This window comes from Nitrospira sp. Vd2 (assembly GCF_979581665.1).
In genome coordinates this window covers 55,332-152,589 of sequence record NZ_CEFZSK010000042.1, presented here as the reverse complement: position 1 = coordinate 152,589, position 97,258 = coordinate 55,332, and the positions used below count along the sequence as shown (strand labels likewise).

General features: G+C 60.1%; 88 protein-coding genes and 1 tRNA gene (1 of these 89 running past the window's edge). 27 read left to right on the top strand and 62 right to left on the bottom strand.

Annotated features, from left to right (window positions below):
• Positions 1-95: 95 nt before the first annotated feature.
• The 16 genes from AC1U7K_RS19315 to AC1U7K_RS19240 form a co-directional block, all read right to left on the bottom strand.
• The gene (locus AC1U7K_RS19315) at positions 96-302 is read right to left on the bottom strand and encodes a hypothetical protein (RefSeq protein ID WP_480253473.1); all 207 of its coding nucleotides are present in this window, start codon (positions 300-302) and stop codon (positions 96-98) included.
• Positions 303-313: 11 nt separating this feature from the next.
• Positions 314-2,212 (bottom strand): asparagine synthase (glutamine-hydrolyzing), encoded by a 1,899-nt coding sequence (gene asnB, locus AC1U7K_RS19310; protein WP_480253472.1) that lies wholly within the window; start codon positions 2,210-2,212, stop codon positions 314-316.
• A 64-nt stretch (positions 2,213-2,276) separates the two neighbouring features.
• Positions 2,277-4,223 carry an asparagine synthase (glutamine-hydrolyzing) gene (gene asnB / locus AC1U7K_RS19305; protein WP_480253471.1) on the bottom strand — a complete coding sequence of 649 codons (1,947 nt, stop codon included), beginning with the start codon at positions 4,221-4,223 and terminating at the stop codon, positions 2,277-2,279.
• 67 nt (positions 4,224-4,290) lie between these two features.
• Complete coding sequence (locus AC1U7K_RS19300) at positions 4,291-5,301, bottom strand: NAD-dependent epimerase (RefSeq protein ID WP_480253470.1); 1,011 nt, start codon at positions 5,299-5,301, stop codon at positions 4,291-4,293.
• Positions 5,298-6,533 (bottom strand): glycosyltransferase family 4 protein, encoded by a 1,236-nt coding sequence (locus tag AC1U7K_RS19295; RefSeq protein WP_480253469.1) that lies wholly within the window; start codon positions 6,531-6,533, stop codon positions 5,298-5,300. The genes AC1U7K_RS19300 and AC1U7K_RS19295 overlap by 4 nt, the downstream gene beginning before the upstream one ends.
• Positions 6,534-6,549: 16 nt before the next feature.
• Complete coding sequence (locus tag AC1U7K_RS19290) at positions 6,550-7,701, bottom strand: glycosyltransferase family 4 protein (RefSeq protein ID WP_480253468.1); 1,152 nt, start codon at positions 7,699-7,701, stop codon at positions 6,550-6,552.
• A gap of 34 nt (positions 7,702-7,735) precedes the next feature.
• A complete protein-coding gene (locus AC1U7K_RS19285) occupies positions 7,736-9,001 on the bottom strand; it encodes an O-antigen ligase family protein (RefSeq protein WP_480253467.1) in 1,266 nt (421 codons plus the stop codon).
• Complete coding sequence (locus AC1U7K_RS19280) at positions 8,998-10,125, bottom strand: glycosyltransferase (protein ID WP_480253466.1); 1,128 nt, start codon at positions 10,123-10,125, stop codon at positions 8,998-9,000. Before AC1U7K_RS19280 ends, AC1U7K_RS19285 begins: the two co-directional genes overlap by 4 nt.
• Before the next feature lie 3 nt (positions 10,126-10,128).
• A complete protein-coding gene (locus tag AC1U7K_RS19275) occupies positions 10,129-11,268 on the bottom strand; it encodes a glycosyltransferase family 4 protein (RefSeq protein WP_480253465.1) in 1,140 nt (379 codons plus the stop codon).
• Complete coding sequence (gene murJ, locus AC1U7K_RS19270) at positions 11,268-12,665, bottom strand: murein biosynthesis integral membrane protein MurJ (protein ID WP_480253464.1); 1,398 nt, start codon at positions 12,663-12,665, stop codon at positions 11,268-11,270. Before murJ ends, AC1U7K_RS19275 begins: the two co-directional genes overlap by 1 nt.
• 54 nt (positions 12,666-12,719) lie before the next feature.
• Entirely contained in the window at positions 12,720-14,996 is a 2,277-nt protein-coding gene (locus AC1U7K_RS19265; RefSeq protein WP_480253463.1) for a GumC family protein, read from the bottom strand.
• A 60-nt stretch (positions 14,997-15,056) separates the two neighbouring features.
• Positions 15,057-16,508 carry an outer membrane beta-barrel protein gene (locus AC1U7K_RS19260; RefSeq protein WP_480253462.1) on the bottom strand — a complete coding sequence of 484 codons (1,452 nt, stop codon included), beginning with the start codon at positions 16,506-16,508 and terminating at the stop codon, positions 15,057-15,059.
• Between the two features lie 167 nt (positions 16,509-16,675).
• On the bottom strand, positions 16,676-17,899 hold the full coding sequence (locus AC1U7K_RS19255) for an alginate O-acetyltransferase AlgX-related protein (RefSeq protein WP_480253461.1): 1,224 nt from the start codon (positions 17,897-17,899) through the stop codon (positions 16,676-16,678).
• 45 nt (positions 17,900-17,944) lie between these two features.
• On the bottom strand, positions 17,945-18,622 hold the full coding sequence (locus AC1U7K_RS19250) for a class I SAM-dependent methyltransferase (protein WP_480253460.1): 678 nt from the start codon (positions 18,620-18,622) through the stop codon (positions 17,945-17,947).
• The gene (locus AC1U7K_RS19245; protein WP_480253459.1) at positions 18,612-19,502 is read right to left on the bottom strand and encodes a DUF3473 domain-containing protein; all 891 of its coding nucleotides are present in this window, start codon (positions 19,500-19,502) and stop codon (positions 18,612-18,614) included. The genes AC1U7K_RS19250 and AC1U7K_RS19245 overlap by 11 nt, the downstream gene beginning before the upstream one ends.
• A 1-nt stretch (position 19,503) precedes the next feature.
• Entirely contained in the window at positions 19,504-20,682 is a 1,179-nt protein-coding gene (locus AC1U7K_RS19240; protein WP_480253458.1) for a glycosyltransferase family 4 protein, read from the bottom strand.
• Between the two features lie 343 nt (positions 20,683-21,025).
• Between AC1U7K_RS19240 and AC1U7K_RS19235 the strand changes: the two genes are divergently transcribed.
• From AC1U7K_RS19235 to AC1U7K_RS19215, 5 genes are all read left to right on the top strand, one after another.
• Positions 21,026-21,934 (top strand): hypothetical protein, encoded by a 909-nt coding sequence (locus AC1U7K_RS19235; RefSeq protein WP_480253457.1) that lies wholly within the window; start codon positions 21,026-21,028, stop codon positions 21,932-21,934.
• 196 nt (positions 21,935-22,130) lie between these two features.
• Positions 22,131-23,267 (top strand): PQQ-dependent sugar dehydrogenase, encoded by a 1,137-nt coding sequence (locus AC1U7K_RS19230; RefSeq protein WP_480253456.1) that lies wholly within the window; start codon positions 22,131-22,133, stop codon positions 23,265-23,267.
• Between the two features lie 124 nt (positions 23,268-23,391).
• On the top strand, positions 23,392-26,526 hold the full coding sequence (locus AC1U7K_RS19225; RefSeq protein WP_480253455.1) for an efflux RND transporter permease subunit: 3,135 nt from the start codon (positions 23,392-23,394) through the stop codon (positions 26,524-26,526).
• 42 nt (positions 26,527-26,568) lie between these two features.
• Positions 26,569-26,838, top strand: a complete 270-nt coding sequence (locus AC1U7K_RS19220) for a hypothetical protein (RefSeq protein ID WP_480253454.1) — start codon at positions 26,569-26,571, stop codon at positions 26,836-26,838.
• Positions 26,839-26,920: 82 nt separating this feature from the next.
• Positions 26,921-27,193 carry a hypothetical protein gene (locus tag AC1U7K_RS19215; protein WP_480253453.1) on the top strand — a complete coding sequence of 91 codons (273 nt, stop codon included), beginning with the start codon at positions 26,921-26,923 and terminating at the stop codon, positions 27,191-27,193.
• A 57-nt stretch (positions 27,194-27,250) separates the two neighbouring features.
• Here AC1U7K_RS19215 and AC1U7K_RS19210 read toward each other — a convergent pair whose 3' ends face one another.
• The gene (locus AC1U7K_RS19210) at positions 27,251-28,246 is read right to left on the bottom strand and encodes a Kelch repeat-containing protein (RefSeq protein ID WP_480253452.1); all 996 of its coding nucleotides are present in this window, start codon (positions 28,244-28,246) and stop codon (positions 27,251-27,253) included.
• Between the two features lie 342 nt (positions 28,247-28,588).
• On the opposite strand from AC1U7K_RS19210, the gene AC1U7K_RS19205 reads away from it, so the two are divergent.
• Positions 28,589-28,828 carry a hypothetical protein gene (locus AC1U7K_RS19205; RefSeq protein WP_480253451.1) on the top strand — a complete coding sequence of 80 codons (240 nt, stop codon included), beginning with the start codon at positions 28,589-28,591 and terminating at the stop codon, positions 28,826-28,828.
• A gap of 296 nt (positions 28,829-29,124) precedes the next feature.
• On the opposite strand, the gene AC1U7K_RS19200 is transcribed toward AC1U7K_RS19205, so the two are convergent.
• Together AC1U7K_RS19200 and AC1U7K_RS19195 are read right to left on the bottom strand one after the other, a co-directional pair.
• Positions 29,125-29,580: a hypothetical protein gene (locus AC1U7K_RS19200; RefSeq protein ID WP_480253450.1), complete on the bottom strand. Its 456-nt coding sequence runs from the start codon at positions 29,578-29,580 to the stop codon at positions 29,125-29,127.
• A 211-nt stretch (positions 29,581-29,791) separates the two neighbouring features.
• Complete coding sequence (locus AC1U7K_RS19195) at positions 29,792-30,664, bottom strand: metallophosphoesterase (RefSeq protein WP_480253449.1); 873 nt, start codon at positions 30,662-30,664, stop codon at positions 29,792-29,794.
• 293 nt (positions 30,665-30,957) lie between these two features.
• On the opposite strand from AC1U7K_RS19195, the gene AC1U7K_RS19190 reads away from it, so the two are divergent.
• Positions 30,958-32,706 (top strand): OmpA/MotB family protein, encoded by a 1,749-nt coding sequence (locus tag AC1U7K_RS19190; RefSeq protein WP_480253448.1) that lies wholly within the window; start codon positions 30,958-30,960, stop codon positions 32,704-32,706.
• Positions 32,707-32,756: 50 nt separating this feature from the next.
• On the opposite strand, the gene AC1U7K_RS19185 is transcribed toward AC1U7K_RS19190, so the two are convergent.
• Complete coding sequence (locus tag AC1U7K_RS19185) at positions 32,757-33,320, bottom strand: Slp family lipoprotein (protein ID WP_480253447.1); 564 nt, start codon at positions 33,318-33,320, stop codon at positions 32,757-32,759.
• Positions 33,321-33,370: 50 nt separating this feature from the next.
• On the opposite strand from AC1U7K_RS19185, the gene AC1U7K_RS19180 reads away from it, so the two are divergent.
• On the top strand, positions 33,371-34,021 hold the full coding sequence (locus AC1U7K_RS19180) for a DsbA family protein (RefSeq protein ID WP_480253446.1): 651 nt from the start codon (positions 33,371-33,373) through the stop codon (positions 34,019-34,021).
• Positions 34,022-34,070: 49 nt separating this feature from the next.
• On the opposite strand, the gene AC1U7K_RS19175 is transcribed toward AC1U7K_RS19180, so the two are convergent.
• From AC1U7K_RS19175 to rfaE2, 7 genes are all read right to left on the bottom strand, one after another.
• Positions 34,071-34,613: a DUF2231 domain-containing protein gene (locus AC1U7K_RS19175; RefSeq protein WP_480253445.1), complete on the bottom strand. Its 543-nt coding sequence runs from the start codon at positions 34,611-34,613 to the stop codon at positions 34,071-34,073.
• 246 nt (positions 34,614-34,859) lie between these two features.
• On the bottom strand, positions 34,860-35,291 hold the full coding sequence (locus AC1U7K_RS19170) for a flagellar basal body-associated FliL family protein (RefSeq protein WP_480253444.1): 432 nt from the start codon (positions 35,289-35,291) through the stop codon (positions 34,860-34,862).
• A 360-nt stretch (positions 35,292-35,651) separates the two neighbouring features.
• Positions 35,652-36,428 (bottom strand): SRPBCC family protein, encoded by a 777-nt coding sequence (locus AC1U7K_RS19165; RefSeq protein ID WP_480253443.1) that lies wholly within the window; start codon positions 36,426-36,428, stop codon positions 35,652-35,654.
• Between the two features lie 64 nt (positions 36,429-36,492).
• Entirely contained in the window at positions 36,493-37,668 is a 1,176-nt protein-coding gene (locus tag AC1U7K_RS19160; protein ID WP_480253442.1) for a glycosyltransferase family 9 protein, read from the bottom strand.
• Positions 37,669-37,680: 12 nt separating this feature from the next.
• Positions 37,681-38,706: a radical SAM protein gene (locus tag AC1U7K_RS19155; RefSeq protein WP_480253441.1), complete on the bottom strand. Its 1,026-nt coding sequence runs from the start codon at positions 38,704-38,706 to the stop codon at positions 37,681-37,683.
• Positions 38,703-39,521, bottom strand: coding sequence for a glycosyltransferase family A protein (locus tag AC1U7K_RS19150; RefSeq protein WP_480253440.1), 819 nt, complete (start codon positions 39,519-39,521; stop codon positions 38,703-38,705). Before AC1U7K_RS19150 ends, AC1U7K_RS19155 begins: the two co-directional genes overlap by 4 nt.
• Before the next feature lie 2 nt (positions 39,522-39,523).
• Positions 39,524-41,056 (bottom strand): D-glycero-beta-D-manno-heptose 1-phosphate adenylyltransferase, encoded by a 1,533-nt coding sequence (gene rfaE2, locus AC1U7K_RS19145; RefSeq protein ID WP_480253439.1) that lies wholly within the window; start codon positions 41,054-41,056, stop codon positions 39,524-39,526.
• 239 nt (positions 41,057-41,295) lie between these two features.
• On the opposite strand from rfaE2, the gene AC1U7K_RS19140 reads away from it, so the two are divergent.
• On the top strand, positions 41,296-42,702 hold the full coding sequence (locus AC1U7K_RS19140; RefSeq protein WP_480253438.1) for a Do family serine endopeptidase: 1,407 nt from the start codon (positions 41,296-41,298) through the stop codon (positions 42,700-42,702).
• A 377-nt stretch (positions 42,703-43,079) separates the two neighbouring features.
• On the top strand, positions 43,080-43,667 hold the full coding sequence (locus AC1U7K_RS19135) for a DNA-3-methyladenine glycosylase (RefSeq protein ID WP_480253437.1): 588 nt from the start codon (positions 43,080-43,082) through the stop codon (positions 43,665-43,667).
• Here AC1U7K_RS19135 and truD read toward each other — a convergent pair.
• Positions 43,664-44,770, bottom strand: a complete 1,107-nt coding sequence (gene truD, locus AC1U7K_RS19130) for a tRNA pseudouridine(13) synthase TruD (protein ID WP_480253436.1) — start codon at positions 44,768-44,770, stop codon at positions 43,664-43,666. The two genes, AC1U7K_RS19135 and truD, sit on opposite strands and share 4 nt — an antisense overlap.
• 2 nt (positions 44,771-44,772) lie before the next feature.
• On the opposite strand from truD, the gene AC1U7K_RS19125 reads away from it, so the two are divergent.
• The gene (locus AC1U7K_RS19125; RefSeq protein WP_480253435.1) at positions 44,773-45,411 is read left to right on the top strand and encodes a hypothetical protein; all 639 of its coding nucleotides are present in this window, start codon (positions 44,773-44,775) and stop codon (positions 45,409-45,411) included.
• Between the two features lie 131 nt (positions 45,412-45,542).
• The gene (locus AC1U7K_RS19120; protein WP_480253434.1) at positions 45,543-46,235 is read left to right on the top strand and encodes a metallophosphoesterase; all 693 of its coding nucleotides are present in this window, start codon (positions 45,543-45,545) and stop codon (positions 46,233-46,235) included.
• Between the two features lie 17 nt (positions 46,236-46,252).
• On the opposite strand, the gene AC1U7K_RS19115 is transcribed toward AC1U7K_RS19120, so the two are convergent.
• Positions 46,253-46,894: a HEAT repeat domain-containing protein gene (locus tag AC1U7K_RS19115; RefSeq protein WP_480253433.1), complete on the bottom strand. Its 642-nt coding sequence runs from the start codon at positions 46,892-46,894 to the stop codon at positions 46,253-46,255.
• A gap of 123 nt (positions 46,895-47,017) precedes the next feature.
• On the opposite strand from AC1U7K_RS19115, the gene AC1U7K_RS19110 reads away from it, so the two are divergent.
• Positions 47,018-47,623, top strand: a complete 606-nt coding sequence (locus AC1U7K_RS19110) for a nitroreductase family protein (RefSeq protein WP_480253432.1) — start codon at positions 47,018-47,020, stop codon at positions 47,621-47,623.
• A gap of 27 nt (positions 47,624-47,650) precedes the next feature.
• Complete coding sequence (locus tag AC1U7K_RS19105; RefSeq protein ID WP_480253431.1) at positions 47,651-48,406, top strand: MBL fold metallo-hydrolase; 756 nt, start codon at positions 47,651-47,653, stop codon at positions 48,404-48,406.
• A gap of 25 nt (positions 48,407-48,431) precedes the next feature.
• Here AC1U7K_RS19105 and AC1U7K_RS19100 read toward each other — a convergent pair whose 3' ends face one another.
• The 4 genes from AC1U7K_RS19100 to AC1U7K_RS19085 are packed head-to-tail and all read right to left on the bottom strand — an operon-like array spanning position 48,432 to position 51,764.
• On the bottom strand, positions 48,432-49,292 hold the full coding sequence (locus AC1U7K_RS19100; RefSeq protein ID WP_480253430.1) for a SirB1 family protein: 861 nt from the start codon (positions 49,290-49,292) through the stop codon (positions 48,432-48,434).
• A gap of 50 nt (positions 49,293-49,342) precedes the next feature.
• Positions 49,343-50,122 carry an ABC transporter permease gene (locus AC1U7K_RS19095; RefSeq protein WP_480253429.1) on the bottom strand — a complete coding sequence of 260 codons (780 nt, stop codon included), beginning with the start codon at positions 50,120-50,122 and terminating at the stop codon, positions 49,343-49,345.
• Complete coding sequence (locus AC1U7K_RS19090; protein ID WP_480253428.1) at positions 50,122-51,105, bottom strand: ABC transporter ATP-binding protein; 984 nt, start codon at positions 51,103-51,105, stop codon at positions 50,122-50,124. The genes AC1U7K_RS19095 and AC1U7K_RS19090 overlap by 1 nt, the downstream gene beginning before the upstream one ends.
• The gene (locus tag AC1U7K_RS19085) at positions 51,102-51,764 is read right to left on the bottom strand and encodes an LON peptidase substrate-binding domain-containing protein (RefSeq protein WP_480253427.1); all 663 of its coding nucleotides are present in this window, start codon (positions 51,762-51,764) and stop codon (positions 51,102-51,104) included. Before AC1U7K_RS19085 ends, AC1U7K_RS19090 begins: the two co-directional genes overlap by 4 nt.
• 105 nt (positions 51,765-51,869) lie before the next feature.
• Between AC1U7K_RS19085 and AC1U7K_RS19080 the strand changes: the two genes are divergently transcribed.
• From AC1U7K_RS19080 to AC1U7K_RS19070, 3 genes are all read left to right on the top strand, one after another.
• A complete protein-coding gene (locus AC1U7K_RS19080) occupies positions 51,870-53,039 on the top strand; it encodes a lipocalin-like domain-containing protein (protein ID WP_480253479.1) in 1,170 nt (389 codons plus the stop codon).
• Between the two features lie 13 nt (positions 53,040-53,052).
• Positions 53,053-54,120 (top strand): WD40/YVTN/BNR-like repeat-containing protein, encoded by a 1,068-nt coding sequence (locus AC1U7K_RS19075; protein ID WP_480253426.1) that lies wholly within the window; start codon positions 53,053-53,055, stop codon positions 54,118-54,120.
• A 257-nt stretch (positions 54,121-54,377) separates the two neighbouring features.
• Positions 54,378-54,887, top strand: coding sequence for a winged helix-turn-helix domain-containing protein (locus AC1U7K_RS19070; protein ID WP_480253425.1), 510 nt, complete (start codon positions 54,378-54,380; stop codon positions 54,885-54,887).
• A gap of 180 nt (positions 54,888-55,067) precedes the next feature.
• On the opposite strand, the gene lpxC is transcribed toward AC1U7K_RS19070, so the two are convergent.
• A complete protein-coding gene (gene lpxC, locus AC1U7K_RS19065; RefSeq protein ID WP_480253424.1) occupies positions 55,068-55,994 on the bottom strand; it encodes a UDP-3-O-acyl-N-acetylglucosamine deacetylase in 927 nt (308 codons plus the stop codon).
• A gap of 436 nt (positions 55,995-56,430) precedes the next feature.
• On the opposite strand from lpxC, the gene AC1U7K_RS19060 reads away from it, so the two are divergent.
• Genes AC1U7K_RS19060 through AC1U7K_RS19050 form a run of 3 tightly spaced genes read left to right on the top strand, consistent with a single transcriptional unit; the run spans position 56,431 to position 59,240 of the window.
• Positions 56,431-57,186, top strand: a complete 756-nt coding sequence (locus AC1U7K_RS19060; RefSeq protein WP_480253423.1) for a glycosyltransferase family 2 protein — start codon at positions 56,431-56,433, stop codon at positions 57,184-57,186.
• A gap of 27 nt (positions 57,187-57,213) precedes the next feature.
• Complete coding sequence (locus AC1U7K_RS19055) at positions 57,214-57,528, top strand: lipid-A-disaccharide synthase N-terminal domain-containing protein (protein WP_480253422.1); 315 nt, start codon at positions 57,214-57,216, stop codon at positions 57,526-57,528.
• Positions 57,525-59,240, top strand: coding sequence for an ArnT family glycosyltransferase (locus AC1U7K_RS19050; protein WP_480253421.1), 1,716 nt, complete (start codon positions 57,525-57,527; stop codon positions 59,238-59,240). The genes AC1U7K_RS19055 and AC1U7K_RS19050 overlap by 4 nt, the downstream gene beginning before the upstream one ends.
• Positions 59,241-59,263: 23 nt before the next feature.
• On the opposite strand, the gene AC1U7K_RS19045 is transcribed toward AC1U7K_RS19050, so the two are convergent.
• From AC1U7K_RS19045 to AC1U7K_RS18970, 16 genes are all read right to left on the bottom strand, one after another.
• Positions 59,264-60,343 carry a phosphatase PAP2 family protein gene (locus AC1U7K_RS19045; RefSeq protein ID WP_480253420.1) on the bottom strand — a complete coding sequence of 360 codons (1,080 nt, stop codon included), beginning with the start codon at positions 60,341-60,343 and terminating at the stop codon, positions 59,264-59,266.
• 5 nt (positions 60,344-60,348) lie between these two features.
• Positions 60,349-61,464, bottom strand: coding sequence for a TolB family protein (locus AC1U7K_RS19040; RefSeq protein ID WP_480253419.1), 1,116 nt, complete (start codon positions 61,462-61,464; stop codon positions 60,349-60,351).
• Positions 61,461-63,680 (bottom strand): M1 family metallopeptidase, encoded by a 2,220-nt coding sequence (locus AC1U7K_RS19035; RefSeq protein ID WP_480253418.1) that lies wholly within the window; start codon positions 63,678-63,680, stop codon positions 61,461-61,463. The genes AC1U7K_RS19040 and AC1U7K_RS19035 overlap by 4 nt, the downstream gene beginning before the upstream one ends.
• Entirely contained in the window at positions 63,628-64,557 is a 930-nt protein-coding gene (gene ftsY / locus AC1U7K_RS19030) for a signal recognition particle-docking protein FtsY (protein ID WP_480253417.1), read from the bottom strand. The genes AC1U7K_RS19035 and ftsY overlap by 53 nt, the downstream gene beginning before the upstream one ends.
• Before the next feature lie 2 nt (positions 64,558-64,559).
• The gene (gene ybeY, locus AC1U7K_RS19025) at positions 64,560-65,054 is read right to left on the bottom strand and encodes an rRNA maturation RNase YbeY (protein WP_480253416.1); all 495 of its coding nucleotides are present in this window, start codon (positions 65,052-65,054) and stop codon (positions 64,560-64,562) included.
• Positions 65,054-66,106, bottom strand: coding sequence for a PhoH family protein (locus AC1U7K_RS19020; RefSeq protein ID WP_480253415.1), 1,053 nt, complete (start codon positions 66,104-66,106; stop codon positions 65,054-65,056). The genes ybeY and AC1U7K_RS19020 overlap by 1 nt, the downstream gene beginning before the upstream one ends.
• A 30-nt stretch (positions 66,107-66,136) precedes the next feature.
• The gene (locus AC1U7K_RS19015; protein ID WP_480253414.1) at positions 66,137-67,027 is read right to left on the bottom strand and encodes an Ig domain-containing protein; all 891 of its coding nucleotides are present in this window, start codon (positions 67,025-67,027) and stop codon (positions 66,137-66,139) included.
• Positions 67,028-67,234: 207 nt separating this feature from the next.
• Positions 67,235-71,554: a pilus assembly protein gene (locus tag AC1U7K_RS19010; protein WP_480253413.1), complete on the bottom strand. Its 4,320-nt coding sequence runs from the start codon at positions 71,552-71,554 to the stop codon at positions 67,235-67,237.
• A gap of 390 nt (positions 71,555-71,944) precedes the next feature.
• Positions 71,945-72,550 (bottom strand): pilus assembly PilX family protein, encoded by a 606-nt coding sequence (locus tag AC1U7K_RS19005; RefSeq protein WP_480253412.1) that lies wholly within the window; start codon positions 72,548-72,550, stop codon positions 71,945-71,947.
• Between the two features lie 18 nt (positions 72,551-72,568).
• Positions 72,569-73,657, bottom strand: a complete 1,089-nt coding sequence (locus tag AC1U7K_RS19000; protein WP_480253411.1) for a PilW family protein — start codon at positions 73,655-73,657, stop codon at positions 72,569-72,571.
• Between the two features lie 483 nt (positions 73,658-74,140).
• Complete coding sequence (locus AC1U7K_RS18995; protein ID WP_480253478.1) at positions 74,141-74,530, bottom strand: GspH/FimT family protein; 390 nt, start codon at positions 74,528-74,530, stop codon at positions 74,141-74,143.
• A gap of 306 nt (positions 74,531-74,836) precedes the next feature.
• Positions 74,837-76,276, bottom strand: coding sequence for a PilX N-terminal domain-containing pilus assembly protein (locus tag AC1U7K_RS18990; protein ID WP_480253410.1), 1,440 nt, complete (start codon positions 76,274-76,276; stop codon positions 74,837-74,839).
• Positions 76,269-77,039, bottom strand: a complete 771-nt coding sequence (locus AC1U7K_RS18985) for a PilW family protein (protein ID WP_480253409.1) — start codon at positions 77,037-77,039, stop codon at positions 76,269-76,271. The genes AC1U7K_RS18990 and AC1U7K_RS18985 overlap by 8 nt, the downstream gene beginning before the upstream one ends.
• A complete protein-coding gene (locus AC1U7K_RS18980; RefSeq protein WP_480253408.1) occupies positions 77,023-77,502 on the bottom strand; it encodes a type IV pilus modification PilV family protein in 480 nt (159 codons plus the stop codon). Before AC1U7K_RS18980 ends, AC1U7K_RS18985 begins: the two co-directional genes overlap by 17 nt.
• Positions 77,503-77,518: 16 nt before the next feature.
• Positions 77,519-77,977 (bottom strand): GspH/FimT family protein, encoded by a 459-nt coding sequence (locus tag AC1U7K_RS18975; protein WP_480253407.1) that lies wholly within the window; start codon positions 77,975-77,977, stop codon positions 77,519-77,521.
• 179 nt (positions 77,978-78,156) lie between these two features.
• Positions 78,157-78,924 (bottom strand): prepilin peptidase, encoded by a 768-nt coding sequence (locus AC1U7K_RS18970; protein ID WP_480253406.1) that lies wholly within the window; start codon positions 78,922-78,924, stop codon positions 78,157-78,159.
• Between the two features lie 160 nt (positions 78,925-79,084).
• On the opposite strand from AC1U7K_RS18970, the gene AC1U7K_RS18965 reads away from it, so the two are divergent.
• Positions 79,085-79,339, top strand: a complete 255-nt coding sequence (locus AC1U7K_RS18965) for a response regulator transcription factor (RefSeq protein ID WP_480253405.1) — start codon at positions 79,085-79,087, stop codon at positions 79,337-79,339.
• Here the strand turns inward: AC1U7K_RS18965 and rlmB are convergent.
• The 12 genes from rlmB to alaC form a co-directional block, all read right to left on the bottom strand.
• Entirely contained in the window at positions 79,323-80,057 is a 735-nt protein-coding gene (gene rlmB, locus AC1U7K_RS18960; protein WP_480253477.1) for a 23S rRNA (guanosine(2251)-2'-O)-methyltransferase RlmB, read from the bottom strand. The two genes, AC1U7K_RS18965 and rlmB, sit on opposite strands and share 17 nt — an antisense overlap.
• A gap of 10 nt (positions 80,058-80,067) precedes the next feature.
• Entirely contained in the window at positions 80,068-81,570 is a 1,503-nt protein-coding gene (cysS, locus tag AC1U7K_RS18955; RefSeq protein ID WP_480253404.1) for a cysteine--tRNA ligase, read from the bottom strand.
• Between the two features lie 10 nt (positions 81,571-81,580).
• Complete coding sequence (surE, locus tag AC1U7K_RS18950) at positions 81,581-82,423, bottom strand: 5'/3'-nucleotidase SurE (RefSeq protein ID WP_480253476.1); 843 nt, start codon at positions 82,421-82,423, stop codon at positions 81,581-81,583.
• Positions 82,424-82,522: 99 nt separating this feature from the next.
• Positions 82,523-82,599, bottom strand: a tRNA-Pro gene (locus AC1U7K_RS18945).
• Between the two features lie 36 nt (positions 82,600-82,635).
• On the bottom strand, positions 82,636-82,986 hold the full coding sequence (locus tag AC1U7K_RS18940) for a MerR family transcriptional regulator (protein ID WP_480253403.1): 351 nt from the start codon (positions 82,984-82,986) through the stop codon (positions 82,636-82,638).
• Between the two features lie 40 nt (positions 82,987-83,026).
• Complete coding sequence (locus AC1U7K_RS18935; protein WP_480253402.1) at positions 83,027-83,302, bottom strand: integration host factor subunit alpha; 276 nt, start codon at positions 83,300-83,302, stop codon at positions 83,027-83,029.
• A gap of 109 nt (positions 83,303-83,411) precedes the next feature.
• Positions 83,412-84,995, bottom strand: coding sequence for a citramalate synthase (gene cimA / locus AC1U7K_RS18930; RefSeq protein ID WP_480253475.1), 1,584 nt, complete (start codon positions 84,993-84,995; stop codon positions 83,412-83,414).
• 84 nt (positions 84,996-85,079) lie between these two features.
• Positions 85,080-86,315, bottom strand: coding sequence for an aspartate kinase (locus tag AC1U7K_RS18925; RefSeq protein ID WP_480253401.1), 1,236 nt, complete (start codon positions 86,313-86,315; stop codon positions 85,080-85,082).
• Position 86,316: 1 nt separating this feature from the next.
• Positions 86,317-87,537, bottom strand: coding sequence for an alkaline phosphatase family protein (locus AC1U7K_RS18920; protein ID WP_480253474.1), 1,221 nt, complete (start codon positions 87,535-87,537; stop codon positions 86,317-86,319).
• 9 nt (positions 87,538-87,546) lie between these two features.
• On the bottom strand, positions 87,547-88,605 hold the full coding sequence (thrC, locus tag AC1U7K_RS18915) for a threonine synthase (RefSeq protein ID WP_480253400.1): 1,059 nt from the start codon (positions 88,603-88,605) through the stop codon (positions 87,547-87,549).
• A gap of 54 nt (positions 88,606-88,659) precedes the next feature.
• Positions 88,660-89,976: a homoserine dehydrogenase gene (locus AC1U7K_RS18910; protein ID WP_480253399.1), complete on the bottom strand. Its 1,317-nt coding sequence runs from the start codon at positions 89,974-89,976 to the stop codon at positions 88,660-88,662.
• Positions 89,973-91,160 (bottom strand): alanine transaminase, encoded by a 1,188-nt coding sequence (gene alaC / locus AC1U7K_RS18905; protein WP_480253398.1) that lies wholly within the window; start codon positions 91,158-91,160, stop codon positions 89,973-89,975. The genes AC1U7K_RS18910 and alaC overlap by 4 nt, the downstream gene beginning before the upstream one ends.
• 291 nt (positions 91,161-91,451) lie before the next feature.
• Here alaC and AC1U7K_RS18900 point away from each other — a divergent pair, with 291 nt between their 5' ends.
• The 6 genes in view from AC1U7K_RS18900 to mutS are tightly spaced (at most 54 nt apart) and all read left to right on the top strand, a layout consistent with a single transcriptional unit that may run on beyond the window.
• Complete coding sequence (locus AC1U7K_RS18900; RefSeq protein WP_480253397.1) at positions 91,452-92,165, top strand: pyridoxine 5'-phosphate synthase; 714 nt, start codon at positions 91,452-91,454, stop codon at positions 92,163-92,165.
• 1 nt (position 92,166) lies between these two features.
• Entirely contained in the window at positions 92,167-92,565 is a 399-nt protein-coding gene (gene acpS, locus AC1U7K_RS18895) for a holo-ACP synthase (protein ID WP_480253396.1), read from the top strand.
• A gap of 32 nt (positions 92,566-92,597) precedes the next feature.
• Positions 92,598-94,163, top strand: a complete 1,566-nt coding sequence (locus AC1U7K_RS18890; RefSeq protein ID WP_480253395.1) for an NAD(P)H-hydrate dehydratase — start codon at positions 92,598-92,600, stop codon at positions 94,161-94,163.
• Positions 94,164-94,173: 10 nt separating this feature from the next.
• Positions 94,174-94,695, top strand: coding sequence for a tRNA (adenosine(37)-N6)-threonylcarbamoyltransferase complex ATPase subunit type 1 TsaE (tsaE, locus tag AC1U7K_RS18885; RefSeq protein ID WP_480253394.1), 522 nt, complete (start codon positions 94,174-94,176; stop codon positions 94,693-94,695).
• Positions 94,696-94,749: 54 nt separating this feature from the next.
• The gene (locus AC1U7K_RS18880; protein WP_480253393.1) at positions 94,750-95,082 is read left to right on the top strand and encodes a LapA family protein; all 333 of its coding nucleotides are present in this window, start codon (positions 94,750-94,752) and stop codon (positions 95,080-95,082) included.
• Positions 95,075-97,258, top strand: the 5' portion of a protein-coding gene (gene mutS, locus AC1U7K_RS18875; protein ID WP_480253392.1) for a DNA mismatch repair protein MutS. 435 nt of this gene lie beyond the right edge of the window; the window shows 2,184 of its 2,619 coding nt (coding positions 1-2,184); it begins with the start codon at positions 95,075-95,077; its stop codon lies off the right edge, out of view. Before AC1U7K_RS18880 ends, mutS begins: the two co-directional genes overlap by 8 nt.

Here is a 97,258-nt window from a genome sequence, read left to right as displayed (position 1 = left end):
CTGGCCAGCGTGGCTCGATTTTGTCAGCGCACTTCAGAGACAGGACACTAGCAGGCTGCTGAACAACGATAGCGTGACCCAGAAGCAACAGTGCTTCACGGTGCAAATGAGCAGAAAAATGTCTGCAGGATGTTCAAAAAGGCTGTCCCATTCCACCCGCCCGACCCCACGCGCGCCAGGACGCGCTCCTTCCCGGCCAAGGCCGCTGCGAGTCGCACGGCGTCGCGGATAAGTGACGCCACGTTTGTGCGCGCCGGCGAGATGGTGAGCGCCCAATGGAAGCTGGCGGCCCTTTTCACCATCCTGCTACTCGTCAGACCGCCTCTCGGTCCAGATACAGCCGATGCCACATTTCGAAATTCAGCAACAGCCAGAGATGTCCGTCCCAGACTTCTCGCCCCTGCGCGTGCTCCCGCCAGAGCCGTTCGATCATCGGGGCATTGAAGTACCCGCGTCGCCGAGCCCGGTCATCCAGCAAAATCTCAAACGCAAACGATCGGAGCGCGCCTCGAAACCACGGATCGGTCGGCACGGAAAATCCGTGTTTCCGCTTCGAGAGCACGGTGGATGGAATGAGCGGCGCCACGGCCTTCTTGAGAATCCGCTTGCCCGACATGCCGCGCAGCTTGAAGCGACTGGGAATTTGAAACGCGAGTTCCACGACGCGGTGATCGAGGAACGGAAGCCGCGCTTCGAGGCCGCACGCCATCGTCGCCTTGTCCACCTTTTCCAGGTAGGTATCCGGCAACCACGTTTTCAGATCGATGTAGAGTAACCGATTGACATGATCGGAAGCCGTTGCATGGTTCAATCGATGATAGTAATAGGGGTACGGAGCGACGGGATCACAGTCGCCATCGGCGTCATCATGGCTCTGCAGCAACTCCGCCTGCATCTCCGGGCTGAACAGGAGCAGCCAGGAGGCGTAACGCCGTCCCGGATCACGGATCGGCAGCGTGCGCGCGGTGCGTTTCAGACGTCGCATCCGCGGCACCGCGCGAAGGGCCGAGGGAATCAACCCGCTGAGGATGAAGGCCGGCAGCCGCTGCGCGACCGTCGCGAACCGGTCGACGGCATACCGGCGATAGCCGGCGAACAGCTCATCGCCGCCGTCGCCGGTCAGCACGACGGTCACATACTGACGCGCGAACCGGCTCAGCAGGTAGACGGGGAAATTCGCGGCGTCGCCAAACGGTTCGTCGTAGTGGTACACGAGGGTGCGAAACGTTTTCACGAGATCGACGTCCTGCACTTCCAGCTCATGGTGGTCGGTTCCCAGGTGTTTCGCCACCACCCGCGCGTCCGCCAATTCGTTGTACGCGCGGTCCATCGTGAAGCCCAACGAGAACGTCTTCACCGGTGCCTCGGTGTGCCGCCGCATCAAGGCGACGACGGAACTGGAGTCGAGGCCGCCGCTCAAAAAGGCGCCGAGGGGCACGTCCGAGATCATCCGCCGCCGCACCGAGTCGTCGAGCAGGGCGAGCAATTCCTCCACGTACCGGTCTTCATCGGGCGCGGTCTCGCTCGGCAAATACGGCTCTTCGCCGACATCCCAATATTGCCGGACGTCGACCCCATGTCGTCCGCCGAGCAGGTAATGACCGGGCATCAACTTGGAGATGTGCCGATAGATCGTGTTCGGCGCCACCGCATGGCCGAAGGCGAGAAAGTTTGCAAGCCCGCGCGGGTCGATGGCGCGCGGGACCGACGGATCAACGAGGATGGCTTTGATTTCCGAGGCGAAGATCAGCCGGTCTTGATCGAGGTAATAGTAGAGCGGCTTCTCGCCGAGCCGATCCCGGGCCATGAGGAGCCGGGCTCGTTCTTCATCCCACAGCGCGAAGGCGAACATGCCGTTGAACTTGGTCAGGCAATCAATGCCCCACTGTTCGTACGCATGGACGATCACTTCCGTATCGCTGTGCGTGGCGAACCGATGGCCCAGGCCTTCGAGTTGGGCTCGCAGGTCGTGGAAGTTGTAGATTTCGCCGTTACAGATGACCGCGCACGTGTGCGTCTCGTTCCAGATCGGCTGCATGCCGTGGGCGACATCGATGATGCTCAACCGGCGCATGCCGAGGACGACGCCCCTTCCTCGCCACACGGCGCCGTCGTCCGGCCCGCGATGCTGAAGGGCTGCTGTCGCCGCTTCTGCATATCGGCCGCAGACAACGTCGGCGCCGAAGCTCAGCTCACCGTAAATGCCGCACATAGAGGTCCTTGTAATGGCGCAATGCGGAATGGATGGGGAGGAGTCGTGATGAAACCGGAGGATGCTATTTCGCTTCTGCGAGCCAGGCCTGAAACATCAAAATGTCCCACAAGTGGTACTGCCAGTTTCTCGCGCCTGACACGTGCTCGGTCCAGGTCTGTCGAACCGGGGCCGGATCGAAGATTCCTTCTTCACGAAGACGCCGCTCGTCCAACAAGGCCTCGGCCCACTCCCGCAACGGCTGCCTCAGCCATGTCTCCAGCGGCACGCCGAATCCCATCTTCGGCCGCTCCAGCAGCGGTTGCGGCACATACCGATACAACACCTGCTTGAGAATCCACTTGCCGACGCCTTGTCGCATCTTCCATGCGACGGGCAAGCGCCACGCAAATTCGATCACGCGATGATCGAGCAAGGGAATCCGTGCCTCGAGGCTGACTCCCATTGTCGCCCGATCGACTTTCACTAAAATGTCGTCGGGTAAGTAACTCTCCAGATCCATGTGCATCATCCGCTCGGCAAGTCCGGGCGTGCGGAGCCAGCGCGTCGAATCCGTCAGCGCCGTCGGCGGCTCCGCCGCCCGATGGACGATCCGGGACGGCTCTCTCCAGTGCGAAACCAAGCCGCGGTAGAGATCCTCGGCGTGCGCGGTGGCCAACAGATCACCGAGTTTGTGCACGCGGTAGCCTGGATTTTTCGAGAGAATGGGCACGAGCCCGCTCGGGACAAGCCCCGCCACCCGGTCCCAGCCTTCGGGAGCAAGGGCAGTGAGGGCGGCGGCGGCCGATCGCCTCAGCCACGATGGACAGCGTCCAATCACCCCCCACAGCTTCAAGCCCTGCGTGTACCGATCATAGCCGCCGAACAATTCATCCCCCGCATCGCCCGACAAGCTGACGGTGACGTGCCGACGCGTGAGCGCCGCGAGCAGATAAGTGGGGATTTGCGAGGAATCGGCGAACGGCTCGTCGTAGAGCGCCGGCAGGCGTGGGATGACCGCCAGCGCTTCTTCCGGCCGCACATACAACTCGACGTGGTCCGTTCCGAGATGTTCGGCCACCGCTTTGGCATGGACGGCCTCGTTGTACCCCGCCTCATGGAAGCCGATCGTGAAGGTGCGCACCGGTGTACGCGACTGGCGTTGCATCAAGGCGACAACGGTGGAGGAATCAATGCCGCCCGAGAGAAAGGCGCCAAGCGGCACATCGGCGACCATCCGCAACTGCACGGCATCGCGAAGCAGCTCATCGAGCGCATCCACGGCCTCCACGGACGATCCGCGGAAGGGATCAGCTAGGCCGGCCTCGGCGCACTGCTTCATCGACCAATACGGGCTGGTATGGGTCGTCCACCGCCCGGCCGTCTCGCTGACCGTGACGATGGTTCCCGGTTGGGCTTTCTTCAATTCGCCATAAATGCAGTACGGGGCCGGGATGTAGTTATGGCGCAGGTAGAGGGCGATTGCATCGCGGTTCAGCGTAGGCGAAAAGCCGGGACAACGGCGGATGGCCTTCAACTCGGACCCAAACACGAACAGAGAGCCGGCCCAGCCGTAGTACAGCGGCTTTTCCCCGGCTCGATCACGCACGAGATGTAAGCGCCGCTCCTCGCGATCCCACAGGGCAAACGCAAACATCCCGTTGAATCGGCGTACGGCCTCGTGGACGCCATAGCGGCACACGGCCGCGAGCAACACCTCCGTATCCGAGTGTCCGCGGAATGGATAGCCCTCGAATTCACGGCGCAGCGCCTGGAAATTGTAGATCTCGCCATTAAAGCTCACGACGTAGCGACCGCAGGCCGACGACATCGGTTGATGGCCCAAAGGCGAGAGATCGACGATTGCCAGCCGCCGGTGCCCCAGCGCGATGCCCGCTCGGGCATCGACCCACGCGCCGCCGTCATCGGGCCCGCGATGGTAGAGCGCATTCGCCATCTCGAGCACGGTAGCCGTCAATTCCGGCTCATCGAGGTGGTGTCGCGTATCGAGGAGTCCGGCAATGCCGCACATAGCAGTATCAATACATCGGCTGAGGTGATGGAGAACGGAGTCGTGATGGACGATCGGAGCGAACCGGTCAGCAGCGATAGAAGCTGCGGTACCACTCGACGAATCGCTCGACGCCGACTTCGATCGGCGTATCGGGTTTGAAGCCGACGGCGTGGATGAGGTCGTCCACGTCGGCATAGGTGGCCGGCACGTCGCCCGGCTGCATCGGGAGAAATTGTTTCGTCGCTTTCCGTCCCAAGGCCTGCTCCAGCAGCTCGATGACATGGAGGAGCCGAACAGGGCGATGGTTGCCGATGTTGTAGACGCGATACGGCGCCTGGCTGGTCGCCGGATCGGGTAAGTCTCCAGACCAGCGTGGATCGGGCACGGCGGGGGTCCGCCACACGCGCACGATGCCCTCGACGATATCGTCGATGTAGGTGAAGTCGCGCTGCATCTCCCCGTGGTTGAAGACCGAAATGGGTTCGCCCGCGAGGATGGCCCGTGTAAAGAGAAAGAGCGCCATGTCGGGCCGGCCCCAGGGACCGTAGACGGTAAAGAAGCGCAGCCCCGTGCACGGAATCCGATACAGGTGCGCATACGCGTGCGCCATCAATTCGTTCGCTTTTTTCGTTGCCGCATAGAGCGACACGGGGTGATCGACTCGATCATGGACGGAAAACGGCATCCGCGTGTTCCCACCATACACGGAACTCGATGAGGCATAGACGAGGTGCTCGATCTCGGCGCTCCGGCATCCTTCCAGAATGTTGAGAAAGCCGACGAGATTGCTGTCGACGTAGGCGTGGGGATTCGTGAGCGAATACCGGACGCCGGCCTGGGCGGCGAGATGGATGACTGATCGAATCCTACGGTCGCCAAAGAGGTCGGCGATGGCCGCGCGATCGGCCACGTCCGCTTTCACGAAGCGAAAGCCAGGGGCGCCGGTGAGTCGGGCCAGCCTCGCTTCTTTGAGCCGTACATCGTAATAGTCGTTGAGGTTGTCCAGACCGACGACGTCGCGTCCTTCGTCGAGCAGAGCCTGAGCCACGTGATACCCGATGAATCCGGCCGCCCCTGTCACAAGAACGCTGCTCACCTCGTCCTCCTCTTCTCACCCATCAATGACACGGCGCGATCATGAGGCTGGCGCCAGCCCACTGCGACCGAGGACCTCGGCCGTGTACGGCGTTCATCGAGCACGTCGCGATACACGGCTTCATACCGAGCAATGATGTCGGGAAGCTTATACTCCGCGAGGACCTTCCGCCGCGCCGCGTCCCCCAATGCCCGTCGCGCGTCCGCATCCATCCGTAGCACACTCCGCCACGCCGCGGCCAGCGCCTCTGGATCGCGGGCAGGCACAACACGTCCCGTGCGACCGACGATTCGGCCTGCATCTCCAACATCGGTCACGACACATGGCACGCCGCACGCCATTGCTTCGCCGATGACGTTTGGAAACCCCTCGGCACACCAGGACGTGAGTGAGGCGAGATCGAACGCCGCGGTAATCCTCGGCATGTCGCTCCGCCGGCCGAGCAGGTGACACCGACCGCGAAGCCCGGTCTCCTCGATCCACGCCTGCAGCTGCGCGTTCGCGGTCGTGATGCCAGCGCCGCACAGCACGAAATGCAGATTCGGATAATCCGGGGCGAGGCGCGCCGCCGCACGGATGAAGGTCCGGTGATCCTTTTGTGGATGAAAACGCGCCGCCAGGCCGATCACCACCGTCTCCGCCGGCAGATTCAATTCCGCTCTCACGTCGAGATACGCCTCGCGGTCCGGTTGAAACCGAATCGTATCACATCCGTTTGGGATCACGGTCATGCGGGCGGCATCATAGCCGGCGCGCTGATGAACCTCATATGAGGCGTGCGAGCAGCAGATGATCCGACGCGGCAGCCACGCCGACAGGGCCGCACAGGTCTTGACCGTCCAGATCGTCGAGCGCTTGAACCCTTCGCGGTCTTGATCACTCGCTTGAAGATTCCAGACAACCGGGATCGTGCCGGCCAGTTTCGCGGCAAGGCCACCCAACAGATCGGCATGATGCATCCACGTCTGGATCATATCGGGCTGTAGCCGCCGTATCCACTGAGTACAGCGCAGGAACGCCCGAAGGCTGGCTTGCCCGCGTCGCATGCCGAGCGATCGAACCGGAATCCCGAGCTGCTCGATCTTTCCCGCCATGGCCCCAGGCTCGATGAGAGAGATGACATGCGCGTCAAAGGTCGCCGGGTCCAGCCCGCTCAGCAGCTTGTAGAGCATCATCTCGGCACCGCCGGTATGCAGCCCGGTGATGATGTGCAGCAGCCGATACTGTGCCATGGTCATCCGTCCAGCATCACGCGGCAGACAACGCTCGGTCGTGCGATGCCAGTGCGTCGTACAGCGATTCGTATCGGCGAACGATGCCAGGCAAGTCGTAGTGTTGCTCGATTCGCCGACGCGCGCGCCGGCCCATCTCCCGCCGGACGTCCGCATCCAGAGCCACGAGATCCTCCAGCGCCTGCGCCAGTGCAACGGGATCTTTCTTCGGCACCACTCGTCCGGTGTCGCTCACGATCGCAGCCGATTCCCCGACGTCCGTGACGACGCACGGCACTTCGCAGGCCATCGCCTCCCCGACAGCATTCGGAAACCCTTCACCGATGGACGAACAGCAGGCAATGTCGACGCTCGCCGCGACTTTCGCCATGTCATCGCGGCGACCCAACAGAAAGACCGCGCCGTCAAGGCCGCCGTCCTTGAGCCACTGCGCCAACAACGGGTTCCCCGACGTCACGCCGTCGCCGCACAACACGAACCGCACATCGGGCCGTCTTCGATGAAGGAGCGCCGCGGCCTGCACGAACGTCTGATGATCCTTCTGGGGATGAAACCGGCTCATGAGGCCGATCAGGATCGTCTCGGCCGGAAGACCCAGTTCCCGCCGCACCGAGAGTCGAGCGGCAGGATCGGGACGAAACGCGGTGACATCGAGCCCGTTGGGAATCACCACCATCTTCTCGGCCGCATAGCCGACCTGCACATGCACGTCGCGTACGGCGTCCGAGCAACAGACGATGCGATCGGGTAGCCATTTCGAGATGCGCGCACACGCCGAGACGGTCAGACGTGTGCGCCGTTTACAGCCCTCGGCGCTCAAGTCGGTTTGTCGGATGCCCCAGGCGATCGGAATCCGGCCGGCGAGTTTTGCGGCCACTCCCCCGATTAAGTCGGCGTGGTACATCCACGTCTGCAGCACGGCGGGACGCCGCACGCGTAGCCAGCGTACGAGACGGACGATCGCATGCGGATTTGGAAGTCCCCGGTCCATCTCCAACGATCGTACCGGCACGCCGAGTTGGCGAATCTTCTCACCCATCGGCCCGATTCGAATCAACGAGATGACCTCGGATTGAAATCGGCTGCGATCGGTCTGGGACAGGAGCTTGTAGAGCATCATCTCGGCGCCGCCGACGTCGAGATCGTTGATCAGATGGAGAACGCGCATCGTAGCGTCCGGTTTCAACACTCGCGCACGGAATTCAGGTCGAAAGGCGTTGCCATGCGGGCGCGAGCACGGCCCGCTGAACACTGGTTCCCGCCTCCTCCCCGCCCGTCTGGGTCCGGCTCAACCGTGTTTCGGTGGCCACGATCGGAAGCAGCGTCAGAAAGGGCAACTCTTCCATCATATTGTGACTCGACAACGCAAACAGAGCGGCCAGCACGGCAAACGTCACGCCTCGTCGTTTCGCCGGGCCGCGCGCGCCCCAGACCGCAGCCACCAATAGCAGCGGGAAGATGATCGCGCCGAGAATGCCGTGATCCGTCATCAGCTTCAGATACAAGTTGTGCGCGCCCAGGTTCGTGAGCTCTTGCCAGGCCAGCGCCGCACCCGTCCCATGCCCCCACCACGGGCTTTCGGCGAACAGCGCCCACGCATTCGCGGCGGCATTGGCCCGACTGCCGGCATCTTCATCGTAGGCCGTCTCGCCCAGAGACGGATTGAGGAACCAGAATATGCGGCCTTCGACGATTTGCGTATTCCCGACCTGATCGAAGAGCGAGAAGAGGTTGTCGATGTTCGGGATCAGGACGCTGATGACGAGCACGAGGGCGACGAGACCGCCGATGGCGAGTTGCCGAACCGTGACGAGGCCGGCGAACGCGTTCAGCGCGAGCGCCAGACACCACGCCATGATTCCGCCTCGAGAGAGCGTCGTGACGATCCCGACGCCGACCAGCACCATATAGGCGAGACGGAACGACTGCGGGACAATCGGCACCGAGACGACCATACCGAGCACCAATGCGATGCCCGCGATGTTGGGATTGAGGTACAGTCCCGCGGAGCGGCCGGGGTAGACACTAAACACGCCAGGGTTGAAGAGTTCGTAGACGTTGAGCAGAGCGCCCACGATGACGACCACCGCGACGACGCTGCGCGCGGTGAGCAGCGCGGCAGGTGCCGAGAAGGTCAGCAACAGCGATACGAGCATGAGCACCGTGATGAAGTGATACCGCACTTCCTGGGAGGCCGCCTCCGGATCGGCGGCATGGAAAAAATAGACGCCGGCGGTCCAGATGTAGAACGCGCACCACGCGAAGATGAGGCAGTCTTGTAGCCGCCACCGGAGCACCTGGAGCATGAAGAAAGGCAGACTCGCGGCGACATAGAGCAGAATCCAGCCCTTCGGTGCTTCAAAAAATCCAAACCGGAGATACAGAAAATTTGGCAGATTGGAATAGAAAATCCCAACCGCGCCGACGGCGAGGAGACACTGGTAGGCTGTCCGCACACGGTCCGTCATAGGGCCGGCATCCCTTGCTTGAGCTGAAGAAAGGCGCGTTCGGTCTTGCGCGCCAACTCAAGCGCCGACAAGCACTCCACCACACGATTTCGGACGAGCGCCGGGTTCGGGAGCGGGCCGTCCAGCAACGTCGCGATGGCGGCCTTCAAGGCCGACGGGTCACGCGGCGGGACGACGTGGCCGGTTTCCCCGACGATCCACGCCGAGTCGCCGACATCGGTGACGACACAGGGAACGCCGCAGGCCATCGCCTCGGCGATGACGTTTGGAAAGCCCTCGCCGTAACTGCTGCTGACCGCAAGATCGAGCGCGTTGAAGACCGCAGGGCCGTCCTGTCGAGCCGGGACCCACAGCACGCGTTCGGAGACACCGAGCTGTTCGGCCAAGGCCACGAGGGATCGCCGATAGTGCTCGGGACCGTCTCCAACGCACACAAACCTCACGTCCTGCCGTTCACGAGACAAGAGACTGGCGGCTCGAAGAAACGTGCCGTGGTCTTTCATTGGATCGAGGCGGCCGACCAAGCCGACCAGTGTTTCATCCGCGTCGATCCGCCACTCCGCGCGCACGCGGAGTCGCGCGTCGCGATCGGGACGGAACCGGTTCGTGTCAATGCCGTTCGGCACGACAACCATCTTGCGATCGGGGAATCCGTTGGACACGTGGTAGGCCGACCCCGCGTGGGAATTGGCAATGATGAGATCGGCGAACCGCGACAGGAGGCAGCTGATCTTGAAGCTCACCGTGCTCAACCAATCATAGTGACGCAAGTCCATATAGGAAGTCCGGATGCCCCAGATGACCTTCATGCCCCTGAGAAACGGCTTCAAGGCGACGAGCACCAGATTTGGCTCCGACAAATACCCGTGAACGATATCGGGACGCTCGACGCGCAGGCGACGGTAGAGGCGCACGAGGAAGCGCCAGATCTCCCACCGCCCCCGCTTCTCCAAGGGACACACGCGAATGCCGAGATCGTGCAGGTCGCCCTCCAGCGGGCCGCCGGCGTAAAACACCAGCACGACGACCTCATGCCCGCGATCCCGCAATCCCTTCGCGAGCGTGACGAGTTGGCGCTCCGCGCCGCCGTAGTTCAGCGAACGGATCAGAAAGGCAATCTTCATGGACTACGAGGGAGCACAGTCGGCGAGCTTGGTGCCGCGCACCTTGGACCTCACGCGCGTCAGGAGGGACTCCCACATGCTCATCACCCTCTCCGCGCCAAACCGCCGCGTAATATCCTTCGCATTGGTCGCAAGCCGGTCCCGCAACGAGGGATCCTCGATCAGCCGCAGCATCATGGCGGCCAGCGCATGGCTGTCTTCGACCGGCGCCAACAAACCGTCCCATCCGTCGCGAATAATCTCCCTGGGCCCCGAATCGCATTCCGCCGCGATGACGGGAAGACCGGCCGCCATGGCTTCGATCAAGGCGTTGGGGAACCCTTCATAGCGAGAGGGAAGGACGAATAGCGCGGCGGCATGGAGAAACGGGGATGGATCCTGCACGCGGCCGGGCAAGCGCACATGGTCCGCGATGCCGAGATCCTTCGCCAGTCGTTCCAGGCCGGTCCGTTCCTCCCCCTCGCCGAGGATCACGAGGTCCCAATCATGATCCCGTGCCCGGACCTCATGAAACGCCCGTACCAGCAGATCAAATCCCTTTTCTCGTGCCAGGCGTCCCATTCCGACGATCGTCCGCTCCGGCACGTCGACCGAATCGGGGACACGTTCACTTCGCGTCGTGCTCACGACGGGATTGGGAATGACATGAACCCGAGACGGAGACACCAGGCGCCGCCCCCACGTCGACATCACGTCCGTCTGTACGACGAGTGCGCTCGCCCGTCGATAGACAAGGCCGCGCAGTCGGCGCCACGCCCACACGATGTAATGCCGCCGAGGATCGGTTCGTTCAGAAATGACGACCGGGACGCCGAAGCCAACGGTCGCGAGCAGCGTCAGGACGTTGGTGGCATCCCCGAAGCTGATGACGGCATCGGGCGCTGCCTTCTTCACCTCCCGCCGCAGGCGGTACAACCGCTGCACGTTTTGATGAATCGCGGCCCCCACGTGGGCCGAGTCACGCATGAGCCCGCATCCCACCCGCCTGACCGTCGAGGCCACCGGATACCAGTCGGTCTCCACGTTCGCCAGCGTGATCAGCGTGATCTCCCACCCGCGAGCGGCCCAGTAGTTGGCCATGGTCGCGATCACGCGTTCGGCCCCACCGGTGGCCAACGACGAGATGACGAGAGCCACCCGCATCAGGTACTCACCGCGGCCACCGGCCGGGCCTCACCCGCGAGTCCCCGCGCCATCAACCGCCAGGCCATCGCCAGAAGGAACGTCATGGAGATCACGTACATCAGTGTGACGGACAAGGACAGCCCCGCGACGCCTAGCCATTGCATGAGCACATAGTTCAGGACCACGTTCGCGACCAAATTGATGGCCGAGCCCCACATCAGGATATGGTTGGCTTTGAGCGCGGAAATCAATCGGACCGCCAGCATGCCGACGCTGAAGAAGGGGATTTGAAGGACGAACAGCATCTGCACCCGGCTGACGAGATGTGTATCGGCCTCGGTAAAGGCTCCGCGTTCGAACAACAGACGAATCACCGGTTCGGAGAAATACACGAGTACAAGGGTGAGCGGGAGTGTGACCAAGAAAATCAACCGGGCGTAGGTCACGAACGTGTGGCGAATCGCCCGCTCATCGCGGCGCGCCACCATCCATGAGAAATGAGGCAAAACCGCCGTGCTGACGGCCAGGGTCCCCACGCCCGTCAGCAACATTGTCAGTTTCGACCCATAGTTGAGGGCCGCCACGCTGCCGGCCGGCAGCATGGCCGCCATCGCTTGGCTGATCAATGTCGTGCTGCCCATCAAGAGGGCGCCGGCCACCATCGGAATGAACTGTCGGGCCACCTGCTTCACGGCCGGCGTGACACCGTACCAATAGGGAAGGATTGAAATCCCTGCCCGCTGCAGACCCCATCCGAGAATCGCCGCTTCGAGCACCATGCCGCTCACCGTCCCCACTGCCAAGGCATAGACGTTCCACTGCTGGCCGAACAGCAGCAGGGAGCCGACCATGCTGAGCGACGTGGTCGCCGGAACCGCGGCCGCCATCGCGAAGCGGCCGGTCGCATTGAGCACCGCGCCCCATGTCGTGGACAGCGCGCTGAAGAGCAGCGACGGTAGCAAGAGGTGATAGAGCATCACGGTCAAGGCCAGCTTGCCGGGCGCGAAGCCAATCGCCAACGTGCGAAGCACCTCGGCCGCCGTCCCCGCCATGAAGAGGCCGACGGCAACGAGCAATGCGAGGGTACCGATCGTGACCGTCGATAAGAGTCGTTGCGCGGCCTCGCAGCCGTGCTGTTCGCGGACCTCGACATACGTGGGAATGATCGCCGCATTCAACGATCCGGCGATCAAGTTGATAGCGAACTGCGGGAGGAGAAACGCAATCAGAAACGCTTCGAGCTGATCTCCCGTCCCAAACTGATAGGCAATGAACACATCCTTGGCGGCAGCGATGGCTTTGACGAGAACCGTCAAGCCGCCCACCGTGCAGATGGCCGAGAAGATCTTTCGGTTTAACGATCCTTCTGTCCAGAGCTGCCATCGCTGCCATCCGATTCGTCCGATCGATAACATGAATCCTTCCTAGCAGGCGAGCTGAAGTCGAAGCGTCGCGGTCAGGGGCCAGGACTAGGAACGGGTATCGAGGAGCGCCGTCGACTGCGTCGCGCGCCCTCCGTTGGTGGCCGCCTCGTAGCCGTTCAGCAAAGGGGTGCAGACCGTCAATTCACGAGGCGACGCTTTTTGGATGACGATGCCGAGCAATCTCGCGCCGCTTCCCACGAGACGCTGGATCGCGGCCCGGCTGGCATCCCGGCTCGTCTCCGGTGCGCTGACGACCAGAAGGACACCCTCGACCATGGTCGAGAGGATCACCCCCTCGGCCACGGACAGCACCTCGGGGCAATCAATAATGATGTGCCACCCCTGCTCGTGGCATCGGGCCAAGAGCATGGCCATCGACCGGGAATGAACCAGTTCGGACGGGTTGCTGGACATCCCGCCTTGCGGGACGATCCAGAGATTCGGGATCTCGGTGGAATGAATAACGGCTTGAAGATCGGCCTGGCCCACCAAGAAATGCCTCAACCCCTTGGGCTCGCCGTGGCCGTTCTTTTTGATCTGGTACACGGGGTGCATTTCGGGATGACGCAGATCGGCGTTGATCAGGATCACTTTCACGTGTTCGAGTTGCGCCATCGTGGTCGCCAGATTCGCCGCCACTGTCGTCTTGCCTTCCCGTGGCCCCGGGCTCGTGACCAACAGTGAACGAGAGCGATCGCGCAACGAGGATAAGAGGAGCGTTGTTCGCAACGCCCGGAACGCTTCCGCCGCGCCGCGGCTGCCGTTACAGTCGGCAAAGGAGAACGCTTGGGCCTCGGCCTTCGGCAACCGCGGCACCGCGGCGAGCACGGGAACGGAGGACAGATAGCGTTGCAGATCGTCGGAGCCGCGAAAGCGCCGGTTGCGCAGCTCGAAAAACAGGCCGACGCCCACGCCGGAAATCAGCCCGGTCATCATGCCGACGATCATGTTGAGTTTCTTCCGCGGCTTTACGGGGAACGGAGTGGGCACCGCGGGATCGGCGAGATAGACCGGCGTGTACTGGCTCTCCGGCGACAACTCACGATCCTTCATCTGCTTGAGGAACGTCTCATACAGCAATCGCGTGCTCTTTGCTTCCCGATCCAGGATGCCGTATTCGATCTCGCGCTGCTCGACCTTGGCCTTCTCTGTCTTTTGCTTGGCCACCGCATCACGGAGCACGCGGACCTTGGCCATGGCCAGGTCGTGCTCATGCTTCAAGGACGAATAGATCTTCTCCACTTCTTGGCGAATCCGCTCACGCAGCTCGGTCAACTCCGATTTGGCATGGGTCAGCTTTGGATGCAGCGGCCCATACTTGTCCATGAGCTCCGCGACTTCGCTCGACGCCTTGATTTCTTGAGCGCGCAGGTTCTGGATGAGCGACGAGGCAAGGACCTCGCTCGACGAATCCAACACCTTCCAGTCGATGCCCGGGATCCCCCCGGCCGACTTCATGATGGAGCTGAGATGCTCGTACCGCGTCTGCGCTTCGGCGAGCTTCATCTCGGCGCGGATCAACTCATTGTTGAGTTCCGCGAGCCGGTGGGCGACGTCCCGTTCCCCGTCGCGGGCATCGACCATGCCGTGCTTCACGCGATACGCGTACAAGCCCTTTTCCGCTTCTTCCACCTTGGCGCGGAGCCGTTCCAGCTGCATCACATACCATTCGCTGGCTTTTTCCTTCGACCGCACGCTGCCCGCGATCCAGCTTTCGATATACGAGGCGGCGACGGCATTGGCCGCCTTGGCGGCAAACACCGGATCTTCGGAGTCGACGGAGACGTACGCCACGCGGGTCCCTCGGACCGGTTTGACCTCGACATGGTCGCTGAACATCTTGAGCAGCCGGTGATCGATTCGCGGCGCATCGTCCGGCGCGGCGTCGGCTTGATCCAGGGCCCGGTCCTCTTCCGCGACGGTGCTCGGGCCAAGGCTGGGCAACAGACGATCGAGCATTTCGCGGAACTGAGAGGGTGGACGACGACGATACTCGGCGTGGGATGCCAGATCGATGCGTTGAGCCGCTTTTTGAAGGACGCCTTGGCTTTTCAACAACTCGAAGTGCGTCTGATAGTACTCCGGGATTAGGAAGTAGTTCCCGCCACGCTCCAAGCTCCCCGCCTCTTCCCGCTCCACGACCACGGAGGCCGTTGCGCGGTACACCGGCGTCTGTCGATACGACCACACCCCGGCGATCAATGCTCCGGCGACCGCGCAGGCCGCGACGACCCACTTCCAGCGGTGGACGATCGCGAACATATCGCTGACGTTGAGATCGATCTCGTGATGCGACACAGCGGCTTTGGCGTGCTGACTCATTTGATGGTTCCTTTAATGCACCGAGTGAACACAACGGGCGGATCTGGACACGAACCGGCCCTACATCAAGAGCTGAGCCGAGAGGACGACCGTGTTGGCGTTGTAGTTGAATTGCTCGACATTGGAGTCGCGCTGTTCGAAGACATACTGAAAAGCAAGGCCGAGCCATTTGACGGCGCGATAGCGGACCCCGACCGCGACATTCGTCAACGTGTCCTTGCGGCCGCCGCTCGTCGAGCCGGAGGGGGTGGAGAACCGATCCTGCTCGTAGCCGAAGTTGGCAGTCAGATCGACGCGCTGGGTCACGGCATGGGTGGCAGAAACGTTGACGCCGGTCGCAGTAAAGAACAACGAATTGATGAAGACGGTTTGCTGAAAACTCCGGTACGGTTGTACCGCCAGCCGCAACTGCGCCGTCGGTGTCCACGCGAGGGTGCCCGAAAAGAAGACGCCGTCGGCCGAATCGGTGCCCGGGGCTCGATTGAATGCGCTCAAGTCGCCTTGCTGCTGCGTGGGTGCTTGGTTGAATCGAAGCATCTGATAGCCCACAAGCAACTCACCAGTGGTCTTGCCCGTCACATCCCATCGGCCTCCGCCGCTGACGGTGTAGAGCGTGCTGTCAAGATTCTTGTTTTGCTCGTAGATGTTCTCGAGCGCGCTGAAGCTCACCAGCACCGAGCTCTTCGGTGAAACGCCGCCGAGAAGCGTCAGCCCGGCATAATTCGTGAGACGGTCCCGAAAGATGGCTTGGTTGTTGTTCAAGAAGTTCCACCGCAGCACTTGGGTGGTCAGAATTGCACCGAGACGCCCGCCCTGGTAATAGGCTTGGCCGGTAAAGCCGTTGGTCGTCCATTTATTGACGTCAAAGGCAAGCAGATCGACGGCGGTTCCCCTCGGATCATGGCCGAGTTTGTGCTCGCCTTGAAAATCAAGATGGAGGCCCCACGGCAGATTGAACTGGAACCGTCCCGAAGCGGTCTGATCCTGGACGTCGTTCGAGGGCGTTCGACTGTAGTATTGAATGTTCGTCCGGTAGTCGATCATGAATAGATGACGCTTCAAGAAGGGCAGTTGCGCTTGGATACCCGGCGATAACACTTGCACGAAGTCATCGCGTCGATTGCTGTTGGTGCGAAAGACGTTATCGGTGAACATCTCCGCGACCCCCATGGAGGGGTGCAAGACCAACGGTCCCGTCACAATGCCGGGCGTGTCAATGATTGGCGCAAGCGGAGTCGGGTAGACCGGGTAATAGCCGGTGAGCGGCAAGTCGGGCGTCAGATACAGGGCTCCGATGACGGCCGGATTGGCGAACTGCGACAGAAACAAATACCCCTGACCGCCGAAGAACTGCGGGATGGGAGCCGCCGGGGCCGCGGGGGGAGCGATCGGCTGTTGGGCGTCCCCGTTCGAGGGTGCGAGCAACAGAACGGCCATCGGCAGGATCACGATGACCGACCACCGATATTCCCGCCTCCGCTCCCATCCCGCGCCTGCATGACCTCGACACATTGCGGTGCAATGCACTTTCGGCTCTCGCGCTAGGCGCGCTAGGATGGATGACCAAGCTCCGGACATCTGCCGGATTCATTGGCACAGCCTGCCTGACCACTGTACTCTCCTGTTTTCGTCAAGCTCCCACCGGGCTTGGTTCGACCATGCGCAACGGGGCCACGCGATCATGGACTCGATGCGTGGGCTTGCCGCCTCACCTCGGAGACGAGACGTTCGCCGAATGAAGATGCGGCGATGGATTCCGCGACGACCTGATGTCCATTGCTATTCCAATGCGCATCAGTGGGAAATTCGAATCGTGTCCCGGCAGCTCGGTGCTCTTCGATGAACGTCGGCTGCATATCGAGCACCTCATAGCCCCCGCGTCGTGCGACGTCGGCAAAATACCGCCGCATCACATCGAAATAACTGCCCTCAGCCTCTCTCAGTCCCTCTTCCGAATACAAATTGGGCCGCATCCCATCGATGACGAACAGGATGCGCGTCGGGTCGAGCGGCACGCGGCGAGCGAGTTCGCGGAAGAACGCGTCGACCACCTGCTTCGAATCCGTCAGACGCGCCTCGGATACATCGCGGGACGTATTGCCGACGTACGCACGAGCTGCACTGGGCCGAATACCGATCGCGCGGGACAAGTCGGCGATTTGGCAATTGCCCCAGAGATACCGAGCCAGAACGAGATGGCGGAGCACGTCCTCCATGGCGCTGGGCCGGTAATCCGTCCTGACGAGACGCAGCTCACCCGCCTCTTTTTCAAAGAGATGGAGACCGCCTCTCATTTTGATCAGGCTTTCATCAAAATCGTTCCCCACGATCACAAACACCATACGACGCGGCTGGAATTCCTTCCACGCAAACTCCGCCATCGCGACATATTGGGCGAGCTGCGCACCCGAGATCCCCAAGCTATAGACCTTCCCCTGGTCCTTGTAGCGAGCGGCCAAACGCCCATGTGCCGTCTCGGCATAGGGAACCGCCATCGCCTCGACATAGCTGTCACCGATGAACGCCAGCAAGACCGGCCCATTCCCGTCTCGCTCATAGTCCTGAGCATTCACGAAGCCGTAATTGTTGATCCGCCCTCGATTCACGACGCTGAAATTCCATCCGACCGAATAGATGAACGATTGATTCGGAGGAAACCGGAGCACCGGATTGCGCTCATCGACCGGCATCTTTTGCAGACTGGTCGACACCGGTAAGAGACGAACGGTGAACTCGAGCAAGAGAAAGGTCACCGCCAGAGCCACCGCCACCGACAGGCCGCTCAGAAGCGCCGTCCTGAAGCGACCCCGCTCCTGCGTGCGCCGCGCGGCGACGCGAAGATCACGGGCTCCGCCCAAGGTCGGCGTGATCGTCGACTTCTCCTTCATGGACTGACCGTTCATCGACGACTCTGATGCCCCAGTCGACCCCAGCTCGCATTGAAGCCGCTATGCGCCGCAGTCCCCGACCAGCAGAAACCCACCACCGGAGCCCACGGCGCGCGGCAACGAGTACTTCGTCAATCCCGCCTCTCGAACCAATCGATGCATTTGGGGCTCGTCGTAAAAATAGACATCGCCCTTTCCGGTCAATTGGTACCGCAGCCGGCGGGCAGGCGAACGAATGATCGAGTGAGTCGGAAAGGAGGCGATGACCTTTCCCCTGGTGACGGACACCATCTTGCGGAGGAACGGAGCGGGATCCGGCAAATAGTCGAAGACGCCCATGGCGATGGTCACATCGAACGTCTCATCAAATTCCGCCTCCATAAAATCGACGTGGCGGAATTCGCATCGGCTACCGACGCCATGGCGCTCGACCGCTCGTTCGGCGAGATCCAACATGTTCCGGGAAAAGTCGAGCCCCACGATGCGCCTCGCCCCCCGCTGTGCAAACGACACGACATAGATGCCGGATCCGCACCCGACGTCCAGCACGGACTTGCCGCGCACGTCGCCCGCCTCTCGGAACGCGCCGTCGAATCGTTCGAAAATTCCCCTCCGCAGAACACGATTGAACCAGTAGGACAGGCTGGAGGCATCTTCTCGGTAAATCGCATCAAAACTTTGCGCCTCTCGCTCGAAGCGCTGGCGTACCATTTCGCGACTGGCCACATTAGGTTCCATTCACTCCCCTCCTTAGAACAACGCGTGTTCTTTCCATGTAGAGGTCACACAAGCGCGCCCATCGATAGGGCGCGACCAAGGCACGCACATGGGACGCGATGGCCGGCGTCTTAAAGTTATGGAGCACGACGGCCTTGAGATACCCCTGATGAAGGGCGCGCCTGAAGCTCAGCCCCGGCAAGGACAGCCGGCCATCGTGAAATTCGTACGGATGAAAGTACAGAACCGCGTTCAAACCTTCCGCGTCGATCGCCTTCAAGGCGGACTGAAGCATCCAACGCGGAAAGAGCCGGAAATAACTGCCGCCCGCCACGGCGAGCTGGGAGTGTCGAACCCGCCACGTGGCGAGGGGAAACTCGTGCAGCGTGCCGTGCTCCGTGGTAATCGTAAAGGGATGCCGGGGCGCCGATTGAAGGCCGTAGCGGACGAATGAAGCCGGAAACACGCTAGAATCGTACTCGATGCCGAGCTCCGTCAACACATCGAAGGCCCAGTGATCAAGCGCGCGGATTGAAAATTCCGGGGCCCGGAATCCGAGCACCGTCGTCCCGGTCAGGTCCTCCAGATACTTCTTGCTGCGTTCGACATCCCGCCGAAACTTCTCGCGGTCCAGGCGGTGCACGAGGTGGTGCGCATGCGAGTGGGTCCCGATTTCATGGCCACGACGCGCAACATCTCGAACCAACTCGGGGCAGCCTTCGGCCAAGAGCCCCACGACAAAGAACGTCGCCCGCACATTGAGTTCATCCAGCAGATCGAGGATGCGGTAGGTGTCCCGTCGCACGGCCTCTGAGGGCGGACGCCACTCGCCGCAGACATGCCGCCAGCCGTGCTGATGCCAATCCTCCAGGTCGAACGTGAGGGCGTGACGAGCCGGCATATCAACCACGTGTCGAGCGATAGTCCGCCAAGAGCGTGTGATAGGCTTTTTCGATTCGGTCAAACACGGCCCGTTCGTCGAATTCCCGCTCGGCCTTCTTTCGCGCCGCTTCTCCATAGCGCCGACGCTTGCCTGGATCCTCAATCAGATCACGAATGGCTTCAGCCAAGCGTTCCGCGTCCCGCACGGGGACCAGATGGCCGGTGACCCCGTCCTCCACGGTTTGACGGCATCCTCTGATATTGGTCGCCACGCACGGCACACCCATTCCACTGGCTTCCATCGTGACACGCGGGAACCCTTCACGATGCGACGGCAGCACGAAGACATCCATCGCGGCATAGAGATCGGCGACGTCATCCCGAAATCCGAGGAACTGACTCACGTCGTCGATGCCCATCTCGCGAAGAAGGCTCGGCGCAAGTTGATCGCTCTTCTGCGGTTCGAGCACGCCGATGAAGACGAACCGGGCCGAAGGCGCGACGCGCTTGATGCGCCGCACGGCTTCGAACATTTCGAGATAGCCTTTCTCGACGAGAAACCGTCCCACCATGCCGACGAGCACGTGCTCGTCGGCGATGCCGAGCGACGCCCGGATCGCTTGACGCCGGACAGGCGAGTAGCGCCGGGGATCGAAGACCGCGAGATCGATGCCGTTCCCGATGCACTCGATGCGGTCGATCGGGGAGATGCGCTCCTCGACGGCAACCGGAACGTCTTCGGGATTTTGCGAGAAGTTCCGGTGGGAGAAGCGCATCGTCACGCGTTCCATCAGCACGTAGAACCAGCGCCGCTTCACGTTCATATGGCCGGGGAAATAGAGGCCGTGAATCGTATGCACCCGGATCGGCACCCGCGCGAGCAAGGCCGCATACTGACCGAGCAAACCGCCCTTCACGGTATGGGTGTGTACGATCGTGAAGCGCTCGCGGCGCATCGCGAGCGCGAGCTGAACGAGCGCGCGCACGTCGTCGCCAAGTGACATCTGGCGCGTCAACGTCGGGATCGCAATATGGCGAATGCCGGCCGCTTCGAGATCGGGCACATGAGGACCGGGTGACGATAGGCCGTAGACCGTGAACCCGGCGGCCTGAAAGCGGCGCAACTGATTAAGAAGCAGGTGGCGGAGCGACCCATCGATGGTCGTGACGTGTGCAATTTTGACAGAGGTCGAATCCATCACCAGACCTGTTTCAGGTGAATGACACTCACTTGCGCTGGGCAGAATCGCGCGGCCAGGGGAAGGACAAGATGAAGATACAGCTTCGCCGTGTCACTTACAGAAGGAAAGCCGAGCGGCCGTCGCCGACTGTAAGTGGGGTTCATGTGTAGCATGGGGCACCTCCCCCTGACAGTAGCGATTTGGGAAAACACGCTACTGGCGACCGCGTGCTGTTCTGTGAGCCAAAGACCTTCATGGCAGCACGTAACCCCGAACGTGACACCAAATTCCGCTACACGCGGACATAGATTTTGTGTATTGATACATAGTCTGATTCCCGGTGCTTCGTAAAAGGGCTGCAATGAGCGACGGAGAGTATCGCCCTCCTGACAGCGAAGTGAAGCTCTATCGCTGGCCCTTCGGCCAGGGACAGCGGTACGTGACGCGAGACGTGATGATGGCAAAAGTTTTCTGGGGTATCGCCGCCTCGGTGGCACTCGTGGCCGTCGTAGCGGGTTGGCTCTACGTCTCACAATCAATGCGGACCGCGCAGCGTGAGCGGGAGGACAAGGACGCCGTCAAGCAATGCTGTTTGAAAGATATCCGCACGGCGCAGGAGGCGCTGACGAAGATTTCCGTGGAAGCACACAAGGTCCAAGTTCGACTCACGACGAACGCGAAGGAGGGTGCTCGCGCCCCTGTCGCGTCATCGATTCAAGTGATCGAAGACCAAGCGCGCTCCGCCTGGGATCAGCTTGAGGCGTTGATCGAGAACGGCGCCAAACGCAGGCAGTTGCGCGACCTGCGGATCACGTTCGAAGGGCTGAAGGAAAACTTCACGGTCGCCGAAGCGTGTTGCAGCAAGGAGTTCAACGGCCTGCCGTCGCTTAAAACCTATTTTCAAACCGCCGAGGGCCGTTTTCAGGCGATCCAGGCCAAGATCGCACCGTCCTATGCCGAATTCGAGATCAGCCCAAGCGAGATGGCGCATGAATCCGGGTACAGCTACGTCGTCCAGCAGAATTTCGATGCCGCGAGCGACAGCATAAAGAATCCGACCGGCTCGACCCTGCGGCTGTACGAAGACGGCGTCGAACTGGGACCGGCGCACTCATCCCACGCGGACATTCGGCAATACGGTGCCGGCCGATTCAGTCATTGGGGCGATACGCTGTATTTTTCGGCATCTGACAATTCCAATCCCATCACGAACAAGCGGCGCTACAGCTACAAGGTCTATACCGGCGCAGCGGTAGACGATCACAAATGACCCACGAGCCGCGCTCACCTCCTTTGGACGCCTACTGAGGCGGCCTCTCGATTGGTTGCCATCCTGCCGACGCGATTGGTAAGCTTCGGGACACAGTTCTTGACTCGACGTGCACTGATTGGTGTTCGCCGTGCGACGCCCCATGCTGTCTCGACTTCGATACGCGCTACTTGTCGGATCCATGGCGGCCGCCTTGATGGCAAGCCACGTGCCGCTTCTCCAGGCTGAAACGTGCCGCGAGGAGTGGGCCGCCCCGAGCAGTCCGCCTGTTCGCCTGCTCCCCGTCGTGAAAGGCCTGCACCAACCGGTCGCGCTCGTTGCGCAAGATCGCCGCGATCGCTTCTTCGTCGTCGAGCAGCCGGGAACGGTTCGCATCGTCGAGCAGGGCCGGCTGCTCGACTCGCCGCTGCTCGACATCCGCGACAAGGTCACCGTCAGCTACGAGATGGGATTACTTGGAATGGCGCTCCATCCCAAATTTCCCTCCGAGCCCTACATCTACATCAATTACACGACGGAGGGCCTGTTCAAATCCCGCCGGACGATCATCTCGGAGATGCGCCTGACCGCGCCGGATCATGCCGATCGATCGACGGAACGGATCATTCTGGAAATCTCGCAACCATATCCCAATCACAAGGGCGGGGACTTGGCGTTCGGCCCGGACGGCATGCTGTACATCGGGACGGGGGACGGCGGGTCCGCCAACGATCCGCACGACAACGGCCAGAGTTTGAGCACGTTGCTCGGGAAGATGCTCCGCATCGATGTCCTTCACCGCGACGGCGAGCGGCCGTATACCATTCCCCCCGACAACCCGTTCATCGGCCGACCGGACGCCCGGCCGGAGATTTGGGCGTATGGATTCCGCAACCCCTGGCGCTATTCGTTCGATTCGGTGACCGGCCTCCTGTATGCCGCCGACGTCGGTCAATACGATCGAGAGGAGATTGACGTCGTCAAGAAAGGCGCGAACTATGGTTGGCGTGTGATGGAGGGAACGATCTGTACGCCAGCCGTATCGAAAACGTGCGAGCGGCGAGGATTCGAAATGCCGATCTACGACTATCCCACGTCACCCCACCGCGTGGTCATCGGCGGATTTGTCTATCGTGGAAGCGCCTTGAAGGGCCTTTGCGGCGCGTATGTGTATGGCGATTACGGAGACGGCGGTATCTTCGCGCTCCGCTATGACGGGAAGCAGATCGTCTCGCATACGGTCCTGCTCGAAACGGATCGCAAGATCAGTTCGTTTGGGCAGGACCGGGACGGAGAGCTCTACGTGGTCGATCACGATGGCGAAGTCCTCAAACTCGTTCCGGCGACGCCGTAACCGACGAAGGCGAGGTCCCGGCCGTTCCGGCGCGTGATGCGGCGGTCACCGAGCCGCCGGCTCTTGATCGCCCCTTGATGCACCGCACCGAGGACCTGCTGGCCTATTGACCGCCTGAGGAGCCATGTCGCTGTCCGTTTTGTGCATCCGCCGCCCGGTATTGGCCACCGTGCTGACGCTCATGGTGGTCCTGCTGGGGCTCGTGGCCTTCGGACGGCTGCCGGTCCGCGAGTACCCCGACATCGAGTTTCCCATCGTGTCGGTCACGACCGAATATCCGGGCGCCAGCGCCTCCCTCGTCGAGACGGACGTCACACGGGTGTTGGAAGAGTCGCTGGCCGGCCTCGAGGGCTTGCGGACGCTCACCTCGGTGAGCCGCGAGGAGCAGTCGCAAATCACCGTCGAGTTCGAGCTAGGGCGCGACCTGGATGCGGCCGTCAACGATGTACGGGACCGCGTCCTCGGCCCTCGCCGATGGCTCCCGCCGACCATCCAGGAGCCGATGATCTTCAAGGCCCGGACGGACGCCGAGCCGACGATCTGGCTCTCGCTGTTCAGCGATCGGCACAACGAGCTGGAGATGACGGATTATGCGGAGCGCCATCTCAAGGACAAGCTGGGGAGCCTGCCGGGGGTCTCCGCGGTGTGGACGTGGGGCGCGCGACGCTACGCGATTCGCGTCTGGCTGGATGCCGACAAACTGGGCTCGCGGGGGCTGACGGTCCAAGATGTCGAAGAGGCGATTCGCAATCAGAACGTGGCGATCCCGTCGGGCCGCATCCAGGGCAAGGACGTGGAGTACGGTGTCCGAACCCGTGGCGAGCTGCAGACGGATGAGCACTTCAACCGCTTGATCGTGAGCTACCGCGATGGCTACCCGATCAGACTGGAAGACGTGGGGTACGCCGAAATTGGTCCGGAGGACGATCGCAAGCTCGTGCGATCGAACGGCAGGCCGACGGTGAGCCTGGGCGTCGTCAAGCAGTCGAAGGCCAATGCGCTTGCCGTCGCGCGGACCGTGCGGGAGAAGTTCAAGGAGATGCAAAGCAGCTTGCCGGAAGGGATGACGCTCAAAATCTCCTCGGATCGCTCCACGGCCATCGAACGCTCGCTTCATGAGGTCTATCTCACGCTTGCCGTCTCCATCACCCTCGTCGTCCTGGTGATCTACGCGTTTCTCGGGCGCCTACGCGCCACGATCATTCCGGCGGTCGCGATACCCGCGTCGCTGCTCGGAACCTTTACCCTCATGTGGCTGGTCGGCTTTTCCATCAACCTCCTGACGCTGTTGGGGCTGGTCCTGGCGGTCGGGCTGGTCGTCGACGACGCCATCGTCGTCCTCGAAAACATTTACCGCCGCATCGAACAGGGTCAGCACCCCTTGCCCGCGGCGATTGACGGAACCCGGGAGATTGGCTTCGCCGTCGTCGCGACGACGATCTCGCTGGTCGCGGTCTTCGCACCGATCGTGTTTCTGACCGATGCCACCGCGCGGCTGTTTCGTGAACTCGCGTTGGCCGTCGCCGGGTCCGTCCTGATCTCCGGGTTCGTCGCGCTCACGCTCACTCCGACCATGAGCGCAAGGCTCCCCATGAGGGATAGCCAGAGAGAGGGTCGGGACGGGGCCGGCATGCCCATGGTCCAGCGGGTGTTCGGCGCACTCGCCGGGGTCTACCGGCGATCGCTGATCGCCGTCCTCAGATGGCGGATGCTTGCGCCCGTCGTGAGCCTGGTGCTTCTCGCCGTTGGCGCGACGCTGTTCTTCAAGCTGCCGGCCGAACTCGCACCGCCGGAAGACACCGGTGCCTTCGGCGTCACGATCGTAGGACCGGAGGGAAGCACGCTCGCCTACACCGATCGCTACGCCCGCGATGTCGAGGCGCTGTATGCCTCCGCCCCGGAAATCAAGTCGCATCTCACGTGGGTGGGGAGTGGATGGCCCGTCAGCCGTGTGAACGCGGGCGGCAGTTGGGTCACGCTCACCGATTGGAGCGAACGAACCCGGAGCCAACAGGCGATCGTGGCCGAGTTGACGGCGAAGATGGCTGCAATCCCCGGCGTCACGGCCGCGCCGTACAATCCGCCCGCGCTCGTCGGTGGCGGCAGCGGCCTGTCACCGGTGCAATTCGTGGTCAGTGGACCAAGCTACGAAGAGGTCGAACGCTACCTGAACACCGTCATGGATTCGGCCCGCCGCAACGAACGTCTCGTGAATGTCACGACCAATCTGGACCTCCACAAGCCCGAAATCGACATTCGTATCTCCCGCGACAAAGCCGCCGACCTCGGCATCTCCCCCAGCCTCGTGGGCCGCACACTCGAAACATTGCTCGGCGGACGACAGGTCACACGGTTCACTCGTGATGGCGTCCAATATCCGGTGATCGTGAAGGTCGCGGACCGACACCGCGACCAGTCCTCGGACATTGCGGCTCTGTACCTGCGCAGTCAGGATCAGCAACTCGTGCAACTGAGCAACCTGGTCACGCTGAATCCGACGACGGTCCCGACCGCGCTGCATCATTACGACAAGATGCGGGCCGGTATTCTCAGCGCCGGACTCGGCCCAGGTTATTCCTTGGGCGACGCGCTCGATTACCTCGAGCGAGCGGCGCGCGGGTCTCTTCCGCCTGCCGCGACCATCAGCTATGCCGGGGAGTCGAAAACCTTCAAGGAAGCCAATCGCGGGCTCTGGGCGTTGTTCCTCGCCACCTTCATCGTCATTTATTTGGTGCTGGCGGCGCAGTTCGAAAGCTTTCTTCATCCCTTCACGATTCTGTTTTCCGTCCCGCCGGCCGTGACAGGCGCGCTGGCCGCCCTCGTGTTCTTCGGCGGCACGATCAACGTGTATAGTCAGATCGGGCTGATCATGTTGATCGGCCTCGTCACCAAGAACGGCATCCTGATCGTGGATTTTGCCAATCAGCTTCGCGCGGAGGGCCGCGATCTTCTCGATGCCGTCGTGACGGCCTCGACGAGGCGGCTGCGTCCGATTTTGATGACCAGTCTCGCCACGATCCTGGGCGCGGTGCCGCTCGTGACGACGAGCGGGGCCGGGGCCGCCGGGCGCGGGCAGTTGGGGTACGTCGTGATCGCGGGCATGTTCTTCTCGACGGCCCTGACACTCTTTCTCGTCCCCTCCACCTACTACGTCATGTCGGTGTTGCGGAAGCCGGAAACGGCTCACGAGGATCTCGCAGCGGTGAATGCGCCGGCCGTGCCGGTGGCAGCGCCATTGGTGGGAAGCCGCGTGGAATAACGACCGCTCTCCTCGTCCACCGTCGAGCAAAGGAACGATGCGGTGATCGATCGAATGGGTGGAACCGTAGGCGTGCTGATCATCGCCACGCTCCTCTCGGCCGCCTGTGCGAGTGTGCCGTGCGAGGACGGACGACCGGGGTATCAACAGGCGTGTTACGAATGTACGCGAGAGGCGGTACGAAAGCGGTCGGAGGCCGATCCCCACACGGGAGCACGCATCGACGTGAATGAGGAGATCAACGCCTGTCTTCGCGAGCATGGATATCCTGGTTCCGACTCGCCGGCCACGCACGGTCATGACCGACGATGAGCGATGTTCGACGATTGGAGGTAGGCGCGAGGACCACCGCGGGTCGACATGGTTGTTCGGCCTTTTCCTTTTGACCGTCTGTTTGACCTCCGTCGGTTGCCGCCTCTCGCACGCCTGGCCGACCCTCTATTTCGCCCTTTCGAGGAACCACGTCGTTCAGAGCGAGATTCTGACTGAATTGGGTCCGCCTCAGTCCGTCGAACTGTTGCCGAGCGGCGGCGCTCGGTGGACCTATCGGATGTGGAATTATGATGCCGGTGATCTGAACCGACCGCCGCACAGTTGGTGCGAGGCGTATCGGCTGACCTTCGATACCGGGCATAGGCTGCGCGAATGGGAGCGCATTGGCTGCTAACGGCACAGATCGTGAGAGCGCGAGCACGGCCGTCGATTCGTGGTCTTTGTCACGCTGTCATGGCTCGGAGGGAGGGGCAAACATTTCATTTACCGCCGTGAATGAAAACCCTGGCGTCGGGCCGCCTGCAATCACGTACATGCGCTTTCGAACTACTCCGGAGCCGAGTCCGTGTCTGGCCGTCGGCATCGAGGCCATGCTCGTCCACCGATCCGTATCGGGACGGTACGCTTCATTCGTCGAGAAGGTCACCGTGGCCGACTCCCCGCCAACCACATAGATCGTCCCATCGATCACACCGGCCGTAATCCCGCTCCGCGGCGTGGGCAAATCAGCCCGCCGGCTCCAGTGGTTCGCGGCCGGATCATACATCTCCGTGACCGCCAGATTATCGGCCTGCCTCCCGCCGATCGCATAGATTCGACCCGCCGCGGTCGCCGTCGCCAAATGATCACGTGGCGTCGGCAACGGAGCGCGGGCGCTCCACCGATCACTGACAGGGTCATACTCCTCGACTGCCGAGGTATCTCCCCGACCGTCCAGCCCCCCGATCGCATAGAGCTTGCCTTCCAGTTCCGTCACGCTGAGCGCCCCTCGGGGCGTCGGCATCGGCGCGCCTTCGGTCCACCGATCGTCATGAGGGTCGTACACGTAGACCGTCGCGACCGGATGCCATCCGGGGGTCGGTAACTGCCTGAATCCGCCAATCACATAGAGCCGGCCGCCAACGGCGGCAATGCCGGCGTGATGGAGCGCGACCGGAAGGGAGGTTTTGGTCGTCCAGCGATCGGCGAGGGCATCGTAGGCTTCGACGCGATCGCTCACGATCGCGGCCGTTGGGTTGCCTCCTCCCGCGTGTTCGAAGCCACCGACGACATAAATCGTCGTGCCGACGACGGCCGCGGCGACTTCTGTTCTCGCTGTTGGCGCGGGGCGGACGCTGACCCAGCCACCCGAGTCGCTGGCGTTTGCGGCCACGCCATACGTGAGGAACACGACCAGAAGAAGGATGTAGAAGCGTCGGAATGTGAGAGCTGGCCCGGGATCGATCATGTTTCTCACCCGCGTAGTCCCTTTGGTGACATGGCGGGGGCGTGTGAGGAGGACCCAAACATCACGCTACACTCAATAATGACGTCAGCGTGCCGCAAAGGACAGTCCGTTGTGTATCTGTTGTGTATCTATGGTGATACCGGCTGTATCTCTTTTGCCTCATCTCAGACGAGTTGCGGGCCATCGAAGAATCCCGGTTTCAGTCCTTTCATCAGTTTGGATGTCACGCCTCTCGGTATCAAGCTTGCTAACCGATTACGCGTGAATGACTGCTCTGATCGAAAAAACCGGACCGACCTCGGTGATCTCCACCGCCGTCGCTCTACCAGTACGGAGTGATCTATGGACGTCTCACTTCTCGTTGAATTCCCGATTTCCGTGACAACCGAGCAGGGACCGGCGCTGTTGTCGATGTTTCCTGGGATCAGGACGATGACACCGCTCGACCAACATCGGGTCCTCGTGGAAATGAGAGATGGCACGACAGCGGATGTCCTAACCGAGGCACTCGATGGTCTCGACGTCAGGACCGGGACCATTCACGTCTATCGAGACAACAGTCGAGGAAGCGTGGCGGCCTGACGCCCCTCACCCTGTCCTAGGACGGTGACCGGCACTTGTTTCCTGGCAGCAGGAAGCTCGTAGCCAGCGGAGCCGAGGTCGGGTCGTGATGCCGACCGTGAGTGGTGCCCCTCGACTGAGGGCGTTGCGCGGCTCCGCGTGGAACGCTCGTGATGGACGCTCACGAGTACCTGTGCCGGCCGAGTCGCGCCATACCAAACCCCACCTCTGCCTTCCTTGCGACCTTCCTCTCTAAAAATCTTGAATTGGTTACCGCTCGTGTGCCCTGGATCGACTTTCGGGTCGATCACTGGGACTCATGGATTAAGGGGGATGAGCACCAGCGAGGGGCAGCGTAATGCGTGCGTTTGTTGCTTTGCCTCGACATCCACCACACACGCGGTCCTTGGTGGAAGCCCTCGCACGGCTTTCGCCTGCTCGATGTGCTCCACAGCCGAGTCGCTGTGACAGCTCACATCGACCACCGCCCCATCGGTCACGGGCCTTCGACCGATCCAGCAATGCTCGCGGCTCATCCGTACAGAGCAGGAGGGCTCCTCATCGTGCGGCAAGTGACATTTCAGACCCTTCACGACGATGCTGCAAGAAGCCGTACAATCGTACACAGCCACAGCGGATGGCGTGGCAGAGGGGACAGCGAGTGTCGGCTGGGCCTGTGAGTTGTCCGGCTCGCCGGCAGCTCCGACCGTCATCTCTTTGACTTGAGCCGGGAAGACCGTCCGCCAGTCTTCGGTGGTAAACAGATGCTGCACCGGTACTTCGCCGCAGGCAAGCATTAACGTACCGATCGCCAAACAAGATAGCGCAGTCCGCCAAGCCGGGCGTCCGAACACGCACCCCCCCTGAGATCACCCTCATCGCCGCCATACTAGGGCTGATGTTCCTGAACGCCTATGGGTCTCATGGGGGCGGAGGGTCGTCTCATGGACCGGCAGGCCGTAGGAACAGCGCCTACCAACTTCTCTAGAGCGAGTGGTGCGACAGACGTGACGTGTTGGTGGGGACCTGCCATTCGATCAACAGGATCTCAGGCGGACAGCGGCGCCGAATCGGCAAGGCGGACCACCCCAAGCCTCGATTGACGTAGAGCCGGCGTCGGCCGTCCGTGTACAAGCCGTCATGATGTCGGCCCCACCCATATGGCAACCACACGGGCGGAATGCCGCCGATGCGGACTTGTCCGCCATGGCTATGACCGCAGAGAATCAGGTCGGCGGCGTGCTCCTCCTCCAACTCTTCTACGATGCGAGGCGCATGGGCCAGGAGAATCGTAAAGCGACTCGCCGTCGATGCGCGCGGGATGCAACGCACATCGGCACGATGTGTAGCGGGATCATCGAGGCCGATGATGCACAGTTCGGACGAACGTAGCGGGACACAGACCACCTGGTTGATGAGGAGCTGGACCTTGTGGCGTTCGGCCTGCTCGACGAACGCATCGACCGGGACCCCGCTGTAATGGTCGTGGTTCCCCAGCGTGACATAGACAGGAGCCACACTTCGCAGCGCCGAGAGAAATCGGAACAGGTCCGGCAAGCCTTCCGGCACGTTGAGCAGATCTCCGGTGACGAAGATCCAATCGGGGCGCGAGGACGCAATGGACTGCACGACGGCATCATGACGCGGCAGGTAGGCGTCCAGATGCAGGTCGGTAATATGCACGGCGCGTCGGCCCGCAAGCGCGGTGTCGTTCAGGATGAGCCATCGGCACTCGTGCTGATCCAGCCCCGATTCGACACGCGGATACCGGCGAACCAGCCGATAGATCGGCGCCTGGATCGTCGCATTGATGTGTGCATGCAGAGATCGATACCACGGGAACCGCTTGTGGCTCATACCGGCTGCTCCTTCGGTCACTGGGGACAAATCGGCATACAATAGGCGACGGCCAACGCGGACGGGCATCCTCGCAGCGCGCAAGATACTGTAGGAGAAACCCCGATCCGGTGGCCGTTCTGACCTCGCCGATTGATACAGAGCCGCCGGTCCTGATCCCGCAAGTCCTCGTAATCTTCCTTCCGATACCCGGCATACCGTGTCCGCGCTATAGGAGTGTCTTTGATCCGACTCAGGACGGCTCGCGTTCCGCCTCGTAGGTCGCGGCGCGTCAGCCCTTTCAGGAGGACGTCATGCTGATGAATCCGCTCCGCGCATGCATGACCGCGATATGGCTACTCATCGGATTACCGCTGGCCTTGGCGCAGGAAGCGCCGAAGGCGGCGCTCGAGCCTGGGGGTGAGGGTCCGGCCTTGTCCGTCATGGACTCGATTCTCCAGAAGGTGCAGCAGGACATTGAAACGGCCAAGCAGAGTTATCGTCGAGAGGCCCAACGCCGGCAGGCCGTCGAACATGAGGCGAAGCGGCTTCGCATGGAGCAGGAACTCGGTCATCAGGAGAACGAAAAGCTCAAACGCGAGCAGGAGTGGTTGCAAACTCGACTCCACGACCTGGAGCAGCAGCGCCACGTCGCGCAAGAGGAGATCGAGGCCGGGCTCGAAGCCTTGCGGGAGGCGAATGCGCGGATTACCGGCCTGACGACTGAAAAACAACATCTCGTCAGCGTGCTGACGGAGACCCGCAAACAGATGCAGGATGTCGAACGCAAGCTGGCGCTCGAGCAAAAAGCGGCGACACTGGCCCGGCAAGCGCGGGAAGGCAGCCTGCGAACCTTGGAAGCGGAGCTCGCCCGCCTGCAGCAGGAGAATACGGTTTTGACGAACGAGCGGCGTGGTCTGGACGCGACGCTCGGTGATCTGCACCAACAGGTCGAGGATGTCGAGAGCCGGCTCGCCGAACGGCAACAGGAACTACACGCGGTGAGCCGAGAGCTTGCCGCCGTCCGACAGGACAAGGAGCAACTGACGGTCGCCTTCGAGCAGGCGAACAAGCAGCTCTCCGATCTGGGTCAGCGACTCACCGCTGAGCAGACGCGAGCCGCGGAGGCGGAGAAGCACGAGCAGGCGGCCTTGACCGCCGCGGCGAATGCGCAGGAAGAGGCGGCTCGGCAGCTCTCGAAGCAAGCGGCCCAGATCGAGATGCAGCTCGCACGACTGACCGAGATCGAAAAGCAGCTCTCCGACCGAGACCACGAGATCGGGGGCCTGCACCTCGATCGTGAAATGCTGAGCGCGCGGGTCGCGCAGCTCAGTACGGCGTTGGAAGAAGCCCAGTCGCGGTTGAGCGGCTTGAATGATGAGCTCAGCGCAGCCGTGACCCGAGCGATGCTGGCTGAGGAGGAGCGCGATCAACTGCTGGCCTATACCAATGAGCAGCGCGCGCTCCTCAATCAGCGGGCCGGCCAATCCGTACAACTGACCGGCTGGCGACCGCGGGACACCTCAGGTGAAGGCGAGACTCACCGGCCCGAGGGCGCGGTGAAGTTTACAAAATGGGGCATGCTGCTGGAGTCGGTCAGCAAGGCGGTTGAGGGGCCGATTACTGCAGGAGAAGCGTCAGTGATCCAGGCGGGCGATCAGGTCAAGATTACGCTCCTCGATCAACTCCTGTTTCACCCGGCGCAGGCGAAACTGAAACCGGAAGCCGTCGCCCTTTTCAAGCGCCTCAACGATGTGTTGAAGCCATGGAAGGAGATCGAGATTCACGTCGCGGGGCACAGCGACAACATCCCGATCGGCCAGAAGCTTCGCTCGCAGTTCTCCAGCAACTGGGAATTGTCCGCGGCACGAGCGACCGCCGTGGTCCGCTATTTCATTGAGGAGGGAGGTATCGACGCGGAGCGCATCTCAGCTGGCGGCTATGCGCATACCCGACCTGTCGCCTCGAACAATACCGCGGAGGGGCGAGCGCTCAATCGCCGCCTGGAGTTGACGCTGACGGCCAAAGAGACCACCGTGGTGGCGCAGCAGCCGACGCGGTAGCCGCGTAACGGTCGTTTTCGGTAGCATCGACCGCCGCAACAGCGTGAGCGTTACCACCAATACGGATAATAGGGATACGGGCCCCACGGGCCCCAACGGCCTCCCCAATACGGATACCCATAGGGATAGGGGTAGGGGCCGGGATATCTCGCGCGGCGATCCTCTTTCGGCCAGACCGTCACGTGCTGAAGGTCGAGCGTCGGGTAGTCGTACTCCGTCTCATCCAGCGGCTGACGCACCACGCCGGTCACCGTGCCAATGATCGTCACGCGCGTGCCTTTGGGAAGCGTGGCCGGATCGAGGAACTGTCGCTGAAAAGCGAGGAAACGACCTTCGGATTTGGTCCGATCGTAGATCGGTGCCTGTCGATCGTTCAGCGGCAGCTCGAGCACCTCTATTCGCGTGCCCTCCTGCCCGAGCCTTGCCGACAGCACCTCGCCTCCCCACATCACCATTCGCCCGTGGTAGTGGTCCGGCGCGTCCTTGATCTCGGCGAACGTCACCCCGAGATCGACCTGAGAAGCCAACTCTGGCGAGATGACGGAGCGCGACGCGCAGCCTGCAAGACAGACAAGCCAGGCGACGCCGACGATCGCTATTGCGCGAGGCAGCATAGTATGATGATTATCGCTGTTCGGTCCGAATATGGGCAAGGAGCGATGACATGAGAACAGGTTTGCTGGCATTTACGCGATTCCTCATCGCGCTCACCTTGAGCGTGGGCGGTGCTTCAGTCCAGCTCCACGCCGCTCCCCCACCGGCTGCGCCGGCGCTCCAGGGGAAGTACACGCTGCTCAAGGAACCGTCCATGCACACGCCGGGCAAGGTGAAGGTGATCGAGTTCGCCGACTTCTATTGCCCCCACTGTCACAAATGGGAGGAGGTCGCCGTCCCACAAATCGAAAAGGAATTCGGGAACAAGGTGGAGATCATCATGGTCCCGTTCCCGGTCATCCCGGGGAAGTTACCGACCGCGTTCGACATGTACGAGCAGGCCAAGGCGATGGGCAAGGGACCGGAAATGAAAAAAGTCCTGTTCCGGGCGATCCACAAGGACCAATTGCACGTCTTCGATCGGATGATTCGTGAATCGTTGATCAAGGAGGTCGGCCTCGACCCGGTCGCGTTCGAGGCGGGCCTCGCAAGCGGCAGACCCGCCAAGGCCGTCGAAGACGGGAAGAAGTGGGGCCAGCGGATCAACGTGGATCACACCCCGACGGTGATCTTGGACGGGAACATCAAGTTGGAATCCATCGATCCGGACAACGTCAAGACCGTCATTCAGAGCATTCTCGCCGCGGACGCGAAGCGATAGCGGGAGCGCCACGAGCCGGTGGAACGCCACCGGCTCCTCTCGTCGTTCCTTACTTCTTCTCTCCCGTCCGCAATCCGATCTGTTCGGGCAAGCGCCTGAGGCCGGCCTCGATGGCTTCATCGCCAGGGGGCTTGATTTCCGGCCTCTCGCTGGGTCCACCCGCGCGTTTCACTCGAATCCCGTGCTCGTACACGAGATGTCCGCCACACCACGCCGAGACGAACAGGCCCATCGTGCCGATCAGCGAAAGCAGTACTGGGACCTTGCCGGGGGCATCGGGGCGCTTGCGTCTCATGAGCACGTTGAGCAACGTGAGGCCGAGGAGGCCGACGTTGAGTGAGCCATGGAGCTTCGCGATTGCACGGGCCGGCGTCTGCTCGTCGATCGTCAGATAATCCGCGGCCCCCACCGCCCCCGCGGCTACACCGCCGACCAGTCCACCGATCATCGTGTAGTAGGCGGCTTCGGCGTACGACCGTTTGCCGGTCGAGAGATGGAGCACATCGAGGACAAGACTGAACGGCAACAGCCCGGCTGGCATGACGATCATCTGGGGATGCAGCGGATGTCCCGTGAACGTCACTTGCGGCATATGGTCCTCCTTTTTGCGTCGTCGGTTTGATTCTACTCTCCGGACCACAGCTTTCCTTATCGGCAACACGTCCCTCCACTTGTCCGCAATCATCCTGAACGCTGCCAGGCTGCCGACAACACGATTCACAGACAATGAGATGACACCGTTACTCGTCTTGTGATCTTCGCACGGCGTGGCACCGTGAAAAGAGGAAGGTCGTGGCTTCTCGCTAACGCGGGGTTCGAGAGGACTGTCTGACGCTAATTATGGATGAGAAACTGGAGAAAGTAGGCGTTCCGAATGGGGAGGTCCGGCACCGTGGCCTTGAGTCGCTCGAATTACCTCATCGCGCACGCGCACTTTCGCCTCGGGGCTCTGTAACGTCGTCAAGCTATTCGAGGCCAACGTGACCAGCACCGCGTCATTGACATGGACCTGATACCGCTCGAGCTTCGCCTTGGCTCGCGCGTCGGTCAGCTCAACGGCGAGCGTGAGGCGCAAGAAGCGGTCATCGGCGAGAGTCACGGTGTACGGGCCGAGCACGACGAGCGCCGACTCCGTCGACGACCGCCCAATGGCGCCGGCGTCAAAGTGGAAGGAGTGACCGAGCGTCAACATGGCGACGAGCGAGCCGGCCGCCATCGCGCTCCCCGCGATGCCGAGCACCCACTTCCAAGACAAGACGAGGTTCCACATGACAGGGCTTCTTCAGACGTCCCAAATGGAAGTGATGAAGGAACGCGACGAAATGACAGCGGATCGATGGCCGACACGGACAATGCAGCAGCGCCTTCCGCCGTTGCTTGAAAAATAGACGGCGGGCAGTAGCCAGTCAAGCCGCAGCGCTCGTTCGTGCCCGTTGTAGATGAGTAGAAGAGGGAAGGCCGGTGTTATGGTGCTCCATCGCCCCCGCGGGCGACTCGCGGTTCTCCTGTCCGTCCGATCCGCCCTGTGCGGTCGCGGGCTGATCCTTCAGATTCCGGCTGTTCATTGCTTCTCGGCGGCTCATCGGGAGCCCGAGCGGACTCCCCCTCCTCGTTATTACCGAGCCGCCGGTCAACCTCTTGTCGAGGGTGCGACATTGCGTTCTCGCTCCACGCTGTACCCTCGCGTCTCCATCATCTCCTTGAAACGCCGAAGGTCCTCTTCCAGCATCCGTTCGGTGTCGTGCCCGAGCATCGACGCCACAAGTGAGCCCAATTTTCCGGCAGGGGGGGCGTATTGGAGCGTGACGATCACCTCGGTGCCTCGGCCGTCGCCGGCGCGCTGGAACCGGACCGAGCCGGCATTTTCCACCTCCGATCCTCGCAGAGAGCGCCATCCGATCAATTCGTTCTCGACTTCGTTGATGATCTCGGCGTCCCATTCGACCTTCGGTCCACCAATCGGCAGCGGCTTCACCGTCCAGTGCGACAGGCGCTCATTGAGGGCCTCCACCGATTCCAGGTGGCTCATGATTCGTGGCAAGTTCTCGAGATTTCGCCAAAACCGGTACAGCTCCTCCGGGCTTCGATCGACGGAGACGCGTTTTTCGATCTTCACCGCTTGCCCCGTCGGAACCTTTCGCCGACCAAGCCGATTCGTATCGGCGCCGAGTGCCTCATACAGCATGCAGTATCCGCTCACGCCTCGATGGAGCAGCGCGGCGCCAACGAGGCTGACAATTCCGCCGATGCGCGAGGGACGCGCCACCCCGACCGCAAGCAAGCCCACGCCGGTGAGAGCCGACACCGCGCGTTCCACGTCACCGACATTTTGCTCGGCCCGCTCTTCCGTCCAGCCCAAATCTTGCTTGTTTGTCCGATATCGCTCACGGCCGGTTAATGACCCCATCTGCCCCTCCTGGTACCTGGTTCAGTTCAGCTCACTCGACCTGCCTCCCGGATCTTTTCTTCGACTATACTGGCCTTCCATGCCGGGCCTGCATCGGTCGATACGGAGGCGAATCGAGGGTACGAGGACTACGCGTGTCGTAGTCGAACATTGTCTCATGATCCTGTTTTGCCGTTGGCCCGCGCAGGAAATCATCCGCGGACGCGAGGACCGTGAGAGGGTCGACATCGGCGACGAAGGACTGCCGGTGTTCACATCGACTCGTCATGCAATTCGTCCCGCACAGCGGACAGTTCAGTCGCCAGGATACCGCCGGCCGGTGCCGTGTGCGTGTGAACGGGCCGCCGTTGACGAGATTGCCGCACCAAAAGATGCCGATCGTACAGGCCCCGACCGCAGCCGCGACATGAAGCGGACCCGAATCGTTGCCGATGAAGACGTCGCACCGCGCAAGCAGCCCGATCAGCGCGCTGAGGGACAGCCGCCCGCACAGATCGGTCGCGCTCAACCTCATCCGGCCACGGACTTCCTCGACAATCGGACGCTCTTCGGCCAGTCCGACCAGGGCGACGTCCGCTCCACGCCGAACGAGGGCGTCGCCCACGGCAGCAAAGTGTGATGCCGGCCAGCGGCGGCGGCCGTCCGTGGCACCGGGGTGCATGACGACCAGCGGCGTATGAGTCGGGGGACAGACTGCGGCGGCCGCCCGCCCGTCCTCATCGATCACCGCGAGGCTGGGGAGACAAGTACGCGGCGGCGCCCCGACCAGAGCCACGACTTCGAGATATCGCATGACTTCCGGCTGGAAGTAGATGTAGGGAATGACGCGATCGAGCGGTTCTGCGTCCGCGGCCTGCATCCCCACGGTCACTCGTGCGCCGAGGCGTCGGATGAACGGGTTCGAATAGCGGCCGCCCCCGTGGAGCTGCAGCGCCAGGTCAAAGCCCTCCCCCTGCATGTGCTCGAAAAACTCGCGCAGTGTCCTCTGGTCTTCGCCGGGCTCGTCTCGCACGCCGCGACAGGGCGGCACCACAACCACGCGATCGACCGGACCGGGCCGGCCGTCAAACAGGGCGGCATGCAGCGGCGTGCCGAGCCAGACGATCTCGGCGCCCGGATACGCCGCCCGCAACGCGTCGGCAGCGGGAAGGGCAAACATCAGATCCCCAAGGCCGTTTGCGCGAAGAACGGCGATCTTCTGGATATCGGACTCCGGGTGCAGGTCGGCCTCATACATCATGGCAGTAACGCGTTAAAACGTTCCCTTGTAAATGGAGCAGGATCGACAGATGTCCGGGGGATCGGCGGATGCGAGCTGTTCACGAAAGCGCTCGTAGTCGGCTCCGTCCCAAATGCTCTGTAGCCCTCCGCCGGCGCTTCCGAAATGAATCCGATCCGGAGTGCCAACCATACAACACGGCATCACGTAACCCTGATAGCTCACGTACATGCCCCGCCACGGCCAATCGCACCGCGGGGACGGCCCGTGCGCGTCCGGCTGCCCGGACACTAACGGCGGGAGCCGCAGCGGGATGCCCACAGCTTCTGCAACTCGGCGCGCCTCGGCGAAATAGTGCATGACGGTGGGCCGATCCGTTTCCGTCAAGGCCTGACCATGGACAAATTGCCGCATCGTCGCATAGCGTGAGGGGAGGCTTGCTTCACCAAAGTCGTGACACAGATGCTGCACGAACACGTCGTCGACGGACCATTCGGCCGCCAGCCGAACCAGGTCGGGCAACTCGTGAAGATTTTGGCGCATGACCACCATGACGAGCCCGACGGCGGGCCGTCGGCTCCCACGCAGTCTCCGTGCCGCGATCACCGCTTGGAGATTTCTCACCACCCGCTGGAACGTCGCCCCGGTTCGAATCCGCTCGTAAGTCTCCGCCGTCGCGCCGTCGACGGAGACCCGCAGGTAGGCCAGTCCGCTTGTCACACACCGCTCCGCGAGCCACGGGCGCAAGACGGTCAAGTTGGAATTCGTCGTCACGCGGATTCCTTTATTGGCGGCATAGGACACGAGATCGAAAAATCGGGGGTGCATCAGCGGCTCGCCCAAGCCTTGCAAGTGCAGCTCGCGCACGCTTTCACATTGATCGATGAGCTCGGTGAACCGCTCGTACGGCATCGCGGCGAGCGCACCGTCGGCAGGCCCGTCCTCGCGAAACTGAATCGCGCACATTCGACAGCGGAGATTGCATTGTCCGACGGGTTCGATCTGAAGAAATGTTGGCGGCGCGACCGCGGAGAGCGTCGAGGTACTGGCGGCCTTCATGGCGTCACCAAATGGGCGAGCACTTTCGGGGCGTCGACGCGACGATCCCGGACGGTGGTCGGCAGCTGTTGATGATAGACGCCGGATGGAATGAGGCCGCAGCCTCCGTATCTCGCCATGACGACCAGTTGGGCCAGCACGTCCTCGCCACAGTGCTCGACGGGGAGGAGGCGCCAAAACGAAAAGCCGCCCGCGTCGCGAAGCTTCCCGACATCATAGAGGACGCACCCGCCGACCCAGGCCACACGATAGAGGCGCTGCTTTTCGGGCGTGAGACCGAGACGCTGCTGCACATGGTAGAGATTGGCGGCATTGTGGAGCTTGTGGCGATTCCATGCGGGGCTCGCCGGCGTGACGACCTCCGGACGAACGGGCCCATCCCACCATTCGATGTGTTGCTCGTGAGGCCGTACGTCGTCGACATGGCTGAGCCCGATGACCGCTGAGCCCACGAACCCGCAACACTGCTGCTGCATCGCGTAGAGCATGCGGGCGACCACGTCCGATTCGAGGATGACGTCATCATCGAGGAACAAGGCATACGGAGCCGTTGCACGATCGAGCAGATATTGACGCTGCTCCGCCAGCCCTCGCCGCGGGAGATGCCGAAGCAGCTCGACCTCGTGACCGTGTGCCCGCAAGACACGGAGAACCGCGGTCAATTCTCCGTGGCTCAGGACATCGACGTCGCTCTGATCGGAAATCACGATGCGGAAATCACAATGCGTCTGTGCGATAAGAGACGTCAATGTTACACTCAGTGCCGCCGGGCGGGAGCAGGTGGGGATCAAGATGTCGATGGTCGCCCGCGCCATGGTCACCGGGGGAGCGAGGAAGGGCCGACGACCATCTCTCCCTTCTTGCTTCGGCCTTTCGCCGCGCCCTTTCGAGGTCGGGCAGCTTGAATCCGCTCGATGATCCCCGTGGTCGAGCGGTCTTCGACGTACGGCAGGAAATGGATCGTCCCCCCGAGTGCCTCGACGACCGGCACCTCCGGCAGCGTCTCACGCCGATAATCGCCGCCCTTCACATACACGTCGGGCCGGATCGTATGGAGGAGCTCCAGAGGCGAGTCCGCGTCGAAGGGAACGAGATGGTCGATGCAGCTCAACGCGGCGAGCACTTGCAGCCGGTCCTCGAGCGAGTTGATCGGCCGGGTCGGTCCCTTCAGCCGCTGGACGCTGCGATCAGAATTGACGCCGACGATCAACACATCGCCGAGTCCTTTGGCCTCGTTCAAACAGGTGATATGGCCGCGATGCAGGAGATCGTAGCAGCCGTTCGTAAAGACGAGGCGCCGTCCTTGACGGCGATAGGCCTCGATACAGGGAGCGAGCCGCGGGACGTCGATAATTTTCGCGACCGGCGCAATCGCCTCTCGGAGTTCTCCCGCCCGACAGACGGCCGTTCCGTCCTTGCCGATAACGAGCGCGGCCGACGCGGAGGCGAGCTCGGCAGCGGCCGGTGTATGGGCACCCGCCGCAAGCGCGAGCGTGAACGCACTGACAAAGGTGTCCCCGGCGCCGGTGGCGTGGGTCGAGCGGGTCCACTTTGGATAGGTGCGATACGGTGGCCGATCGCGCTCCAACACGATGGCCCCTTCCTGATCGAGGGTCACCGCCGCGATTTGCGCGCCGGTCGACGCGAGCAGGCGTTGGCCCGAGGACAGCAGCCAGTCGACTCGGCCCACGCGGTGTCCGTTGGGCGCCCCCAGCAATTCGACTGCCTCCGCATAGTTCGGCTTGATCGCCGTGACGCCGACGTCACGAAACCTGCAGAGCTGGTGGCGTGAATCGGCCACGAGAATTCGTGGCGCCCTTCTCTGCAGATCACCAAGCGCCTGAATCATCACCGACGTCCACACGCCGCATCCGTAATCAGAGACGATCACGGCGTCGTGCTCGCCAAAGAGGTCGATCAACCGCCCGATCAGTCGGTGCTCATCGTGCGCAGCAAGCGGCGCCTCCGTCCCCTCGTCGAAGCGAACGAGAAGATGCGAGTCGGCCAACACGCGGGTCTTCGTCACCGTTTTTCGTGTGGGCACGCGGAGACTCGCACCGGCCATCACGCCGTGGACGCCCAGAAGATCGCACAGCAGCTCGCCTTCCCGGTCGTCGCCCACCGCGGAAAGCAAGGTGACGTGCGCGCCGAGAGCAGCGGCGTTGGCCGCCGTGTTGGCCGCGCCGCCCGGCACATGGGTCCGCTCCGAGACGGTGACGATCGGCACGGGTGCTTCACGACACAGCCGGTCGGTGCCACCCGCGACGTAGCCGTCGAGAATCGCATCACCGACGACAAGGATCCGGAGGTGGGAAAAGGCCGCGATGAATTGCGAGAGGTCGGCTTGCATATCGCTTCCCGTTTTTCCTTGTAGACGATCGCCGCACGTCCCCCTATCGGGGCGGTGCTTATTTCGATGTCACCGACCGTCGAGACCGGTATCAGTAGCGTCCGTACGCTGAACTCCGAGCAGCCTCGGCCGTAGGGACTGCCGGGGCGTCGCGGGGCGGTCTTGGAGCCTCGTTACTTTACAGAGCCGACATTGCGCGAGTACTATCACGCCCCTAGCGAGGGGATCAGCGCCGAATCATGAAACGAGAATTGGGCCTGTTCGTCACCAACATATCCGCCTTCATCCTACTGCTGTCCTTGCCGCTCGGCTCGGATGCGGCCGAGCCGTCTCCCCCGCCGCCGGTCGTGCAAGATCTCCAGAGCCAGATCAAGGCGACCGCGAACAAGGCCACTCCGGGTGTGGTGAACATTTCCTCGACGGTCCTCATCCGCGATCAGACTCCTTTCGATGAAGGCCCGCTCTTCGGCACCCTGCCGCAGTCACCACCCCAGCGGCAATATGGGCAAGGCTCCGGCGTCATCATCTCGGCGGATGGCTACATTGTCACCAATAATCACGTGGTGGCCGATGCGACGGATGTCGATGTGCTGCTCGCGGATCGCCGCCAGTTCAAAGGCCGGGTCATCGCGACCGATCCGAAAACCGACGTCGCGATCATCAAGATCGACGCAACCGGTCTCCCCACCATTCCCTGGGGGGACTCCAGCCGCCTTGGCGTGGGAGACTTCGTGCTGGCCATCGGCAATCCGCTCGGACTCAATCAAACCGTCACCTTCGGTATCGTGAGCGCCGTCGGGCGTGCGGATGTCGGGATCGCGGACTATGAGGATTTCATTCAAACCGATGCGCCGATCAATCCCGGGAATTCGGGTGGCGCCTTGGTGAACATCAAGGGGGAATTGGTCGGCATCAATACCGCTATCGCCAGTCCCACGGGTGCCAGCATTGGCGTCGGCTTCGCCATCCCGAGCAACATGGTTCGTGCGGCGATGCAGAGCCTCCTGAAGACGGGCCGCGTGATTCGGGGCTTTCTCGGCGCGTCCACGCAAGACGTCACGCCGCTGCTCGCCAAACTGTTCAAGCTGCCGGATGTGAAAGGCGCGATCATCACCGACTTGATGGCGAAAGGGTCGGCGGAAAAGGCCGGGTTGCGCCGCGGCGACGTCGTCGTGCGGTTCGACGGGAAAGAAATCGTCGATCCCGGCCGGCTGCAAAATTTGATCGGCAGCGCGCCGATCGGCAGCAAGCACAAGGTCGAGTTCTTTCGCGACGGGAAGCTCGAACAAACGGAGCTCGCCGTTCAGGAGGCGCCCCGCGAGCGGCTCCAGCGGCCCCCGGCCCCGCGAGTGGAATCGACGGCCCATCCGCTCGGCGGTGTCCTGGTCGATGAGCTGAAGCCCGCCGCCGCGCGCCAACTCGGACTGAGTGTCGCCGGAGTGATCGTGACGGGGGTAGAGGAAAATACGGCGGCGGAGGCGGCCGGGCTCATGCAAGGCGACGTGATCGTCGAGGTGAATCGGCAACCCACCCCCACGCTCCTCGCCTATCAACGAATTGTCGAGCCCCTGCGATCGAAGGACCCCACCCTGCTCCTCATCAACCGTCAAGGAACCTTCTTCTACGTTCCCATCGAGGCGGAGTGAGGAGGGACTCCGCCCTGCCTCGCCTCTGCGAGGTCGCTCAGCTGATTCCCCTGGCAGCACGCTTGCCCTGCCGCCATCACTGTGCCGCCTCTCCAAGCCACGTACTTGGGTGTTCGCCGCTGACGGCGGACCGGCAGGTCACCGGCCCTGATAGCTCGAGTTCGCTGCGGTACGTCCTGCCCGTGAAGTGGCCCCCGTGGCCGGCTCGAGGAGATCGTCTTCATCCAAACCTGTTCGACACGAACTGAGAGCAGGTCACCTTCTATTTCCCCTCACGGCTGCGAACGGAGCCGGCCGGGTTGCGGACATCCACTTCGTCCCCGGGGCGCGGCGCTTTGTGATGGGCGGGGTCGCATGGTATTTTTAGGCGATTTCCTATGCGGACTCGACCCTCACCGATCCTCCAACGCGACTACTTTGCGCAACCGACGCTTGAGGTCGCCCGAAACCTCCTCGGCACCTATCTACTCCGGCGCACCAATAAAGGCCTGCGGGCGGGGCGCATCATCGAGGTCGAAGCGTATGTGGGTCCCGAGGACAAGGCATGCCATGCCTCCAAGGGCCGGACGGCACGGACTGACGTGCTTTTTGGTCCACCGGGGATCGCCTACGTCTACCTGATTTACGGGATGTATCACTGCCTGAATGTCGTGACGGAGCGAGAAGGCTTTCCCGCCGCGGTGTTGATCCGAGCAATTGAAGAGCGCCGCTCACCCGCTCACTTGATCGATGGTCCCGGTCGCCTGTGCCGCGCCTTTGAGATCGACCGGACGTTGAATCGATGGGATCTGACGCGGGGGCGGGAGCTGTGGCTGGAAGACCGTGGCGAGACCGTGCCGGACGGCATGGTCATCTGCGCGCCCCGCATTGGCGTGGATTACGCCGGAGAATGGGCCCACAAACCGTGGCGGTTCCGAATCGCCGGCACGGAATCTCGAAAACGATCCGGCACAGCGGGTCGTTAACATTGCACGTGGCCGGATTGGTGATCCATCTTCATCAGCTCACGCAGCACATTCGTGGCATAGGCCCCGGGGGGAAGCGTACATTTCAGTACGAGGGTGGTGTCTTCAACGGACCAATTCAAGTCGGCGGCCTTGAATCGGAGCGGGCGCCGCTCTCCGCGAAATCCGCACGCGCGCGCAGCCGCCTGAAGGCCTTCTGGCGTTTCGCCCGCGCTCTTGACGGCGGCCCGTTCGATCTCCCCTGGCTCACCAGACGCCCACGGCGCACGGGAGCCGAACAGAATCCCGGTCGGGCTGATGTCGAAAGCGACGACCCGCGGCTGCTCCCGCTCGGCGTCCTCGACCTGAAAGCACGCACCGTTGGCATGCTTCATCGCCCAGTCCCCCGGCATCACGCGATCGAGAGTGTGGATTCGGGCCGCGACGATCTTATTGAACAGGAACGATTGGTAGGCATGCAGATACCAAAGCCGCTGTGATCGGCCCATTCGTGTCCGTCCCGCCGCATCCCTCAGCAAGCCCGCGCCGGCTCGGTAGTTCTGGCCGCTCCGGCCCTGCCGCTGACTGCCGAAATAGTTCGGGACACCGCGGCGGCTCATCTCTTCGAGGATGCGGGAGATACGCGGCGCCGCATCGCGGTGAATCTCCCGAACCACCAGACGAAATCGATTCCCGCGGTGATGGCCCGTTCGCAGACGATTGCGATGCCGGCCGAGTACATCAATCGCGAGGATGCGAGGATCACGGGTCAGCCGACCAAGGGACTGCTCATCCACGCCCTGCACCGAGACGTATTGTGTCGTCACCGCGCGCGCATCCTTGAGACCCGCCACCCCAATGCGTTGCGCTTTGACACCCAATACCGACGCGAACATCCTCACCATGTCGGGCGTGGAAAGGCCGCGCTTCGTGACGCGCAGGTACAGGTGTTCGCCGCTTCCAGCCGGCTGATACAGCGGAAGCTCCTCCACCTGAAAGTCTTCGGGTTGCGCCTTGATGATGCCGCCAATGCCTGGAATGGCTTCGGTGAGATAGGGTAAGGTCTCTTCGACAATCGTCTTCGATTGCGTCACGGCCCCGTGGAACTCCGTGTTATACTTCATCCATGCGCAACCGATCCCACTGGGCTGCCGTCGGCACGATAGGCGTCGCCCTGCTGGGACCGTTGTTCATTGAAACGGTCACGGTCGCGATGGCGCGGGCCGACACCGACATCTTCGCGACCTTTACCGCCCATATCGAGCGGCAAATTCAGACCGATAAACGTGCGTTCGTCACGGCACAGCTCTGCACGCAGTGGTTCTACAAACAGCTCTCGCCCACGCCGAAACCGCCCTCGGCGAGCCCTATCGCGTTCGAAGGATCGGGACGCGATCCTCTGGAGGACGCAGCCGCCTGTCGAGGTCGGTACGCCAATCTCGATGCCGCCCGGCACGATACGTCAAAAACGCAATCGGCGCTGTCCGTGACGCTGACATTCTACGAGTTCGCCCTCGTCGGCGATCGCGATGACGACAGCCGCTACAACGAGACCGAGCTCAGGGACATGATGGAATGCTTCGGGCTGATATTCAATGCGGTATTGCCCGCGACCGCGCACCTCGCGGTACTCGACCGGCATTTCGTCTGGATTCAGGAACAGGGCGGATTGGAAGCCCTGATGACAGGCATGGGTCTCCTCTACGACCGTGGCTATCGCCTGACTGCGCACGATCGGACGGCGATCGCGCACATTTCCGAATGAGCGAACCGCGTCCCGGTCTGCCCGCCGCTCGCACCCGTCTCCTTCATCAGTCGTCCAAGCTTTTCCATCATCTCTTCACGCGCGTGCCCGGCTGCGAGTTCGGGTTGTCTCACACGGAGCATACACGGCTCATGTGTAGCCATCGGCCGCTGGCGGGACGCCGGGCGGTTCATCTCAGCGACCTCCATCTGGATCGGTACCTGCCCCGGCACGATCGGCTGCTCAGTGCGATCGCAGACCTTCGCCCCGATTGGGTCTTCATTACCGGCGACCTCATGACCATTCCAAGGGGAGTCGAGCCGCTGTTTCGATTCCTCTCATCCCTGCGCGCGATCGCGCCGGTCTATCTCACGCTCGGCAATCACGACCATTACAGCGGCGTGCCGCTCGATCGTTATCTGGAATTAGCCGATCAGCACAAGGTGTACCTGCTGGTCAACCAGCTCGTGCTGGTCCCCTTCCCCAGCGGGGAACTGGCCATCGCCGGCCTTGACGATCCTTCGCTCCACCGCGCCGACCCGGCGTGCATTCCGCCACGTCACCCCGGTCGCTTCACCGTCGTGTTGGCGCACGCGCCAAACGTGCTCGATCTTCTCGACCACACCCATGCCGCAGACTTGATCCTCTGCGGTCACAGCCACGGTGGGCAGTGTCGCCTGCCGCCGGTTCCGACGGTGTGGTTGCCTCACGGCTGTAACGGACGCGCGAGCGGCCTCCACGAGCGAAACGGGCATCGGCTGTACGTGAATCGCGGCATCGGCTGGTCGATGCTGCCGATCCGCTGGCTGTGCCCGCCGGAGATCGTCATTATCGAATGGGAATAATGGCGTCGCGCACTCACTTACGATAATCGCTCAACGGCCTCGCGCGCCCGGCTCCGCACCGTTTGATCCCAGTCTTCTTTCATCAACGCGAGAAGCTTGTCCTTGGCTTCGATCGCCCGCAACCGACCGAGCCCCAGCGCCGCGCACCCGCGCACGTACGCGTGGTCGTCATCGAGTGCTTTCATCAACAGAGGGATCACCCGCCGGTCTTGAAGCACGCCGAGGTAGCTCGCGGCCATTCCCCGTATCCGGTGCTGTTTGTCTCCAACCGCCGTTCGTAACGTGTCGCTCAGTATGTCCACCAGCATCGGCGCCACCGATTCCAAGCCGTCAACACGATACCGGTTCACCTCAATGAGCGCAAAAGCCAGATCCCGCCGCTTGTCAGGGACCGTCTCTCGCGGGAGGCGGGCGAGCAAGCGCGCGCGCTTGGCCAGGCGTCTTCGTCGTCTTTGAACCGCCAAGACGCCGGCCCACACCGCCGCCACGGTTGCCGCTACCGCAAGCGTAACGGGAATCGCTTGCTCGACCAGATAGTCTTGTGTATCCGGCGAGAGCCGTTTCCAAATCCACACCGCGGCAATGATCACGCCCAGCAGGAGAAAGACGGCCGTGAGATTGACCTGGCCGTGCTGCCCGTACCTCTTCATGCCGCTCATCTTAGCGTGCTCGTTCGATGATTTCGACACGAGCACTCCACGGCCGTCCCGATTGACACCAACCCTCGATCTACGACATAAACCGTCCTGTTTCATTGCCCCACCGAAGTGCCGGAGGCCACGATGGAGAAACGCGCTGAGACCGCGCACCCGATCAACGAGTTGCTCGCACGACGGTGGAGCCCGCGGGCGTTCGGCGACCGGCTCTTGACGCGCGAGGAGATTTGCTCATTGTTCGAAGCCGCGCGCTGGGCCCCGTCGTCGTACAATGAGCAGCCATGGCGTTTCTTGATGGCTACCCGCGATCAGCCGGTCGAGTTTGATCGGATGGTGCGATGCCTCATTGAGGGCAACCAAGTATGGGCGCGCCGCGCACCGCTCCTGATGCTCACCGTGGCGACACTCTCGTTTTCTCAGACAGGCACTCCAAACCGCCATGCCTACCATGACATCGGCCTGGCCGTTGAGAATCTTGTGATTCAAGCGACAGCCATGGGACTCGTGGTACACCAGATGGCGGGCATTCATCTCGACCATATCCGAGCCGAGTATCGACTTCCCGATGGATACGATCCGGTGACAGCTGTGGCCGTCGGCAGGCCGGGTGATCCCGCCATCCTGCCGGACCGCCTGCGCCAGCGCGAATTGGCACCGCGTTCGCGTCGGCCGCTCCCTGACTTCGTCTTCTCGGGTGAGTGGGGAAGGCCGTGGTCACGCCTTGAACGCTGAGCAGCCGGCGACGCGGAGCTTGTGAGGATGATGCAAGTCACGATTCTCGGCTCCGGCACCAACGTCCATCCACGGCGTGCGGCGGCCGGTTATCTCGTACAGACCGATGGCGTCTTCCTGCTGGACTTCGGCCCGCGCACGCTCATGAATCTCATGAAGACGGGAATCGATCGCCATCGATTGACTCACGTGCTCTTCACGCACTTCCACGCCGATCATTTCTCGGATGTCATCACATACCTCTTCGATGAAGTCTATTATTCGCGACACGTCGCACGGCGAGACGATCTGACGCTGATCGGACCGCGGGGGACTCGACGACTCTTCGAGACGATCACGCGCACGTTCCCGAGCTTCAACAAGGGTAAGTTCCGCCTTCGGCTACGCGAAGTCGAAGGGCGGCCGCTTCGGATTGGAGCGACCAAGATCACGCCGGTCACCATGTCCCACACGCCGGACTTGCATTGCGTCGGGTATCGGCTGGAGTACGGCGGCCAATGCGTGGCCTATTCGGGGGATACCGAATACTGTGACGGCGTGGTGCGGCTGTGCGGTGATGCCACGATCGCGATTCTGGATTGTTCATTTCCGGCGCAGCAGCCGGGGCCGGCCCATCTGACTGCCGATCAGTGCGGCCGTGTGGCACGGGAAGCCGGCGCTCAGCGGCTGATCCTGTCACACTTTTATCCTGTCGCGGAGCGCTACGATGTGAAAGCCCAGGCTGGCGAGAAGTTTTCAGGGACGATCACGAAGGCCAGGGACTTGATGACGGTGCGACTCTGACAGGTCGAGCGGCCCGTCTCGAGCCTCAATCACATTCCGCTCGTGTGGTTCCGCCTAAAATCTCCATGAACCGGCCGAGACGGCCCGTCTTCAAGCCGTCGTCCAGCTTCGTGTAAATGGCGATCAAATTCTTGAGCATGCGGATGAGGATGGCGCGGTTGGAGCTTTTGCAGAGATACTTCTCTTCGAATCCATACCCGGCTTGGACCAGGAATCGCGCGCAATCGCGCTCCGTCAAGAGAGCGCCCCCGTTGAAGCAGTCGATGAAGATTTTGTAGCGGTCCGACTCGAATTTGACGAGGAAGTGTCCCGGCATTCCCACGCCATGGAGCGGCAACCTGAGACGGCTCCCGACAAGCAGGTAGACGGTGGAGAGGCTGATCGGGATGCCGGTCCGCCGGTCGATGACGCGATTCAAGTAGCTGTTGTCGGCTTCGTAATAGTTCTTAGTATTGCCACGAAATCCCTGCTCCGCAAAGAGATAGCGATTGAGGATCTTGACCGCCTCTTCCCCGGACACCCGCCGGCCCATGCGGTCACGCACTTCACTCGCCATTGCTTCGATCTTCCTGCGGTAGTCGCAGACATCGAGATTGGGAAACGCATATCGGGCAAGAAGAAAGGCCCCCTTTTCGAGGTCTACTTCTTCATCTGCGGCGGCGCTCAACTCACGGAAGCCGTCCTCCAACCGAGTCCCGCGAATCTCATCGAGGATGGCTTCGATGCGACGGGCCATCTCGGGCTGCTCGATCTCGGCCTCGAGCAGCAGCGGAATCGCGCAATCGCCCATTTCGATCAACCGACTGCTGATGGTCTTCGCAATCCGGTCGTCGTTATCGGAGAGCAAGCGGATCAACGCCCGGATCTTGTGCTCGTTCCCAACCACCGTTTCTCCCGCTTACTCATTATACCTGCAGGCCGGTTGCTCGGTTGCCCTTAGCCGAGCGATCGTTGAAATGCTCGATGGCTTCCATAGAGGCAGACGGCATCGAATATCAGCATGATCACGACCACCATACCGACCCGGGGCAACGCCTGTGTCCAACCGGACAAAATCAGGGGCCGAACGGCATCGATCGCCCACGTCATGGGATTGAGCATCGCGAGGGCCTCCATCCAGGTCGGCATGGCCGTGAGCGGCACCAATGCGGAGCTCAAAAAAATCATCGGAAGCGAGAGGAAGCCCAGAGCGGAAAAGAAATCGCCATGGCTTTTGACCGAGAAGGCCATTGCCATCGAAATCGCGGTCAGGCCCACACCGAACAGGATCCCGATCAGGAGGATGACGGCGACGCCCAGAAATCCCGTGGCCGGATGGACGCCGAAGAGTGAGGCGACACCGAGAATGACGAGGACCTGGAGCGACGTCACCGCCATGACAAAAATGAACCGGCTGAGAATAACAGACGTCCGGTGGATCGGGGTCGACATCAACCGCTCGAGAAAGCCGTTCTCCTTGTCGAAGAGCAAATCCACGCCGCCGGCCAATCCGTTATTCAAGACCGTCATGACCACGACGCCGGCCGCGAGAAAGCTGATGTAGTTGGGCGCCTGCATGACTTGGGTGTCCGCTGCCCGCTGAAAGAGGTTCCCGAAGAAGATCAACCAGAACAACATGGGTTGGACCAGCGTGAAGAGCATGCTGAAGCGCTCGCGGCTCAACCGCCGGACCCAACGCATGGTCAGCGCGCCGATTTCTTGGAGATACTCGTGCATTATCGGTCGTCCTCACCTTGTGGCAGTTCCTCACGGAAGGCGCGCCCCGTGTATGCGATGAATACGTCATCGAGCCGTGCCCGATGATAGTTGATGCCATCGAGCGGACAGCCCGCCCGGCCGGCGGCATCCAATACCGCGGGCAGAGCCTTCTCAAACGAGTCAACGCGAACATCGATCCGGTGGTCCTTGGTCGTCGCCCCCCGGATGCCAGCGAGCCCTTCCAGCGCCCGGCTGAGCGCGGCGAGTTGAGTGGGTGTCGCCTCGGCAATCGAGAGCGACAGCGTGTCCCCTCCGAGCCCGGCCTTCAGCTCGGCTGGCGATCCCAAAGCCTTGATGCGTCCCGCATCGATGATCGCTAGTCGATCGCACAATTGATCCGCCTCATCGAGATAATTGGTCGTCATGACGATGGTGATGCCACGCTCCTTCAGACGACGGATGTAATCCCAGATTCGGAGCCGGCTCTGTACGTCCAACCCCAAGGTCGGCTCATCGAGAAAGATGAGACGCGGGTTGGGCAAGAGACCGCAGGCAATGTCAAGCTTGCGCTTCATGCCTCCGGAATAATTCTTCGCCGGCTGATCGGCGCGATCCTCCAAATCCACGAGACGGAGAAGCTCGGTGATACGCTGCTGGGCTTCGGCCTTCGGCAGGTGGTAGAGGGCCGCCAGCAGTTCCAGGTGTTCGCGCCCGGTGAGGAATCGATCGAGCGCGCGCTCCTGGGGAACATAGCCGATGACGCGGCGAACCTTCTCGGGTTCCCTGGCCACATCATGGCCCAGGACGGTGGCGTGGCCGGCCGTAGGGTGCAGCAAGGTAATCAAGATCCGCAGAGTGGTACTCTTACCCGCGCCGTTCGGCCCGAGCAGGCCAAAAATCTCACCGCCGTACACTTGGAAGGACACATCATCGACCGCGCGATGCGTGCCGAAGGTTTTGGTCAGCCCGACGGTCTCGATCGCGACGGCGCGGCTCATCATCCCCGTCCCATCAGGCCGCCCGATTGTTGACGGCGGAATTGCAGCAGATCGTTGAGCCGGCGCGCGCGTTGCACGAGCGTATCGGCCTCCAGCAATAGTTGTTTCTCAATGACCGTGAGATCCAAGAGGGAGGCCAGGGTGTTGATCAGCACCTCATCGCTCAAGTCCGACGTCAATCCCCGCGTCCAGTCAGGTCGATCCGGCCGTCGGCTCACGGCATTGCGAACCAAGGCAAGCGTACTCGCACGAACGGCGTCAGGCAGGGGATCGATCCGATCGGGCCTGATCTCGATCTGGGCCCGTCGATAACTCCTGTCGTAGAATTCTTGGCAGACCGTGTAACGAGCGAGACCTTGAAGCAGGATGTTGTATCGGCCGTCCGGCAAGCGCTTCACGCGGATCAACCGCCCGATGCAGCCGATCTCATAGATCGGAGGATTGCGCTCATAATCGTGTTCCCATCCTTCTTTGAGCAGCGCCATCCCAATGTATTGCGGACCACCCAGCGTATCAGCGACCATGGCGCGATAGCGCGGCTCGAAAATATGGAGTGGCAAATAGGTCTTGGGAAAAAAGACGACGTTGGGAAGGGGGAAGACGGGAATCCGATCGGGAAGCTGAAGAAGAGACGACTCGTCGGCCGACCGGCTTGATCCCATGGACATTCCACACGATAGCCGATGGTTGTGAATCCTGTCAACGCTTGCAACGGAAAGAGAAACGCGAAAAACCCTTGTTGCCATTGATGATTGCGTGCTCTCGGTGTGCGTGCTATAAGCGGTCCCGTGAAGGCTCGCAGCCATGCCAGCAACCGCGTTCATGACCGCGTGTGGCGCACATTCCTGACCATTACAATTGCCATTGTCGGTATCACGCTCAGCGTCCCAACGTCAGGAAAAGAACGACTCGCCCTGCCCGGCTATCACTACCACTTTCCTGTGGACCATGGATCGCATGACGAGTTTCGAACCGAGTGGTGGTACTACACTGGTCATCTGAGCTCAGAGAACGGCCGACGCTTTGGTTTCGAATTGACATTTTTCCGAGAGAGAATGAACGAGGACCTCGTCCGCGACAATCCGTCCCGGTGGGCGGTGAGACACCTCTACTTGGCACATGCCGCGGTCACCGATGTAGAGAGTGGTCGTTTCCGCTACGCCGAAAAGGTCAGCCGCGCGGCACTTGGCAAGGCTGGTGCCGACCAGGATCGTCTACGCGTCTGGATTGACCGCTGGTTTGCTGAAGCGGCGGAGGACCATCAGTCCTATCGCTTGTCGACTTCTGGGGATGATTTTTCATTTAATCTCACGCTTGTCCCCGCCAAGCCCGCTGTTGTGCACGGCATCGATGGCGTGAGCCGAAAAGGAGATGAGCGCGGGCAGGCGTCGCACTACTATTCGTTCACCCGCTTGCGAACCGAGGGCACGATAACGCTCCAGGGAAAGTCATTCGCCGTCCATGGACTGAGTTGGATGGATCATGAGTTCGGATCAGCAAGCCTGGGACAGGATCAGGTGGGCTGGGATTGGTTTAGTCTCCAACTGCAGGACGAGACGGAGTTGATGTTTTATCGACTGCGGCGGGCAGACGGCTCGACGGATCGTGTGTCCAGCGGGACGTATGTCGGCCGGGATGGGAGCCTGCGCCACCTACAGGTCGATCATCTCCACATCGAGGAGCTGTCGTCATGGAACAGTCCCGCGAGCGGCGCACGCTATCCAAGCCGCTGGCGCCTCACCGTGCCGTCGCTCTCCTTGTCGCTGATCCTCACGCCTCTTGTTGCTGATCAAGAACTCATCACCGCTCGGAGCACGCAAGTGACCTACTGGGAGGGCGCGGTTCAAGTCACCGGCATGAAGAATGGCGCGCCGGTTGCCGGACACGGATACGTTGAACTGACCGGGTATGCCGCGCCCTTCCGTGGCGGCTCGTAAAGATCATCGACAGATGAAGATACTTCGCGCGATCATCAGCGTGGCGTGGAGCAGCGCGGCTGTACGGGTCTGGTCGATCCTTCTCGTGTTGAGCAGCGCCGCGTGCGGCAAAGCCAGTGACGCCATCGTGTCCATTGCGGTTCATCCGACGAATCCTCGCATCCTCTACGTGGCGACGAATGAGTCGGTGTATAAAACGCGTGACGGCGGAGAAACCTGGGAACGCATGGCGACTGATCTCAGCACCTACCGGGTCCTCTCCCTGTCGCTCGATCCGCAGCATCCCGCGACCGTCTACGCCGGGACCATGTTCGATGCGGTGTACAAGAGTCCCGACGGCGGTCAGCACTGGATCGCACACAATGCCGGCCTGAAGGAACATGTGTCGGTCGTCAATCAATTTGCCTTTGACCCACGGGACAGCGAAACAATCTACGCCGCGACAACGGTGGGCGTGTTCCGAAGTACGGATGGCGGCCGCCTGTGGGAGGAACGAATGGCCGGCATGAAGGAAGTGCACATCGTCGTGACGATCGCCATTGATCCACAACGGCCGTCAATCTTGTATGCCGGCACGACAGGGGGCGCGTATCGCAGCACGGACAGCGGCAACAGTTGGAAGAAAATCAACAATGGGCTGATTCCACCAGAGATTCTGGACGCCTCTCTGGCGCTCGGGGTCAATGCCATCGCGGTTGATCCTCAGCGGCCGGACGTGATCTATGCCGGCACAACGAAAGGGCTCTTCAAGTCGGTTGATATGGGGAATTCGTGGACCCGTATCGGAACGGCGTTATCGGATCAATACATCAGCAGTCTCATCATCGACCCTCAGCACACCAATGTACTGTATATCGGAGGCCGCGCCGGTATCCACAAGAGCACGGACGGAGGGGAAACGTGGGAAAGCATGAATACGGGGTTGGAGACGACGAATGTTCGAAGCATCAGCATGAGTCCGCTCAACACCAATAGCCTGTACGTCGGGACAAACGGCAGCGGTCTCTACAAGAGTGAGGACGGCGGTAAGAGCTGGCGACCTCTTCCTCTTTCACCAAAACCATCCTCAATGCCGTCATAACGGCAAGGACAGGCTTCCCCATTCGCCGCTCGCTTGCATGCTTGGCCGGCTCGCCCGAAAGCCAAGGCGCTTTCCCCTTTTAACGCTTTCATTTCTAAATCAACATGCTTAGGTCCTCATCAAGCGCTCACTGTCCCTGGCTGCTTTACTCGCTTACGCATGAGCACGCACTCTACCAACAAGCATTATGATTTTTTTTGTTGACTGCGTATAAAAGCTGTGCTACAAAGCAAGCATGCACACAAGAGGTCTTGCTTGTGGAAGAACTAAAAGACATTCTGGTCGGTCTGGAACAGCGAATTAGCGCCTACAAGAGTCGCTTGCAGGAACTCGAAAAAAAACGGGGCCGCCTCGAGGAAGAAATCGCGACCATCAAGAAGTATTTAGAACTGGCCGAAACTCTCTACCGCGTCGAAGCTGACAAGGCCAAGCTCGCCAGCCTGTCCAGTCAAATCATCCCCGACGACAAGGGCGTTCGCCCTTTACCGGTCATGGACGTCACCGACAAATCCCGAGAGCTGCTCTTGGGACGGAGCAAGTACGTGGGAATGAGTGTGCCTGAGGCGGCGTACCAAATTCTCCGCGAAGCCAAGCACTCGATGCATGCCAAGGAGCTGATTCAGAGATTGGTCGAGGGCGGCATTCAAATCAAAGGGAAAACGCCGCTGACGTCTGTTGCGACCAGCCTCAAGCGCGACAAACGTTTCCGAAAGGTGGGTCCCAATACGTTCGAGGCTGTGGAAGAACCATTAACCGAAGCGGTGTGAACCGTGTGGGCGTAGCCGCTTTAGCCCGTGAAAGGAGGTGAGTTCACTTGGCGACGAAGAAGGCAGCGAAGAAGAAAAAGAAGTAATCCCCCCGGATTCTACGCCGGGAGTAAGGCCACTTACTCCCGGCGTTCTTCCCTCGATGTTTTTCAAACCGAAACGAAACAAGCCTGAGGCGGATCAACAGTAGGAGGCGGGTTGCTGCGCGAAGGCCGGCCTGGGCGGCTGAGTTCCATTCATCCGCTCACTGGCATTAATCAGGACCCACTTGTCGGGCTGAGCGAGAATCGCTTCGACCAATTTCGTGTGAAGGGCATGGCCGGCGCGATCTGCGGTGATGTGACCGATCACGGGGACCCTTAAGAAGGCTAAATCTCCGATGAGGTCCAGGACCTTATGGCGGACGAATTCATCGTGAAATCGAAGGCCGGATTCGTTCAAGACGCCGTCTTCAGAGAGGATGATCGTATTATCGAGTGAGCCACCCTTCCCGAGTCCTCGCGCCCAGAGATATTTCACCTCTTTCATAAAGCCGAATGTCCGGGCTCCGGCGATGGTCTGCTCAAAGAGATCCGTTGACCACTCATAGACGTGAGTCTGCCGTTGGATGAGCGGATGGTCGTACTGAATGGAGTACGTAATGCGCGTCGTCGGCGACGGCTCGATCACGATTCGCTTCACCCCATCCACGACTTCAATCGGCTCCGTGATCTTTAAAAAGGCCTGCGGCATGGCTTGTGGCGCGATTCCGGCAGCCTGAATGAGGTGCACGAATGGGGCGGCGCTGCCGTCCATGACCGGAACCTCTCCAGCAGTCACCTCCAAAAACACATTATCGACGCCGAGGCCGGAAAGAGCCGCGAGGATATGCTCAACAGTCTTAACGGCCACGCCGTTGGCACTAATTGTCGTGCACAGCTCTGCAGGAACGAGGTTCTTGACGGACGCGGAGAGGGCCACTTCGCGCCCTTCGTGGCGATGAACAAAGACGATGCCCGTTCCCGGCGGTGCAGGGGAGAGGGTCATGGTCACCGGAAGGCCGCTGTGGAGCCCGATCCCCGAGCAGGTCATCGATCGAGCAATCGTCTGTTGTGTGCGCATAATCATATGCCGGGATACCAAGCAACCCATGTGCCAACGATGCCAACGTTTAACGGCATCAGAAGACTTTGTAGTATAAACGCTTTTATCTGAGATCCGTGAAATCGATATGCCTTCGTGTTGCAAAAACAAAACAGTGTGGTGTTTAGAAGTCCGTCACCGGGTGGTTTTCCTTCAGGATAGCAATCGTAGCGTATTGCATGGTTTTTAGTAGAAGCCGCACGACTCAAACTTCTATTCGCCCGTGCTCAACACTCTACTTGCATGAACGAATAATCAGGCTGAAACACGTTCATGTGTACTCCCCAAACAGAGTCTCCGTGCAGAGACAGATGTGTGACGGATCCATGACGATTTTCAACGCGTGCGCGTAAGGAAGAATTTGCCATCATTCTCCGCTTCCAGTAGAATGAACCGATTCGAGAGGGATGCGCTACCCGGCATGACAGTTTCACCCCGCCCGTGGATCTCGGTCGTCATCCCCATCAAGGATGAACGCGACAACCTCCCTCCTCTCACGGAACAACTGTTAAAGATCCTCGCCACCGCACCACGTTCAGCATCCACCGACTTCGAAATCTTGTTCGTCGACGATGGCAGCTCCGATGGCAGCGCTCAGGTGCTCGACAACTTAGCGGCGATGTACCGACAGGTCCGCGTGCTCCACTTCGACCGAAATTATGGGCAAACGTCGGCATTCGATGCAGGCTTCCGGCATGCGGCCGGTGAACTGATCGCAACCATGGACGGGGATCTTCAGTTTGACGCGGCGGATATTCTGACTCTCCTCCCCCTCTCAGCCCGGTATGATCTTGTGTGTGGCTGGCGGAAGGATCGCCATGACAATATCGTCCGAAAGATTTCCTCTCGGATCGCGAACCGCGTCCGCAGTACCATTACAGGCGATCGTGTGCATGACACCGGCTGCTCACTGAAGATCTTTCGCCGCGCCGTCGTCGAACGCATCGCCCTCTTTGAGGGTATGCATCGCTTCTTTCCTGCCCTGGCACTCATGCATGGCTTTACCGTCACCGAAGTGCCGGTCCGGCATTTTCCCCGCGCCCATGGCGTGTCGAAATACGGCGTCGGGAATCGATTGTTCAAGAGTCTCTACGATCTCATTGCGGTTCGTTGGATGCAGTCCCGCTGCCTGCACTATCGCTATCGTGAGGAAGCCGGTCCATCACCTCGGTCGTGACCTTCCCTTCCGATTGCCGTACGCCCTATGCCGAGCGCTGAGACGATTTGGATCCTGATCGGCTTTCTCGGTCAGGGCATTTTCTTCCTCCGCTGGCTCGTGCAGTGGCTCGCGTCAGAGCGCAGTGCTGAAAGCCGCGTCCCAATCGGCTTTTGGTATCTGAGCTTGATTGGCGGCCTCATCACCCTCGCGTATGCGCTGTACCGCAAGGATCCGGTGTTCATTGCCGGGCAGAGCATCGGCACGTTGGTGTACGTGCGAAATTTGATGTTGATCCGCAAGACGGTGCCGCCGACCGCATTGAAGTCTCCCTCTCCGGGAACCGCAACAGGTCAGCATTGAAGACACGCCTTCCGTTGCTGGCCTTGCTCGCCTTCGCCGCCTTCCTGTTCTTTCTCGATCTCGGGGAACTCGGCTTAACGGATCGGGATGAGGGAAGTAATGCCGAGGCCGCACGCGAGATGGTCGAGAGCGGCAACTGGCTCTACCCGACGCTGAACGGAGAGCCGCGCTTCGCCAAACCCATTCTCATCTACTGGCTGACCTCCGCCGCTTATCTCCTCCTCGGCGTGAGTGAATTTTCTGCGCGGTTCCCATCCGCGCTTTTTGCGGTGGGTCTGATCGTTCTTCAATACCGCTTTGCTTACACAGTAAAGGGACCGCTCGTCGCCATGCTCGCCGGCCTCATGCTGCTGCTGAACATAGAAATGCTCGCCATCGGCCGTATGGCGTTGACCGACAGCGTCTTGATCTTCTGGACCACTCTGGCTCTGTACGGTTTTTGGCTCGGGCTTCACGGGACGGGCCGTCAGCGTCACTACATCTGGCTGTTCTATGTTGGAATGGGATTGGCAACGTTGACCAAAGGTCCTGTGGGTATCATCGTCCCGTTATTGGCCGTCGGCCCCTACCTCTTTCTCACAAGACGGTGGCCCGAATTCTGGAGGCGGGGATTTCCAGTCGCGGGCCTTGTGCTGTTTCTCGCCATTGCCGTCCCGTGGTACGCCGCGATGCTGGCCATTCATGGCTCGCGGTACACGGCATCGGCGCAAGCCGATACGGTCGGCCGCTTTCTGAACGTCATCGGCGGCCATGACGGCACCCTGTTGTTCTACATTCCGGTCCTGTTGATCGGTCTCTTTCCCTGGAGCGGCTTTCTTCCGGCCGCCCTCTATGAGGCCATCCGCCGATGGCGCACGGTGAAATGGACAAGGGAAGCGGACGATGCGCGACGACAAGCAGAGCTTGAACTGTTTGCGGCGCTATGGGTGATGGGTGTGTTTGTGTTTTTCACAGTGTCGGCCACACGATTGCCCCATTACATTGGCCCCCTGTTTCCGCCTGCGACGTTGCTGATCGGCATCTACTGGGTTCGCATGCTCGGGGTGCCGGCGACCAGCGGGCTCAAATGGGCTCTACGCCTCACGATGCTCGTTGGGTATCTCCTCGGCTTTGCGCTGGTCTCCGCATCGAGCTTGTACTCGACGTTCCTGACCCAAATCGCGAAGGAGTTTCCGGCGGCGGCGCAGGCGGACCCGGGCAATGGACCGTTTGCCGCCGGCTTGATTCTGCTGGTCGGGATGGGGCTGGTGGGCTACTTCGGATTTTCGGATGATCGGCGGGCTGGCGCGATCTGGACATCCGCGGTGACGTTCGTCCTCGTCGTGCTGATCGCGGTCGAAGTGACCCTTCCGCGGTTTAGCCGCTACTTTATCGATCCGCCTCACCAGTTAAGTTACATCGCCGGGCTGAACCTCAAGCCGGAAGAAGAATTGATCGTCTACGGCCCCCCCAAACCGTCGGTCCTCTTTTACGCCAAACGCCGAGCCGTGATGATCAAGCCCGGGGAAGAAGGTCAAATGAAATCGCACCTCACCGCCGGCGGACGAACGATGATCCTCCTCCCTTCACGGCTCAAGGCGCGCCTGCCGGCCGAAGCCGACGGATTTTCCCCCCTGCTCGACCGATACGGCTATACGCTACTGGCGAACCAGCCGATCGTGAACGTTCCGCAGCCTCAATCACCTCTTCCGCCGAATCCTCACGGGCTGTAGCCGACAAGGCTCACTTCTCTGGTCTAAAGAATCGGCAGCATGCCGCTGATCTGCTGAATCGCCAACATCGCCAGGACGAGACCGATGGCCACTGGCACTTCATGGAGAAGCAGATCGAGGGTCGACATTCGCGACCGCCATTGATACGGATGAAAGACGTTTAGGCGAAGCGTGGCAGCGGAGGATGACTCCATCCGCATCTCCTTTCCATGGAGCGTATACACGAGACACACCAATACGACGAGGCCCATGATCAGGAAGGACCGCGTCGTGATCGCCAAAGCGAGAACAATCAATGCGGCGGCATATGACGGTGCACACTGGCCCTGCACGCGATAATACACACGAGCGGAGAATCCGGCGACCATTGCCACCGCGCCGACGAGCACCGCAACGATATGGTGCTCGACGGTGCCCCTACTGTGCGAGGCCAGCCAAAGAACGGTCAACAGCCCCAGCAGTGGTGGAAGCATCGCGACTGTCGCCTCCATCGCGGATTGCCTCCAGAACCGAAGGGGATGGACGACGATGGCGCCGATCAGCATGCCGAGACAGAGGCCGGCTGCGATGTCCGTCGGGAAATGTGATCCTCGCACAACGCGGCTGACCGCGACGAAGCCGGCGAGTGCATACACCAGCCACGCTGTGCGCGGAAAGCGTTGTGCGATCACGGTTGCGACGGCAAACGACGCCGTCGTGTGCCCGGACGGAAACGAATCAAGCCCGGCGTCGAAGGACGGCCCCCACGGGAATCCTTCAGTACCGTGAAGCAGACGTGGACGCGGCCGTCCCACCGTATGCTTCAAACCCTGCGTGATCAATGCCGCCACACCGTGCGCGATGAGTGTTTGTATGCCCGTGAGACGGAGTTCGAGATGTCGTCGAAGCAATCCTCCGGCGGCGATGACCACGCTGATCACGACGAGGACGAGTCCGCTCCCCAGACTCGTGCCCACGTCGCCGATCCGTTCCAACATCGGGAGATGAACTGACCTCATGAATCGCGCCAGCGGCAGGTCTATTTGGAAGAGCGCCCAGAAGATGAGCGAGAGAATGAGCACGGACAAGAGGCTGGCGAGCACACGCCGTGATCGCGGATTCAAGAGCGTCACGGAACCCAGTCGGCGAGAAAGACGTTGAACTCACCGCGCGCCGACGCGTTGCGGTCCGAGATCCACACCAATTTCTTGCCGTCGGGGGAGAACATGGGGAAGCTGTTGAAGGTGCCGTCAAACGTAATACGTTCCAGACCGCTGCCGTCGTCGCTGATCAAGAAGAGATGAAAGGACGGCGGGCCGTTCGATTCCGGATCGTGCTCATTGGAGGAGTAGATGATTCGCCGCCCATCAGGGTGAAAGAACGGGGCAAAGTTCGACCGGCCATTGCGGGTCACCTGGCGCTTGGCGCTGCCGTCCGCATTCATCACAAAAATTTCCAGGTGACTCGGCTCGACGAGTTGCTGCGCGAGCAGTGCGCGATACGCTTCGACCTCCTCGGGTGCTCTCGGATGGGACGCGCGATACACGATGCGCCGGCTATCGGGCGAGAAGAAAGCTCCTCCGTCGTATCCGAGTTCCTCGGTCAGTCTTCGAACGTGGGTGCCATCGAGATTCATCGCATAGACGTCGAGATCGCCATCTCTCATCGACGTAAAGACAATGGTCTTGCCGTCCGGCGAGATCGTCGCCTCGGCATCATAGCCCGACGTCGCGGTCAGCCGATGCATCTCCTGACCGTCGAGTCGAACCGAGAAAATATCGTAGTCATCGAGCGCCCAGCGGTAGCGTCCTTCCCGTTTGGCCTTGGGGGGGCAGCTCGGGGCCTTTAGATGCGTCGAGGAGAAGAGGACTCGTCGATCACCCGGGAAGAAATATCCGCACGTCGTCGCACCGACGCCTGGGCTCACCAAACGAATGACCTGGCTTTCCAAGTCGAGAACATACATCTGGTAGCAGTCGAAGCCCGCTGCACTCTTGTGCTGGCTTTCGGCAAAACTGCCGGCCGTCCAATTGTTCGTCGATTGGAAAATCAACTTGGTGCCGTCAAAGGAGAAATAGGCCTCGGCGTTCTGTCGGCCAAAGGTCAACTGTCGGATGTTGGCCAAGTGGCGTTCTCGGCGGTCGGCTGATTTCGCTGGCTGGGCGAATTCTCCAGCATCCAAGAGCAGCGCTGGAATCGCTATCACTGCGGCAACAACGGCAAGCAAGAGCGTCTTGGCACTCATGGAAGATGAACCGTCAAAGGATCCTCCTCGATAAAATCACCTCGCGCAATGACTTTTCCTTCATCGAATATCACATAGCTTGCCCATCCATAAAAAAACAAGAGGCGTGCGACCTTCCCAACACCGGCGGGCGTGCCATCGAAGAAGGTGACGACCGCGTTTCGATCCCCTGCCCTCCGGCACGAGATGAGAAAGGCCAGTTGTGCTCCTCGGAAATCACGCTCCCCTATGACAATCCCGTCCGCGTGCCTCTTCACGCGGTCTCCGCATGCCGCCCACGCGGTCTCCGCAGTTCCGCCGACCGATGTCCCACCGAGAATCAGCACCGATCCTCGAGGGGGTAACCGATCTGCAGCCGTGACGACATCGATCCCGCCCGCCTGCGTCCTCAACCGTCCGACCACTTCACTGTATGGTCCCTTTTGATCTGCGGAGCCAGCCACGAGCACCGAACGGTGGTCGTCTGTCACAAACAGATTGAGCATCGGTGGAAGCGCGTGCCGAGGAATCCGGCGGAACACCTCTAGGTCCGGATCGAACGCCACTGTGCGGGGCCGGCGAGGGACAAGCACTTCGAGCGTCTGCGTCCTCGAGTTGACCGACACGCTTCTGACCACCCTCGTTCCGTCGTCCAATTCGAGATGGAGGGGTATGAGGAGCCGATACGCCGGGCGGCTTTGCTCAACTTTCACCGTCACTCGGTAGCTCGACTCGCGGTCAGCGGGGATCGCGGCAGCGGAGAAAGATGTAATCTCCGGTGCTCCCGGCTGATCCACCCATTGTGCAAAGAACCAACCCAGATCCCGACCGGCTGACGCTGAGAATATTTCGGCGATGTCCGCCCAAGCGGCATAGTGTTGCGCGTATCGCTGAACGAGGGTACGAAGCCCGCTCCAAAAGGCGTCCTCGCCGATTTCCCGGCGGAGCATATGAAAGACCATCGCTGCTTTTTGATACCCAATGGCATTGTCCTTCTGATCGGTCTTCCGCGTAAATTCACCGATCGCATAGTCGCGATCCGGAGGCACATAGACGGCGTAGCCGGCGATCATCAGGCGCCGTTGCTCTCGGGTTTTGGCCGGCGTTCCGGTCAGCTCATCATAGTAGTAGTTGGCCAGATAGGTGGTAAGGCCTTCGACCCAATTGCCGGACTCGGGCTGATTGAACACCCAATTCCCTATCCAGCTGTGGACGATCTCATGGCCCAAGGCATAAGGCTGAACATAGTGCCGCTTGATCACGCCGCTCCCGAGCAGCGTCAACGACGGCATGCCGAGGCCGCTCGCAAAAAAATTCTCGACCACGGCAAACTTCGGGTACGGATAGGGACCGAGCCTTTCCGTATAGGTTTCAAGATAACGGGTCGACGCATCAAGATACTCGGGCGCGAGCGCCTGATCCTCCTCGAATAAATACGTCTCCACGTCAATATCCCGCCAGGGGCGCGTCGACCTCACGAACCGATTCGCGACGAGTGTCAAGGCTTCGGTCTTGGCCGTCACCGTCCATGTACTGCTCCATTTTCCGTTGGACATCGATTCTCCGACCCGCCTGCCGTGTGTCACGGCCTGCCAGCCCTGCGGAAGGCTGACCTCAATATCAAAGACGGGCAGCGAATCCGCCAGATCTGGATACCAATGCGTTTCGCCACTCAAATACACGCCTTCCGGGCCGATGTGACCGGCCGTCTCACTTGGCGTCACGAACCGAAGATGCCGCGGCTCGCGTGGTGGATCGTCAATGAGGCCACCGTACTCCCACACCAAGACTACGGAGTCATTCTGAGACAGAGTCCCAGCCCATTCGACAATGATGAGTCGGGCGCCTTGTTCTGCTTCTTTCGTCCCTTCCGGCCCGTAAGTCAAACGCACATCCGTTTCGATACCGTCATGGTCAAGATTCACACGTTTCGGCATCAACGCTTTGTGCAGAAGGAACGCCAGCCGCGCTCGGCCGCTCCGGTGAATCCTCACAACGAGACGGTCAAGGACTCGGAGTTGATGGTGCGTCGGTGTGACATCGACGGTGAGGTGGTGAGAATCAATCTGAGCGACCGCATCCGGCAGCATCTGATCTTCATCGGCTTGCGCGCTAGAGGCCGTTGAGGCGAGGACAAAGACGAAGACCGAGAGGAGCCGCGCCATGACTGAAGACGGGCCCGGCTCACGAAGCCGCGGTATCTTTCGCAAATAGCGCATCGACAAATTCCTGTGCATGGAAATCCTGAAGATCCTCGGCACTCTCTCCCACCCCGATCAGACGGACTGGAAGCTTCAGCTCCTCACTGATCGCAACCACAATCCCGCCTCGTGCCGTCCCGTCCAGTTTTGTCAACGCGATACCGGTGACCCCCACCGCCTCATGAAACTGGCGGGCTTGCGACAAGGCGTTCTGCCCCACCGTCGCGTCCAGCGTGAGCAGAACTTCATGGGGCGCACCTGGCAACTCGCGTGCAAGCACCCGTTTGACTTTCCGCAGTTCCTCCATCAGATTTGTTTTGGTGTGAAGCCGACCGGCGGTATCGATGAGCACGACATCCACGTGCCGGGCCCTGGCGGCGGCGAGACCATCAAAAACGACGGCGGCAGGGTCGGCGCCCTGCCGATGCGTGATGACGTCGACTCCAATTCTTTCCCCCCAGGTTTGCAGTTGTTCGATGGCTGCAGCGCGAAATGTGTCAGCGGCAACAAGGAGGGACTTGAAGCCATCCTGCTTCAGCCGTTGGGCAAGTTTCGCCAACGTGGTGGTCTTCCCGACACCGTTGACGCCGACGGCCAGAATGACAAACGGCCGCGGACCGTCCTTGATGAGCTGTTCAACCGGTCGCTCCTCAGCAAAACGGAGTGTCTCCAGGAGAGTGCCCTTGACGATCTCCAGAGCGATTTGCGACCGATTCCCTGCTCCATGCGCTTCCTTGAGGCGATCGATGAGCCGCTGGACCGTGCTCACACCAAGGTCCGCCGAGATCAGCGCAGCTTCCAGTTCGTCCAACACCTCGGGATCGAGACCACGACCGATCAGGCGGTCCACCGACTGACGAACGGCGTTGCGGGTCTTCGTCAACCCGCTTGTTAAGCGGTCAAACCACCCCATTCTTACTCCCTTCTCGAGCCATGCGATCGTTGACGGGATCGTCGATCCGGCGCGACCAGTCGAGGCGCGGGCGCAACTTCGCGTAGAAGCTGCTGTTCCTTTCGGCGCATCAGACGGGCCTCGGCCTCTTCGCGCTCATGGTCATAGCCGAGAAGGTGCAACACGCCGTGAACGAGCAATATCACTATTTCTTGACTGACGCTGTGACGATGGTGGCACGCTTGTCTGGCGGCCTGTGGAACCGAAATGACGAGATCACCGAGCAACGGAGAGGAGGGACCTCCAGCCTCCCGTGTTGCAAACGCCAAGATGTCCGTCGTGCGGTCCACCTGGCGATAGCGGTGGTTCAACCGTTGCATTCTTCCATCGCCAATGAACTCGACGCTGAGGAGATCATTGTGACAGCCGAGGCGTGACAAGATGTGCTCGAGCACGCGCTCAACTGCCGACACGCGTACGTGCGTCGCGCGGAGCCGACTCCTCACCAGCACGGGCATCAGTGGGGCTGACCGTCGAGGCCTTCGCGCGACGAACGGCGAGTGGAAGATCGTGCGGGACGGGCTGAATGAGAGGGATCAGGATGTTCATCTGACCGGGCCGGCTGCCTCTGACCGTGGCGGTCGTACGCCTTGATAATCTCCTGTACGAGCCGATGTCGGACCACGTCTTTGTCGCTAAAGTAGACGAACTCGATCCCAGGGATGTCTTTCAGAATCTCTTTGATCTGCACAAGCCCAGAAATACGCTCGGCCGGAAGGTCCACCTGTGTAATATCGCCGGTCACGACCGCCTTCGAATTGAATCCCAACCGCGTCAGGAACATCTTCATCTGCTCGGCGGTCGCGTTTTGTGCCTCATCAAGAATAACAAACGAATCATTCAACGTGCGGCCCCGCATGAAAGCCAGGGGGGCGATCTCAATCTCACCCCGCTCGACCAGTCGGTTCGCGCGTTCGAGATCCATCATATCGTAAAGCGCATCGTAGAGCGGCCGAAGATACGGGTTGACTTTCGCGTACATGTCTCCGGGTAAAAAGCCCAGCTTTTCTCCGGCCTCTACCGCGGGCCGCGCAAGAATGATTCGGCTGACCTGCCTCCGCATTAAAGCCGCGACCGCCATGGCCATCGCCAAGTAGGTCTTACCCGTTCCGGCCGGCCCAATGCCAATGACCACATCGTATTTTTCGATCGCTTCGATGTAGGCCTTTTGGGCAGCCGACTTCGGCGCGACCAAGCGCTTCTTCGTTGAAACCGGGACGCTTGTTTGAAGGAGATCTTTGAGAGGGGCGGCGTCGCTGTGACGGGAAGCCTTCAGAGCCAGCGTCACGTCTTCGGCGCGTAGATCATAGCCCTGAGAAGTGAGCGCCGCCAACTCGTGAAGGACGCCCTCAGCGCTGCGAACCGCTTCGGATGGTCCATCCAATGCGACTTCGTCCCCACGCGCGGAGATCCGCACGCCAAGCTCATCCTCAATCAACTTGAGATGAAGGTCATGTCGACCGAAGAGACTAGCGGTATTCGTGCCCTCTCGAAGCTTGAGCTTACGCACGCCTGACGAGTGCTGTCCTCCTTCTGAACGTCATTCTAACAGAGCACGATTTTGAGTGACAAGGCGGGTGTGCACGCTCGGAGCTTTCGAGAAGTGCAGTCGAGAGGCGGTTGGGGCGGAAGCAAACGTCAAATCGAACTCTTGATACGCGTGCGAGTCGTATGGGTCAGTGGCGGTTACCCGAACGCGAAACGACCCGACTGTTTTTCCGGAGAGCGGCCACTCGATTCGACCACTTTTGCGGTCGATCCGCATGCCCTCCGGCGCAGCTTCGAGTGCATAGGTAAGCGGGTCGCCATCGCGGTCTTCGGCTAAGACTTGGTAGATGAATTGCCCTCGTTCGATCTTATCGGGAGGCACCGAGTTGATGACGGGATGACTGTTGACAATAACGACGGGGCCGGAAACCCTTGCTTTGCCCTTCGTGGTCTCATCAAAAGGTGTCACTTCTACAAATATGACGTCACCCCGGGAAAACTCGGCAGTAGCTAAGGCATCTTCTTCTCCGTCCGCAACCTTGCTCTCGTTTCGGAACCAACGATAGCGGTAATGGATTGGATCGCCATCGGGATCGAACGCACTGATCGTGGCACGAACAATGTCACCACGTTTCGGCTCTTCAGGCCCTAAGACCAATTCTTTGATGTCGGGAGGAGTATTCCCGACAATCGCGTCGGTATGGGCTACCACTCCCGCTGTATGCCCGTCATACGGCGTGACGTCAACTGAGACGTGATCCCCTCGCTTCAGCCCATGCCACTCAAATATGTCATGCGTTGCACCTTCAACGATCTGTCCGTTTACTTTCCACCGATGTCGAAACGTGATGAGATCGCTGTCGGCATCATGGCCTTGAGTAACGGCTGAGACAGGCCTATTCAAAACGATGGGGTCTGGCTGAATGCGGACACTCACAATCACGGGGGGGTGGTTCACCGCCAATGATGAAGTCGCCGGAGTTGAAGATCCTTCTCCCGGCTGAACAGAGTCAGCGGTACATCCTTCGAACAAGAGAACGATACCAGCAAAGGCAAGTAGACATGCCAGCGCGGAGCTAGAAGAAAAGAAAGGTGTAGGGCCGTTCCTACTTAGGATAGCCCTACACCTTCCCATGTTAGCGGTGCAACCTCAAAGCCGCTGGTTGTTCCACGATAGATAGCGGCTCCAGACAGGCTGAGTTTTGACGCAGCTCACAGTTGTCGCATTGAGTGTCGACTGACCCACAATCGTCACTCGTCCAGCGCAACCACTCGGAGAAGAGGTACTCCCCATGCTCCCACTGCCCTCGGCTCCGATATGGACGGAGAGCTGACCGGTTTGACCTGCTCCTAGGTACATCGACGAGTTGACCTGATTTCCACCAGCGCCGCCCAGACCGATGACATTTTGATTCCATGCTGTCCCGGTCTGATAGAACAGCGCGTACAGGTACGACGACCCATTCGATGAGCAAATCGTCGTGTCCGGTACAAACGACGGGAAGAAGACGATACCGCCTATCACTGTGGGCTTAACCAAGACGCGTTCCAATGGCGGTGACGATGGGCGCATGAGCTTTGTCACCCATCCTCGATACGTGCTCGCGATCAAACCCTGGAGCGAACTCGAACTATTACCGATCAGTGTGCTCGGCGATAGCCCGCCCGCTGTTATGCCCAGGAGCGTGTTGTCGGTAAAGACTTGGGCGTTCGACACGTCGACCAAATTATTGTCGATACAACTTGTCGCACCACTTTGCGGGCATGGCGCCATAGAGAAAACCGAATCCTTGATCCCGAAGAAGTACTGTTGTTCGGCCAATGACTTGTCGGACGAGTCATAAAACCGACCGGTCCCAAAAAACACCCACAAATTGTTCGCGTCATCCATCGTAATGCTGGGCGCGGCAGTCACGGGACCGACAGGATTGCCGCCAAACGTGCTGATAATCTTTGTCGGCGTCCTGTTACCGGTCCCCGAAACGCCCCACGTATTCGTGCTGCAGGACATCCCGGGACATGGCGTCGTGAGGCGGTACATCTCTCCTTTCCACGGAGAAGTACTGTCTTTTATAAGACTGCCGCCGTACATCACATCAACAAGATAGTCGATATCTTTATCGACGGTGACCACGTCGCCAATAAAGGATTCGACCGCGGGATACGGGCTAAATTGCGTCGAGACGTCGAAGACAGTCTTCGACGGCGTCGTTGTCAGATCAAACACGAACACTCTCGACCCTTGCTTAATCGTATCGACCTTGTAGTTGGTCGGCCCGGATCCAAAGAGGATGTACCACTTCGCACCCGCGGCCTGCCAATTCTTGCACGTCGATGTCGTACATGGCGGCTTTACACGAGCGACAGTCGGATAGCTTGTGGTAAAGCCAAGGCTAGGATCCGTGAAGCTCCATAGCAACTTCGGTCCGGTGGTCATGAAGACTTCCGGATCTGTAATATCGAGCACCACGTAGGCACTATAGAAATTCCGCGTGTCACCTGGGTCTGTCATATTCCCATTTGGCGGATCACTGAAGTCGGACGTCACCGTCATCGTCCTCACGGCATTATTGGCGCTTTGGCAATTGGCGGCGCCGCAGCTTCCCCCGAAACGGAATCCGATAATCAGGATCGTTCCCCAACCATTCGGGTGATCTACGCCGGCCTGACCTTGCACACACGGCGTGCCAAGGGATTCAACAGTCCCGCCTGAATCACAGAAGATCCGAACATCGGTAATCCGCGGCTTGAGGTCGACATAATAAACATGGCTGTAGTTCTCACTCGCCAGCCAGCGGAGATGCGGCAGTAATTCCATCGGGATGAACGCAAACATTTCATCCCCGAGCGGTCCCGTATAGGAGACGGGATTCGTCGCTCGCTGGACTGAGAAATAGCCATGTTCGACCTTTGTCGTCGTGCTCGGATCGTCCCCTGCTGTGTAAAACCCGCCATTAAAGGCATGGAGCATGCCATCATTGGCCCCGGCAAAAATCACCTGCCGTCGGTTTGCATACTTCTTATAGAATTCCTGATATGTCGGATCGCCATAGATAAGATCATATCGTTCTCGAGGGGCGGCCGACACCGTGGGACTTGAATTAATGATATCGCCGAGCTTCCAGATTTTTTTCCCGTAACCCCCGACCGTCAACGACCGATCACGAAGGAGGAGATTGCCGCTGCTATCGGTGACATCGTCTCCCCTCACCCATTTGATCAAGCTATGCTCATCGAACGGAGACGCTGACGCGGCCAGGTATGGCTTTAGGAGTGTCGCGTTGGAGTCGTCGAAGGAAATGAACTCATTGTTTCCGACGATGCCGTCGTTGTTGCGGTCGACCCAAGTCCAGATGTGTCGATTGACCGCATCTTTGATCGCAAGCTGTGTCCCCGCCTCCCAGATCGGAGCCAGCGCTGTCAGATCGATATCAGGAGAAACCGGTTGTGGTGTGTCCGGCTTTCCATCGCCGTTCGTGTCTAGGATTGGATCAGCCTTTCCATCCTCATCCAAATCCTGATATCGATGAACTTTCACGTTTTGAGTAACAGGGTCCAGAAACCATGTGAGAATGTAATCGTCTTTGTAGACAAGCTTTTGATCCCTGATCGTATCCTCACGGATGTTGCCAAACTTGTCCACCCAGAGACCTTGCGTATAACCGGTCCAGAGGATTGTATTTAATCCTTCCGTCACTTGTGGGAAGAACGACGCCTGATAGATCGCTCCTTCACCCGTCGATGAACTGGACAAGACAGATGCAGCGGTACCTGACGCACTCCTCTGCAGAATACTGTTGATCGTCGCGAGCAACTTATCCTTCAAGTCATCGGCATTCGACGATTCAAAATACGTATCTGGGAGGCCGTCAGGGCCTTTGGCGCCCGTGTAGTTGTTAACCTTATCCCATTCCTGTTGAAGGTCTGGGATATTGTTCCCATTGATGTCGTCAAATCCACCAAGCTTGGCCGTATCCTTCAAAATGTTCGAGCCGGTGCCGAACGCAAAGAAGGTATAGACCGTCAAGTTGTGAAAGTTCGTTGGGCTATCACCAGGGATGGGAGTGCCCGGGACGCCGAGCACCGGCAAATTTCCCGACTGCGGGCGCAAGTTGGTCGTATGGGCATAGTAGGCAACGTCATCTAAATAGTGTCCCCCGCTGTATTGGCACGGGTCCGACTGATCGCCTCCATAGTATTTGGAGCAGTTGTCATGATGCTCATTAATTGTATTGTCGTGATCAGTGATTGAGGGGCTGGGGTAATTCTCTGCGTGCTTGGGCGGTGGACCGTTGCCGGCGGCGATATCACTCGTACAACCTGCCGGCACATTGCAGTGCAAACTTGTCCCGTGATTCCCAACGGTATGGGCATAGTCCATCAGACCCGCTGGGATATTGGTATCCATCGTGGGCTGGCCATCGGTGAAGACAATGACAAAGCTCTTGCAACACGGTACATATGTCCCCGGGTTACTGGCCCATGGCGCTTTAAAATAGTATGGATCATTATTTGTATTGACGGCATAATCCGATCCCGGGAATGCCGGCGGGATTTGAGCGAAGTATCGAGTGGCCTCATACAGGGATTCGGCTAACGGAGTCCATGTGTTGGCACTGGTATTCTCAATCCCCGTGATCATAGAAACCGTATTATCGCCGACGTACGTTTGAATTTTCCCACCATCGGAGGTTGAGCCACTGCCTGACTTAAATTCCATCAAACCAAAACGAGCCTTATTGCCGATGGCTTGAATAATTCCACTAGGCTCCGAAGAGATATCGACGGTCAGTGAATAAGCCGTGCCGCTGCTGCTGTTGACAGGGCAACTCCCTCCACTTAGACTCTGCACGCGTAGGTTCGCATTGCTTCGGAAAAAGCATTTTGTTCCTGATGCGACAGAGGACGGCACGAGGCCAGTGGCCGAAATCATGATTCCGACTTGGTCTCTGCTGCTGTTCTCGAGATTCATTTTCCCGCCCGGATAACAGCTGGCGGTGGTCACAGCCCGCGGCGAACATTTCCCCCCCATCATCACCCATTTCACAATCTCGATGCGTGTCATCGTGACATAGTTGAGGAAATTTCCGTCCCATTGGTTATTCCCGCCGCATGTGCTTCCTGAACCCGGGGCAGGTCGAGTGATACCAGGCGTGAAGCGGCTGCTTCCATACGTGTAGCACATTGTATTATCGAAATAGCCACCATAAGCTCTCATCGGATCGTATATATCGCTTCCCGTTGGTTGAGCCGGAATCTCTGACGTGCTTTGATGGTATGCCGAGTCGTCCATGCTGCCTGAATTGTCGACCAACAATAGAATGTTCGGCGGCACGACCGAAGGCAGAAAGGGCGGCAAGGCGGTGTAGTCGCTGTTGCTCGGTGCGGTGACCGCGGCGAATACGTTCGTGGACATCAATAATGCGAGAAGCACTATCACTGCGGTGCGCGTCGAGAGTGGGCATTTCATGATGTCCCTCCCTGTCATTCTCGTCTTCGCTTTTCGGAGCTTCGATTGTCGTCCAACATCTTTAGCGCGGAAGAATGATCACGAGTTGATCGATTCGCCCTTGCGACAGGTGGTAGGCGATGGGGCCTCCCACTTCTACGTCCTTAAGATCCCGTCCATTATGAAGCGAGTCCTCAATCACTACTGACTGTGCCAATTCGTATTTCTTGCCGTCGATCACAATATAGTGCTGTCCGACTTGATTGACTTCCCCTCTTATCAGACTTCCAACCCCCAGCTGATTCATAATTTGCCCATGTACCGAACTCGAAATGAATCCAACCCATAGAGTTACGAACAGGGCCAGGATTCTGATCCAGTGGGTTCTTCTGTTAGCTCTCATCACTCCTCCTAAATCTTTCGCTGGCAGGAGTCGCCTTGTACGGCACATGCATATATTGCCGTGATTCGGCTATTGGTGCTCGTCGCCGCGTTTGTGGCCATGCAGTCGATGCGGTAAATGATGTCGACTCCGCCACCTCCTGGACTGCCGTCATAGCCGGAGGCAAATTCAATCGCGCTGCCGGTCCGAACCTTTGCATACAATCGATCGAGGTCACCGTTAACTGTGTAACCGCCGATGGCCATTTGAAGGTTTGGTACCACGTCCGTCACCGAATCAGCATTGTTATCCAATTGCCCGAAGATTTCTTGGGCTACTGTGGGTGCATTTGCATCCGGGACAGGGCCACCGTTACTAGCCTTGAACGCATCCGGGAGAGCGCTGAGAGGAATAGACTGCATGATGACATTGACGGCGGTCCCAACACAGGATTCAGCAGCTGTGGCGGCCGCCTCACCGGTCCGCTGAAAGCCAGCGATTCGGTTTTCAAGCGCGGTGACGGTGATTCCCGCTATGCCGATTACCGTCATGATCACCATGATTAACAGCACGGTAATCATGGCTACGCCATGTTCATTTAAATAACCGCTGCTGATACTCGTCTTGGGCCTCATGCGCATCTCACTATTAGGTCACAATCCAATATTTCGTACTTCCACTGTCCTCGTGACGATCCTGCGGCGGTACTGCTGATATGTCGCCAACGAGTATCCGGAATCCAGCGCGGGATTGTGGTCAGATACGGTAATCGGCGAAGGTGAATTCGTTGTCATCGTCGCGTTGCCTTCCCCAAAGCCCTGGTCCGGTCGGGTCTCTCTTGCGACGATATTCACGAGCACCAAGCGAATCGTATCTCCAGTCATCGGTGCGACGATCCAGGAATTATCGGACACGAAATCTGCGAGCGTGAATTGGTTATCGACGGCGCCTTGGTCATCAATAATCCCATCCGCCACTCCTGCATTCATCGCCGCATTACAGCCGTCGCATGCGTATGATAACTGCACGTCTTCAACGCCATCTGTAATAGCAACGCACGCGGTCGTCCCGCCCGGCCCGTTACAGTCCATCCGTCCTCCTACAAGAGGGGCGTTTATTCCACGGACCAAGCAGGGAGCATTACCGCCGCAAACCGATGCATTGACATCGGTCGGCCGTATGACCTGATACGTCACGCATTGCAATAGGTACACGGGCGTACCAGCCGTAAAGGTCATCGGTTTCGGATAACTGTTTTGCAGCGTCAGAGTCGTACCCGATACCACTGATACCGTGGTTGATGCCATTCCGCCTATCGATATCGGATCACCGACATTCACAGCACTCGTCAAATTGACGTCGATTGATTGGATAGGCCACACTGACGTCGTCGTGTTCACCGTGCCAACCTGCGCCGGAACCACCAGAGAGATAGAATCAGGACCGTTATCTGCTCCGCCAACATTGTTGTCCGCTGGTACAATTGCTTGATTGCAATTGCCAACTGGCCCTGCCATGGCAAAGCCGGCCATCTTAATGTCATGTGACAGCAGTTCCATGGCTATCCTTGCGCTCTGCTGAGTCTGGGCCGTCTGATCACTCACTCGCGTGGCTTTGCTGCTTGTCGTTAACATCGTAAACGCAGCGGCCGCGACGAGGAAGGCAATGATGGCACCGACAAGCAGTTCTATCAGGGTGAATCCGTGTTCTTTGCAAACGATGATCTCTCGCGTCTCTTCCACCGGCTGCTACTCCAGTGCAATGACTCCAACAAGAGAGACGTTTTTGCTTCGCGCTAGAATGCTGCCGCCCGACACTTTTCCCTGCCACGTTACCTGTACGGTAACGAGATTCTCATTGAGTGGAGGGGCGCTTGGGCCCGTTGGTACGACCCTGACGATTCCTTGCGCTTTCTGCAGGGGAGAGTTTTGCAGGCGAGCCAGCCACTGCGCGTAGTCACCACTCGCCATGGTGCTCGAACTAGGTGGCGCCGTGCCGAGAACGGTATCAATATTGTTGTACGCCGATATGTTTCGTCGATTAAACTGTATACGTTCCATCATGTCCGCGGCTAAATTCGTCGCAATGGTTAGTTCATTCGCATCGACATTGCGGCCTAGCGACACCCCTTGCATTCCTGCGAGAGCGAGCAACCCAATCGCAAGTATGACGGCCGCCAACATTCCTTCTAGAATTGTAAAGCCCGACTCAGTTTTCATTGCAATTTAATTGCAAACACTAACTGGGCACCACCGGACTTTGCCGGCCGGTGTCACGACGACTGAATAGGTCAATGCGTCAGCATTGGTGATCGTGATCTGTTGTGGTCCGGCAGGCCCGCCCGATCGAAGGCCTAGTGAGTTAAACTGTATCTGCGCCGGCACCACTACCGGCGTAAGAGTAGCTGTTACCCCACTCCCTTGAATTATAACGGGAGGCAGTACCCCGAAAGTCGTCACACCTCCCGACGTTGCACTGAAGCTGACTCCATATTGGCCGCAATAAACGGTATTCGGAGGGCAAGCAATGGTTCCAAGGGACGCCGTAACCGTCGCGTTCCGGTTCATTGCCGTCATTCTGGCAAGGCTGAGACTACTTTGAAGATTTGTCGTCATTTGCCGAAGTTGATAGGTCCGATTCCACTGAAGGTAATTAGGGATGGCGAGCACAACGGCTGTTGTAATGATCCCAAGGACAACCATCAGCTCGATAAGCGTGACGCCCGCATTAGCTTCTCGTGTGGCCTTAGAACTCATCTCAGGGCAATCCATAGCGCTGAAAAGTGTAGCACGGGCTATGCCGACGGCAGCCAATAGAGGCGGGGTGGCGTCTAAGCCGTTGCTATTAGGTGCGATGTCGGTCAGCTGCCAATGAGAAGCGCTGATGAACAGAGTGAAGGAAGGGACAATTTTTCGTCGAGGCTAGTACCTTTCTTGCCATGTCCCAGGTGCTGGATAGACGACAGGAAGCCCAGGATAATAGCCTCTGCTAAAGTCGTAATTATACCAGGCTTCAATGGGACGAGCGCCTGCAGTAATAGGGCTCACAGCCCCTTGTACAACCAGCGCTCCAAAGAGTCGGAGGTCGCCTTCGTAGGTCAGATTACCGGCCACGTGGAGCAGGCCGTTGACGTGAATATTGTTGAGCATCACAGCGATTCGAGCTCCCCCTGGCATGTCGGGTGGACTTAACGCCGAGACGCTTTGACCTACTCTGTATGACTTTAGATGCACGTTAGCGTTGATCACGAATACACCCTCAGCATACTCAACATCAATAATCACCGTTCCAAGGTTGTCAGGACGAGGCGGCTTTTGATCTAAGGTATCAACGAAAACCAGTCCGCGGTTGTCCTCTCCAGAAGCGGACCGCATAACGTCGTTAATATCAATTCCGGTTCCAGCTGCAACCCTTCCGTCCCGATACAGTAATCCATCACCTCCGCGCACATAGTAAGTCCCAAAAGCCTTTGCATATTTCTTCAAATCTTCGTACGGCCAGCGATCCAAATGTAGGCCGGGCATCGGTTCCTGATGCTCTTGTATATTAGATGGAATCGCTGACGAAGGGGCAAACAAGGCATCGAAGCTGCCAGCACCGGCCAGGAGCAGTTCGAACCACCGATCCTCTCGTCTACCCATGTCCGCATAGGATACGTCGCTCACCGGCGCCAATAGGCTTTTCGTCGGAACATCGGCCACTGGTGGAAGGAGCTGATCACCGTTTACTTTCGCACTTCCCCAATGAAGAACGACGGGGAAGGGCACTGTCGTGCTTCCCACGCCTATCTGGACGCCGGATCGAATGGGTCTCAGAGAAACGGCCGACAGTTGCAATGAAACGGTTCTCGTCGCCCTCGACGTGGCGGCAGTGACTTCCACAGTGCACAAGAGATCGGCCCGCTGGGGCGAAAACACTTTGAGCGCACGAATCTCCCCGAGACGATACAATGGCGCAAACCACCCTGTTCCGGGATCATTCAACAGTCGGTCATCAGCAGGACGAGCGGCATCATAAAGAATGTCGGGTGCGGCGCTCGTGCCCGTAAATTGAGAGCGCCCGGCCATGTCAAAAAATGAAGGACCGCGGTCCACCAAGTTGAATCGCTTGCCCAGAAGTTCTCCTGGCTGACCTTGCTTGACGTCTGGCTGGTTGAACCACTGCGTGACAAGCTCGAGTCCGGCCTCGGCGAGGTATCGTGTCGCCGTCTCTTCTCGCAGATCGGCGACCATCTGTACTTCCTGCATCGCGAGGTTCACGGACACCAGACCCAAGATCGACAAGATCAGCGTGATGAGCAGGACACCCAGCAATGCCATGCCGCGTTCGCTGTTTCTATCGTATTGACTGATATTATCCACGTATACCGACCTCCGTTTTCAATGCAATTCGGTCTTCGCCAACATTGAGTTCAAGCCCGATTCGTCGGACATCGCCTGGAAGGACCACGGTGGCTCCGTCGCGATCAAGGTAGACCAACTTAAAGTACGTCACTTCGCCAATCAGCGAATTCGTGCCTCCGTCGACACGGCGCATCAAGGTCTGTTTCCCATCGCGTCCTGTTTTGAGGTAGTAGGCGACCTGATTCGACATCACCACTTCGCTTCCAGCGGCAAATGCTTCTCCGAGCGGCGCCGTGATCGACAAAGCGTTGCTGCGGCCATCTCGTGCAAGTTCAGCTTCGGCACATCGTTCCGATTCGCAGATAAGAATCCGCTTGCCCTTTCTCCAGTCCAGCCCGCTCGCCACGGTGAGTTCTCGATCCACCGATGAAGCCGGTGCAGTCAACACGGTAGTGAGTCCGTCAAGATTGGCATAGAATTCAACCTCGCGCTCTTCGGTTTTGATAAAGGCCGGCATGGGCGGCCGCGCGCCAGATCCCGCCATCCGCAACTCGTCCTCTAATACTCCAAGTCCCAGACGGTGGTCCTGATGAAGATTGACCCTCTGTTGCTGATTCGACAGCTTCCCGTGCAGTGCCGTGAGAATCTGAAATGCTGCAGAAAGCACGACAAGGCCAGCCGCCATGGCGATCAAGACTTCGGCGAGGCAGACGCCGACTTGGGTGTTGAGGCGACACCGAGTTCGGGTCGCGTTTGCGCTTACATCAATGGATGCCAACATAGGCTGGATTTGCTCGAAAGGTTGAGAGTGACAAACGCTTTGTCGCTCCACCGGCTTCGTATTGAGCGCGTGACTCGATCATGACCGCGATGGCAGCGGGGAGACGGTCTGCGCCTATCGGGGTGACGGTCCATTCGACAACAATCCCATTGGCCTCCATCTGGCCGGTATAGGTTCCATCGCCGGGATGAGCGTCACCACGAAGACCGTCGTCACCCATGAAGACATCGGGTATTCCGTCTAAATCGAGATCATCAGCTAACAGCTTCGCCCAAGGAGAGGTACGTTTGGCTTCGATCCGAGCCTGCGCGAGCGCCAGGGCCTTTGTTCCTCGGTCTCCCATCCGTACTCCGCCATCCGCTACTTGAAACATGGCTGTCACTCCGAGAATTGAAAAGGCCAGAATCACCATGGCGGTCATCACCTCGATCAGACTTCCTCCCGCCTCGTTCTTGCTCGGCATAGCGAAACTCTTTTGCTCAGGAGGCCGCGACGCGGCCCGTGATGCTCACAGTGAGACGCCTGACTTCACCGGAATCCCTTCGGATCGTAATCGTCGTCGGCGTCGCCACTCGCCCGCTCGGATAAAAGATGATCTTCTCGCCACTCGACAGGGATTCAACGATGACCCCGCGACGTGCGAACTGATATTCGCGAAACAACACCCTGCTTTTCACTAGCTCCGTTTTGAGGCTACTCGACGCTAGATCGAACACCACCTCTACCGGCTCCCGCTTCTGCACGGCCAGATGCCGCGCAAATCGCAACTCGGCAGCCAATTCCACCTCCACGGCCTTTGCCTTCTCCCGCATCGCGGCTCCAACCAACGACTCGGCACCGGCGAGCAGCGCAGCAGCGATCCCGAGTGCGATGAGGAGTTCAACAAGTGATACGCCGCGTTGTCCCATGGTCGTCTCCGGCAACTTTCCCCGCTCCATCAAGACTCATGCCGTGCTCACGCGATAGATGAAGCAGGATGAAAAGCGCTCAAAGTGATTACAGAGAATGATAATTGCTCGGGAGTGCTCGCGGGCAGGATCAGATCTTGGGAGTCACCAGAAGATACAAAGCAATCCGAAAAGATACGGATCGGAGGGAATCCGGCTAAGCGTGAGACTCAATGGCCGGACATCAAGTTGAGATACCAGTCGAACAGTTCATGATGAAAAAACATGGAAATGGCACCCCCGAAAGCGAGGAAGGGGCCGAACGGTAGATATTGGTCCCGTCGCATGACATTCATGAGGATGAGGGAAATCCCGACCCCCGCCCCCGTTACTGCGCCGATCAGCATCGTCAGTACGACGGGCTGCCATCCCAAAAAAGCGCCAATCATCGCCAGGAGCTTAATATCCCCCCCGCCCATCCCTTCTTTTCCAAACAAGTACGGACTCGCCCATGCCAATAGCCATAACAGACCACCGCCGAGGAGAAACCCCACGAGCGAATTCCATAACCCGACCGGTAGCACGGTGACCGAGGTCAGGAAGCCGACGACTATGCCGGGCAACGTAATGACATCGGGAATAATCTGATGATCCAAATCGATGTAGGTCACAACGAGCAGCGCCGAAAACAAGAGCGCGTACACCACGGCCTCGCCAGTGAGCCCGAAGTGCCAGGCAATCAGACCGTAGCCAGCCCCATTGATCAATTCAACAACCGGATAGCGAACGGGAATAGGAGAGCGACACGATCGACATCGTCCCCTCAATCGAAGATAGCTAATGAGAGGGATGTTATCAGCCGGCCGTATGGGTGCGAGGCACGACGGGCAATGCGACGGTGGCCAGGCAACCGACTGCTTGCGGGGAAGTCGATAAATGCAGACGTTCAGGAAGCTACCGACAATGAGCCCGATGAGCAGCACGACCAGGTACGGCATTAGGCGCCGCCCGGGCTGCAAGTGTGCCTGTGATCCGCTGTCTGTTCGTCAATGAGGATCGTCGCCGTCACAGTCACCCTCTAGGGATTTCTCTCAATTTACACACCTGAACCGGATTGAGATAATGGTCTAAGTAGTTGATCGTTCCCGTGGTCAAGGCATGGATCGCGTGACAAAGGAGAGAAAGGACCCGGCGCCGAAACGTAAGCGACCGGAAGCATTGACGAACCGGGAGCAAGAGATCCTGCAATTGATCTGGTCCGGCCTCAAGAATCGAGAAATCGCACAGCGGCTGAAAATAAGCGTCAAGACAGTGGAGGCGCACCGAGCCACCATGATGAAGAAGGTGCGGGTCTCCAATACGGCGCAACTCCTCAAAGCTGCCATCCAGGACGGGATCATTCAGATCCGCTGAGCTGTCGCTGCCTCACTGCTTCAAAGAGCACAACCGCCGCCGCCGCTGACACGTTGAGCGAAGCGATCCGGCCGTGCATCGGAATACGTGCCCGCTCATCACATTTCTCGAGCACGCCTCGCCGGATGCCGCTGCCCTCCCCACCGAGCACAAGAGCCATGGGACCTTTGAAATCAAGATCAAGATAGGGCCTCCTCGCTCCCGCGTCAAATCCGTAGACCCACAGGCCACGGGTTTGCAGATCCTCGATCAGCCTTGAGATGTTCGTCACCGCCGCGACGGGAAGATGCTCGATCGCTCCGGCAGAGGTCTTTGCCACGGCAGGTGTCAGTCCCACCGCTCGACGGTCCGGGATGCAGACGCCATGCGCGCCTGCCGCTTCGGCGGTTCGCACGATCGCGCCAAAATTAAATGGGTCCTGCACCCCGTCAAGGATCAGGATTAAGGCCGGTTCCCCCCGCTCAGTCGCACGGACGAACATGTCTTCAACGTCTGCATACTGTCTAGCGCCAACCAAGGCCACCACACTTTGGTGTTTCCCAGAGGGGACAAGTCGGTCCAGGGCGGCTTTAGGCTCGAAATGCACCCGCACACCGGCACTCCGCGCAAGGGTTACGAGCTCGGCTGTTTGCGCGTCTCGTCGTGACAGAAGGACTTTGAGGAGGGGGCGATGGCCCGAACGGAGTGCCTCGCGGACGGCGTGATATCCATAGACCATTTCGGGAGTCTTACCGCTTCCACCGGGTGGTCCCATCGGGCCGATCCTCGATTGTGATGCCTGCTTCTGCCAGTTCAGCTCGGATGCGGTCGGCCTTCTTGAAGTCTCTGCTGTTCCGCGCCTGCCTGCGCTGCTCGATCAAGGCCGCCACCTGCTCATCGGGGATCCATGCGCGGGGATGCGCGTCAGTCCCGACGCCAATGCTGTCCGACACAGCGATCTGAATCGGATTAAATCGCCAATCCTCGAGCCGAACGCGAAAGAGACCGATGACGCCGCCGTAACGCTGGAGCACGTCAGCGACCTGCCCGCGATCATCGCGCGATAATCCCTCGGCCAACAATTTGTTGACATCTGCCCTGAACCGCTGAAAGGCAGCGAGTGCCGCCGGCGTATTCAAGTCATCGTCCATCGCCGTATGAAAGGCCCGGTCCAGTTCGGCAAGGTGCTCTTGCAGGGACCCACTCGTCCCACCTGTCGGCCCATCACCCTCTCGAAGCCTCAGGAGTAGGCCATAGAATCCGTCGAGCGTTCGCTTCGCTTCTTCCAACGCTTGATCGGAAAAATCGATGGGACTTCGATAGTGAGTCGCAAGCAGAAAATACCGCAGCATCTCAGCCGTCACCGGCCCGGGCCACCGGCTCTGGCCGAATATCTCCCGAATCGTGAAAAAGTTCCCCAAAGACTTCGACATCTTCTCCTGATTCACCCGCACGAAGCCGTTATGAATCCAGTAGCGGGCAAAGGGGCGACCGGTTGCACCAGTCGACTGAGCAATTTCGTTTTCATGGTGAGGAAAAATCAAATCCTCGCCTCCACCATGAATGTCGAACGTTTCCCCCAAATGTTTCATCGACATAGCGGAACATTCGATATGCCAACCCGGCCGGCCCGGTCCCCACGGGCTGTCCCACGCCGGCTCATCCGGCTTGGCGGCCTTCCACAACGCGAAGTCGATGGGATGGCGCTTCCGCTCGTCGATCTCGACGCGCGCACCAGCCTGCAGTTCATCGAGCTTCCGCTTTGATAAGTGGCCATAGGCTGGAAACTTCTCCACCGCAAAGTACACGTCCCCATTGACCGGGTACGCGAATCCTTTCTCAACGAGCCGACGGATAAGCGCAATGATGTCGGCCATATGATCCGTGGCCTTCGGCTCGACGGTCGCGCCCTGGACACCAAGGCGGCCCATGTCCTCATGGTAGGCATCGATATAGGTCTTCGTGATCTGCTCCCACAGCAGCTTCTGCTCACGGGCTCGATTGATGATTTTGTCGTCCACGTCGGTAAAGTTCTTGACGAACGTCACCGAGTAGCCGCGATGCTCCAAGTACCGCCGCAGGACATCGAACACCATCGCGCTGCGGGCGTGGCCCAAATGACAATAGTCGTAGACGGTGACACCGCAGACATACATGCGGACCTGTCCCGGCGTCAGCGGCTCGAAGCGTTCCTTCATGGCCGTCATCGTGTTGTACAGGGTCATCGGCTGCATCGTCGGTGTGGTGCCCATCCTTCCTCGATCACTTGGACTGCGCACGCATGTTGGCCACCGAACTGCTCCTCGTTGCCTGTGCCTTTTTCGTCCGCGCTAGGGCGGCTTTGACCACCCTACGATTTTTTCCAATCGCTTCCCACTGCCGGAGTGTCTCCAGCGCCGGATAATTGGTCAAATCCATGTGAAGCGGGGTAATTGAGACGTAGCCGCGCCGAATCGATTCGTAGTCGGAGTCGCCACGCCGTTCCCACGAGACACGAGTTCCCGCAATCCAGTAATACTTCCTTCCCCGCGGATCGATCTTTTCGATCACGGGATTGACGAAACGCCTCCGGCTCAACGAGGTCATCTTGACTCCCGCGACCGCCGACCGGCTGCGATCCGGGACATTGATGTTCAACAGCGTCTCCTCTGGCAGTCCATGTCGAAGCACCGCTCGTGCCACGTGCACGGCAAAATGTGCAGCGGTGGCGAATCTGAAGATGTAGGCCCCTTCCTGAGAAATCGCGAGAGAAGGAATGCCGAGTAACGTCCCTTCAAGCGCGGCCGCCACCGTGCCCGAGTAGGTCACGTCATCGCCCAAATTCAGACCGCGATTGATGCCGGACACAATGAGCGCCGGCTTTAAACGAAGGATCGTCGTCACTCCGAGCAGGACGCAATCGGAGGGCGTTCCATTCACGGCATAGACGCCCTTCTCGACGCGATTGACGCGCAAGGGCTTGTGCAAGGTGACGGCATGGCCGACGGCGCCCCGCTCGCGCTCGGGCGCCACCACGGTGACATGTCCGAGGCGGCTCATCGCCTCTGCCAATGCGGAAAGTCCGCGTGATGACACACCGTCATCGTTCGTCACGAGAATGTTGATCATCTCATGAAATAAAAAAAGCTGCCGAAGCAGCTTTGCTGATCCACTCCCTCATCTGGCCTACGCCTTCGGGACGTCCCGCTGCGGCAATAAGAAAAATGGTCGGGGCGAGCCGATTTGAACGGCCGACCTCTCGCACCCCAAGCGAGTGCGCTACCAGGCTGCGCTACGCCCCGACCCGTCGATCCTGATTATGACGGCCCCACCGCCCGCTACCGGTCGTAGGACTCCATGATCTTGAGAATTGCGTGGAGCTCTCCACGCATACGCTCCGCAACCTCTCGGGGTGTCTTGCGTCCGCCCGCATGCCGATTGCGTCGCGCCCAGAAGCGATTGACTCCGGCGATTGTGTAGCCCTCATCGTACAGCATCCGCTTGATCTCCAGCAGCTGCTCGATGTCTCGCCGAACATACAAGCGCTGATTGCCCCGGCTTTTTCGAGGGCGGAGAAAGCGGAACTCCGACTCCCAAAAGCGTAGCACGTATGCCGGCAAGTCGATCAGCTCGCTGACTTCTCCGATTTTATAGAAGACCTTGCTGCCCAGCGAGGGCTTGGCCGCCATCACCGATCCTCGTAAGGCCGCTCGGTGGATGTTCCCCTCGTTATTGATTGACAAACTTCTTGAAGACTTGGCTAGGTCGGAAGGTGACGACACGGCGAGGCGTAATGCCGATCTCTTGCCCGGTTCGTGGATTGCGGCCTTTTCTGGCGCCCTTGCTGCGCACCATAAAGTTTCCGAACCCGGCGATCTTCACGGATTCGCCCTTTTGCAGTACCGACTTCAACAGATTGAGGATGAGCTCTACGATGTCCGCCGCTTCTTTCTTGGAGACACCGACCTTCTCGAAAATTTCATTCGCGATATCGGCCTTTCTCATACCTCCTCCCTGCTGAAGCCTCTCCTCGCCCGAACACCAAAAACCCGGCGCTACTGGCCTAAGTTTTCCAATAACTTAGGCGAGCCAATCTAGCGTGTCAAGGGATTTTTTACTCAGCGGCGGGTTCGTCGGTAGGGAGAAGTTTGTACTCGATACTGTCGGCCAAGGCTTGCCAGCTCGCTTCCATGATGTTCTCGGATACACCAACGGTGCCCCACTTCTCCTTATGGTCCCCGGATTCCAGCAGCACGCGGACTTTGGATTGAGTGCCGCGGTTCGCCGTCAAGACGCGAACTTTGTAGTCGAGCAACGTCACTTCCGCAAGCTGGGGGTAAAACTTCTCCAACGCCTTTCGCAGCGCATGATCCAACGCATTGACCGGCCCGACGCCCACGCCCGCCGTATGTTCGATGAGTTCGCCGACCTTGATCATGACGGTCGCTTCAGAAATTGGCGCCTCATTGGCATGCCGCTTTTCAACGATGACGCGGAAGCCCAACAGTTCAAACGACGGTTTGTGCCGGCCGACCGCTTTTCGGATCAGCAGTTCGAGCGATCCCTCTGCTCCTTCGTACTGATAGCCTTGATTCTCCAGTTCCTTGAGCGTCTCCAACAATTCCTTGAGCTTGGGATTCTGCTTGGACAGCTTGATACCGTATTCCTCGACTTTGCCGAGCAAGCCGCTACGACCGGTGTAGTCGGACACGAGCATCCGCTGTCGATTTCCAATCAATTCCGGGATCACATGCTCATAGGTCGCCGGATTTTTCTGCACGGCATGAATGTGCACGCCGCCTTTGTGCGCAAACGCCGAGTCGCCCACATAGGGCTGGTGCTTGTTCGGCATCAGATTCGCGATCTCCGTGACGAAGTTTGACACTTCCCGCAATCGCGTCAACCGGTGGTCCGCGAGCACCCGTCGCTTCATCTTTAATTCCAGATTCGGCAGGATCGAGCAGAGATTGGCATTACCGCACCGCTCGCCAATGCCATTGATCGTCCCTTGCACCTGAAGAATCCCGGCTTCAATCGCCACGAGGGAGTTGGCCACCGCCATCTCGGTATCATTGTGTGCGTGGATGCCGAGTGGAACCTGACACTCCCGTTTCACCGCCGCGCAGATTTCCTTGATCTCCCACGGCATCGTCCCGCCGTTCGTATCGCAGAGAATCACCCGCTCCGCGCCTTCCGCCACGGCACGTCGAATGGTCGTCAACGCATAGTCGGGGTTGGCCTTGTAGCCGTCGAAGAAATGCTCGGCGTCATAGAAGACGCGACGCTGCTTCGACCGCAAATACGCGATCGACTCTCCAATCATGTCGAGGTTCTGTTGCAGCGTAATGCCGAGCGCGTCCGTCACGTGCAGGGTCCACGTTTTCCCGAACAGTGTGATCAACCCGGTCCCCGCTTCCAGCAACGCCTGGAGATTAGGATCCTTGTGAACGCTGTTCCCGGCTTTCCGCGTTGAGCCGAATGCCACGACGGTGGCGTGTTGGAGCGGAGTCGTTTTGATCGTCCGGAAAAATTCGATATCTTTTGGATTGGCACCCGGCCAGCCGCCTTCGATGTAGTGGACGCCGAGCTCATCGAGCTTTTGCGCCACGCGCACCTTGTCTTCGGCTGAAAAGCTCACGTCTTCGGCCTGTGCCCCGTCACGCAACGTCGTGTCGTAGATTTCCAACGACCCCAGCATCGCTGCCGGCAGGGCCGACAAGGCTGCCGGGATATGGGTCCTGGCACCGCTCGTGTCTCTGTTGGCTTTCCGTGGGCTCATCGTTTAGCCGGAGACGGGTGAAGGCGCTTCATCAAGGCCAAATGCCGCGTGTAACGCACGGATCGCGAGCTCTAGGTACTTCTCATCGATCACACAGGAAATCTTGATCTCAGATGTACTGATCATTTGAATGTTGATGCCTTCCCGGGACAAGACCTCAAACATCTTCGCGGCGACCCCGGAATGCGTCCGCATCCCAACTCCCACGAGCGAGACCTTAACGATGGAATCGGTCACCGCCATGGATTTTGCACCAATGTCTTTGACGATCCGCTGCACCAACTCGACCGCTTTCCCCAGATCGGCTCGCGGCACTGTAAACGAGATGTCCGTGAGCGATCCCTGGCCGACGTTCTGAATGATCATGTCGACGATGATGTTGGCCTCGGCGATCGCACTGAAGATCCGCGCCGCGATCCCGGGCCGGTCCGGCACACCGACGATCGTGAGCTTCGCTTGATTGCGATCGCCCGTCACACCAGAGACCGTGACCCGCTCCATGTCTGCGTCTTCTTTCGCCACGAGCGTTCCCTGCCCTTCTTTAAAGCTCGACTGGACCTCGACCGGCACGTTGAACCGGGCGGCGAATTCCACCGAGCGGCTTTGTAGCACTTTCGCGCCGAGGCTGGCGAGCTCCAACATCTCCTCATAGGAGATTTTATTGAGTCGCCTGGCATTCGGTACAATATTCGGATCAGCGGTGTAGACGCCATCAACATCGGTATAGATGATGCAGCGGTCGGCCTTCAACGCGGCGGCGAGCGCGACGGCCGTCAAATCCGATCCCCCGCGGCCGAGCGTCGTCACATCGGACTGCTCGTTGATGCCCTGAAAGCCGGCCACGATCGGGATCATCCCTTCGTTCAGTGCCTGCTTGATACGGTCTGCGGTAATCCGGGCAATTCGCGCTTTGGTGTGGCGATTGTCAGTGATGATACCTACTTGCCGTCCCGTGAAGGAGCGGGCGTTGATGCCCCGGCCTCGCAGCTCCATCGCGAGCAGCGCAATCGTGACCCGCTCACCGGTGGACAGCAACATGTCCATCTCACGTTCGTCGGGGTGGGGCGTCACTTCGTGTGCGAGTTTGACCAAGCGGTCCGTCTCGCCGCTCATCGCCGACAGCACGACGACCAGACGGTGCCCCTCTTTGTGAAAATTCACCACCCGGTCGGCGACGCGGTGAATGCGCTCGACGCTGCCGACTGAGGTCCCGCCATATTTGTGAACGATCAGGGCCATGTCACGCCGTCCGGGGCATCAGCCGGGCCATGAGCTTTGTAGCATCCCGCGCTCCTGCCTGCGCTGTGTGAGCGGCTGCAGAAAAGCGGTTGGCGCCGCTCGTCGACCTGCCGGCGCTGTCGTAAAACGCGTAGGGCATGAGGGGGACCACAGGCGGCTTCACGTCGACGATAAATCCGTCACACACGAGAAGAACCCGGTGATGGCCTTTTTGTGATGCCGCCTGAAGTAGCGGCCCGACCAGGTGACGATCATAGTCTTCAATCGCACTCACCTTCGCCTTCCCGTCGTCCCGCTGGGCGTTCGTGTTCGTCACCGCGCTATGGACGTACACGAGATCTTTCTTGCCCAATTCGCGCACGGCGACCTCTGCTTGGGTTCGAAAGTCGAGGGGCTCCGCTTCGGCCGCCACGTCGATGCCCTCCAAGCCAGCCGCCATCGCCACGCCTCGATGGAGCGCGCTCATCGCCGTCACCGACCCGGTGATCTGTCGCTCCTCGGTCAAAGGGGTCAGGTGCGGACTGCGGCCTTGCCCCCACAGCCACATTGCATTGATCGGTTTGAGTCCGGCCTCCTCGCGTTGATCGTTAATGGGGTGACTACTGAGAATCACGATCGACGCGTCCATTAGCTTTCGGAGAATGTCCGCGCCGTCTCCGGACGGAAGCGCCTCTCCGATCGTGCGGTTCAGAATTTCCTCCGGATTGACGCACGTCGTCTTCGCCTTCCCGTTCACCCACACCATAAAATGCCGATCACCAGGGCCTGGGTAGAACTGAATTGTCTCAGAGCCGAGCTGCTCGTTGATCGCGTCGATGCATTCTCGCGCGTCCTCGACATCGAGGCACACGGCCGCTTCCTCCATAACCGCGGTCGGGAGCAGCTTTTTCAAGTCTCGCGGTTTCTTGTTGTCGCTGCGCAGCGTGACGAGATTGCAGCGATAGACGACGTCTTGCTCACCGACCGCGATACCCAGCCCGATGGCTTCGAACGGCGCCGGCCCCGGATAAACTTTTTTCGGATCGTATCCCAACAAGGCCACTGGGACGACGTCGGCACCTCCTTGCGGTCCGTCGGTCGGCAGAATGGCCACACCCAACTCTCCCTCGCCGGCGAGCCGATCCATATTCGGCGTCCCGGCGGCTTCCAACGGTGTACGTCCGTCGAGATCGGATTTCGGCACATCGGCAAACCCTTGAGCATGGAGGATCAGGTACTTCATCGTCCGCACTCACAACTCGAGCAATCGCATCACATCGTCTCGGGTTGCTTTCACCGTCCGCGGCTGGCACGACACGGAGATTGCACTGTCAGGATCCTTGAGGCCGTGGCCGGTGAGCGTGCACACTACCGAATCGCCTTCATGAAACAGTCCGGCTCGATGCATTTTGGCCACGCCCGCCAACGAGGCAGCCGAGGCCGGCTCGCAGAACACGCCTTCCTCGGCCGCGACCCGCCTGTACGCGTCGAGAATCTCTTCATCGGTGACGAGATCGATCTTCCCGTTCGACTCTTCGACTGCATTCAACGCGCCTCTCCAACTCGCCGGATTGCCGATGCGGATCGCCGTCGCGATCGTATTGGGGTTCTCCACGATGCGGCCCAGGACGATCGGCGCCGCGCCGGCGGCTTGAAAACCGAACATGCGCGGCAACCGCGTGATCTGACCCGCCGCACGGTACTCCTTGTACCCTTTCCAATAGGCGGTGATATTGCCGGCATTGCCCACCGGGAGCACGTGCAGGGTCGGGGCAAAGCCAAGCTGATCACAGACCTCCATCGCCGCGGTCTTCTGCCCCTCGATCCGGAAGGGGTTGATCGAGTTCACCAACTCGATGTGCTCGGTTTGGGCGATGTCCTTGACGATCATGAGTGCCTGGTCAAAGTTGCCCTCGATCTGGATGACCGTGGCGCGATGCATGATCGCCTGCGACAACTTGCCTAGCGCGATCTTGCCGGCCGGGATCAGAACATACACCGCGAGGCCCGCGTGCGCGCCGTACGCAGCTGCCGACGCCGACGTGTTGCCGGTGGAGGCGCACATCACCGCGCGCGCGCCCGCTTCGACGGCTTTCGAGATGGCCATCGTCATCCCGCGGTCCTTAAACGACCCGGTCGGATTCGCGCCTTCGAACTTCAAATAGAGATCGATGCCGGGCGCCAAACTTTCCGCCAAGCGCTTCGCGCGAATCAACGGGGTGCTGCCTTCGCCAAGCGTCACGACCGGCGTCCGTTCGGTGACCGGCAGGAACTTTCTGTACTCTTCGATCACCCCGCGCCAACGGATCATAGATGCACCATGACTTGAAACAAACAGAGACCGGAGGAGAAGGGACACATGAGATTACTCGTCGTGCCCCTCGACGCGGATCAGGGTGGCAGGCTCTGAGATGAATGGCATCCGGTTGATTTCCCGCAAAGCCGACTGCACATCGCGCTCGGTGGCCGTGTGCGTCATAATGACAACCGGCACCGTCTGTCCTTCCTTGCGTCCCTTTTGGAGAACGGAAGAAATGCTGATGCCGTGTTGACCGAGCACACCGGAAATCTGCGACAGCACGCCCGGGCGATCAACAACCATAAAACGCAGATAGTACAGCGAGACGATGTCCTCCATCGGCCGAATGCGGACCGGAAGACGCTGATCCGGCTGAAAAGACGCCGGCGGCACTCGCCCTGCGCAGCCGGCCAGGACATTGCGCGCGATGTCGATGATGTCGCTCACCACCGCGCTTCCCGTCGGTAACGATCCCGCGCCCTGCCCATAGAGCACGATGTCGCCGACCGCGTCGCCGACGAGCTGAATGGCATTGTAGACGCCCTCGACCTGAGCGATCGGGGAGGCCGTGGGGATCATCGTCGGGTGCACACGTGCCTCGATGTCGCTATTGAGGAGTTTTGCGATACCGAGCAGCTTGATGGTGTAGCCGAACTCGCGGGCATATTCGATATCGAGAGGCGTTAAATGGGTAATGCCCTCCGTATAGACGTCCTTGAAGTTCACCGGACTGCCGTACGCCAACGTCACCATGATGGAAAGCTTATGGGCTGAATCGATCCCCGCCACATCGAAGGTTGGGTCCGCTTCTGCATACCCGGCCCGTTGCGCCTCGGCCAGTACCTCTTGAAAGCTGTGACCCTCTCGCGTCATCCGGCTCAGGATGTAGTTGGACGTCCCGTTGATGATGCCGTACATCGAACACAGCGAGTTGGCCGCCAAGCCCTGCGTCAACGCCCGAATGACCGGAATCCCGCCGCCGACGCTGGCTTCAAACCCGATGTCGACACACCGGCGTGCCGCCGCCTCGAAAAGTTCTTCCCCGTGCACGGCGAGCAGGGCTTTGTTCGCGGTCACGACGGATTTGCCTTTCGCAATGGCTTCGAGCAGCACGCGCTTGGCGGTGTCGTATCCGCCGATTAATTCCAACACAATATCGATCTGCGGGTCATCGAGGACACGCCGAAGGTCGGAAACGAGGACGCCGTGGGGCAGCCTCACACCGCGATCCCGGGTCGTATCCAAATCCGCCACACGAACCAACTCGACCGGGACGCCGACTCGTCGCCGGATGACTGCCGCATTGTCGAGTAGGATTTTGGCGACCCCGGTCCCGACGGTCCCAAAGCCGATCATGCCGACGGCGATCGACGATTTCTTCACTGATCGCCTCCGTCGAGCTTCAAGGCCTTCTTGATGCCCCGCACCGCCTGTCTCGTCCGATGCTCGTTCTCCACCAATGCAAACCGAACATATTCATCGCCGCCTTCGCCGAATCCGATACCTGGAGACACGGCAACCTTCGCATCCTTTAATAGGAGTTTGGAAAACTCCAACGACCCCATGCCGCGATACGGCTGCGGGATACGGCCCCAGACGAACATCGTTGCGCGCGGCTTGGCTACCGGCCACCCGATGCGATTCAAGCCTCCCACGAGCACATCCCGCCGGCGTTGATAGCGGGCGACCGTTTCCCTGACGCAGTCTTGCGATCCGTTCAAGGCAATGATGCTCGCAATTTGAATCGGCTGAAAGATGCCATAATCGAGGTAACTCTTGATCTTGGCCAGCGCGCCCACCACTTCGCGGTTTCCGACACAAAATCCGACTCGCCATCCCGGCATGTTGTAACTCTTGGACAGCGTATAAAACTCCACCCCAATATCCTTCGCTTCCGGAACCTGAAGCAGACTCGGCGCCCGATACCCATCGAACACGATGTCGGCATAGGCGAGGTCGTGAATGACGATGACGTCGTGCTCTTTGGCGAATGCGACGATCTTCTTGAAGAACTCCAGATCGACGACGGCCGTCGTGGGGTTGTGCGGGAAGTTGATGACGAGAATACGGGGACGCGGCAGCGTTTGTCGATACACCCGCTGCAGGTCATCGAAAAAATCGCTGTCTTGGCGCAACTCGATCCCGCGCACCTCCCCGCCCGCGATAATGACGCTATACATGTGGATCGGGTAGGTCGGTGTCGGCGTCAAGACGACATCGCCCGGGCCGATCATCGCCAACGCGAGATGCGCGATCCCTTCTTTCGACCCGATCGTCACGATCGACTCCGTCTCGGGATCGAGATCGACGTCGTAGTTCCGCTTGTACCACCCGCAGATGGCATGCCGAAGCCGGGTGATCCCTTTTGACGCGGAATAGCGATGGTTGCGGGCGATCCTTGCCGCCTGGATCATTTTCTCGACGATGTGATCCGGTGTCGGCTGGTCCGGATTGCCCATGCCGAAATCGATGATGTCCTCGCCCCGATGGCGAGCATCGAGTTTTAGAGCCTGGACCTGCGCGAAGACGTACGGTGGGAGGCGATTGATGCGATAAAAGCCCTGCACAATTCCTCGGGCGCTAGGAGCCTTTTTGAAGTTCGACTGTCATGGGACGAAGAGTGGACCAATTGTAATGCAGAGCCTTAAATTCAGTCAATTTCTTCTACACTTCAGTCTCGTTGATCGCTGACGTCGGATCAAAACCGTGCCCGCTCAACAACAACGGCTGTCGTAGCAGGAGCCGCAGTATTGCTCTTCCTTCCTGTCGAATAGCCGTGAGCGGTTACCTTGTCACGCCGTCGGATTTTTGCCATAATGCCGCCATTCTCTTACAAAACAAGCAATTAGTAAGGTGTCATGCCGAGACTCGGCGTCAATGTTGATCACGTCGCGACTCTTCGACAGGCCCGGGGCGGGGCGGAGCCGGACCCGATTGCGGCGGCCGTCGTAGCCGAACTGGCCGGCGCGGATGGGCTCGTTGTTCACCTCCGTGAAGATCGGCGGCACATTCAAGAGCGTGATGTCGCGTTGCTCCGGCAAGTCATTCGAACGAAACTGGATCTGGAGATCGCGGCAGACGAGACGATGGTCAAGCTCGCGTTGACCTTCAAGCCCCATCTCGTGACGCTGGTGCCAGAGCGGCGTCAGGAACTGACGACGGAAGGAGGGTTGGAGATCGCCGGGCAACGCGAGCGGATCAAGGCGCTGGTCGACATGCTCCACGACGCCGGTATCCCGGTGAGTCTATTTGTCGAAGCCGATGCTGATCAGATCAAAGCAGCCCACAAGGTGACCGCCGACTACGTCGAGTTGCACACCGGCCGCTACGCCAATGCACGGATGCTGAAAGAGGAACAAGCCGCGCTAGAGGCAATCGCCCATGCGGCCAAGTTGGCCTACAAGCTCGGCATGGGCGTGAGCGCCGGCCATGGGCTTACCTATCGCAACGTGAAACGGCTCACTCACATCCCGGAGATCGTCGAGTACAACATTGGCCACGGCATCATATCTCGTGCGGTGTTCGTCGGGCTGGAGCAAGCGGTGCGCGAGATGAAACAATTGTTGAGCTAGCATGTCAATCCTTGGGGTCGGCATCGACATCGTTCACATACCTCGCCTTCGATTAATCGCCGAGCGGTGGCAAGACAAGTTTCTGGGACGCGTGTATACGGAGGCCGAGCGTTCGATTGTCCGGCGCCGCGCTGCCCCCTACGCCTCCTTGGCGGGCCGTTTCGCGGCCAAGGAAGCCATCTTGAAGGCGCTGGGAACGGGCTGGAGCGACGGCATTTCATGGCGGGATATCGAGGTACTGAACGATGCGGCAGGCAAACCGGTCGCCACGGTATCCGGTAAGACGAGCGCGCTCATGGCCAGGGCCGGAGTCACGGAAATACATCTCACCCTCGCCCACGATACCGACTATGCAATCGCCCAAGTGATTCTGACGGACGACGGCGCCCGGCGCCATTGATCACACTCTCCTCATTCTTCACACGTGTCTCCATGAAGCTCGTGACCGCAGGTCAAATGCAGGCTCTCGACCGCCGGACCATTGAGGAAGCGGGTGTGCCCGGGGCCACGCTCATGACCCGAGCCGGAAGCGGCGTCGTCGCAGCGATGGAGCGCATCTACGGATCGATGCGGGGCAAGGCTGTCACTGTCGTCTGCGGCAAAGGCAACAACGGCGGAGACGGATTTGTCGTCGCGCGGCTCCTTCGACAGCGCGGTGCGCGGGTCACCGTCCTGCTGTACGCGAAGGCCGCCGATCTGAAGGGTGACGCCAAGACGATGTATCGTCGGTGGGTCGCCGCCGCAGGCCACAAAGCGGTACTGACCCAACCGGTTACCGACACCCTGGAGTCGGCGCTCAGGTCGGCGGATTTCATCGTCGACGCCCTTCTCGGAACGGGTCTGTCTGCTTCAGTGGCCGAACCCTATGCCACCGCTATCCGATTGATCAATGCTGCGCGCAGTACTGGACGCCCTCGCACCGTGGCCGTCGATCTGCCGTCTGGGATTCATGCAGATACGGGAGCGGTCATGGGTGCCGCTGTGAGGGCAACGCTCACCGTGACCTTTGGCCTGCCGAAGCTCGGCCTGTTTCTTGGCGCCGGCATCGATCACGCGGGTCAAGTGGAGGTCGTCGATCTCGGGATCCCGCCGTCCTACGTCGACGACCTCAAAACCACGGTCTCGCTCATCGATCGTCAAGATGTGGCGCGACTGATCCCGGCCCGGCCGCCGTCAGCCCACAAGGGCACCTTTGGACACGCGGCCATTATTGCGGGCTCCGTCGGAAAGACAGGGGCAGCCGCCATGACGGCACAGGCCGCGCTACGCATCGGCACCGGTCTGGTCACCGTGGCCACACCGGTCAGTGCGAACAGTATTCTCGAAGCAAAGCTTCTCGAAGCGATGACGGTTCCGATGCCGGAAACCGACGCCCACACGTTGTCGTCGGCCGCCTACGATCCACTTGTGGCCTTCAGCCAGGAACGGACGGCCGTCGCAATTGGCCCAGGACTCACCACCCATCCGGATACCGTGCAGCTGGTGAGGCGATTGCTCCCGGCGCTTGAGAAACCCGTCGTGGTCGACGCGGACGGCCTCAATGCCCTTCAAGGGCACAGCCCGCTTCTGGCACAATGCAAGTCTCGCCCTATTGTGACGCCCCATCCCGGCGAGATGGCCAAGTTGGCAGATTTGACCGCCACTCAATCGGTCAACGCCGATCGGCTGGGGACCGCCACTCAATTTGCGGAAGGCCATCATTGTATCGTTGTGCTGAAAGGCGCTCGGACCGTCGTCGCCAGTCCTGATGGGATGGTGGGCATCTGCTCCACTGGCAATCCCGGCATGGCGACCGGCGGCACCGGCGATGCCCTCACCGGGATGATCGTCGGGCTCCTGGCTCAACGGCTCTCGCCGTGGGATGCGGCGCGCGCCGGGGTGTATCTTCACGGCCTTGCCGGGGACCTGGCCGCTGCACGCATCGGCGAAGCCGGCATGATCGCCTGCGACTTGATCGAACACATTCCCCATGCCATTCAGCACACCCTCGAGCGATGAACGCGACGGCATGGCGACTTCGCGGGCAAGCGTGACAAGAGGGCCATGGACGTATCGATCGCGTTCGGTCGGTGAGACACGCCGATTGGCCGAAGCCATCGGTCGACGGTTGGCCGGAGGCGAGGTCTTCGCCCTGTATGGCGAAATGGGGAGCGGGAAGACGGCATTTGTGGCCGGGCTGGCCGCCGGCCTCGAGGTACCCGCACAGCACGTGAGCAGTCCGACGTTTGTGCTCGTCCATGAATACCGCGGCCGGCGGCTTCTCGTCCACGGGGATCTCTATCGTGTCGACCAGTCGGATATCGGGAATCTGGGACTCGACGACTACTTCGATGATCAAACCGTGGTGGCGATTGAGTGGGCCGATCGAGCCGGGAACCTGCTGCCGACGGATCGCGTTGATGTTCGCTTTGCTCATGACGGGAAGAGACGAAGGGTGATGGCGTTTCGTTCCACTGGACCGCGATCGGATACGGTCCTCGACCGTATTATTGATGCCGCCGGCACTCCTTCAAGCGACAGCGAGGGCTAAGAGCATGCGGAGGTACGCCCTCCAGATCCGCCAACTTCCATTGCGCGGCCTGTCATGATCAGACTCATCCTTGTCGGCATCCTGCTGTTGCTTGCCCTGTCGTTCTTCCTTCACAATCAGGAGCAAGAGGTCACGCTCCGCTATTTCTTCGGTCTGCGCTCCGCGTCGACGCCGATCTACAAGCCCATCCTCAGCGCCTTTGCGATCGGCGCGCTCGTCGCGTCGATCTTACTCTTTCCCGCCTGGGTTCGCGGACGGATCGAATTGCGGCGAAAGACGAAGGCCCTGCAACAGGCGGAAGCCGATCTCGAGGCGCTCCGGAAGGCGCTGGGCAAACTGACCGCTCAACATCCGCAGACCGACGATGAGGAGTTTCATCATGAGTGATGGCGATGTCACACCGTTGATGCGGCAATACCGGGACGTCAAGGCTGCGCACCACGACGCCATTGTCTTTTTTCGAGTCGGTGACTTCTATGAGATGTTCTACGAGGACGCCAAAATCGCCTCACGGATTCTCAATATCGCGCTCACCTCTCGCGACAAGACCCGGCCCGACCCGGTGCCGCTTTGTGGGGTACCTCATCATGCCGCCACCGCGTACATTGCCAAGCTCTTGAAGGCCGGGCGAACAGTCGCGCTCTGCGATCAGGTCGAAGACCCGAAGCTCGCCAAAGGGCTCGTCCGACGCGAAGTGGTGCGCGTCTATACGCCCGGGACGTTGATCGACGCGGAGTTGCTGCCGCCGACCGAATCCGTGTTTCTCAGCGCCCTCGAGGTGGACGGTCCTGACGGCGGGACTCAGCGCGCCGGGCTGGCCGCATTGGACTCGTCCACCGGTGAATTTTGGGTGATGGAATTCCATGGGCTTAACGTGACGATTCCGCTCTCCGATGAAATCGCCCGCTTGGATCCCCGTGAGCTGTTATACCCGCCGACACTGCCTTCGTCCGTGACCACCTGGCTGGCGACAGTAAAGGGCCCGCGCCAGGCCGCCGTTGATCGCCTGGACACGGCTCGGGCGGTTCGCCTCCTCCAAGAGCATTTCCGTGTCGCCTCGCTCGATGGATTCGGGTGCTACGGCCTGACGGCCGCTGTGCGCGCCGCCGCTTCAATTCTTCGCTATGTCCGTGACACGCAGCCTGCGACCGACCTGGGACATATTTCCCGACTGCGCGTTCGGCACCGAGGCGAGTCGATGCATCTCGACGCCGCGACGATTCGCAATTTGGAATTGGTGAAGCCCCTCGTCGAAGATCGGCGCGATGCGACGCTCGTGTCTGTACTGGACAGGACCGTCTCGGCGATGGGAAGCCGACTGCTGCGTGAATGGATTCTCCGCCCGCTCGTGGAACCCGGCGCGATCACCGCGCGCTTGGATGCCGTGGAGGAATTGCATCGATCCTTCGCCGCTCGATCTGCGATTCGGCGCGCGTTGGGTCATGTACAGGATATCGCTCGACTGGCCAGCCGCCTCTCGATGCGGGTTGCGACACCGCGCGATCTGCTCGCCGTCAAGGATTCACTAGTCGTCCTGCCCGAGATCCATGCTCGGCTCGCGGACTCGCAAGCATCGCTGCTCAAAGATCTCATCGCCTCCTGGGATAGTCTTTCGGATGTCGCCGGCCTCATCGATACGACGATTCTGCCGGATGCGCCGGCCTCGGTGCGTGAGGGGGGGATCATCCGGGACGGTTATCACAACGAGCTCGATGAGTTGCGCAAGATCGGCCGAGAGGGGAAGAACTGGATCGCCGCCTTGGAAGCAGAGGAACGCCGACGAACCGGAATCGAGACACTGAAGATCCGCTTCAATCAGGTCTTCGGCTACTACATCGAGGTTTCGAAAACGAATGCAACGAAGGTCCCCGACCGATACGTCCGGAAGCAGACGCTCGCAAACGCCGAGCGCTTCACGACTCCGGAGCTCAAGGAGTTGGAAGACCGTGTCCTGGGTGCCGACGCGAAGCAGCTTGTGCTCGAGCAGGAGCTGTTCGAGTGCCTTCGCGCCCGGCTCGCTGAGGCTACCGGCCGGCTTCAAGCAATGGCCCAGGCGGTCGCGCTCCTGGATGTCATCACCGCGCTAGCGGAAGTCGCCGCACTGAATCAATATGTCCGGCCGCACGTTGACGGCGGCGACACGATCGAGATCATCGACGGCCGGCATCCCGTCGTTGAGCGACTCACTCCAGCAGGCGGGTTCATCCCGAATGACGCGACCCTCGACCTGCGCTCTCATCGGCTGGTCATTCTCACAGGACCCAACATGGCCGGGAAGAGCACCTATCTCCGGCAAATTGCGCTCATCGTATTGTTGGCTCAGATGGGGAGCTTCGTACCGGCCAAGCGGGCGGTGATCGGCGTCGCCGATCGCATCTTTACCCGTGTCGGCGCCAATGACAACCTGGCTGCCGGGCAAAGCACCTTCATGGTAGAAATGGCCGAGACGGCCCAGATCCTCACGAACGCGACGCGGCGCAGCCTTATCCTGTTGGATGAAATCGGACGCGGAACAAGCACCTACGATGGGCTGAGCATCGCCTGGGCAGTCGCCGAGCATATT

Coding starts and splice junctions, on each gene's coding strand:
- AC1U7K_RS18940 (WP_480253403.1), bottom strand. CDS start 82,986: ATGGCGGCCAAGCCCTCGCTGGGCAGCAAGGTCTTCTATAAAATCGGA.
- AC1U7K_RS18970 (WP_480253406.1), bottom strand. CDS start 78,924: ATGCCGTACCTGGTCGTGCTGCTCATCGGGCTCATTGTCGGTAGCTTC.
- AC1U7K_RS19290 (WP_480253468.1), bottom strand. CDS start 7,701: ATGCGCGTTCTCCATCTGATCAACGATCTCGACGTCGGCGGCGCCGAG.
- AC1U7K_RS19040 (WP_480253419.1), bottom strand. CDS start 61,464: ATGAGTGCCAAGACGCTCTTGCTTGCCGTTGTTGCCGCAGTGATAGCG.
- AC1U7K_RS19180 (WP_480253446.1), top strand. CDS start 33,371: ATGAGAACAGGTTTGCTGGCATTTACGCGATTCCTCATCGCGCTCACC.
- AC1U7K_RS18935 (WP_480253402.1), bottom strand. CDS start 83,302: ATGAGAAAGGCCGATATCGCGAATGAAATTTTCGAGAAGGTCGGTGTC.
- asnB (WP_480253471.1), bottom strand. CDS start 4,223: ATGTGCGGCATTGCCGGACTCCTCGATACGCGACACCACCTCGATGAG.
- truD (WP_480253436.1), bottom strand. CDS start 44,770: ATGAAGTATAACACGGAGTTCCACGGGGCCGTGACGCAATCGAAGACG.
- AC1U7K_RS18995 (WP_480253478.1), bottom strand. CDS start 74,530: ATGACGACAAATCTTCAAAGTAGTCTCAGCCTTGCCAGAATGACGGCA.
- AC1U7K_RS19175 (WP_480253445.1), bottom strand. CDS start 34,613: ATGCCGCAAGTGACGTTCACGGGACATCCGCTGCATCCCCAGATGATC.
- AC1U7K_RS18900 (WP_480253397.1), top strand. CDS start 91,452: ATGCCGAGACTCGGCGTCAATGTTGATCACGTCGCGACTCTTCGACAG.
- AC1U7K_RS19160 (WP_480253442.1), bottom strand. CDS start 37,668: ATGATGTATGAGGCCGACCTGCACCCGGAGTCCGATATCCAGAAGATC.
- lpxC (WP_480253424.1), bottom strand. CDS start 55,994: ATGATTATGCGCACACAACAGACGATTGCTCGATCGATGACCTGCTCG.
- AC1U7K_RS19140 (WP_480253438.1), top strand. CDS start 41,296: ATGAAACGAGAATTGGGCCTGTTCGTCACCAACATATCCGCCTTCATC.
- AC1U7K_RS18975 (WP_480253407.1), bottom strand. CDS start 77,977: ATGGAGCGGGGAAAGTTGCCGGAGACGACCATGGGACAACGCGGCGTA.
- rlmB (WP_480253477.1), bottom strand. CDS start 80,057: ATGGTCTATGGATATCACGCCGTCCGCGAGGCACTCCGTTCGGGCCAT.
- thrC (WP_480253400.1), bottom strand. CDS start 88,605: ATGATCCGTTGGCGCGGGGTGATCGAAGAGTACAGAAAGTTCCTGCCG.
- AC1U7K_RS18965 (WP_480253405.1), top strand. CDS start 79,085: ATGGATCGCGTGACAAAGGAGAGAAAGGACCCGGCGCCGAAACGTAAG.
- AC1U7K_RS18985 (WP_480253409.1), bottom strand. CDS start 77,039: ATGTTGGCATCCATTGATGTAAGCGCAAACGCGACCCGAACTCGGTGT.
- cimA (WP_480253475.1), bottom strand. CDS start 84,995: ATGCTGGGGTCGTTGGAAATCTACGACACGACGTTGCGTGACGGGGCA.
- AC1U7K_RS18925 (WP_480253401.1), bottom strand. CDS start 86,315: ATGGCCCTGATCGTTCACAAATATGGCGGGACCTCAGTCGGCAGCGTC.
- cysS (WP_480253404.1), bottom strand. CDS start 81,570: ATGGGCACCACACCGACGATGCAGCCGATGACCCTGTACAACACGATG.
- asnB (WP_480253472.1), bottom strand. CDS start 2,212: ATGTGCGGCATTTACGGTGAGCTGAGCTTCGGCGCCGACGTTGTCTGC.
- AC1U7K_RS19230 (WP_480253456.1), top strand. CDS start 22,131: ATGGCAAGCCACGTGCCGCTTCTCCAGGCTGAAACGTGCCGCGAGGAG.
- acpS (WP_480253396.1), top strand. CDS start 92,167: ATGTCAATCCTTGGGGTCGGCATCGACATCGTTCACATACCTCGCCTT.
- AC1U7K_RS19090 (WP_480253428.1), bottom strand. CDS start 51,105: ATGATGAGCCGCGCCGTCGCGATCGAGACCGTCGGGCTGACCAAAACC.
- AC1U7K_RS19155 (WP_480253441.1), bottom strand. CDS start 38,706: ATGAAGGCCGCCAGTACCTCGACGCTCTCCGCGGTCGCGCCGCCAACA.
- AC1U7K_RS19195 (WP_480253449.1), bottom strand. CDS start 30,664: ATGAGCCACAAGCGGTTCCCGTGGTATCGATCTCTGCATGCACACATC.
- AC1U7K_RS19165 (WP_480253443.1), bottom strand. CDS start 36,428: ATGGGGTCATTAACCGGCCGTGAGCGATATCGGACAAACAAGCAAGAT.
- AC1U7K_RS19135 (WP_480253437.1), top strand. CDS start 43,080: ATGCGGACTCGACCCTCACCGATCCTCCAACGCGACTACTTTGCGCAA.
- AC1U7K_RS19075 (WP_480253426.1), top strand. CDS start 53,053: ATGAAGATACTTCGCGCGATCATCAGCGTGGCGTGGAGCAGCGCGGCT.
- ybeY (WP_480253416.1), bottom strand. CDS start 65,054: ATGCCCGTGCTGGTGAGGAGTCGGCTCCGCGCGACGCACGTACGCGTG.
- AC1U7K_RS19260 (WP_480253462.1), bottom strand. CDS start 16,508: ATGTGTCGAGGTCATGCAGGCGCGGGATGGGAGCGGAGGCGGGAATAT.
- AC1U7K_RS19225 (WP_480253455.1), top strand. CDS start 23,392: ATGTCGCTGTCCGTTTTGTGCATCCGCCGCCCGGTATTGGCCACCGTG.
- AC1U7K_RS19035 (WP_480253418.1), bottom strand. CDS start 63,680: ATGCACAGGAATTTGTCGATGCGCTATTTGCGAAAGATACCGCGGCTT.
- AC1U7K_RS19190 (WP_480253448.1), top strand. CDS start 30,958: ATGCTGATGAATCCGCTCCGCGCATGCATGACCGCGATATGGCTACTC.
- AC1U7K_RS19235 (WP_480253457.1), top strand. CDS start 21,026: ATGAGCGACGGAGAGTATCGCCCTCCTGACAGCGAAGTGAAGCTCTAT.
- rfaE2 (WP_480253439.1), bottom strand. CDS start 41,056: ATGCAAGCCGACCTCTCGCAATTCATCGCGGCCTTTTCCCACCTCCGG.
- AC1U7K_RS19245 (WP_480253459.1), bottom strand. CDS start 19,502: ATGCCGGCTCGTCACGCCCTCACGTTCGACCTGGAGGATTGGCATCAG.
- AC1U7K_RS19005 (WP_480253412.1), bottom strand. CDS start 72,550: ATGAGGCCCAAGACGAGTATCAGCAGCGGTTATTTAAATGAACATGGC.
- AC1U7K_RS18920 (WP_480253474.1), bottom strand. CDS start 87,537: ATGAAGTACCTGATCCTCCATGCTCAAGGGTTTGCCGATGTGCCGAAA.
- murJ (WP_480253464.1), bottom strand. CDS start 12,665: ATGTTATCGATCGGACGAATCGGATGGCAGCGATGGCAGCTCTGGACA.
- AC1U7K_RS19085 (WP_480253427.1), bottom strand. CDS start 51,764: ATGGGATCAAGCCGGTCGGCCGACGAGTCGTCTCTTCTTCAGCTTCCC.
- AC1U7K_RS19170 (WP_480253444.1), bottom strand. CDS start 35,291: ATGTGGAACCTCGTCTTGTCTTGGAAGTGGGTGCTCGGCATCGCGGGG.
- AC1U7K_RS19105 (WP_480253431.1), top strand. CDS start 47,651: ATGATGCAAGTCACGATTCTCGGCTCCGGCACCAACGTCCATCCACGG.
- AC1U7K_RS19185 (WP_480253447.1), bottom strand. CDS start 33,320: ATGCTGCCTCGCGCAATAGCGATCGTCGGCGTCGCCTGGCTTGTCTGT.
- AC1U7K_RS19275 (WP_480253465.1), bottom strand. CDS start 11,268: ATGCGGGTGGCTCTCGTCATCTCGTCGTTGGCCACCGGTGGGGCCGAA.
- tsaE (WP_480253394.1), top strand. CDS start 94,174: ATGGCGACTTCGCGGGCAAGCGTGACAAGAGGGCCATGGACGTATCGA.
- AC1U7K_RS18880 (WP_480253393.1), top strand. CDS start 94,750: ATGATCAGACTCATCCTTGTCGGCATCCTGCTGTTGCTTGCCCTGTCG.
- AC1U7K_RS19060 (WP_480253423.1), top strand. CDS start 56,431: ATGACAGTTTCACCCCGCCCGTGGATCTCGGTCGTCATCCCCATCAAG.
- AC1U7K_RS19285 (WP_480253467.1), bottom strand. CDS start 9,001: ATGACGGACCGTGTGCGGACAGCCTACCAGTGTCTCCTCGCCGTCGGC.
- AC1U7K_RS18980 (WP_480253408.1), bottom strand. CDS start 77,502: ATGCCGAGCAAGAACGAGGCGGGAGGAAGTCTGATCGAGGTGATGACC.
- AC1U7K_RS19210 (WP_480253452.1), bottom strand. CDS start 28,246: ATGATCGATCCCGGGCCAGCTCTCACATTCCGACGCTTCTACATCCTT.
- AC1U7K_RS19280 (WP_480253466.1), bottom strand. CDS start 10,125: ATGAAGATTGCCTTTCTGATCCGTTCGCTGAACTACGGCGGCGCGGAG.
- AC1U7K_RS19115 (WP_480253433.1), bottom strand. CDS start 46,894: ATGAGCGGCATGAAGAGGTACGGGCAGCACGGCCAGGTCAATCTCACG.
- ftsY (WP_480253417.1), bottom strand. CDS start 64,557: ATGGGGTGGTTTGACCGCTTAACAAGCGGGTTGACGAAGACCCGCAAC.
- AC1U7K_RS19205 (WP_480253451.1), top strand. CDS start 28,589: ATGGACGTCTCACTTCTCGTTGAATTCCCGATTTCCGTGACAACCGAG.
- AC1U7K_RS19110 (WP_480253432.1), top strand. CDS start 47,018: ATGGAGAAACGCGCTGAGACCGCGCACCCGATCAACGAGTTGCTCGCA.
- AC1U7K_RS19055 (WP_480253422.1), top strand. CDS start 57,214: ATGCCGAGCGCTGAGACGATTTGGATCCTGATCGGCTTTCTCGGTCAG.
- AC1U7K_RS19125 (WP_480253435.1), top strand. CDS start 44,773: ATGCGCAACCGATCCCACTGGGCTGCCGTCGGCACGATAGGCGTCGCC.
- AC1U7K_RS19265 (WP_480253463.1), bottom strand. CDS start 14,996: ATGAGTCAGCACGCCAAAGCCGCTGTGTCGCATCACGAGATCGATCTC.
- AC1U7K_RS19255 (WP_480253461.1), bottom strand. CDS start 17,899: ATGAACGGTCAGTCCATGAAGGAGAAGTCGACGATCACGCCGACCTTG.
- AC1U7K_RS19295 (WP_480253469.1), bottom strand. CDS start 6,533: ATGGCACAGTATCGGCTGCTGCACATCATCACCGGGCTGCATACCGGC.
- AC1U7K_RS18890 (WP_480253395.1), top strand. CDS start 92,598: ATGAAGCTCGTGACCGCAGGTCAAATGCAGGCTCTCGACCGCCGGACC.
- AC1U7K_RS19095 (WP_480253429.1), bottom strand. CDS start 50,122: ATGCACGAGTATCTCCAAGAAATCGGCGCGCTGACCATGCGTTGGGTC.
- AC1U7K_RS19315 (WP_480253473.1), bottom strand. CDS start 302: ATGGTGAAAAGGGCCGCCAGCTTCCATTGGGCGCTCACCATCTCGCCG.
- AC1U7K_RS19150 (WP_480253440.1), bottom strand. CDS start 39,521: ATGGCGCGGGCGACCATCGACATCTTGATCCCCACCTGCTCCCGCCCG.
- AC1U7K_RS19250 (WP_480253460.1), bottom strand. CDS start 18,622: ATGGAACCTAATGTGGCCAGTCGCGAAATGGTACGCCAGCGCTTCGAG.
- AC1U7K_RS19120 (WP_480253434.1), top strand. CDS start 45,543: ATGTGTAGCCATCGGCCGCTGGCGGGACGCCGGGCGGTTCATCTCAGC.
- AC1U7K_RS19010 (WP_480253413.1), bottom strand. CDS start 71,554: ATGAAATGCCCACTCTCGACGCGCACCGCAGTGATAGTGCTTCTCGCA.
- AC1U7K_RS19240 (WP_480253458.1), bottom strand. CDS start 20,682: ATGGATTCGACCTCTGTCAAAATTGCACACGTCACGACCATCGATGGG.